The sequence below is a fragment of the Pedococcus sp. P5_B7 genome (assembly GCF_054049895.1).
The window spans coordinates 111221-225647 of record NZ_JBFULM010000005.1; the positions used below are offsets into that span (position 1 = coordinate 111221).

108 protein-coding genes and 4 pseudogenes (2 of these 112 cut by a window edge) are annotated in these 114427 nt (G+C 68.3%); 70 read left to right on the top strand and 42 right to left on the bottom strand.

Translation table 11 applies throughout. The annotated features are described in order from the left end of the window. Positions 1-77, top strand: partial view of a ribonuclease E inhibitor RraB gene (locus ACXJKD_RS12810; RefSeq protein WP_057376376.1) — the end only. Its footprint begins 196 nt before the window's first position; only the last 77 of its 273 coding nucleotides appear in the window; its start codon lies off the left edge, out of view; the stop codon is at positions 75-77. 91 nt (positions 78-168) lie between these two features. Here the strand turns inward: ACXJKD_RS12810 and ACXJKD_RS12815 are convergent, their stop codons facing one another. The 4 genes from ACXJKD_RS12815 to ACXJKD_RS12830 form a co-directional block, all read right to left on the bottom strand. Continuing rightward, on the bottom strand, positions 169-495 hold the full coding sequence (locus ACXJKD_RS12815) for a hypothetical protein (protein WP_457254997.1): 327 nt from the start codon (positions 493-495) through the stop codon (positions 169-171). Positions 496-510: 15 nt separating this feature from the next. Further along, positions 511-798, bottom strand: a complete 288-nt coding sequence (locus ACXJKD_RS12820) for a glycoside hydrolase family 3 N-terminal domain-containing protein (protein ID WP_457255191.1) — start codon at positions 796-798, stop codon at positions 511-513. 268 nt (positions 799-1066) lie between these two features. Beyond that, positions 1067-3169, bottom strand: a complete 2103-nt coding sequence (locus tag ACXJKD_RS12825; protein ID WP_457254998.1) for a right-handed parallel beta-helix repeat-containing protein — start codon at positions 3167-3169, stop codon at positions 1067-1069. Positions 3170-3350: 181 nt separating this feature from the next. Beyond that, the gene (locus ACXJKD_RS12830) at positions 3351-5186 is read right to left on the bottom strand and encodes a right-handed parallel beta-helix repeat-containing protein (protein ID WP_457254999.1); all 1836 of its coding nucleotides are present in this window, start codon (positions 5184-5186) and stop codon (positions 3351-3353) included. 222 nt (positions 5187-5408) lie between these two features. Between ACXJKD_RS12830 and clpB the strand changes: the two genes are divergently transcribed. From clpB to ACXJKD_RS12860, 6 genes are all read left to right on the top strand, one after another. Beyond that, entirely contained in the window at positions 5409-7982 is a 2574-nt protein-coding gene (gene clpB / locus ACXJKD_RS12835) for an ATP-dependent chaperone ClpB (RefSeq protein ID WP_457255000.1), read from the top strand. An 85-nt stretch (positions 7983-8067) separates the two neighbouring features. Next, the gene (locus ACXJKD_RS12840) at positions 8068-8508 is read left to right on the top strand and encodes a hypothetical protein (protein WP_457255001.1); all 441 of its coding nucleotides are present in this window, start codon (positions 8068-8070) and stop codon (positions 8506-8508) included. 83 nt (positions 8509-8591) lie between these two features. Further along, the gene (locus tag ACXJKD_RS12845) at positions 8592-9557 is read left to right on the top strand and encodes a TIGR03885 family FMN-dependent LLM class oxidoreductase (protein WP_457255002.1); all 966 of its coding nucleotides are present in this window, start codon (positions 8592-8594) and stop codon (positions 9555-9557) included. A 2-nt stretch (positions 9558-9559) separates the two neighbouring features. Continuing rightward, positions 9560-11242, top strand: coding sequence for an alpha-amylase family protein (locus tag ACXJKD_RS12850; protein WP_457255003.1), 1683 nt, complete (start codon positions 9560-9562; stop codon positions 11240-11242). A 109-nt stretch (positions 11243-11351) separates the two neighbouring features. Beyond that, positions 11352-12050, top strand: coding sequence for an LppX_LprAFG lipoprotein (locus ACXJKD_RS12855; RefSeq protein ID WP_457255004.1), 699 nt, complete (start codon positions 11352-11354; stop codon positions 12048-12050). Continuing rightward, positions 12031-13713, top strand: a complete 1683-nt coding sequence (locus ACXJKD_RS12860; protein ID WP_457255005.1) for an MFS transporter — start codon at positions 12031-12033, stop codon at positions 13711-13713. The genes ACXJKD_RS12855 and ACXJKD_RS12860 overlap by 20 nt, the downstream gene beginning before the upstream one ends. Before the next feature lie 31 nt (positions 13714-13744). Here ACXJKD_RS12860 and ACXJKD_RS12865 read toward each other — a convergent pair whose 3' ends face one another. Then, on the bottom strand, positions 13745-14602 hold the full coding sequence (locus tag ACXJKD_RS12865; protein ID WP_457255006.1) for an alpha/beta fold hydrolase: 858 nt from the start codon (positions 14600-14602) through the stop codon (positions 13745-13747). 54 nt (positions 14603-14656) lie between these two features. Beyond that, the gene (locus tag ACXJKD_RS12870) at positions 14657-15442 is read right to left on the bottom strand and encodes an exodeoxyribonuclease III (RefSeq protein WP_457255007.1); all 786 of its coding nucleotides are present in this window, start codon (positions 15440-15442) and stop codon (positions 14657-14659) included. 37 nt (positions 15443-15479) lie between these two features. Between ACXJKD_RS12870 and ACXJKD_RS12875 the strand changes: the two genes are divergently transcribed. Next, a complete protein-coding gene (locus ACXJKD_RS12875) occupies positions 15480-16247 on the top strand; it encodes an SDR family NAD(P)-dependent oxidoreductase (protein ID WP_457255008.1) in 768 nt (255 codons plus the stop codon). A 46-nt stretch (positions 16248-16293) separates the two neighbouring features. Here ACXJKD_RS12875 and ACXJKD_RS12880 read toward each other — a convergent pair whose 3' ends face one another. Further along, on the bottom strand, positions 16294-17259 hold the full coding sequence (locus ACXJKD_RS12880) for a DUF3500 domain-containing protein (RefSeq protein ID WP_457255009.1): 966 nt from the start codon (positions 17257-17259) through the stop codon (positions 16294-16296). Positions 17260-17339: 80 nt separating this feature from the next. Between ACXJKD_RS12880 and pyrE the strand changes: the two genes are divergently transcribed. The 8 genes from pyrE to ACXJKD_RS12920 all read left to right on the top strand — a co-directional run bounded on the left by pyrE (position 17340) and on the right by ACXJKD_RS12920 (position 24519). After that, positions 17340-17894 carry an orotate phosphoribosyltransferase gene (gene pyrE / locus ACXJKD_RS12885; RefSeq protein ID WP_457255010.1) on the top strand — a complete coding sequence of 185 codons (555 nt, stop codon included), beginning with the start codon at positions 17340-17342 and terminating at the stop codon, positions 17892-17894. Positions 17895-17965: 71 nt separating this feature from the next. Further along, on the top strand, positions 17966-18646 hold the full coding sequence (locus ACXJKD_RS12890; RefSeq protein ID WP_457255011.1) for a LemA family protein: 681 nt from the start codon (positions 17966-17968) through the stop codon (positions 18644-18646). Between the two features lie 178 nt (positions 18647-18824). After that, positions 18825-19715, top strand: a complete 891-nt coding sequence (locus ACXJKD_RS12895; protein WP_457255012.1) for an ABC transporter ATP-binding protein — start codon at positions 18825-18827, stop codon at positions 19713-19715. Next, complete coding sequence (locus ACXJKD_RS12900) at positions 19712-20521, top strand: ABC transporter permease (RefSeq protein WP_457255013.1); 810 nt, start codon at positions 19712-19714, stop codon at positions 20519-20521. The genes ACXJKD_RS12895 and ACXJKD_RS12900 overlap by 4 nt, the downstream gene beginning before the upstream one ends. Positions 20522-20528: 7 nt before the next feature. Then, positions 20529-21761 (top strand): sensor histidine kinase, encoded by a 1233-nt coding sequence (locus ACXJKD_RS12905; RefSeq protein ID WP_457255014.1) that lies wholly within the window; start codon positions 20529-20531, stop codon positions 21759-21761. Next, a complete protein-coding gene (locus ACXJKD_RS12910; RefSeq protein WP_457255015.1) occupies positions 21758-22384 on the top strand; it encodes a response regulator in 627 nt (208 codons plus the stop codon). The genes ACXJKD_RS12905 and ACXJKD_RS12910 overlap by 4 nt, the downstream gene beginning before the upstream one ends. 163 nt (positions 22385-22547) lie before the next feature. After that, a complete protein-coding gene (locus ACXJKD_RS12915; RefSeq protein ID WP_457255016.1) occupies positions 22548-23030 on the top strand; it encodes a hypothetical protein in 483 nt (160 codons plus the stop codon). Then, the gene (locus tag ACXJKD_RS12920; protein ID WP_457255017.1) at positions 23020-24519 is read left to right on the top strand and encodes a multicopper oxidase family protein; all 1500 of its coding nucleotides are present in this window, start codon (positions 23020-23022) and stop codon (positions 24517-24519) included. The genes ACXJKD_RS12915 and ACXJKD_RS12920 overlap by 11 nt, the downstream gene beginning before the upstream one ends. A gap of 21 nt (positions 24520-24540) precedes the next feature. Here the strand turns inward: ACXJKD_RS12920 and ACXJKD_RS12925 are convergent, their stop codons facing one another. The 3 genes from ACXJKD_RS12925 to ACXJKD_RS12935 all read right to left on the bottom strand — a co-directional run bounded on the left by ACXJKD_RS12925 (position 24541) and on the right by ACXJKD_RS12935 (position 28876). Next, on the bottom strand, positions 24541-25227 hold the full coding sequence (locus ACXJKD_RS12925; protein ID WP_457255018.1) for a DedA family protein: 687 nt from the start codon (positions 25225-25227) through the stop codon (positions 24541-24543). A 128-nt stretch (positions 25228-25355) separates the two neighbouring features. Further along, positions 25356-27278 (bottom strand): GTP-binding protein, encoded by a 1923-nt coding sequence (locus ACXJKD_RS12930; RefSeq protein ID WP_457255019.1) that lies wholly within the window; start codon positions 27276-27278, stop codon positions 25356-25358. A 296-nt stretch (positions 27279-27574) separates the two neighbouring features. Then, entirely contained in the window at positions 27575-28876 is a 1302-nt protein-coding gene (locus tag ACXJKD_RS12935; RefSeq protein WP_457255020.1) for an acyltransferase family protein, read from the bottom strand. Positions 28877-29017: 141 nt separating this feature from the next. Between ACXJKD_RS12935 and ACXJKD_RS12940 the strand changes: the two genes are divergently transcribed. The 13 genes from ACXJKD_RS12940 (at position 29018) to ACXJKD_RS13000 (ending at position 38775) form a co-directional block, all read left to right on the top strand. Next, positions 29018-29428, top strand: coding sequence for a VOC family protein (locus ACXJKD_RS12940; protein ID WP_457255021.1), 411 nt, complete (start codon positions 29018-29020; stop codon positions 29426-29428). Next, positions 29421-30101, top strand: a complete 681-nt coding sequence (locus ACXJKD_RS12945; protein WP_457255022.1) for a TrmH family RNA methyltransferase — start codon at positions 29421-29423, stop codon at positions 30099-30101. The genes ACXJKD_RS12940 and ACXJKD_RS12945 overlap by 8 nt, the downstream gene beginning before the upstream one ends. 54 nt (positions 30102-30155) lie before the next feature. Further along, positions 30156-30518 carry a YciI family protein gene (locus tag ACXJKD_RS12950; protein ID WP_457255023.1) on the top strand — a complete coding sequence of 121 codons (363 nt, stop codon included), beginning with the start codon at positions 30156-30158 and terminating at the stop codon, positions 30516-30518. A gap of 7 nt (positions 30519-30525) precedes the next feature. After that, a complete protein-coding gene (locus ACXJKD_RS12955) occupies positions 30526-30888 on the top strand; it encodes a YciI family protein (RefSeq protein WP_457255024.1) in 363 nt (120 codons plus the stop codon). Further along, positions 30885-31244, top strand: a complete 360-nt coding sequence (locus tag ACXJKD_RS12960; RefSeq protein ID WP_457255025.1) for a YciI family protein — start codon at positions 30885-30887, stop codon at positions 31242-31244. The genes ACXJKD_RS12955 and ACXJKD_RS12960 overlap by 4 nt, the downstream gene beginning before the upstream one ends. Positions 31245-31248: 4 nt before the next feature. Further along, complete coding sequence (locus tag ACXJKD_RS12965) at positions 31249-32541, top strand: RNA polymerase sigma factor (RefSeq protein WP_457255026.1); 1293 nt, start codon at positions 31249-31251, stop codon at positions 32539-32541. Positions 32542-32681: 140 nt separating this feature from the next. Continuing rightward, on the top strand, positions 32682-33710 hold the full coding sequence (gene fbaA / locus ACXJKD_RS12970) for a class II fructose-bisphosphate aldolase (RefSeq protein ID WP_457255027.1): 1029 nt from the start codon (positions 32682-32684) through the stop codon (positions 33708-33710). Then, positions 33707-34111 (top strand): DUF3151 domain-containing protein, encoded by a 405-nt coding sequence (locus ACXJKD_RS12975; RefSeq protein ID WP_457255028.1) that lies wholly within the window; start codon positions 33707-33709, stop codon positions 34109-34111. The genes fbaA and ACXJKD_RS12975 overlap by 4 nt, the downstream gene beginning before the upstream one ends. Before the next feature lie 77 nt (positions 34112-34188). Then, positions 34189-34680 carry an RNA polymerase sigma factor gene (locus tag ACXJKD_RS12980; protein ID WP_457255029.1) on the top strand — a complete coding sequence of 164 codons (492 nt, stop codon included), beginning with the start codon at positions 34189-34191 and terminating at the stop codon, positions 34678-34680. Continuing rightward, positions 34673-35713: a hypothetical protein gene (locus tag ACXJKD_RS12985; protein WP_457255030.1), complete on the top strand. Its 1041-nt coding sequence runs from the start codon at positions 34673-34675 to the stop codon at positions 35711-35713. The genes ACXJKD_RS12980 and ACXJKD_RS12985 overlap by 8 nt, the downstream gene beginning before the upstream one ends. A 237-nt stretch (positions 35714-35950) precedes the next feature. After that, positions 35951-36793 (top strand): hypothetical protein, encoded by an 843-nt coding sequence (locus ACXJKD_RS12990; protein WP_457255031.1) that lies wholly within the window; start codon positions 35951-35953, stop codon positions 36791-36793. 99 nt (positions 36794-36892) lie between these two features. Then, positions 36893-38194: an adenylosuccinate synthase gene (locus tag ACXJKD_RS12995; protein ID WP_457255032.1), complete on the top strand. Its 1302-nt coding sequence runs from the start codon at positions 36893-36895 to the stop codon at positions 38192-38194. 14 nt (positions 38195-38208) lie between these two features. After that, complete coding sequence (locus ACXJKD_RS13000) at positions 38209-38775, top strand: DUF402 domain-containing protein (protein WP_457255033.1); 567 nt, start codon at positions 38209-38211, stop codon at positions 38773-38775. Between the two features lie 169 nt (positions 38776-38944). Here ACXJKD_RS13000 and ACXJKD_RS13005 read toward each other — a convergent pair whose 3' ends face one another. Continuing rightward, entirely contained in the window at positions 38945-41167 is a 2223-nt protein-coding gene (locus tag ACXJKD_RS13005; protein ID WP_457255034.1) for a HelD family protein, read from the bottom strand. A 128-nt stretch (positions 41168-41295) separates the two neighbouring features. Then, on the bottom strand, positions 41296-42408 hold the full coding sequence (locus ACXJKD_RS13010) for a helix-turn-helix transcriptional regulator (RefSeq protein WP_457255035.1): 1113 nt from the start codon (positions 42406-42408) through the stop codon (positions 41296-41298). A 278-nt stretch (positions 42409-42686) separates the two neighbouring features. Between ACXJKD_RS13010 and purD the strand changes: the two genes are divergently transcribed. Next, the gene (gene purD, locus ACXJKD_RS13015; protein WP_457255036.1) at positions 42687-43970 is read left to right on the top strand and encodes a phosphoribosylamine--glycine ligase; all 1284 of its coding nucleotides are present in this window, start codon (positions 42687-42689) and stop codon (positions 43968-43970) included. Between the two features lie 36 nt (positions 43971-44006). On the opposite strand, the gene ACXJKD_RS13020 is transcribed toward purD, so the two are convergent. Further along, positions 44007-45446, bottom strand: coding sequence for an MFS transporter (locus ACXJKD_RS13020; protein ID WP_457255037.1), 1440 nt, complete (start codon positions 45444-45446; stop codon positions 44007-44009). A gap of 148 nt (positions 45447-45594) precedes the next feature. Between ACXJKD_RS13020 and ACXJKD_RS13025 the strand changes: the two genes are divergently transcribed. After that, entirely contained in the window at positions 45595-46512 is a 918-nt protein-coding gene (locus tag ACXJKD_RS13025; protein WP_457255038.1) for a phosphoribosylaminoimidazolesuccinocarboxamide synthase, read from the top strand. On the opposite strand, the gene ACXJKD_RS13030 is transcribed toward ACXJKD_RS13025, so the two are convergent. Further along, positions 46476-46928 carry a nitroreductase/quinone reductase family protein gene (locus ACXJKD_RS13030; RefSeq protein ID WP_457255039.1) on the bottom strand — a complete coding sequence of 151 codons (453 nt, stop codon included), beginning with the start codon at positions 46926-46928 and terminating at the stop codon, positions 46476-46478. The two genes, ACXJKD_RS13025 and ACXJKD_RS13030, sit on opposite strands and share 37 nt — an antisense overlap. 185 nt (positions 46929-47113) lie before the next feature. Here ACXJKD_RS13030 and purS point away from each other — a divergent pair, with 185 nt between their 5' ends. The 5 genes from purS (at position 47114) to ACXJKD_RS13055 (ending at position 51329) form a co-directional block, all read left to right on the top strand. After that, positions 47114-47374 (top strand): phosphoribosylformylglycinamidine synthase subunit PurS, encoded by a 261-nt coding sequence (gene purS, locus ACXJKD_RS13035; RefSeq protein ID WP_457255040.1) that lies wholly within the window; start codon positions 47114-47116, stop codon positions 47372-47374. After that, positions 47371-48042: a phosphoribosylformylglycinamidine synthase subunit PurQ gene (gene purQ, locus ACXJKD_RS13040; RefSeq protein ID WP_457255041.1), complete on the top strand. Its 672-nt coding sequence runs from the start codon at positions 47371-47373 to the stop codon at positions 48040-48042. The genes purS and purQ overlap by 4 nt, the downstream gene beginning before the upstream one ends. Continuing rightward, on the top strand, positions 48039-50354 hold the full coding sequence (purL, locus tag ACXJKD_RS13045; RefSeq protein ID WP_457255042.1) for a phosphoribosylformylglycinamidine synthase subunit PurL: 2316 nt from the start codon (positions 48039-48041) through the stop codon (positions 50352-50354). The genes purQ and purL overlap by 4 nt, the downstream gene beginning before the upstream one ends. A gap of 192 nt (positions 50355-50546) precedes the next feature. Then, on the top strand, positions 50547-50909 hold the full coding sequence (locus tag ACXJKD_RS13050; RefSeq protein WP_457255043.1) for a sterol carrier family protein: 363 nt from the start codon (positions 50547-50549) through the stop codon (positions 50907-50909). Between the two features lie 27 nt (positions 50910-50936). Further along, complete coding sequence (locus tag ACXJKD_RS13055) at positions 50937-51329, top strand: VOC family protein (RefSeq protein ID WP_457255044.1); 393 nt, start codon at positions 50937-50939, stop codon at positions 51327-51329. On the opposite strand, the gene ACXJKD_RS13060 is transcribed toward ACXJKD_RS13055, so the two are convergent. Further along, positions 51326-51481 (bottom strand): hypothetical protein, encoded by a 156-nt coding sequence (locus ACXJKD_RS13060; protein ID WP_457255045.1) that lies wholly within the window; start codon positions 51479-51481, stop codon positions 51326-51328. The genes ACXJKD_RS13055 and ACXJKD_RS13060 overlap by 4 nt on opposite strands. Positions 51482-51541: 60 nt before the next feature. On the opposite strand from ACXJKD_RS13060, the gene ACXJKD_RS13065 reads away from it, so the two are divergent. After that, a complete protein-coding gene (locus tag ACXJKD_RS13065) occupies positions 51542-51766 on the top strand; it encodes a hypothetical protein (protein WP_457255046.1) in 225 nt (74 codons plus the stop codon). A 108-nt stretch (positions 51767-51874) separates the two neighbouring features. On the opposite strand, the gene ACXJKD_RS13070 is transcribed toward ACXJKD_RS13065, so the two are convergent. From ACXJKD_RS13070 to ACXJKD_RS13080, 3 genes are all read right to left on the bottom strand, one after another. Then, complete coding sequence (locus tag ACXJKD_RS13070; RefSeq protein WP_457255047.1) at positions 51875-52909, bottom strand: Gfo/Idh/MocA family protein; 1035 nt, start codon at positions 52907-52909, stop codon at positions 51875-51877. Positions 52910-52994: 85 nt separating this feature from the next. Then, the gene (locus ACXJKD_RS13075) at positions 52995-53798 is read right to left on the bottom strand and encodes a spermidine synthase (protein ID WP_457255048.1); all 804 of its coding nucleotides are present in this window, start codon (positions 53796-53798) and stop codon (positions 52995-52997) included. An 18-nt stretch (positions 53799-53816) separates the two neighbouring features. After that, the gene (locus ACXJKD_RS13080; protein ID WP_457255049.1) at positions 53817-54863 is read right to left on the bottom strand and encodes a zinc-dependent alcohol dehydrogenase family protein; all 1047 of its coding nucleotides are present in this window, start codon (positions 54861-54863) and stop codon (positions 53817-53819) included. A gap of 165 nt (positions 54864-55028) precedes the next feature. Here ACXJKD_RS13080 and ACXJKD_RS13085 point away from each other — a divergent pair, with 165 nt between their 5' ends. After that, positions 55029-56066 (top strand): Vgb family protein, encoded by a 1038-nt coding sequence (locus ACXJKD_RS13085; RefSeq protein WP_457255051.1) that lies wholly within the window; start codon positions 55029-55031, stop codon positions 56064-56066. A 56-nt stretch (positions 56067-56122) separates the two neighbouring features. Next, positions 56123-56986 carry an LLM class flavin-dependent oxidoreductase gene (locus ACXJKD_RS13090; protein WP_457255052.1) on the top strand — a complete coding sequence of 288 codons (864 nt, stop codon included), beginning with the start codon at positions 56123-56125 and terminating at the stop codon, positions 56984-56986. Positions 56987-57112: 126 nt separating this feature from the next. Here ACXJKD_RS13090 and ACXJKD_RS13095 read toward each other — a convergent pair whose 3' ends face one another. The 4 genes from ACXJKD_RS13095 to ACXJKD_RS13110 form a co-directional block, all read right to left on the bottom strand. Next, positions 57113-57895, bottom strand: a complete 783-nt coding sequence (locus ACXJKD_RS13095) for an anti-sigma factor (RefSeq protein WP_457255053.1) — start codon at positions 57893-57895, stop codon at positions 57113-57115. Then, entirely contained in the window at positions 57892-58440 is a 549-nt protein-coding gene (sigK, locus tag ACXJKD_RS13100; RefSeq protein WP_457255054.1) for an ECF RNA polymerase sigma factor SigK, read from the bottom strand. The genes ACXJKD_RS13095 and sigK overlap by 4 nt, the downstream gene beginning before the upstream one ends. A gap of 72 nt (positions 58441-58512) precedes the next feature. Further along, entirely contained in the window at positions 58513-59142 is a 630-nt protein-coding gene (locus ACXJKD_RS13105) for a fasciclin domain-containing protein (RefSeq protein WP_457255055.1), read from the bottom strand. A gap of 259 nt (positions 59143-59401) precedes the next feature. Further along, a complete protein-coding gene (locus ACXJKD_RS13110; RefSeq protein ID WP_457255056.1) occupies positions 59402-61039 on the bottom strand; it encodes a molybdopterin-dependent oxidoreductase in 1638 nt (545 codons plus the stop codon). Between the two features lie 80 nt (positions 61040-61119). On the opposite strand from ACXJKD_RS13110, the gene ACXJKD_RS13115 reads away from it, so the two are divergent. Together ACXJKD_RS13115 and purF are read left to right on the top strand one after the other, a co-directional pair. Further along, entirely contained in the window at positions 61120-61344 is a 225-nt protein-coding gene (locus ACXJKD_RS13115; protein WP_457255057.1) for a hypothetical protein, read from the top strand. Positions 61345-61407: 63 nt separating this feature from the next. Continuing rightward, complete coding sequence (gene purF / locus ACXJKD_RS13120; RefSeq protein WP_457255058.1) at positions 61408-62952, top strand: amidophosphoribosyltransferase; 1545 nt, start codon at positions 61408-61410, stop codon at positions 62950-62952. On the opposite strand, the gene ACXJKD_RS13125 is transcribed toward purF, so the two are convergent. The 3 genes from ACXJKD_RS13125 to ACXJKD_RS13135 all read right to left on the bottom strand — a co-directional run bounded on the left by ACXJKD_RS13125 (position 62949) and on the right by ACXJKD_RS13135 (position 64830). Then, the gene (locus ACXJKD_RS13125) at positions 62949-63557 is read right to left on the bottom strand and encodes a hypothetical protein (protein WP_457255059.1); all 609 of its coding nucleotides are present in this window, start codon (positions 63555-63557) and stop codon (positions 62949-62951) included. The two genes, purF and ACXJKD_RS13125, sit on opposite strands and share 4 nt — an antisense overlap. A gap of 3 nt (positions 63558-63560) precedes the next feature. Further along, positions 63561-63779, bottom strand: a complete 219-nt coding sequence (locus ACXJKD_RS13130; protein ID WP_457255060.1) for a hypothetical protein — start codon at positions 63777-63779, stop codon at positions 63561-63563. A 178-nt stretch (positions 63780-63957) separates the two neighbouring features. Further along, positions 63958-64830 (bottom strand): hypothetical protein, encoded by an 873-nt coding sequence (locus ACXJKD_RS13135; RefSeq protein WP_457255061.1) that lies wholly within the window; start codon positions 64828-64830, stop codon positions 63958-63960. A gap of 96 nt (positions 64831-64926) precedes the next feature. Between ACXJKD_RS13135 and purM the strand changes: the two genes are divergently transcribed. The 4 genes from purM to ACXJKD_RS13155 all read left to right on the top strand — a co-directional run bounded on the left by purM (position 64927) and on the right by ACXJKD_RS13155 (position 67776). Beyond that, entirely contained in the window at positions 64927-66042 is a 1116-nt protein-coding gene (purM, locus tag ACXJKD_RS13140) for a phosphoribosylformylglycinamidine cyclo-ligase (RefSeq protein WP_457255062.1), read from the top strand. A 73-nt stretch (positions 66043-66115) separates the two neighbouring features. Beyond that, on the top strand, positions 66116-66607 hold the full coding sequence (locus ACXJKD_RS13145; protein WP_457255063.1) for a hypothetical protein: 492 nt from the start codon (positions 66116-66118) through the stop codon (positions 66605-66607). A 156-nt stretch (positions 66608-66763) separates the two neighbouring features. After that, positions 66764-67249 (top strand): hypothetical protein, encoded by a 486-nt coding sequence (locus ACXJKD_RS13150; protein ID WP_457255064.1) that lies wholly within the window; start codon positions 66764-66766, stop codon positions 67247-67249. Between the two features lie 8 nt (positions 67250-67257). After that, on the top strand, positions 67258-67776 hold the full coding sequence (locus tag ACXJKD_RS13155; protein ID WP_457255065.1) for a hypothetical protein: 519 nt from the start codon (positions 67258-67260) through the stop codon (positions 67774-67776). Here the strand turns inward: ACXJKD_RS13155 and ACXJKD_RS13160 are convergent. The 4 genes from ACXJKD_RS13160 to ACXJKD_RS13175 all read right to left on the bottom strand — a co-directional run bounded on the left by ACXJKD_RS13160 (position 67773) and on the right by ACXJKD_RS13175 (position 71574). Beyond that, a complete protein-coding gene (locus ACXJKD_RS13160; protein WP_457255066.1) occupies positions 67773-68315 on the bottom strand; it encodes a cysteine hydrolase family protein in 543 nt (180 codons plus the stop codon). The genes ACXJKD_RS13155 and ACXJKD_RS13160 overlap by 4 nt on opposite strands. Next, the gene (locus tag ACXJKD_RS13165; protein WP_457255067.1) at positions 68312-69802 is read right to left on the bottom strand and encodes a purine-cytosine permease family protein; all 1491 of its coding nucleotides are present in this window, start codon (positions 69800-69802) and stop codon (positions 68312-68314) included. The genes ACXJKD_RS13160 and ACXJKD_RS13165 overlap by 4 nt, the downstream gene beginning before the upstream one ends. A gap of 156 nt (positions 69803-69958) precedes the next feature. Beyond that, positions 69959-70156 carry a DUF3073 domain-containing protein gene (locus ACXJKD_RS13170; RefSeq protein WP_140739237.1) on the bottom strand — a complete coding sequence of 66 codons (198 nt, stop codon included), beginning with the start codon at positions 70154-70156 and terminating at the stop codon, positions 69959-69961. A gap of 221 nt (positions 70157-70377) precedes the next feature. Continuing rightward, positions 70378-71574 (bottom strand): Glu/Leu/Phe/Val dehydrogenase dimerization domain-containing protein, encoded by a 1197-nt coding sequence (locus ACXJKD_RS13175; protein WP_457255068.1) that lies wholly within the window; start codon positions 71572-71574, stop codon positions 70378-70380. A 173-nt stretch (positions 71575-71747) separates the two neighbouring features. On the opposite strand from ACXJKD_RS13175, the gene ACXJKD_RS13180 reads away from it, so the two are divergent. The 3 genes from ACXJKD_RS13180 (at position 71748) to ACXJKD_RS13190 (ending at position 73663) form a co-directional block, all read left to right on the top strand. Next, positions 71748-71936, top strand: coding sequence for a BldC family transcriptional regulator (locus ACXJKD_RS13180; RefSeq protein WP_056922026.1), 189 nt, complete (start codon positions 71748-71750; stop codon positions 71934-71936). Positions 71937-72021: 85 nt separating this feature from the next. Further along, positions 72022-73152, top strand: a complete 1131-nt coding sequence (locus ACXJKD_RS13185; protein WP_457255069.1) for a CaiB/BaiF CoA transferase family protein — start codon at positions 72022-72024, stop codon at positions 73150-73152. Positions 73153-73273: 121 nt separating this feature from the next. Further along, a complete protein-coding gene (locus ACXJKD_RS13190; RefSeq protein WP_457255070.1) occupies positions 73274-73663 on the top strand; it encodes a hypothetical protein in 390 nt (129 codons plus the stop codon). Positions 73664-73829: 166 nt separating this feature from the next. Here ACXJKD_RS13190 and ACXJKD_RS13195 read toward each other — a convergent pair whose 3' ends face one another. After that, complete coding sequence (locus tag ACXJKD_RS13195; protein WP_457255071.1) at positions 73830-77102, bottom strand: response regulator; 3273 nt, start codon at positions 77100-77102, stop codon at positions 73830-73832. Between the two features lie 1094 nt (positions 77103-78196). Continuing rightward, a complete protein-coding gene (locus ACXJKD_RS13200; protein WP_457255072.1) occupies positions 78197-78967 on the bottom strand; it encodes an SDR family NAD(P)-dependent oxidoreductase in 771 nt (256 codons plus the stop codon). A gap of 83 nt (positions 78968-79050) precedes the next feature. On the opposite strand from ACXJKD_RS13200, the gene ACXJKD_RS13205 reads away from it, so the two are divergent. The 10 genes and pseudogenes from ACXJKD_RS13205 to ACXJKD_RS13250 all read left to right on the top strand — a co-directional run bounded on the left by ACXJKD_RS13205 (position 79051) and on the right by ACXJKD_RS13250 (position 90865). Next, the gene (locus ACXJKD_RS13205) at positions 79051-79851 is read left to right on the top strand and encodes an SDR family NAD(P)-dependent oxidoreductase (RefSeq protein WP_457255073.1); all 801 of its coding nucleotides are present in this window, start codon (positions 79051-79053) and stop codon (positions 79849-79851) included. 345 nt (positions 79852-80196) lie between these two features. After that, positions 80197-81054: a DUF6282 family protein gene (locus ACXJKD_RS13210; protein WP_457255192.1), complete on the top strand. Its 858-nt coding sequence runs from the start codon at positions 80197-80199 to the stop codon at positions 81052-81054. Between the two features lie 297 nt (positions 81055-81351). Beyond that, entirely contained in the window at positions 81352-82413 is a 1062-nt protein-coding gene (locus ACXJKD_RS13215; protein WP_457255074.1) for an ABC transporter substrate-binding protein, read from the top strand. 21 nt (positions 82414-82434) lie between these two features. Next, entirely contained in the window at positions 82435-83607 is a 1173-nt protein-coding gene (locus tag ACXJKD_RS13220) for an LLM class flavin-dependent oxidoreductase (RefSeq protein ID WP_457255075.1), read from the top strand. Positions 83608-84044: 437 nt separating this feature from the next. Continuing rightward, entirely contained in the window at positions 84045-85979 is a 1935-nt protein-coding gene (locus ACXJKD_RS13225; RefSeq protein WP_457255076.1) for an ABC transporter permease, read from the top strand. Next, positions 85979-86698 carry an ABC transporter ATP-binding protein gene (locus tag ACXJKD_RS13230; protein WP_457255077.1) on the top strand — a complete coding sequence of 240 codons (720 nt, stop codon included), beginning with the start codon at positions 85979-85981 and terminating at the stop codon, positions 86696-86698. The genes ACXJKD_RS13225 and ACXJKD_RS13230 overlap by 1 nt, the downstream gene beginning before the upstream one ends. Further along, the gene (locus ACXJKD_RS13235; protein WP_457255078.1) at positions 86691-87377 is read left to right on the top strand and encodes an ABC transporter ATP-binding protein; all 687 of its coding nucleotides are present in this window, start codon (positions 86691-86693) and stop codon (positions 87375-87377) included. The genes ACXJKD_RS13230 and ACXJKD_RS13235 overlap by 8 nt, the downstream gene beginning before the upstream one ends. Positions 87378-87434: 57 nt before the next feature. After that, positions 87435-88241: a nuclear transport factor 2 family protein gene (locus ACXJKD_RS13240; protein ID WP_457255079.1), complete on the top strand. Its 807-nt coding sequence runs from the start codon at positions 87435-87437 to the stop codon at positions 88239-88241. A gap of 11 nt (positions 88242-88252) precedes the next feature. After that, positions 88253-89662, top strand: a complete 1410-nt coding sequence (locus ACXJKD_RS13245; protein ID WP_457255080.1) for an FAD-dependent oxidoreductase — start codon at positions 88253-88255, stop codon at positions 89660-89662. Between the two features lie 39 nt (positions 89663-89701). Further along, positions 89702-90865: pseudogene (locus ACXJKD_RS13250) on the top strand (IS3 family transposase). Positions 90866-91285: 420 nt separating this feature from the next. Here the strand turns inward: ACXJKD_RS13250 and ACXJKD_RS13255 are convergent. From ACXJKD_RS13255 to ACXJKD_RS13270, 4 genes and pseudogenes are all read right to left on the bottom strand, one after another. Further along, a pseudogene (locus ACXJKD_RS13255) lies at positions 91286-92722 on the bottom strand (carboxyl transferase domain-containing protein). Between the two features lie 57 nt (positions 92723-92779). Further along, positions 92780-93622, bottom strand: coding sequence for an HpcH/HpaI aldolase/citrate lyase family protein (locus tag ACXJKD_RS13260; protein WP_457255081.1), 843 nt, complete (start codon positions 93620-93622; stop codon positions 92780-92782). Beyond that, complete coding sequence (locus tag ACXJKD_RS13265) at positions 93619-94080, bottom strand: MaoC family dehydratase (protein WP_457255193.1); 462 nt, start codon at positions 94078-94080, stop codon at positions 93619-93621. The genes ACXJKD_RS13260 and ACXJKD_RS13265 overlap by 4 nt, the downstream gene beginning before the upstream one ends. A gap of 5 nt (positions 94081-94085) precedes the next feature. After that, a pseudogene (locus tag ACXJKD_RS13270) lies at positions 94086-94403 on the bottom strand (acyl-CoA dehydrogenase family protein); the annotation flags it as partial. Between the two features lie 44 nt (positions 94404-94447). Here ACXJKD_RS13270 and ACXJKD_RS13275 point away from each other — a divergent pair. Continuing rightward, a pseudogene (locus ACXJKD_RS13275) lies at positions 94448-94768 on the top strand (TetR/AcrR family transcriptional regulator); the annotation flags it as partial. Between the two features lie 277 nt (positions 94769-95045). Here the strand turns inward: ACXJKD_RS13275 and ACXJKD_RS13280 are convergent. After that, entirely contained in the window at positions 95046-95621 is a 576-nt protein-coding gene (locus tag ACXJKD_RS13280; protein WP_457255082.1) for a cobalamin-dependent protein, read from the bottom strand. A 1025-nt stretch (positions 95622-96646) separates the two neighbouring features. Continuing rightward, positions 96647-97126, bottom strand: a complete 480-nt coding sequence (gene bioD / locus ACXJKD_RS13285; RefSeq protein WP_457255083.1) for an ATP-dependent dethiobiotin synthetase BioD — start codon at positions 97124-97126, stop codon at positions 96647-96649. A 583-nt stretch (positions 97127-97709) separates the two neighbouring features. Here bioD and ACXJKD_RS13290 point away from each other — a divergent pair. The 6 genes from ACXJKD_RS13290 (at position 97710) to ACXJKD_RS13315 (ending at position 101100) form a co-directional block, all read left to right on the top strand. Further along, on the top strand, positions 97710-98537 hold the full coding sequence (locus tag ACXJKD_RS13290; RefSeq protein WP_457255084.1) for a hypothetical protein: 828 nt from the start codon (positions 97710-97712) through the stop codon (positions 98535-98537). 98 nt (positions 98538-98635) lie between these two features. Next, on the top strand, positions 98636-99496 hold the full coding sequence (locus ACXJKD_RS13295) for an SDR family NAD(P)-dependent oxidoreductase (RefSeq protein ID WP_457255086.1): 861 nt from the start codon (positions 98636-98638) through the stop codon (positions 99494-99496). Next, positions 99493-100074 (top strand): nuclear transport factor 2 family protein, encoded by a 582-nt coding sequence (locus ACXJKD_RS13300; protein ID WP_457255088.1) that lies wholly within the window; start codon positions 99493-99495, stop codon positions 100072-100074. Before ACXJKD_RS13295 ends, ACXJKD_RS13300 begins: the two co-directional genes overlap by 4 nt. 33 nt (positions 100075-100107) lie before the next feature. After that, positions 100108-100251 carry a fumarylacetoacetate hydrolase family protein gene (locus ACXJKD_RS13305; protein WP_457255194.1) on the top strand — a complete coding sequence of 48 codons (144 nt, stop codon included), beginning with the start codon at positions 100108-100110 and terminating at the stop codon, positions 100249-100251. Further along, a complete protein-coding gene (locus ACXJKD_RS13310; protein ID WP_457255089.1) occupies positions 100248-100562 on the top strand; it encodes a hypothetical protein in 315 nt (104 codons plus the stop codon). Before ACXJKD_RS13305 ends, ACXJKD_RS13310 begins: the two co-directional genes overlap by 4 nt. Positions 100563-100722: 160 nt before the next feature. Further along, complete coding sequence (locus ACXJKD_RS13315) at positions 100723-101100, top strand: hypothetical protein (RefSeq protein WP_457255090.1); 378 nt, start codon at positions 100723-100725, stop codon at positions 101098-101100. Between the two features lie 372 nt (positions 101101-101472). Here the strand turns inward: ACXJKD_RS13315 and ACXJKD_RS13320 are convergent, their stop codons facing one another. Both ACXJKD_RS13320 and ccrA read right to left on the bottom strand, forming a co-directional pair. Beyond that, positions 101473-101793, bottom strand: a complete 321-nt coding sequence (locus ACXJKD_RS13320) for an ArsR/SmtB family transcription factor (RefSeq protein WP_457255091.1) — start codon at positions 101791-101793, stop codon at positions 101473-101475. Positions 101794-101942: 149 nt separating this feature from the next. Then, positions 101943-103229: a crotonyl-CoA carboxylase/reductase gene (gene ccrA, locus ACXJKD_RS13325; protein ID WP_457255092.1), complete on the bottom strand. Its 1287-nt coding sequence runs from the start codon at positions 103227-103229 to the stop codon at positions 101943-101945. Positions 103230-103475: 246 nt separating this feature from the next. On the opposite strand from ccrA, the gene ACXJKD_RS13330 reads away from it, so the two are divergent. From ACXJKD_RS13330 to ACXJKD_RS13340, 3 genes are read left to right on the top strand one after another with little or no spacing between them, the layout of a single operon-like run. After that, a complete protein-coding gene (locus ACXJKD_RS13330) occupies positions 103476-105599 on the top strand; it encodes an acetate--CoA ligase family protein (protein ID WP_457255093.1) in 2124 nt (707 codons plus the stop codon). Positions 105600-105640: 41 nt separating this feature from the next. After that, entirely contained in the window at positions 105641-106507 is an 867-nt protein-coding gene (locus ACXJKD_RS13335; RefSeq protein ID WP_457255094.1) for an enoyl-CoA hydratase/isomerase family protein, read from the top strand. Then, entirely contained in the window at positions 106504-108159 is a 1656-nt protein-coding gene (locus ACXJKD_RS13340; protein ID WP_457255095.1) for an FAD-dependent monooxygenase, read from the top strand. Before ACXJKD_RS13335 ends, ACXJKD_RS13340 begins: the two co-directional genes overlap by 4 nt. A 30-nt stretch (positions 108160-108189) precedes the next feature. On the opposite strand, the gene ACXJKD_RS13345 is transcribed toward ACXJKD_RS13340, so the two are convergent. The 3 genes from ACXJKD_RS13345 to ACXJKD_RS13355 form a co-directional block, all read right to left on the bottom strand. Continuing rightward, the gene (locus ACXJKD_RS13345; protein ID WP_457255096.1) at positions 108190-109818 is read right to left on the bottom strand and encodes a flavin-containing monooxygenase; all 1629 of its coding nucleotides are present in this window, start codon (positions 109816-109818) and stop codon (positions 108190-108192) included. Between the two features lie 145 nt (positions 109819-109963). Beyond that, positions 109964-110887, bottom strand: a complete 924-nt coding sequence (locus ACXJKD_RS13350) for a cupin domain-containing protein (protein WP_457255097.1) — start codon at positions 110885-110887, stop codon at positions 109964-109966. A gap of 31 nt (positions 110888-110918) precedes the next feature. Continuing rightward, positions 110919-111800: a fumarylacetoacetate hydrolase family protein gene (locus ACXJKD_RS13355; RefSeq protein ID WP_457255098.1), complete on the bottom strand. Its 882-nt coding sequence runs from the start codon at positions 111798-111800 to the stop codon at positions 110919-110921. A 600-nt stretch (positions 111801-112400) separates the two neighbouring features. Between ACXJKD_RS13355 and ACXJKD_RS13360 the strand changes: the two genes are divergently transcribed. Together ACXJKD_RS13360 and ACXJKD_RS13365 are read left to right on the top strand one after the other, a co-directional pair. After that, positions 112401-114038 carry a flavin-containing monooxygenase gene (locus ACXJKD_RS13360; protein WP_457255100.1) on the top strand — a complete coding sequence of 546 codons (1638 nt, stop codon included), beginning with the start codon at positions 112401-112403 and terminating at the stop codon, positions 114036-114038. Beyond that, positions 114035-114427, top strand: the 5' portion of a protein-coding gene (locus tag ACXJKD_RS13365) for an SDR family NAD(P)-dependent oxidoreductase (protein WP_457255101.1). The gene runs 369 nt beyond the window's last position; only the first 393 of its 762 coding nucleotides appear in the window; the start codon lies at positions 114035-114037; its stop codon lies beyond the right edge, outside the window. Before ACXJKD_RS13360 ends, ACXJKD_RS13365 begins: the two co-directional genes overlap by 4 nt.

Genomic DNA, 114427 nt, shown 5'->3' on the forward strand with positions numbered 1-114427 from the left:
GGCTGCGTGACCGGTTCAGCGCCCTCGCCGAGGAGCATGGCGGCTGGTACGACCCCGACCCGGCCACCCCTGCCTGACCGCACCTGCGGCCCCGCGCGCCCCGCGCGCCCCGCGCGGGACGCTCAGGAGACCCTGCGCCTGCACGCCTGTGGCCAGGAGTCGCGCTGCTCAGGGGGCGAGCAGGTCGACCACGGCCTCGCCACTGGCCCACGACGCGCCGTACGTGACCACGTGGGTCGTGCCCTGAGGCGGTGACCATCCGGGCCACCCGGTGTCGATGACGACTGAGTCGGGTCGGGCGCGCACGATCTGCTGGACGAGGGAGCCCATCCACCGGTGCCGGTGCGGGTCACGCACCACGACCCACACCGGGCGTCCGACGGCCGCGGCCAGTCCGGCGGGAACGCCCGCGGCGTCGGTGATCCGCAGCGGTGAGAGCCCGGGCCACCTGCGCGCGACCGCCGTCGTGAGGCCAGAGGGGGTGTCGTCGCCCACGGCTCGGTGAGCCGCTCAAGGGGGGAGGCGCCCCGACTCGACGGCACCCACGAGTGCCGCGGCCACGGTGTCCACGGTCTCGGCGTCGGCGAGTCCTCCGCCGATGCACAACGCGTCGACGCCGGCCAGGACCGCCTGGACCGCCCCCTCCGCGACCCCGAGCGGCCCCGCGACGGCGCCCATCTCGTGGCCGTCCGAGAGCGCCAGGCCGCTGAAGCCGAGTCCGTCGCGCAGGAGGCCGGTCATGATCGCGGGCACCAGCGTGGCGGGACGGGGATCGATGCCCTGCCGTCGCCGAGGCAGTCGCGAGCATCGCGCCGGTGCACCCCAAGGTCGTGCCGACGGGGGTGGCCGACGCCCCGGTGCTGCGCGGAGGGCACCTGGTGGCGCTCGACGCGGTCCGCCAGTTCGTCGCGGCAGGCTGAGCTCCGTCGGGCCCGCTGCGCGCCGGCGTCCGCACTCACACTCGCCGACCCCACGGTATGCCGTGGGGTCACCGTCCGCGATGCGCAGCGGACCACGGATGGCCGGCAGGATCAGCTGCCGGCCACCCGCATGGAGGAGCTCGGGGCTACCGGCCCCAGGCCCCGAGGTGCTGCGCGCCGGCTGGCTGGCCGATGAGCGTGGCGATGCTGCTGGGCAGAGGCGCTGCCACAGAACCGGCCTGCCCCTGAGCGGTACCGGTCAGTGCGCCGGTGGTGCTGACGACCACAGAGCCGTCGTAGTCGAGGCTGCTGGTGTCCTGCCCGGTCCCGGACTGGAAGGCGTCGAGGGTCCCGAAGACGTACGGGTTGACGGCCTCCGCGCCGCGGCTCCATACGGTGAGCCACCCGGGGGTGGTTGCCGAAGCCCGGTTGAACACGTTGCCGTTGCTCGTCACGCCCATCTGCGCAGCGGTGCGGGTGTGGGTGTAGTCCTCGACGCACAGCACGCAGTTGGCGTTGCCGTTGGGCAGCCCGATCACGTTGTTGCGCACGGTAACCGGTCCCACGAGCCAGGTCATCTCCGGGTCGTTGGGGTAACGGTAGTCATCACCGTAGGACGTGTTCGCCGGGGTCCGGGAGTCCTGCACGATGTTGATCGGCCGGGCGTTCCGGACCACCGTGTTGTTGTAGATGTCCACAGTGCTGATGTTGTTCACCTTGATGCCCTCGGCGCCGTTCCCGATGATCAGGTTGTTGGCCACGGTGCCCCGTGCCGAGATCTCCAGGAAGACGCCGGTGGCGGTGTTGTTGTCGAGGTTGCTGTTCAGGATCTTGGTGTCGTACACCGACACGTCAGACCAGTACCCGTGGCCGAGGTTGTCGGAGATGCTCGAGTCGATCACCGTGACGCCTCGCGAGCGGCCGGCCTTCATGCCGCCGGACACGGGTGCGCTGTTGAACTCCTCCCAGTTGTTGCCGTCGAACCGGCTCGCCACGACGCGAATCCGGTCGGCCGTCGCGGCGTGGACACCGAGCAGACCGGCGCGCAGCACACTGGTGTGGTCGATGACCACGTCGGAGGCGATGACGCCCAGGCCGATCGTCGCGCTGTCCTCGATGCGGACCTGCTCGAGCCGTACCTTGGGCTGCTCGACCGTCACGGCGCCAATCTGCCAGATGCTCGGTGCGTAGCGGCGCACGCCGATGCCGCGGATGGTCGTGCCTGAGGCGCGCACGTTCAGGGCCTTGGCGAGCGTGGCCGCCCGCACGTCGCGGCCGGACGGGTTGGTGCCGATGTAGAGCTGCGACGTCGACTCGTCGAGGAAGAAGGTGCCGGCCACGACGGCCGACCTCGAGGCGACCTGGCGCAGCTGGCTTCCGTCGACGAAGACCTGGTCGGGGTGGGCCGCCATCGGGTGGGCCGGGTTGACGTACTGCCAGCCCGGCGAGGTGCTGTCGGTGTCGCCCTTGCTGAAGCCGACGCTGGCGTCGAAGCGAGTCGTCCAGCCGTCGACCCGCCAGGCCGAACCGTCCTGCACCCAGCCTTCGACGGCGCTGGTGCCGTCGAGCCAGGCGGCCTCGCCCGGATAGTTCTGCAGGGTGACGCCCCGCGAGATCGTGACCGTCTCGTGGTAGCTGCCGCCCCGGAGGACGACCGTTCCACCATCAGGCGCCAGGGCCAGGGCACGGGCGATCGTCCGCACGGGGGCGCCGGTGGTGCCGGCTGCCGCGTCGTCGCCGCTCGGCGAAGCCACGACCGCACCTGCGGGGACGGCATAGGTGGCGGTGCCGACCGCCGCGGCGCCCGCGCTGTCAGCGGCGCGGCCACCCGCCGGCGCGGGGGCCGTGGTGGTCGTGGGGCTGCTGGTCGCGGTGCTCGACGGGGTCGTGGTGCTCGTCGTCGATGACACCACCGGCCCCGTGGAGGTGGCGGTCTGGGTCGCCGTGGGGGTCGCCGTGGCCGTCGAGGTGGCCGTCGAGGTGGCCGTCGAGGTGGCCGTCGAGGTGGCGAGGCTGCGGTGCGGCTTGGGCGGCTTGGTCTTGCTCGTCGGGCTGCTCGGGTCGGTCCAGGTTCCGGCAAGGGCGGGAGTGGTGACCGTGAGGGCCAGGGCCGCGCAGCCGGCGACCAGGAGAGGTCGGCTGAGGGTGATGCGTCGGGGTGCGCGGTGTCGGGGGCTCGAGTGTCGGGGGGCTGAGTGTCGGGGGGCTGAGTGTCGGGGGTGTGGCGTCGGGGCCGGGGGCCGGGTCACGAGGTGGAGTGTCCTTCCAGGTCTTCCCTGCGAGGTCGTCCCTGCAAGCGGCGGACGTTATCAGTTTGTGATGTACGGGGACGAATTCTCGGCGTGTCGTTGGTTCTCTCGGCGTGTCGCAGTGCCGCACGAGGGCTGACACGGCAGTGCCGGCGCTCGTGCGGCCGTTGCGGCGGGAGACTCAGCGCCCCCAGGCGCCCAGCCACTTGGAGCCGGCGGTCTGGCCCGACAAGGTGGCGAGGGAGGACGGGAGGCCGACGGCGACGGTGCCCGCCTTGGCCTGCGCTGCGCCGGACAGGTGCCCGGTGGACGAGACGGCGTAGAACCCGTCGTACGCGAGGCTGGACTTGTCCTGACCCGTGCCCGAACGGTGCGCCGCAAGCGTGCCGTAGACGGCCGGGTTGACGTTGGTCGCGCCCCGGCTCCAGACCGTAAGCCAGTCGGGGTCGGCGGTGTCAGCGCGGTTGAACACGTTGCCGTTGCTCGTGACGCCCATCTGTGCGGCCGTCCGCGTGTGGGTGTAGTCCTCGACGCACAGGACGCAGTTGGCGCGGGTGTTGGGGATGCCGAGGACGTTGTTGCGGACCGTCACGGGTCCGACCAGCCACGTCATCTCGGGATCGTTCGGATAGCGCGTGTCGTCGCCGTAGGAGGTGTTGGCCTTGGTGCGGGAGTCCTGGACGATGTTGATCGGCCGGGCGTTGCGGAGCACCGTGTTGTTGTAGATCAGCACGGTGCTCGTGTTGTTGATCTTGATGCCCTCGGCGCCGTTGCCGTCGATGAGGTTGTTGACCACGGTCCCCCGGGCCGAGATCTCGAGGAAGATGCCCGTGGCCGAGTTCTTGATGAAGTTGCTGTTGACCAGCTTGGTGTCGTAGACCGACACGTCCGACCAGTAGCCGTGGCCGAGGTTGCTCGAGATCGAGCTGTCCTTGACCAGTACGCCGCGCGACCGCCCGGCCTTCATGCCGCCGGAGACGGGCGCGCTGTTGAACCGCTCCCAGTTGTTGCCGTCCAGCCGGCTGCGGAGCACCTGGATGCGGTCGGCTGTCGCGGCGTGCAGGCCGAGGAGGCCGGCGCGCAGGACGCTGGTGCGGTTGATGACCGCGTCCGACGCGATGACGCCGAGGCCGATGGTGGCCGAGTCCTGGATGACCACGTTCTCGATGCGGACACTCGGGCTCTCGACCGTGACCGCCCCGATGTGCCAGATGCTCGGCCCGTAGTTGCGGATGCCGATGCCCCGGACGACGGTGCCGGCGGCACGGATGCTCATCGCCTTGGCGAGGGTGGTGCCGCGGACGCTGCGACCCGTGGGGTCGCTGCCGAGGTAGAGCTTGGACGTGGCGGTGTCGAGGAAGAACTTGCCGGCCGCGACGGCGGCGCGAGAGGCGACCTGGCGCTGCTGCACGCCGCTGATGAAGACCTGGTCGGGGTGGGCAGCCATCGGGTACGCGGGGTTGACGTACTGCCAACCCGGACCGGTGCCGTCCTGGTCACCCTTGCTGAACCCGACGCTCGCGTCGAACCGCGGCGTCCACTTGTCGTGCCGCCAGGTGACGCCGTCCTTGACCCAGCCGGTGACACCGACCGAGCCGTCGAGCCAGGCGGCTTCCTTCGGGTAGTTCTGGATCGTCACCTTCTTGGTGACCGTGACGGTCTCGTGGTAGGTGCCCTTGCGCAGGACCACGGTGCCGCCGGACGGGGCGAGGGCGATCGCGCGGGCGATGGTGCGCACCGGCTTCGTGGCCGTGCCGCTGTAGGAGTCACTCCCGGCGGTCGACACGAAGACGGCGCCTGAGGGGATGGCGTACCCGGCGCTGCCGATGGCCAGGGAGCCTGCGGTGTCGGCGGTGCGGGTGGTGGTGGTCGCCGCGGAGGCGGGGACGATGGTCCCCAGTCCAGCCGTGGCGGCGAGGGGGACACAGAGGGCCAGGGCAGCGAAGCGATGGGCTGCCGAACCGCGTTCAGCGCGGTGGCGGGGGGCATACCGAGGCAGGGCCGATGGCCTGTTCACGAAAGGTCCTTCCGGGGGGTAAGTCCCTGCAAGCGGAGGACGATACATGAGCTCATACACAAGAACTAATCCATCTGCATGAGTACGCGCGGCGTTTTTTGAAGTATCAACCGATCGGCTGATGGGTCCCCAGCACGAGGTTGAGTGGAATACACTCAACTTTGGACCGGTTGTCCTGAGGGAACCCCACCCGAACTCATCCACCGAGGAGTAGACGCACGCATGGAGCTGAAGCCCACCGCCAAGGTGGCCGAGGCGCTCGCGCTGGCTCAGCGAGCCGCCCAGAGCGCCGGCCACCCCGAGATCACCCCCGACCACCTCACGAGCGCCATCGTGCAGCTCGACACGGCGCAGGCCGACACCCTGCTGGCAGCTGCCGGCACCGGCGCCGCTCACGTGCTCGGCCAAGCCGATGCCCGGCTGCGCTCCCTGCCGAAGACCTCCGGCGCGACGCAGCCGCCGACCTTCGGTCGTGAGGCGCTGGCTGTCCTCCAGCAGGCCGACACCCTCATGCGCGCCGAGGGCGACACCTACCTCGCCCTCGACCTGCTGCTGCTCGCCCTCGCCGAGACCGGCCACCTGGCCGCCGTCGAGAAGCGTGGGGCCAAGGACCTGGAGGCCAAGATCGAGGCGACCCGCGGTGGCCGCAGCGTGACCAGCGAGACCCCGGTCGAGGGAGGCGAGGCGCTCGCGACCTACGGCACCGACCTGACCCAGGCCGCGCGGGACGGCCGACTCGACCCGGTGATCGGGCGCGACTCCGAGATCAGGCGGGTCGTGCAGGTGCTGTCCCGTCGCACCAAGAACAACCCCGTCCTCATCGGCGAGCCCGGTGTCGGCAAGACCGCCGTGGTCGAGGGACTGGCGCAGCGGATCGTCGACGGCGACGTGCCGGAGTCGCTGCGCGACAAGCGGCTGATCAGCCTGGACCTCGGCGCGATGGTCGCCGGGGCGAAGTACCGCGGCGAGTTCGAGGAGCGCCTCAAGGCGGTCCTCGAGGAGATCAGGGACAGCAACGGGCAGGTCGTCACGTTCATCGACGAGCTGCACACCGTCGTCGGGGCCGGGGCCACCGGCGAGGGCGCGATGGACGCCGGCAACATGCTCAAGCCGCTGCTGGCGCGCGGCGAGCTGCGGTTGGTCGGGGCGACCACCCTCGACGAGTACCGCCAGCACATCGAGAAGGACGCCGCCCTCGAGCGGCGCTTCCAGCAGGTCTTCGTGGGCGAGCCCTCGGTCGAGGACACCGTCGCTATCCTGCGCGGGCTCAAGGAGCGCTACGAGGCGCACCACAAGGTGGAGATCGAGGACGCCGCCCTGGTGGCCGCGGCGTCCCTCTCGGACCGCTACATCAGTGGCCGCCAGCTCCCCGACAAGGCGATCGACCTCGTCGACGAGGCCGCCTCGCGGCTGCGGATGGAGATCGACTCGAGCCCGGTCGAGATCGATGAGCTCCGACGTGCCGTCGACCGGCTCAAGATGGAGGAGCTCCACCTCGAGCGCGAGACCGACGACGCCTCGGTGGAGCGGCTCGCCCGGCTCCGCGAGGACCTGGCCAACCGGTCGGAGGAGCTGGCCGCCCTCAACGCCCGCTGGGAGTCGGAGAAGAGCGGCCTCAACCGGGTCGGTGACCTCAAGACCCAGATCGACGAGGCCAGGACCAGGCTGGAGAAGGCCCGCCGCGAGTATGACTTCGAGACCGCGAGCCGGATCGAGTTCGGCGAGATCCCCGAGCTGGAGAAGGCGCTGGCGCAAGCCAACGAGGACGAGGTGGCCAGCGGGCTGCGCAACGGCGACCTGATGGTCAAGGAGCGGGTCGGCGCCGACGACATCGCCGAGGTCATCTCGGCGTGGACCGGCATCCCGGCCGGTCGCCTCCTGCAGGGCGAGACCGAGAAGCTGCTCTCGATGGAGTCGATCATCGGCTCGCGGCTGATCGGGCAGTCGACCGCCGTCGCGGCGGTCTCCGACGCCGTCCGTCGGTCCCGTGCGGGGCTGGCCGACCCCAACCGGCCGACCGGGTCGTTCCTGTTCCTCGGACCGACCGGTGTCGGCAAGACCGAGCTCGCCAAGTCGTTGGCCGACTTCCTCTTCGACGACGAGCGCGCCATGGTGCGCCTCGACATGAGCGAGTATGCCGAGCGGCACGCGGTCGCGCGCCTCATCGGAGCTCCTCCGGGCTACGTCGGCTACGAGGAGGGCGGTCAGCTCACCGAAGCCGTCCGCCGTCGTCCCTACTCGGTGGTGCTGCTCGACGAGGTCGAGAAGGCGCACCCGGAGACCTTCGACATCCTGCTGCAGGTGCTCGACGACGGCAGGCTCACGGACGGCCAGGGTCGGACCGTCGACTTCCGGAACGTCATCCTGGTCATGACCAGCAACCTGGGCAGCCAGTTCCTGGTCGACCCGACGATGGAGGACTCGGCCCGGCGCGATGCGGTCATGGGGGTCGTGCGGGCCAGCTTCAAGCCCGAGTTCCTCAACCGGCTCGACGAGATCGTCATCTTCGACGCCCTCACGTCTGCCGAGCTGGCCCACATCGTCGAGCTCCAGGTCCGCGAGCTGGCCACCCGGCTGGTCGACCGCCGGATCACCCTCGAGGTCACCGAGGCCGCGCGGGAGTGGCTGGCGATCACCGGCTACGACCCGGCCTACGGCGCGCGCCCGTTGCGCCGGCTGGTCCAGAAGGAGATCGGCGACCGGTTGGCCAAGGCCGTGCTCGGCGGTCAGGTGCGTGACGGTGACACGGTGACGGTCGACCTCGACGAGACCGCGGACACCCTCGTCCTGCGCTGACCGGGTCGGGTGCCTGGGCCGCGGCGCTGGTGACGTCTCAGGCGCCCGACCTGCGGTTCGCCGGCTCAGTGCGCAGACTGAGGGCATGACGGCAGGTGAAGAGGGACTGGACCGTCGTCCCGACGGCGTCGACGACGCCACGGTCGAGGCGGTCGGCAAGCTGAGCGAGGCGTTCGAGACGATCGAGGAGGTGCGTGGCCGGCTCTACGGCCTGCACCGTCTCACGGGTTCGGCGGACCTCGCCCTCGGCGACGCCGTCGAGCTCCTGCGCAAGGCCGGCCACCTCGAGCTCGCCGACCAGCTGGACCGCGAGCTGGTCGGCCGCAACGTCGTGGTCGGTCGCTGGACCTTCCAGGTCGTCGAGGACTTCGAGGACGGCTACTACGCGACGTGGAAGCGTCTGGAGAAGAAGGTGCGCGACGAGCTGATGCAGGGCCGCCGGCACGTCTACGAGGCCGAGATGAAGGCCGACCGGCGTACCGAGGGCGAGCCCGGGCACGAGGCGACGCCCGAGGACGTGGGCTGACCGGCGGGTATGCCGCTGGGCCCAGTCCGCGGCATACCCGCTGGTCAGGTGCGGTGTGACCGCTTCTCCGCTTAGGTGGGGGGATGACGCGGATCGGGTTCCACGCCTCGCACGAGCAGATCAGCCCACGCCAGCTCCTCGACGACGTGCAGCACGCCGAACGGGCCGGCTTCGCCATGGCGATGTGTTCCGACCACTTCTCGCCGTGGAGCACCCGACAGGGCCACAGCGGCTACACCTGGTCGTGGTTGGGCGCCGCCCTCGCCACGACCGGCCTGTCGCTCGGCTGCGTCACGGCGCCTGGCCAGCGCTACCACCCCGCAGTCCACGCACAGCGGATCGCGACGCTGGGCCAGATGTTCCCCGGCCGGTTCTGGGTGGCACTGGGGAGTGGCGAGGCGAGCAACGAGCACATCACCGGTGACCGCTGGCCGCGCAAGGAGGTCCGTACCCAGCGGCTCGAGGAGTGCGTCGACGTCATCCGGCGGATGCTCGCCGGTGAGGAGGTCAGCCACGACGGCCTGGTGACGGTCGACCGCGCGACGCTCTGGGACCTGCCCGATCCCGTCCCGCTGCTCGTGGGGCCGGCGGTGTCGGTCGACAGCGCGACACGGGTCGCCGCCTGGGCCGATGGCCTCGTCACCGTCAACCAACCGGTCGAGACCCTGCGCGACGTGCTCGCGGCCTACCGGAGCGCTGGTGGGCGCGGTCGCACCGCCTTGCAGGTCCACCTGTCCTGGGCCCCGACCGAGGCCGAGGCCCTCGCCGTCGCGCACGACCAGTGGGCCGGGAACGTCTTCGGACCTCCCATCTCGTGGGACGTCGAGACCGCCGAGGCGTTCGACGTGTTGTGGGGCCAGGTCGAGCCGGACGCCGTGCGCGACGCGGTCCGGGTCTCGGCGGACCTCGCGCAGCACCGCGAGTGGCTCGCCGAGTACGCCGACCTGGGCTTCGACGACCTCTACCTGCACCACGTGGGACAACGGCAGGACGCCTTCATCGAGGCGTTCGGCGAGCACGTCCTTCCCGCCCTGAGCACTGGGAGCTGACCATGCGCGTGACCGACACGAGCGACCAGTGGTGGAAGACCGCGGTCATCTACTGCCTCGACGTCGAGACCTTCTACGACTCCGACGGTGACGGCATCGGCGATCTGGGAGGGCTCGCCGAGCGGGTGGACTACCTGGCCGAGCTGGGGGTGACCTGCCTGTGGCTGATGCCGTTCTACCCCACTCCCGATCGCGACGACGGCTACGACGTCACCGACCTGTACGGCGTCGACCACCGGCTGGGGACCCACGGCCAGCTGGTCGAGGTGATCCGCACCGCGAACGACCGCGGCATCCGGGTCATCGCCGACGTCGTCATCAACCACACCTCCGACCAGCACCCGTGGTTCAAGGCGGCCCGCCGCAGCAAGGACAACCGCTACCGCGACTGGTACGTCTGGCGTCCTGACACCCCGCCCGACAGCTCGGACCAGGTCGTCTTCCCCGACCTGGAGGACAGCATCTGGGAGAAGGACCCCCGGACCGGGGAGTGGTACCTGCACCACTTCTACCGCTACCAGCCCGACCTCAACGTCGCGAACCAGGACGTCAGGGACGAGATCGCCCGGACGATGGGGTTCTGGCTCGAGCTGGGGCTCGACGGCTTCCGGGTCGACGCGGTCCCCTTCTTCATCGACGACGTCGAGACCGCCGCGGCCGACCCGGCACGACCCGACGTGCCGGCCGACCCACACCAGTACCTGCGCGACCTGCGTGCGTTCGTCAACCGCCGCAAGGGAAACGCGATCCTGCTCGGCGAGGTCAACCTGCCGCACAAGGACCAGAAGAAGTACTTCGGCGGCACCGCGGCCGACGAGCTGCACATGATGTTCGACTTCATCTCGATGCAGAACCTCTACCTGTCCCTGGCGCGGGAAGATGCTCGTCCGCTGGCCAAGGCCCTGCGCCAGCGGCCCGCCATCGCGCCGTCCTGCCAGTGGGCGACCTTCGTGCGCAACCACGACGAGCTGACCCTCGACAAGCTCACCGACGCCCAGCGGCAGGAGGTCTTCGACGCCTTCGGCCCAGCGCCGGAGATGCAGATCTACGGGCGCGGTCTCAAGCGGCGGCTGCCCGGGATGCTCGACGGTGATCCCCGCCGGCTGCGCCTCGTCTACGCCCTGTTGTTCTCGCTGCCGGGGACACCCACCATCTTCTACGGCGAGGAGCTCGGCATGGGCGAGGACCTCTCGGCGGAAGGACGGATGGCGGTCCGCACCCCGATGCAGTGGACTGCGGGACGCAACGGCGGGTTCTCGACCGCGCCGCCACGGAAGCTGGTCAGCCGCGTGGTGGAGGGTGGCTACGGACCTGCGCACGTGAACGCCGCCCAGCAGCGGCGTGACCCCGACTCGCTCTGGAGCTTCATGCGCGGGCTCATCGCGGCATACCGGTCGTGTCCCGAGCTCGGGTGGGGCACCTTCGAGGTGTTGCCGCAGCCGGACCCCGCGGTCCTGGCGCACCGGTCGGCCTGGGAGGACGCCGCGGTCATCGCGGTGCACAACCTCTCCTCGGAGCCCGTGGAGGTCGACCTCGCGGTCGCCGACGGCGCGGTCCTGCTCGTCGACCTGCTGCAGGCCGGCGAGCAGCGGACCGACGACGGGGGCCGCGTGACGCTCGCCCTGGACGGCTACGGCTACCGCTGGCTGCGGGTCCACCCCGGCGACGACGCCCGCCTCCCCTAGGGGGCGGGCCCAACTCGGGTATGCCGGCTGGTGCCGGTTCGCTCGAACGCCAGGGCGGGGTCTGGCGTTGCGACCATGGGGAGCGGCCCCCTCCGACTACCCTCGGGTCATGCGCCTCAAGGGAATCGCCATCGCCGGCACCGCACTCACCTTCGTGGCGCTCGCCCTCGTGGGGTGCTCGTCCGGAGACGACGCCCCGGCCAAGGAGGGCACGCCCGCCGAGCAGCTGGCGGCAGCGCGCACCAACCTCGAGAAGAGCCCGGCCGTCGCGTTCACGCTCGAGGCCACCGGCCTGCCCAGCAAGGCGATCGGTGTCTCGGGGGCCAAGGGCACCGGGGCCTTCACGCCCCCGTCCTTCAAGGGCACCCTCAACGCGACGGTCGCCGGGGTGACCGGCACGGTCGACGTGATCGCGGTGGAGCAGGACGTCTACATGAAGTTCTTCACCCCCGGCTACAACAAGATCGACCCGGCGACCTACGGCGCCCCCAACCCGGCCCAGCTCTTCAACAAGGAGACGGGCATCACCAGCCTCATCGGCAAGACCCAGGCGCCCGAGAAGGGCGGCCAGGTGCGTGACGGGTCGGAGGTGCTGACCACGTTCACCGGCACGGTGCCGGGTGACGCCGTCGCCGACCTGTTCGTCATCGGTGTCCGCAAGCGAACGTTTGACGTGACCTACGGCGTCACGGCGGAGAAGCAGCTCCGCACCGTGCTCCTCAAGGGTCCCTTCTACGAGGGGTCCACCTCGACCTACTCCTTGCGGCTCACGAGCCTGGCGCAGCCCGTTGCGATCACCCGCCCCTAGGGCGCTGCTCGCCACGGCCTCCGTGGCGGTGGCGCTGGCCGCGGCCGACACCTATGTCGTGGTGCTGGCACTGACGGACATGATGACCGGGGTCGGCCTCGGCATCGACGCGCTCCAGAAGGCCACTCCGATCATCTCCGGGTTCCTGCTCGGCTACATCGCCGTGCTACCCCTCATCGGTCGACTGGCGGATCTCGTTGCGCGGCAACGGATCCTGGTGGCCTGCCTGATGATCTTCGTCGTGGGATCCGCCATCACGGCGCTGGCCGTCGAGCTGCCCGTGCTCGTGACCGGACGCGTGCTCCAGGGCATCGGCGGCGGGGGTCTCGTCCCCGCGACGCTCGCCATCGTCGCGGACCTCTGGCCGGCTGAGCGCAGGGGCACCCCGCTGGGCGTGGTGGGCGCCGTGCAGGAGGTCGGCAGCGTCCTCGGGCCGGTCCTCGGCGCCGCGGTGCTGGCGGTCTCCGACTGGCGGATGATCTTCTGGCTCAACGTGGTCGCCGGGCTCGTCCTCGCCGCCGCCGTCGTGACGGTGGGAGGGCAGCCGCTGCAGCGACCACGCGGCATACCCCTCGCGCTGGGTGCGCTGGCCCTGGTCGTGGGCGGGCTCGCGCTGGCCGCACCGGCCCGGCTCGCGACGGACGTCACGCTGGGGGTGCCGTTCGTGCCCTTCGGCGACTCGACGTCACGCGTCCTGACGCCGATCGGACTGGTGGCGCTGCTCCTCGTCGTCGCCCTCGTGGCGGTGACCGCGCCCCGGTGGTGGGGTCTGCTGCGCCGGGCCGACCTGCCCGGTGCTTTGCTGCTCGGCCTCGCCCTGGGCAGCGTCGTGCTGACCTTCGCCGCGAGCCACCCCGAGCGCGAGGTGGTCGGCCCGCTCGGGTTCGCCCTGCTCCCGGTCGGTGCGGTCGCCCTCGGCCTCTACCTCTGGCGGCACCGCACCGCCGCCGAGCCCCTGGTCGCCCGCGGCGTCGTCCGGGGTCGGGCGCGCACCTCGCTCGTGGTCAGCCTGATGGTGGGGGCTGCGCTGGTCGCGGTGATCGTCGACGTGCCGGTGCTCGCCCGCCTGACCCTGACCGACTCGCAGACGGTCGCCGCCTTCGTCCTCGTGCGCTTCCTCCTGGCGGTGCCCGTGGGTGCCTTGCTGGGTGGGTGGTCGCTGCGCCGGTGCGGTGACGGGTTGGTCAGCGGCGTCGGGCTGCTGGTGGCCACCGTCGGCCTCGTCATCATGAGTGGTTGGGAGGACGGCTCGCTCGACGGTCCGACGGCCACGGTGGTCCTCGTGCTGGTGGGTCTGGGCATCGGCCTTGCGCTCGCGCCGGTCAACAACGCGGCCCTGGCCGATGCGCCGGCCGACGCGCACGGGGTCGCCTCAGCCCTGGTGGTCGTCGCGCGCATGGTCGGGATGGTCGTCGGGCTCGCGCTGCTCACCGCGATCGGGCTGCACCGCTACTACGAGACCGTGGCGGCCCTGCCCGACCAGACCGACACCAAGGCGCTGCTCGCGGCCGGCATCGTCCAGGTGCAGACGGTGTTCCTCGGTGCGGCCGTGGCCGCGGCACTCGGCGCGGTCGCCTCGCTCGGTCTCGGGCTGCGGCGTCGACCGGCGGACGACCAGGGTGCGCCGTCCGGCTCGCCGCTGAGCACGGCCCGGCAGGGCTGACGCCCACCTTGGTCGTCCGGCGGCGGCCCGGTCAGCGAGCCCGGCCGGTGACGGCCTCGTCCAGCACCGACTGGAACGCGTCGAGGACCTCGTCGGTGGCCTCGTACATCAGCATGTGACCGCGCCCGGGCAGCTCGCGCACCTCGGCATGCGGCACCAGTTCGGCCAGTCGGTGTGAGTGACGGGGTGGAGTGAGCTTGTCGCGGTCGCCCACGAGCACGAGCGTGGGTATGCCGCGAAGCGCCTCCAGTGCCTCGCTCTCGTCGTGCTCGCCCAGGGCCCCGAAGAAGCGGCCCATCGTCGGCAGGGACGTCCCGGCCACCATGTCGCGGGTCAGCTGAACGTGGGCCGGGTCGGGGTCGGCGCCGAAGAGCAGGCGGCGCTGGCCCTTGAGCGTCACGAACCGCCCAGCGGGGATGCGGGGCAGCCTCGCGGCGACGGCCATGGCCCTGGCCTCGACCGCCCGGAGCCGGTTCTGGAGGTCGTCGGCGCTGGTCGACACCAGCACGACGCCGACCACCCGGGAGCGGAAGTCGTCGGGGTGCAGCCCGGCATACGCCATCACGGTCATGCCACCCATGGAGTGGCCGCCCAGGATGACCGGGCGGTGCGGGGCCACGACGTCGAGGACGGCTGCGAGGTCGTCGCCCAGCATCCGCACGGATGCGGCGCCGCGCAGGGGACTCGACGCGCCGTGCCCGCGCTGGTCGTAGGTCACGACGCGGACCCCCGCGGCCACGAGCGGGCCGACGACCGGCAGCCAGGACTCGCGGGTGAGCGTCCAGCCGTGCGCGAGCACGACGGTGGGTCGGTCCTTCGCGCCGGCGTGCTCCTGCACCCGCAGCAGGGTCCCGTCGTCGGTGGCGACGGTGAAGGAGCGGGGGTTCATCCCGCCATTATTACCGACGGTAAGTTTTGTGGCGCCCGCGGGCAGGCTCGCCGCTCATTCGTCGAGCTGGACCACGACCGGCGCGTGGTCGGAGGCGCCCTTGCCCTTGCGCTCCTCGCGGTCGATGGCCGCTCCGCTGACCCGCTCGGCGAAGGCCGGCGTGCCGAGGATGAAGTCGATCCGCATGCCACGGCGCTTCTGGAAGGCCAGTCGCGTGTAGTCCCAGTAGGTGAAGGTGCCCGGCTCCGAGGTGTGCGGCCGGACCACGTCGACGAAGCCGGCGTCGAGGATCGCCTGGAATGCGGCCCGCTCGCCGGGGGAGACGTGGCTCTTGTCGAGGTAGTACTCCATCGACCAGACGTCCTCGTCCTGCGGCGCGATGTTCCAGTCGCCCATGATCGCGGCAGTCTCACCCGCATCCACCGACTGCTGGGCCCGGTCGCGCAGCCGGGCCAGCCAGTCGAGCTTGTAGACCATGTGGGGGTCCTCGATCTGGCGGCCGTTGGGCACGTAGACCGAGGTGACCCTGACGCCGCCGCAGGTCGCCGTCAGCGCCCTGGCCTCGACGACCGGCGGATCGCCCCACGCCGGCGCGTCGGCGAACGAGGGGCTGACGTCCTCGATGCCCACCCGGGACACGATCGCCACGCCGTTCCAGTGGTTGAGGCCGTGGTGCGCGACCTCGTAGCCGAGCGCCGCCAACCGGTCGAACGGGAACTGCGCGTCGGTGGCCTTGGTCTCCTGGATGGCGAGGACGTCGACGTCGCTGCGTTGCAGCCAGGCCTCCACGCGGTCGATGCGGGAGCGGATCGAGTTGACGTTCCAGGTGGCAATACGCACGCAGGCAACCCTATGCGGACCGGCCTACAGTGGCGTCATGAGCACTGCCCTCGTCACCGGCGCCACGGCCGGGATCGGCCTGTCCTTCGCCCACCTCCTCGCGGAGCGCGGGCACGACGTGGTGCTCGTGGCGCGCGACCGGCCGCGGCTGGAGAACGTCTCCGACGAGCTCCGGGCGAAGTACGGGGTCGCCACCGAGATCCTCGTGGCCGACCTCGCCGACCGGGCCGAGACCGGCAAGGTCGCCGAGCGCATCGCCGACCGGGCCCGCCCCGTCGACCTCCTCGTGAACAACGCCGGCTACTCCCTCAAGGGTTCGTTCCTGCGCCACGACGTGACCGAGGAGGAGGCCAACTTCGACGTCCTGTGCCGGGCGGTCCTCGTGTTGTCCCACGCCGCCGGCAACGCCATGCGCGAGCGCGGCCACGGCGCCATCGTGAACGTCTCGTCGGTCGCCTCCTTCATCACCTCGGGCACCTACTCGGCCAACAAGTCCTACGTCACCGTCTTCACCGAGGGCCTGGCCGCCGAGCTGAAGGGCAGCGGGGTCTCGGCTACGGTGCTCTGCCCCGGCTTCACCCACACCGAGTTCCACCAGCGCGCGAACGTCGACATGTCGAGCATCCCCGACTTCCTGTGGCTCGAGGCCGACCGGTTGGTCCGCGACTGCCTCGACGACGTCGCCAGGGGCCGGGTCGTCTCGGTGCCGTCGCCCCAGTACAAGGCGATCGTCGCGGCCCTGCGCGTCGTGCCCCGCTCGCTGGTCCGGCGTCGCGCCGGCAGCGTCCACCGCCCCGGCAAGTGAGGTCCGGTATGCCGCGTGGCCCAGCCACGCGGCATACCCGCCTCGGTCAGTGGCCACCGTCGGCGTAGTGCCGGGCCAGCAGGTCGACGCCCCAGTCGTCGGTGAGGTCGCGCCACACGCTGTGGATGTGGTTGGCGCCGTCCTGCGTGTTGTCGTACTCGAGCAGGAACGTCGGGCCCAGCACCGAGTAGTAGTGCCCCTCACCGGGATTCGGCCCACCGGCCCACGCGAAGCGGATCGCGTCGAGCCCGGCGCCGTCGGCTGCCGCCCACGCTGCGGCCGCCGCGTCCTCGGGGGTGCGGCCGAAGTAGTGGCGCACGAGCCGCTGGAGCCCTTGCTGCTGCTCGGCATCCAGGTCGCCGTGGCCGATGCCGGCGCTGATGCGGGACGGGTCGGCGACCGGGTCCATGCGGGTGAGGATGTCCGGCGGGGCGGTCGTGGAGGTGATGGCCTCATGCCGCTGCCCCTCGTCGAGCGAGGCGAGCAGGTCGCGGGCCAGGTCCTCCTCGGCGGTCAGCACGCGGAGCCCCTCCCTCGGACCGGACAGCACCCGTGCCGGCTCCGACCCGAAGAAGCTCGGCGTCACGGCGAGCTCGGCCGCTGACGCCGTGACGTGGACGGCCAGGTGGTGACCGTTGACCCGCCACGCCCAGGGGCCGTCCGCCGCAGGAGTGCCGAAGACGCGGAACCAGAACCGGTCGTCACCCGGCTCGGGCTCTCCTCCCCCCAGCTGCCTGCGGACCAGGTCGAGCTCGATGACTGCCCGGGCGGTCTGGGCGCCGGCGGCGCTGCACCCGGTGTCGAGCAGGGTCAGGGCAGCCTCCCGCTGGGGTGGCGTCAGGTCGGCGAGCGACAGACCTGCCCGCGGGCCGGGCAGGTAGGACCACTCGCGGAAGCCGGGATCCCGGAGGTCAGCCGCCAGTGCCTGACGCTGCCCGGGGTCGAGCGCCTCGAGGAGGGCGGCGGCGGCGTCCGCCATGCGGCCGGTGAGCTGCGGCGGGGTCCAGGCCATGCCGTCCACCCTAGGCAGGCCGAGCTGCGCCGCAAGGTCTGCGAGCCATTGGCGGACCCGGATCGGTAGGCTCACGAACCGTGACCGACACCGCCGCCGCCCGCGCCCGCCTGCTCGACATCATCAAGGACAAGGCCATCGTGCACGGCCGGGTGACGCTGTCGTCCGGCAAGGAGGCCGACTACTACGTCGACCTGCGCCGCATCACCCTCGACGGCGAGGCGTCGCCCCTGGTCGGGATCGTGATGCGTGACCTCATCGCCGACCTGGACTACGACGCCGTGGGCGGACTGACCCTCGGCGCCGACCCGGTCGCCACGTCGATCCTGCACGCCAGCGCGGCCGCGGATGATCGCAAGGACGCGTTCGTCGTGCGCAAGGCCGGCAAGGCGCACGGCCTGCAGCAGCGCATCGAGGGGCCCTCGGTCGAGGGACGTCGCGTGGTCGTGGTCGAGGACACGACGACCACCGGCAACTCGCCGATCGACGCCGTGGAAGCGGCTCGCGAGGCCGGTGCCGAGGTCGTGGCCATCGCGACCATCGCCGATCGCGCGACCGGTGCGGCCCAGCGGTTCGAGGATGCCGGGATCGAGTACCGCTTCGTCTACAGCCTCGAGGAACTCGGTCTGGCCTAGGCTGCACCACAGATGCCGCGGCGCACGGCTGCACCGCGGTAGGAACGCCGCCCAAGACAAGGGGTTTGCTCATGTGGGTCTGGATCATCATCGCCGTCGTGCTCGTCCTGGTCGTCCTGTGGGCGGTCGGCGTCTACAACGGGCTGATCAAGCTGCGCAACCTCGTGCAGGAGGCCTGGCGCCAGATCGACGTCGAGCTCAAGCGGCGCCATGACCTGATCGGCAACCTCGTCGAGACGGTCAAGGGCTACGCCGCCCACGAGCGGGGCACGCTCGAAGACGTCATGAAGGCGCGTTCCGCCGCGATGGCCGGTGGTCAGAGCCCGGCCCAGCAGGCGCAGTCCGAGGGCATGCTGAGCCAGGCGCTCGGTCGGCTCATCGCCGTCGCCGAGGCCTACCCCGACCTCAAGGCCAACCAGAACTTCCTGGCCCTCCAGCAGGAGCTCACCTCCACCGAGGACCGGATCGCCTCCGCGCGGCGCTACTACAACGCCAACGTGCGCGAGCTGAACACCAAGGTCGAGACCGTCCCGTCCAACATCATCGCCGGCCTGTTCAACATCGGTCGCGCGGAGTACTTCGAGGTGGAGGGCGAGGAGCGCGACCCGGTCAAGGTCGACTTCGGCCAGCGTGACGCGACCATCCCGCCGCCCAGTGGGTATGCCGGGGGCACGCCAGCCGGCGCCCCGGCCCCCGCCCCCGCGGCCGAGCCCACGCCCCCCGCTGAGACGCCTCCCCCCACCCAGCCCTGACATCCCGTCACACCTTTATCGGGTCTAGGAGGAAGGTTGCGCTTCACCCGACTTGCGTTGTCGGGTGAAGCGCAACAAAGTTCCTAGACCCGATAATGATGGGGTCCACCGGATGGTGGACGGCGGGTCAACCGCACGGGGCTGACGCGAGGGGCCCGAGTGCGGGCAGGCTGGAGCCATGTCAGCACCCGATGCACCCATCCTCGTCAGCGGCCTGAGCAAGACCTATGGCGACCGCGCCGCCGTCGACGGCATCGACCTGCAGATCCAGCGCGGGGAGGTGTTCGCCCTCCTCGGCCCGAACGGCGCCGGCAAGACCACGACCGTCGAGATCCTCGAGGGCTTCCGCAAGCGTGATGGCGGCACGGTGTCGGTGCTGGGGGAGGACCCGCAGACGGCAGGGCTGGCCTGGCGCAACCGGCTGGGCATCGTCCTCCAGTCCACGACCGGGCTCGACCTGATCACTCCTCGCGAGGCCCTGGCCAGCACTGCGAAGGTCTACCGCACCCCTCGCGACGTCGACGAGGTGATCGCCGCCGTCGGGCTCACCGACAAGGCCGGTGACCGGATCGGCAAGCTCAGCGGCGGCCAGCGCCGCCGCCTCGACGTGGGACTGGGCATCATCGGCACCCCCGAGCTGCTCTTCCTCGACGAACCCACCACGGGGTTCGACCCCCAGGCCCGCCGCGACTTCTGGGAGCTGATCGGGTCGTTGGCCGATGGGGGCACGACGATCCTGCTGACCACCCACTACCTCGACGAGGCCGAGCAGCTCGCCGACCGCGTGGGCGTCATCGCCGCGGGCCGGATGCTCGCCCTCGACACCCCGGCCAACCTCGGCGGCCGGTCCTCCTCGCTGGCGACGGTGACCTGGGAGGACGCCGCAGGCACGCGGCATACCGAGCAGACGAGCACGCCGACGCAGCTGGTCTCGCGCCTCGGCGCGGAGCTCGGCGAGGTGCCCAAGCTGACCGTGACCCGCCCGTCGCTGGAAGACACCTACCTGTCCCTGATCGCACCGCACCTCGCCGCCACCGGCAGCGAGCCCGAGCTGGAGGTCGTCGCGTGAACGCCGTCGCCATCGGTTGGGACCGCACGGTCCTCGAGCTGAAGATGTACTTCCGCGAAAAGGAGGCGGTGTTCTTCTCCTTCGTCTTCCCGATCCTGATGCTCAGCATGTTCTCGGTGATCTTCGGTGACAGCTTCGGCGACGCCGACGCCGAAGCCGCCGGGGTGAACGCAGCCCGCTTCTTCCTCCCGGGGATGGTCGCGGCCGGCGTGATGCTGACCAGCTTCCAGTCGATGGCCCTCAGCGTCGCGATCGAGCGGGACGACGGCACCCTCAAGCGGCTGCGGTCGACGCCGATGCCGCCGGTCGCCTACTTCCTCGGCAAGGTCGGGCTCGTGGCCGGCACCAGCCTCGCCCAGTTCGCGCTGCTCATCGCCGTCGCCAAGCTCGGCTTCGGGGTGCAGCTGCCCACCGACGCCGGGAGCTGGGCCACCTTCGTGTGGGTGTTCCTGCTGGGGGTCGCGTCGGGCACCGTGCTCGGGATCGCGTTCTCCTCGTTGGCGTCCTCGTCGCGCTCGGTCGGTGCCATCGTGATCGCGCCGACCCTCATCCTGCAGTTCATCTCGGGCGTCTACTTTGCCTTCACCGACCTGCCCGAGTGGTTGAAGCAGGTGGCGTCGATCTTCCCGCTCAAGTGGATCGCCCAGGGCATGCGCTCGGTCTTCTTCCCCGACGACTGGCAGACCCAGGAGATGGCCGGCACGTGGGAGCACAGCCGCACCGCCCTGGTGCTCGCCATCTGGCTGGTGGCCGGCCTGGTCGTCTGCGCCCGGACGTTCCGCTGGACGAAGCGCGGCACGACATGATGGTCCCGTGAGCGCCAACGGCATCATCGGGCCCGCGGACTGCGGCTCTGAACAGGGGTCGTCCTCCGACGACCTCGACGAGATGTGGCGCGGCCAGCTGCGTTGGTGGCACGGGCTGTTCGCCGTCCTGGTCGTGACGACCATCGTGGTGATGCTGGCGGAGGACCAGCCGTACCTCGCCTGGCGGATCGCCTGCGTGGTCGCCATCGGCGCCGCGTATGCCGGGTGGGGCCGCCGCGGCATGGGCGAGCGTGACGTGCGGGCCGGCCTCACCTACATGGCCATCGCGTGGGGACTGATGATCGTCCTGATGGCGTTGGACGGCACCGGCACCGCGTGGATCCTGTCCTTCGGGCTCTTCCCGCAGACCTGGGCGATCCTGCCGCGCAACAAGGCGGCGATGACGGTGGTCCTGGCCGTCGTCGGGATCGGGCTGGCGCGCCTGTGGCAGGGACCAGGCACCGGCGACGACTTCGTCGGGATCGCCATCAGCACGGTGATCATGCTGGTGCTGTCGCTGACGCTGGGCCTGTTCATCGACCGGATCATCAGCGAGGCCGACACCCGCGCGCGGACCATCGACGAGCTCCACCGCACCCAGGACGAGCTGGCCGCGGCCGAGCGGGCCCAGGGGGTGGCGGGTGAGCGCGAGCGGCTCTCCCGCGAGATCCACGACACCCTCGCCCAGGGCTTCACGTCGGTCGTCACCCTCGCCCGGGCCACGGAGCTCGCCCTCGACCGCGGCGACCTGGCTGCGGTGCGTGAACGCCTCCACCTGATCGAGCAGACCGCCGCCGACAACCTGTCGGAGGCACGACTCATCGTCGCCGAGATGACCCCTGGCCACCTGCAGTCGCGCACCCTGTCGGAAGCGCTGCAACGGCTGGTCGACGCGGTCTCGGCCGAGAGCGGGATGACAGGCACGCTCCGGGTGGAGGGTGAGCCGGTCGTGCTCTCCGCGAACTCCGAGGTCGTGCTGCTGCGGACCGCGCAGGAGGGTCTGTCTAACGTGCGACGGCACTCCGGTGCGACGACGTTCGAGGTCTCGTTGACCTACCCGCCCGACGGCCCGGTCGCGCTGGCGGTGTCGGACGACGGGGTCGGGTTCGAACCGGGCGCGGAGGCGCGTGGCTACGGGCTCGACGGCGCGACCGCCCGGGCCGCCGAGGTGGGCGGTCGGTTCGACGTCGACAGCAGTCCCGGCGAGGGGTCCCGGCTGAGGGTGGAGGTGCCCCGATGACGTTGCGGTTGTTGGTGGTCGACGACCACCCGGTGGTCCGGATGGGCCTGGTCGCGATGCTGTCGGAGCACGCGGACTTCGAGGTAGTGGGCGAGGCTGCAGACGGCGCCGAGGCGGTGCTGCTCGCCGCGCGGCTCACCCCGGACGTCGTGCTGATGGACCTGCGGATGCCGGTGATGGACGGGCCCGAGGCGACGGCGAAGATGCTGGCCACCCCTCCGGCCCCTGCGGTGCTGGTGCTCACGACCTACGACACCGACGCAGACATCGTGCGGGCGGTCGAGGCCGGTGCCAACGGCTACCTGCTCAAGGACGCCCCCCGCGAGACGCTGGCCGACGCCATCCGTCGGGCGGCTCGAGGCGAGACCGTGCTCGCCCCGCCGGTGGTGGCGAGGCTCGCGAGCCGCCTGCGCACCCCTGTGGGCCCGACCCTGACCGATCGGGAGGCGCAGGTGCTCCAGTGCGTGGCCAAGGGCATGTCCAACGCCGAGGTGGGACGCGAGCTGCACATCGGCGAGGCGACCGTGAAGACCCACCTGCTGAGAGCCTTCGAGAAGCTCGGGGTGACCGACCGTACGGCGGCCGTCACCGCGGCATACAAGAGCGGTCAGATCGAGCTCTGAGGGAGTCGACGGCCGCCTTCTCGGGTGAGTTGCACCGGTTTGGTCCGTTCGTCCCGCGCACCTGGGCTAGTACCGAAACCCGGTTTCCTCATGGTCGATCCCACGCCACCATGGGTGGTTGACGGGGTCCCGCACGGCCCCCGCAGGGTGAGAGGGGTTCGCAATGCGCAAGGTCTACCGGGTACTCGCCTTCCTCGTGGCCATCGAGGTGGCGGTGCAGGCAATGTTCATCGTGTACGGCGACGCCGGGCTGGGGCTGTGGGTCGACGACGGCGGTGTCGTGGACAAGGCGACGTTCGAGGACGCGATCGAGGGCGGGGCGGCTCCGTTCCCGGAGTTCCAGGCGTTCCTCCTCCACGGCATGAACGGCATGATGGTCATTCCGGCCCTGGCGCTGCTGCTGGTCATCTCGTCCTTCTTCGCCAAGGTCCCGCGCGGGATCGCCTTCGCCTTCGGCGTCCTGGCGCTGGTGGTCCTGCAGGTGACCCTCGGCCTCTTCGGCCACAGCATCGCCGCCCTGGGTGCGCTGCACGGGATCAACGCCCTGGCGCTGTTCTCCACGGCCGCCTGGACCGGCATCCGGTCCCGCTCCGGCGGGGTCCCCAGGGCTGCTGACAGCGAGTCCGCGCAGCGCGTTGCCGTCTGAGGGGACGGCAGGTCGGGGCAGTCGGCGAGCGCGCGTCCGCCTGGTCGTCGCGCTGGCCGCTGCCCTTGCGGTGCTCCTGCCGCTGGCCTGGTTGTGGGCCGCGAGCCTGGTGCCGTCGTCCTACTCGGTGATGACGATGGGCCCTGCCGACACCGGCGGGGTCGCCCTGTCGCACTCCCACCTGCCCGGCTCCCCGGGCGAGCGCGATGTCACGACCTTGGTCGAGCCCGAGCGGGGGCGCGCGGACGTCGACGTGACGCTGACCGCGCGCCGTCAGCAGGTGACCATCCCCGGGGGGCCGAAGCTCACGGCATACACGCTGAACGGGACCACGCCAGGCCCAACCATCCGCGCCCAGGAGGGTGACCTCGTGCAGGTCACCCTCGTCAACGAGTCGGTGCCCGACGGCACCACCCTGCACTGGCACGGCATCGACGTGCCGAACGCCGAGGACGGCGTGGCGGGCGTGACCCAGGACGCGGTCCCGATCGGGGGGCGCCACGTCTACCGGTTCCGGGCCACGCAGGTCGGGACCTACTGGTACCACTCGCACCAGGTCTCGCACGAGCAGGTCGTCAAGGGTCTGCTCGGCGCGGTGGTGGTCACCCCACGCGCGGGGATCGGCGGCGACGTCGACGTGGTGGGGCTGGCGCACCTGTATGCCGGTCGGCGGGCGGTGCAGGGGCGCGCGGGCGACGTGCCGGTGGAGGTCGCGGCCGGGAAGTCGGCGAGGGTCCGGATCATCAACACCGACAGCGGGATCATGCCGGTGTGGGTGACCGGTGCGGCCTTCGAGGTCGCGGCCGTCGACGGCACCGACGTCAACGAGCCCACGCCGGTCGAGGGCCAGAAGGTCGCGCTCGCGGCGGGAGGTCGCGTCGACCTGAGGGTGCAGGTCCCTGCCTCCGGGGCCGCGGTGCGCGTGGAGATGGGCGGCGCTGCCCTGGTGCTCGGGCCGGCCGGGAGCTCGACCCCGGCGACGCGGGCACCGGCGACGGTGGTGGACCTCCTGACCTATGGCTCACCGGCTCCGCTCGGCCTCGACGCGGCGAACCCCGACCGCCGGTTCACCTACAGCATCGGCCGTCGCCCGGGCTTCCTGAACGGAAAGCCGGGGGTGCACTGGACCGTCAACGGCCGGATGTTCCCGACCGCGCCGATGTTCATGGTCGCCGAGGKCGACGTCGTGGTGGTGCACCTCGACAACCATTCCGGCGAGACGCACCCGATGCACCTGCACGGCCACCACGTCGTGGTGCTCGCCCGCGACGGGGTCAAGGCCACCGGCAGTCCGTGGTGGACCGACAGCCTGGAGGTCCTCAGTGGGCAGGACTTCGACGTGGCGTTCGTCGCCGACAACCCGGGCATCTGGCTCGACCACTGCCACAACCTGCCGCACGCCCGGGACGGGTTGACGGCCCACCTGATGTACGAGGGCGTGACAACTCGCTTCAAGCTCGGGCGGGACACCCCCAACACCCCCGAGTAGGGGTTGGGGCGGCGTCAGCGGTCAGACGCGGTCGTCGCGCAGGTCCTCGACGGCCTCGCCGGTCTCCTCGACGACCTTCTCGGTCGTGGTCCGGCCGCGACGGGCGCGGATCACTTCGACGACCATGGGGACCAGGGACACTGCCACGATCGCCAGGATGGCCAGCTCGAGGTGGTCCTTGAGGGCGGGGAACGAGTTGCCGAGGAAGTAGCCGAGCAGCGTCACCACCCAGACCCACAGGACGGCACCCACGCCGCTCCAGAGGAAGAAGTGGCGTCGCTCCATCCGGCTCACTCCGGCGACGACGGTGATGAAGGTGCGCACGATCGGCACGAACCGGCCGATGACCAGCGCCTTCGCCCCATGCTTCTCGAAGAACGCGTGGCTTTCGTCGAAGTACTTCTTCTTGAGGATCCGTCCGTCGCGCTCGTACAACGGCCGGCCCACGGCGCGACCGATCTCGTAGCCGACGACGTTGCCCGCGAAGGCGGCGACGCTGAGCACCAGCAGGGCGACCACGAGGTTCATCGAGAAGTCACCGGTGCTGATGAACAGGCCGATGGCGAAGAGCAGCGAGTCGCCCGGCAGGATCGGGAAGAGCAGCCCGCACTCGATGAAGACGATCGCCACGCTCACCCAGAAGAACTGGGAGCCGAAGTGGTCGAGGAGCCACTGGGGGTCCATCCAGTTGGTGCTGAGTGAGTGCATGACGCAAGGGTATGCCGTGGGCACGCCGCCACCCGAATTCGCACCTGAGAGACCCCTGAGAGCTCTGTTCGAGGTATTCGGCTGCCGGGCTCCGGTGGGGAAATACCTCGAATGGGGAGGCGCACGACTCAGCCGGCGGGCCAGCTGCGCTGGATCCTCGACCAGTCGCCGATCTGGGCGAACGGGTCGGGCTGGGCGCGACTCCGCTCGGCCGGACTGCCGGTGGTCGGGGCGTAGTGGTCCAGCCCCGACGTGAAGACGCCCTCGCCGCGGGTCAGGTGCGGGATCCGCTGCTGCACGCCGTGGACCGCGTCGGCCGGCACCTCCCCGACCAGCACGGCCGAGCGACCTCGCAGGGTCGTCTCGAGCGGCACGGCCAGGTGCCGCGACAGCTCGCCCAACACCGGGCCGAGCGTGTCCTCGGGCACCTCCAGCTCGAACCGGTGGACCGGCGCGCACACGACCGTCCCGGCGTGCACCAGCGCCTCCGCCAGCACGAGCCGGGTCAGGCTGCGGAAGTCCTGGGCGGTGCTCGACATCGCCTTGTCGAACGTCGCGTGCGCGTGGCTCTGGCGCGGGTAGTAGCCCGAGTGCGTCATCACGACCCGGGCATCCGGGACGGCCCAGCCGTGGACTCCCTCCTCGAGCGTCGCCGCGATGCCCTCGCGCACTGCGGTGAAGAACGCGAGCGGCATCGACCCGAGCTCGATCTCGAGGGCGAACTCGTGGCCCGCGCCGATGGGCAGCGGCTCCACGCGCAGCCCCACCGTGGCGAGGAACGGGTTGGGCGCCGTGGCGATCAGCTGGACCGCCTCCCCGGGGGCGACCACCCGCTCGACGCAGATGCTCGTCGTCGGCCGGAAGGTGACCTCGATGCCGTACTCCTCGGCCAGCACCGCGGCGATGACCTCCTTCTGCACCTCGCCGTACAGCGACACGGCGATCTCCCGTCGGCCGTCGTCGCGGCGCAGGTCGATGAGCGGGTCCTGGTCGGCGAGCTCGGTGAGGGCCGAATACATCCTCACGACGTCGGCGAGCCGCACCGCGTCCACGACGGTCTCGAGGGTCGGTCGGGAGAACTGCTCGGTCCTGCCGACCGCGGTTGGCGCTGGACCGAACCGGTCACCGATGCGCGCTGACGACCAGCCGGTCACCGCCGCGATCCGGCCGGCCGGCACCTCGTCGACGCTCACCAGCCGTCCGCGGTCGAAGAGCCGTAGGCCGGTGACCTTCTCCGCCGCCCGTCCGTCGACCTCCACGCGGTCGCGCACCCGCAGCGATCCCGAGCGCACCCGTGCCAGGACGGTCCGCCTGCCCTCGCCGCGGTCGACCTTGAAGACTGTGCCACTGGGTGGGGCAGGCGGGTCGGGGGCCTCGGGTGAGGCTCCGGGGAGCAGCGTCGTGAGGGTGTCGAGCAGCTCGGTCACCCCCGCGCCGGTGATCGCCGACCCGAAGAGCACGGGATGGGCGGTCGCGCCGCGGACCTTGCCGCGCAGCTCGCCGAGCTCGGTGGCCCCCACCTCGAACGGCAGGTATGCCGCGCCGCGGGCGCCAGCGCCGCTCACCTGACCGAGGGCGAAGGCCTCCGGGCTGAGCCGGGTGGTCACCTCGCCGAGCACCCGGTCCGGGTCGGCTCCGGCGCGGTCGACCTTGTTGACGAAGACGACCACGGGCAGGCCGAGGCGCTGGAGGGCCCGCATCAGGACCAGGGTCTGCGCCTGCACGCCCTCGACCGCCGACACGACGAGCACCGCTGCGTCCAGCACGGTCAGCGCGCGCTCGACCTCTGCGATGAAGTCGGAGTGCCCGGGGGTGTCGATGAGGTTGACGGTGGTGGCACGCCAGTCGAAGGAGACGACGGCAGACCGGATCGTGATGCCGCGCTGGCGTTCCAGCGCCATGCTGTCGGTCTGGGTGTCGCCTGCGTCGACGCTGCCGGGGTGGTCGAGCACCCCCGCCTCGAAGAGGACTCGTTCGGTCAGGCTGGTCTTGCCGGCGTCAACATGCGCGACGATCCCCAGGCTGAGGGTCTTCCTGCTTCCAGCTCGCACTGGCCTTCACATCCATTCGGTAGGTGGGTACCTGGCGGGACGTGAAAGCTGCTCGCATTGGTCGCATTCCTCTCGTGCGCACTGCTGGTGGTTGGCGGTCGGACTCCTTCATGGCAACAGACCCGGGCCGCCATGGGCAACCGGTTTTCGCAGGTGGGGACCGGTACGTTCACGTAGCCGCTGAAGGCTCGCGACTTCGCCATCCCCGTCGGTCACTCATGCAAAAGGCGAGTTAGCGCCGGTGTCCGCGTGCGGCGCTTTCGCCATCCCCGTCGGTCACTCATGCAAAAGGCGAGTTAGCGCCAGCCGTCCGCCAGGCGCTTGGGGAGCGGCACGACGCCGAGTCCGACCACTGCGGCGATGGGCAGCATCGGCCACACCCAGTGGACGCCGTCGCGCGAGACGATGCCCGACGCCGCCATCACGCCGAGGCCCCCGCAGACCGCCGCGGTCGCGAGCGCGGGTCGCCAGACTGCGGGAGCTGGGCGTCGGTCACGGATCGGCTTCTCGAAGCGTCCGAAGACCAGCACCAGCCCAGAGGTCACCGTTGCGAGGACCGCGAACCACACCGGGCGGGTGGCCCACCACGACCCGCTGAGGGGGACGGCGCGGAGCCCGAAACCGCCTGCCAGCAACGACATCCCGATGACCAGCACCATCGCAGTGAGGTGCCAGAGGTAGAGCGACATGATGCGCAGGTTCACGACGACGGCGACGGCCCACACCCGGGGCCGCTCCAGCAGCCGGGCCAGGCGTCGCTCGGCGAGCAGCACCACTCCCGCCTGGGCCATGCCGAGGAAGGCCAGGGTGACCCGGGTCGGGTAGGAGTTGTTGAGCACAGCCCCGTCGACCCCGATCATCGAGATCGGGTAGGGGCCGGCCCAGACGAGGGTCACCAGGCCGACGAGCCCGACGCCGGCGAGCGCGACTCGCCGCCCACGACTCGCCAGCGAGCCGTCGAGCCAGGCGAACCCGAGCTGGTGCACCGTCGCCCAGACGACCAGGTAGTTGGCGAACCCGATCCAGGGGTTGTCGCCCGCGATGCTCCACCAGTCGACCAGTCCGCCCAGCACCAGCCCGGCCCCGATGCTCCACCACCCGAACCGCTCCCACACGGAGAGCAGGACCGGCGCCACCGCGACGACGACGATGTACGCCGCGAGGAACCACGTGGGCACCAGGGCCACCTGCGACGCGGTGCGCAGCGTCGCGCCGGGCACGCCCGCGGCATACGCGATCGAGGCGATCGCCAGCCACACGAGGAGGAGGGGGAGGACGGGTGCGGCGAGGCGCTGGAGGCGGGACCGGAGCCACGTGGCGTAGGTGTCGCCACGGCGTCGGGCCGAGCGCCAAGACAGGCCGTTCGCATAGCCGCCGACGATGAAGAAGAGCGGCATCACCTGGAAGACCCAGGTGAGGGGGTGGCTCCACGGTGCGATGTTCAGCACGGCGTTCGGCACGAGGTTGCCGTCCTGCACCATGACTGCGGCCATCAGCCAGTGGCCGAGCACCACGGTCACGATGGCGGCGGCGCGCAGGAAGTCGACGACGCGGTTGCGGTCCGAAGGGGTGGCGGCAGCGAGGGCGCGGGGGTCCATGGGTCGAGCGTGGCGGTGCGGGGCGGGTCGCCGCCTGAGTAGCAGCGCCCACCCGCCATGGTCACTCCGAGCCCCTTCGGAGGACTGGGGCCTCAGAGTCCGTGGGGGTCCAGACCCCCGGGGTCGTGGTTGGCTTGGTCCATGACTTCCCACGAGGGCAGGGTCCGCCAGCTGCGGCTGGTGGTGCACGCGGAGGACTACGAGGAAGCGCTCCGGTTCTACCGCGACGTCATCGGTATGCCGGTGCAGGAGGCCTATGCGGGTGACGGTGGGGCACAGGTGGCGATCCTCGACGCGGGGCGCGCCACGCTCGAGCTCTCCAACACCGCCCAGGTGGAGATGATCGACCAGGTCGAGGTCGGCCGACGGGTCGCGCCACAGTTCAGGGTCGCGCTCGAGGTCGACGATGCCGAGGCTGCCACCACCTCGGCCGTCGCGGCCGGCGCCGAGCTCATCGCGCCGCCCACGCAGACTCCGTGGCGCTCCCTCAACTCGAGAATGGCGGGTCCGGCAGGCGTCCAGCTGACGCTCTTCCAGGAGCTCGATGCCTGACCTGACCAGCACCCCTGACGAGGTCGGCGTGGGGCCATGGCCCGAGGACTGGCCGGAGGGCGACCACTGGGACCCCGAGCTGCTCCGTGACGGAGACCGCCGCAACGTGGTCGACGGCTACCGCTACTGGCGGCACGACGCGATCGTGGCCGACCTCGACACCCGCCGCCACGACTTCCACGTCGCGGTCGAGAACTGGGGCCACGACTTCAACATCGGCTCGGTCATCAGGACGGCGAACGCCTTCAACGCCAAGGCATTCCACATCGTCGGCAAGCGTCGTTGGAACCGCCGCGGGGCGATGGTCACCGACCGCTACCAGCACGAGCACCACCACCCGACCGTCGAGGACCTCGTGGCCTGGGCGGCCACGGCCGGCGCCGGCCCGACCAGCGCCACCGACGCTCAGGGGCAACCGCACGGCATACCGCTGATCGGGATCGACAACCTGCCCGGCTCGCTGCCCCTCGAGACCTACGACCTGCCCCGGGAGTGCGTCCTCGTCTTCGGACAGGAGGGCCCCGGGCTCTCCGCCTCCATGCGCGAGGCCTGTGCGGTCGTACTGCACATCGAGCAGTTCGGGTCGACGCGGTCGATCAATGCCGGCGCCGCGGCAGCGATTGCGATGCATGCCTGGGTGCGACGCAACATCTTCGGGCAGGCTGTCGAATAGCACCCCGCTCGTGCGTCATCAGGGTGGAAGTACCCATCGATGAGAGGAACAGCCATGACCCAGTACATCGTCCTGCTGCCGGCCGACGAAGCTCGCTATGCGTCCGCCTCCGCAGAGGAGCGCACCGACCTCACGGCAGCCCACGGAGAGTTCGTCCAGCTGCTCGCCGAGCGTGGGCACAAGATGACCGGCGGCGCCCAGCTGACCCCGTCGGGGCAGGCGCGCGTGGTCCGCGGGACGGGCATCGACGCCGTCTCCCTGACCGACGGCCCGTACACCGAGAGCGCCGTGCAGGTCGGCGGCTACTACGTCGTGGAGACCTCGGACGCCGACGACCTGGCCAAGGTCTGCGGCCGACTGCTCACGACCCCGTTCCACGACGCCATCGAGATCCGCCAGCTCGTCGAAGGCATGTGACCCGGCCATGACCGAGTACGTCGTGCTGATCGTCGGTGATGCCGACCGCTGGTGGACCACCATGAGCGAGGACAAGCGCCAGGCGGGGTATGCCGAGTACAACCGTTTCGCGGAAGAGCTCGGCAAGCGGGGCCACAAGATCACCGGCGGTGCGGAGCTGCACGCCACCAGTGAGGGGCGGCGCATCCCTCCCGGCGGCGGCGCGGTCACGGACGGACCGTTCGCCGAGGTGACCGAGCAGGTCGGCGGCTTCTACCAGGTGGAGACCGACGACGTCGACGACCTGCTCGACTGCTGCCAGATCATCGCGTCGCTCGGCGACGGCATCCACGTGCGTCGTGTGGTGCAGCCGGAGGACCGCGAGACATGAGGTACGTCGTCCTGATCGCCTACGAACCGGGGCACTGGGACGGCGCCGACGAGGCGGTGCGCCAGGAGTACTTCGACGCGCACCACGCCTTCGAGCAGTACGTCGAGCAGCACGGTCGGCGACTGTCCAGTGGGGCGCTGAGCGATGCCGACCTGGCGACGACGATCAGGCGCGACGGCTCCTCCGACATCGTCACCGACGGACCGTTCGTGGAGCTCACGGAGCAGATCGGCGGGTACTACGACGTCGAGCTGCCCGACCTCGATGCGGCCATCGCGGCGGCGAAGCTGCTGCCCCGCGGCTACACCCTCGAGATCCGCTCCGTGGTCGGCGTGGAGGGCTACGAGAGCCTGTGAGCCGGTGACCACCGGGCCGGGCGGCCCGCCGTCCGCACCCTCGAAACCATCCGAGGTGCTGGCGACGGTCGTGCGCGAGGAGTGGGGACGACTGACGTCGCTGCTCCTCGCGCGGTTCCGGCGGCTCGACCTGGTCGAGGACGCCCTGGCCGATGCCGTCGAGACCGCGGCCCGCCGATGGGTCCGCGACGGCACGCCGGACAACCCCGTCGCCTGGCTGCACACCGCGGCCCGCCGACGGGTCCTGGACCGGCTGAGGGCCGAGTCCATGGCACTGCGCAAGGTGCCCCTGCTCGTCGTGGAGGCCGAAGGGAAGGAGGGGTCGCCCGTGCTCGCCGACCCCGGGAACCTCGTGGAGGACGACCTCCTGCGGTTGGTGCTGATGTGCACCCACCCGGCCCTCGACCCTGCGGCCGCCAGCGCCCTGGCCCTGCGGCTCGTGCTCGGCGTCAGCACCGCCGACATCGCCAGGCTCTTCCTCGTGCCGGAGCCCACCATGGCGGCGCGCGTCACCCGGGCCAAGCGCAAGATCGTCACCGCCGGCATCCCGTTCGCGGTGCCGTCCTCCGACGTGCTGCCCGACCGCCTCGACGCGGTGGCCCAGACCGCCTACCTCGCCTTCACGGCCGGCTACGCCCCCGGGTCGGGCCCCGACGCCCTGCGCACCGGCCTTGCGGGAGAAGCGATTCGGCTCGTGCGCGTCGTCCTCCGACTCCGACCGGAGGAGCCGGTGCTGGTCGCCCTGCTCGCCCTCATGCTGCTACAGCACTCGCGTCGGGATGCCCGTGTCGACGGCGACGGCGCGATCGTCCTGCTCCCCGACCAGGACCGCTCCCTGTGGCACCGCGCCGAGATCGCCGAAGGGGTCGTCCTCGCGTCGTCGCCTGCCCTCACCGGACCGCTCACCATCCAGGCCGCCGGGTATGCCGTGCAGGCCCGGATCGCGGTCGAGCACGCCACGGCGCCCAGCGCCGACGCGACCCGGTGGGACCGCATCGTCGCCCGTTACGACGACCTCGTGGCGCTGGCTCCTACCCCCAGTGCCCGGCTGGCCCGGGCGGTGGCGGTCGCCGAGGCGCAGGGTCCGCGCGAGGGGCTGGCCGCGCTCGCAGGGCTGGATGACGACCTCGCCCACAGCCACCGGCTGCCGTCGGTCCGGGCCGAGCTGCTCGCCCGCGCCGGCGACGTCGAGGCCGCCGACGCGGCATACGCCCTCGCCATCACGCGCTGTGGCAACGACGCCGAGCGCGCGCTGCTCGAGCAGCGGCGAGCGGCGCTGCGCGACACGACGGGCTGAACCCGCGTCGGGCAACCGCCAACGTGCGGACCAGCCTGAGACACGGGTGTCCGGTCGCGTGGGGTCGTGCAAAGATCGGCGGCGACGACTGCGCCCTTGGCCGCAGAGCTCGCACACCCCGCCAGTCGAAGGAGACTCCCATGCCCATCGCCACCCCCGAGGTGTACGCCGACATGCTGGACCGCGCCAAGGCCGGTTCGTTCGCCTACCCGGCGATCAACATCTCGTCGTCGCAGACCCTCAACGCCGCGATCCGTGGCTTCGCCGAGGCGGGCAGCGACGGCATCGTGCAGGTCTCCACCGGAGGCGCCGAGTACCTCTCCGGCCCGACGGTCAAGGACATGGTGACCGGGTCGATCGCGCTCGCCGCGTACGCCCACGAGGTCGCCAAGAAGTACGACGTCAACATCGCGCTGCACACCGACCACTGCCCCAAGGACAAGCTCGACGGCTTCGTCCGGCCGCTGCTCGCGGCCAGCGCCGAGCGGGTCGCTGCTGGCGGCACGCCGTGGTTCCAGTCGCACATGTGGGACGGCTCCGCGGTGCCGCTCGACGAGAACCTCGAGATCGCCCGCGAGCTGCTGGGGCTGGCCAAGGCCGCCCACGTCATCCTCGAGATCGAGGTCGGCGTGGTCGGTGGCGAGGAGGACGGGGTCGCCAACGAGATCAACGAGCAGCTCTACACGACCCCCGAGGACGCGGTGGCCACGATCAAGGCGCTCGGCGCGGGAGAGAACGGTCGCTACCTGACCGCGCTCACCTTCGGCAACGTCCACGGCGTCTACAAGCCCGGCAACGTCAAGCTCCGCCCCGAGATCCTCAAGCACGCCCAGGAGGCGGCCGCGAGCGAGCTGGGGCTCGGTGCCGATGCGCGCCCGTTCGACCTCGTCTTCCATGGCGGCTCGGGCTCGACGGCCGAGGAGATCGCGGCCGCCGTGGACTTCGGCGTCGTCAAGATGAACGTGGACACCGACACCCAGTACGCCTTCACCCGTCCGGTCGCCGGCTACATGCTCGCCAACTACGCGGGGGTGCTGAAGGTCGACGGCGAGGTCGGCAACAAGAAGCAGTACGACCCGCGCGCCTGGGGCAAGGAGGGCGAGGCCGGCATGGCGGCCCGTGTCGTCGAGGCCTGCCAGAACCTGCGCTCGGCCGGCACCCACGCATGAGCGACAACCTGCTGGGCATCCCCGAGACCCTCCTGCCCGTCGACCCCGCCGCCGCGAAGCTCGAGGAGGGCGTGGCCGCCGACCAGGTCGCCGCGGCATACCCGACCTCGTCGCTGGCGTGGGCGACCCTGGCCGAGGACGCGCTCGCCGACGGTCGCACGGTCGAGGGCTACGCCTACGCCCGCACCGGCTACCACCGCGCGCTCGACTCGCTGCGCAAGAACGGCTGGCGCGGCCAGGGCCCGGTGCCCTGGGAGCACGAGCCGAACCGCGGCTTCCTGCGCGCCCTCGCCGCGCTGTCCCGCGCTGCCGGCGCGATCGGCGAGATCGAGGAGGAACTGCGATGCGCGCAGTTCCTGCGCGACTCCTCGATGACCGGAGCCCGCGAGCTCGCTCTCTGACGCCCGCCCTCCGGGGGAACCGACCAGGCCACTCAGGTGTCTTCTGTTCGGATCGGCCGGAGAGGAAGGTGGGGTGCGTGGACGTCTCGGCAGCTGTCGCGGACATCTTCCACGCGGCGTACCCGCGCCTGGTGGTGCACCTCTACGCCTTCTGCGGCAACCAGGCCGACGCGGAGGACGCCGTCCAGGAGGCCTTCACGAAGGCCCTGCGCAACCAGAGGGGCTTCCTCGGCCTCGACCACCCCGAGGCCTGGCTGCGCACGGTCGCGCTGAACCACCTGCGCAACGGGTGGCGGCACCATGAGACGGTGCGGCGCCTCCGCGGCAAGGTGCCCGGGCCGCAGTCGGCCTTCGAGCTGGGTCCCGACCACGTCGCGATCATGACCGCGCTGGCTGGGCTCGACCGCCTGCACCGCGAGGTCGTCGTCCTGCACTACCTCGTCGACCTGCCGGTGGCCGAGATCGCCGCCACGCTCGGCATCGCCGAGGGCACCGTGAAGTCGCGGCTGTCCAGGAGCCGCGACCGGCTCGCCCCCCTGCTCGCCGAGGAGGAGCGCGAAGATGCTTGACCTGAACCGGCTCCACGAGCTCGCCGGGCAGGTCCGTACCCCGGACCTGGCCGACCTGGCCGCCGTCGCCCACGCTCGTCGCCGCCGGTCCGCCGCCGTGGTGACCGGTGCGGCAGCCGCGACCTTGGTGGTGGTCGCGCTGGTCGCCGCCAGCGTGACCGGCCAGCGGGGAGCGGCTCCGCTCCCGGTCGGACCGGGTCCTCGGACGTCCACCACGACCATCACGACGCCCCGCCCGGACCCGAGCGCGAGCTACCCGGCGCTCAGTGCCGAGGCGATCCGGCGGCACCCCACCGCGGCGCTCGATGCCGACTCGATGGTCGCGACGACAGCCACCCGTGACGGGGTCGCTGCCCGGGTCTGGACGGCCTGTCTGGGTGACTGCAGCCGAGACACCGAGTTCGTTCCCGGTGAGGTGCAGCAGGTCCTCGAGGTAACGCACGACGACTTCGTGACGAGCTCCCTCTACGTCCTCGACTGGGTCGGGGCCTCCCACGTCGTGGACGACTGGTTCTTCATCGAGGACTTCCACGGACCGGAGGCGGTGAACTCACGCGGTCAGCGTCGCCCACTGACCTACGGCGCACCGGTGCCGGTGACGGACGTCAGGGGGCCCCTGGTCCACGGCCAACAGGGCGCGGCATTCGTCGACCTGGCCGGCCGGACGGTTCACCAGTTGGAGTTCGAGGGCCCCGACGCGACCTGGGAGTGGGGCGGGGCCGGTGACAGCTGGTTCTGGGGCACCTTGGTGTTGTCGGACAACGGACCAATCACCCGCCACGCGGTGCTGTGGCAGGCGCCCGACGGCACCTTCGGGGTGAAGGTGCTCCCGATCCCGGTGAGCGAGGGTGGCCCCGGCATGATGGCGACGAACCGACGGGGCACCATGGCCGTCGTCGAGCACTTCGCGCGGCCCCGGCTGGCGCACATCAGCACCGACTACGGCGCGACCTGGCAGGTCCGTCGGGTACCGGACGGGGTCGAGTCCGGGGGCAGCCTCCCCGACACCTGGCGGACCTGGCCGCGCGGCTGAGCCGCCACGGGGGAAGGCGCCCCGAAAGACAGTGACGCCGGGGGACCGGACCCTTGTGGATCCAGTCCCCCGGCGTCGCCCCCTGCCGTGGACCGAGGTCCACGTGGCTACCCGTCATGTCGTCGTCCCCTGCCGCCTGACGAGCGGCGTTTCGCCATTCTGCATGACCGCGGCGAGGTTGCGGTGGCACTATGCTGTCAAAGGACAGATGATGCCGCATCGGCCTGGGGGAAGCCTGTGACCAGCGGAAACGACCGCGTCCACGAGGTGGAACGGCTGTTGACCGATCCCTTCGACCGGCTCATGGGCATCCTCGAGCGGGGCGAGGCGCAGATCGACGCGCGGCGGGCCGAGCTCGCCGAGGTGCGCTACGCGCTCTATGAGCTGACCGCCCAGGGCGGGTTGGCCCGACCTCCGCAGGCAGGTCACGTGCTCGAGCCGCTGCGGGCCGAGATGGCAGCGCCCCTGCTGCGCTACCTCCTGGAGCACACCACCGAGCTGAGCCGCGTCTGCACCATGGTGATCGACGCGGGCGCCGGCATCGAGCAGGAGAACTACCGGCTCAACCAGGACCTGCTGGCCGAGGGGCGCTTCCGGCAACGCACCATCTACCCGATGGACATCATGGACACCGAGCCCGGCCGGGCGTGGCTGACGTCGTTCGCGGCGGCGGGGGAGGAGCAGCGGCTGTCGCTGTCACCGCCGAGCGAGTTCACGATCTTCGACGAGCACTCGCTGGTGGCCGTGAGTGAGTGGGGCAACCCGGAGTCCGGCTACGTCATGGTGCGCGACCCCATGCTCATCGCGGCCTTCATCCAGCTGTTCGACCGGGCCTTCGACCGCGCCCTGCCGGTCGCACCGGGCGAGGAGCAGGACGATGACGACAAGCGGCTCCTCAAGCTGCTGGGCCTCGGCCTCAAGGACGAGTCGATCGCCCGCTACCTCGGGTGCAGCCTTCGCACGGTGCGGCGCCGGGTGGCCGGGCTGATGGCCAGGCACGGGGTGCAGACCCGCTTCCAGCTCGGCCTGGCGGCGGCCGCGGGTGGTCTCGACTCCCCGGTGGGGGACCGCGACCGGTAGCCTTTCCCGGTACGGGCCCCGTGCGAACACCGCGGGGCCTGCTGCATGACCAGTTCGACGGACGCGCGGACACCGACACAGACACGGAGAGGTGCGGGTATGCCGGCAATCGTGCTCGTGGGCGCCCAGTGGGGCGACGAGGGCAAGGGCAAGGCCACCGACCTGATGGGCAGCGACGTCGACTACGTCGTGAAGTTCAACGGCGGCAACAACGCCGGCCACACCATCGTCATCGAGAAGGACGGCAAGCGCGAGAAGTACGCGCTGCACCTCCTCCCGTCGGGCATCCTCACGCCGACCTGCACCCCGATCATCGGCAACGGCGTCGTCGTCGACCTGGCCGTGCTCTTCGAGGAGCTCGACGGCCTCGAGGCGCGCGGGGTCGACACGTCGCGCTTGTTGGTCAGCGCGAACGCCCACATCATCGCGCCCTACAACCGGGTGCTCGACAAGGTGACCGAGCGGTTCCTGGGATCCCGCAAGATCGGCACCACCGGTCGGGGCATCGGTCCCACGTACGCCGACAAGATGGCGCGCAACGGCATCCGGGTGCAGGACCTCTTCGACGAGAAGATCCTGCGCCAGAAGGTCGAGGCGGCGCTGGCCTACAAGAACCAGATCCTCGCCAAGATCTACAACCGTCGCGCCGTCGAGGTCGACGAGGTGATGGACGAGCTCCTCGGGTATGCCGAGCGGTTGCGTCCCATGGTCGCCGACACCTCCCTGGTGCTCGAGCAGGCCCTCAACGAGGGCAAGACCGTGCTCCTCGAGGCCGGGCAGGCGACGCTGCTCGACGTCGACCACGGCACCTACCCCTTCGTGACGTCGTCCAACGCGACCGCCGGCGGAGCCTGCACCGGGTCGGGCATCCCGCCGACCCGCGTCTCGACGGTCATCGCGATCCTCAAGGCCTACTCGACCCGCGTCGGGGAGGGCCCGTTCCCCACCGAGCTGAACGACGCCAACGGTGAGTTCCTCCGCAAGACCGGCGCCGAGTTCGGCACCACCACCGGACGTCCGCGACGATGCGGCTGGGTCGACACCGTGGTTGGTCGCTATGCCACGCGCATCAACGGGGTGACCGACTTCGTCGTGACCAAGCTGGACGTGCTCACCGGACTGGACACCATCCCGATCTGCGTCGCCTACGACGTCGATGGTGTGCGGCACGACGAGATGCCGGTCAACCAGACCGACTTCCACCACGCGAAGCCGATCTACGAAGACCTGCCCGGCTGGTGGGAGGACATCTCGACCTGCCGCACGTTCGAGGCGCTCCCCGCCAACGCGCAGGCCTACGTGCTGCGCCTCGAGGAGCTCATCGGCGCGCGCGTGTCGGCGATCGGTGTCGGACCGGGGCGCGACGAGATCATCAGCCGGCACTCGCTGCTCGGCGCCTGACCTTGGTCGGGCCCGTGGGCGGCTCGACGGGTGACCCGGTGGGCGGGTCGCCGGCGCGGTTCGCGCCCGGCCACCCGGTCCGCGGGCGCTACACGAAGTGGGGCGGCACGCGGCACCACGGCGCCGACCTGGTCTACCTCGGTGCCGACGAGCACGGCGACTGGCTGGGCGACCCGGTCGGCAACCACTGGTCCGGCGGCCCGAAGTCGTTCGTCAGCGTCACCGACAACGTCCTGCTCGTGCCGCGCGACCGGGGCATGACGGCGATGTTCTACACCGAGCACCCCGACCAGGCCTTCGAGCTCTACGTCGATATCACCACCCCACCGGTCTGGGACGGTGACCTCGTGACGGCGGTCGACCTCGACCTCGACGTGATCCGCCGGTTCGACGGCAGCTGGTACGTCGACGACGAGGACGAGTTCGCGGAGCACCAGCTCACGTACAGCTACCCGCCCGACCTGGTGGCCGCCGCCGAAGCCGAGTGCGCCCGAGTGAGCGACGAGATCCGCTCGGGTGCAACAGTTTTCGCGAACGCGACAGCCGACCAGTGGATTTCCGTGTTTCGCAGCCTTCCCTAGGACGGATCAGGCCCGGCGGCGGCGGCCGGCGCTAACTCGCCTTTTGCATGAGGTAGCGACGGCGCTAACTCGCCTTGTGCATGAGGTAGCGACGGCGCTAACTCGCCTTGTGCATGAGGTAGCGACGGCGCTAACTCGCCTTTTGCATGAGGTAGCGACGGGGTGGGCGTCAGGTGGGGCGGAGCACGGTCATGCGGTGGGCGGCCCGGGTGAGCGCGACGTAGAGGACCCGCACCCCGCCGGGTGACTCCGCCGCGATCTCGTCGGGGTCGACGATGACCGTGGCGTCGTACTCGAGGCCCTTCGTGGACATCGGGTCGATGAGTCCGACCCGGTCACTGAGCGAGCCCAGCTCGACCAGCTCCGCGGCATACCTCGTCGGGGTGATCACGGCGATCGAACCCTCCACCTCGCGGAGGAGGGACTCGACGGCCGTCGTGGCGGCGGCGGACCAGTCGCCGGAGGCGACAGTGACGTCGAGCGGTTCGACGCCGGTCTCACGCACAGCCTTGGGGATGTCGGCGTCGGGCACGTGGGCCTGCACGACCTTGGCCGCGTAGTCGAAGATCTCCCGCGCGTTGCGGTAGTTGGTGTCCATGTGGAAGAGCCGGCGCTCCTGGGTGCCGAACGCCTCCTCGCGCGCGCGGCCGGCCTCGACGGCATCGGGCCACGACGCCTGCGCCGCGTCGCCGACGACGGTCCACGACGAGTAGCGACCCCGGCGGCCGAGCATCCGCCACTGCATCGGCGAGAGGTCCTGGGCCTCGTCGACGAGGACGTGGGCGTATTCGCCCGGGCCCTCGATGCGGCCCTGCAACAGCAGCTCCCGGGGGTCGGTGGGGGCGGTGCGCGACGACTTCGTGCCGACCGCCCGGGAGTCGACCCCAGCCCGCACCTCGGCGACGCCGAACTGCGAGACGTCCTCGAACTCCTCGATCTCGTAGAACCCGCGCTCCTCGGACGGCCCGTCCTGCACCGGTCCGAGCCGAGCAGCAAGGTCGTCGATGAGCGCGGCGTCGGCGGCCGACCAGCTGCCGAGCTCGAGGGCGTGCTGCATCGACGCGGAGAACACGTCGCACTCCTGCGGCGACAGGACTCCCTGACCGTGCTGGCGAGCCCGCTCGGGGTCAGCGAGCCAGAGCAGCACCTCACGGGGGTCGACCTGTGGCCACCAGGCAGCGAGGAAGGCGTCGACCTCGAGGTGGTCGTCGAAGCGGTCCATGAACTCGGCCCGGTCGCCGTCGCGCACGCTGGCCCAGGCGGCCTCGGCCAGGGCGCTCTGGACCGCCTTCGCCGACAGGTTGCGCTGGTGGTTGCGCAGCACCTGGGCCCGGATGCGGTCGAGCACCGGGGCGTCGACGCGCACGGCCTTGCCGTTGACGAACGCGCGGAAGGACTGGGGGGCGTCCGGGGGCGCGTCGGCGGCGGCGCGGGCGAGCAGGCGGCGGATCCCCAGCGAGCCCTTGATGGCGGCGGCCTCCGGGGTGTCCAGCCGCGTGGCGGTGACCCCGTCGACGACGTCGCCGAGGGAGCGCAGGACGACCGACTCCTCGCCGAGCGAGGGCAGCACGCGCTCGATGTATGCCGTGTAGGCCGAGGACGGGCCGACGACGAGGATGCCGCCGGACTCGAACCGGCGACGGTCGGAGTAGAGCAGGTAGGCCGCGCGGTGGAGGGCGACGACGGTCTTGCCCGTGCCGGGTCCGCCGGTGATCTCCGTGATCCCGCGGGCCGAGGCGCGGATGGCTTCGTCCTGGTGGCGCTGGATCGTCGCGACGATGTCGCGCATCTGTGCGCCACGGCTGCGGGTCAGTGCGGCCAGGAGCGCACCGTCGCCGACCACGACGAGGTCGTCGGGTGCCTCGGGCACCATGAGGTCGTCCTCGACCCCCACGACGTCGGGGCCCTTGCACTGCAGCACCCGGCGGCGCAGGACATCCATGGGCTCGACCGGGGTGGCGCGGTAGAAGGCGGCGGCCGCGGGTGCGCGCCAGTCGACCACCAGGGGTTCGTAGTCGTCGTCGCGCACGCCCAGCCGGCCGATGTAGCGCGTCTCGCGGTCGGGGGCCTTGGCCTCGTCGGACAGCGCGTGGTCGAGGTCGAGCCGGCCGAACACGAGGCCTTCGTACTGGGTGTCGAGGGTCGAGCGCCGGCGGGCGGCGTTGAAGACGAGGGCATCGCGCTCGAAGAGCCCGGTCAGCTCCTCGTCGCGCACGTCGCCGGTGCGGTCGGTGCGACCGCGCGCGAGGCCGTCGGCCTCGATGAGTCCGGCCCGTGCCTGGGCCTTGATGAGCTCGGCGTAGACGAGATCGACATGGGTCTGCTCGATGGCGATCTCACGGGCGACCTCGGCGCTGGACGCCTTCGCGCTCGAGTGGTCCGATCCCGTCACGGTGCATTGCTTTCTGGCTGGTCGTTGATGGCGTCCCCGGTCGGCACCGTCTGGCGGCGCTGCCGTGCCGTCTGGTCCCCACACGGAGAACGCACGAGTCTAGCGAGCAGGGCGAGCCTTGCCGCGCACTAGACCATTCCGCGGCGCGCGGCCTGCACGCCGGCCTGGAAGCGGGTGCCCGCGCCGAGCTGGTCCATCAGGGCCCTGACCCGCCGTTCGACGGTGCGCTGGGACACCCCGGCCTGGCGAGCGATCGTGGCGTCGGGGGCGCCGGCGGCGAGCAGCGACAGGATCAGCTGGTCGCGTCGCTCGGTCGTGACCCCGCCGATCGAGAGCGGGGAGCCGAGGTCCCAGAGGTGGTCGGAGAGGGCGATGAGCGCGAGCACCATCGACCGCGCTCGGATCAGGGCCGAGCCGAAGCCCGAGGGGTCGAAGGCGCTGACGTCGACGATCGCCACCACCTCGTCGACGATCACCGCCGAGAACGGCACCGCCGAGGTGAACCGGAACCGCTCGCCGCCCCGCTCCCGCGCCTCGAGGATCTCGAGGGCGCCGTCGATCTCCAGGACGTCGGTGTCGTAGACCGTCGTGTAGTCGAGCACGTTGCCGCCCACGCCGCGGCTCGGCTCCTCGTGGCTGTGCAGCGGGCTGGAGAACAGCGCCCGGGTGCGCGGCGAGAGTGACCGGAACGTGCGGATCCGCTCGGTGCCGGCTGCCACCGCCTCCGCCGTGACTGCCGCGATCTCGTCCAGGGAGTTGAGGATCCGCACCGTCCCGACGTCGGGTGCCAGGGAGGCCGACCTCGCCTGGAAGTAGACCTGCGCGAGCTCGTGGGCCGCCGATCGGGTCTCGCGAGCCCGTCGCTCGTAGTCCAGGGCCAGGGCGGGCAGGGAGATGTCAGGGGGGATGACCTCGATCCGGCCGCCCTGGTGGAGCCGCACCAGGCCCCGGCTGCCGAGGACCTCGAGGGAGTGGTCGACCAGGGGCGCCTTCATGCCCTGGGCGATGAGCAGGGACCTCGTCGGATCCTGGTGTTGCAGGACCGCGAGGAAGACCCGCGTGACGGTGCCCTCGACCTCGTCGACGTCGACCTCCAGGTCGAGACCTGCACCGATCCCGGTGGCGACCTTGGAGCCGCGGCCGGCGGTGAAGCCGGGGCTCAGCCCGTTGGTGAGGACCGCGTCGGTGACCCCCACGACCGCCGCATGGGTGGCGTCGTCCGTCCGACTGTCGTCCGGCATGCCCACATGCTTGCCCTCTGGCGAGATTCCGTCAATGGCGCAAGTCCGACACGAATGGGCTTTACCTCTGGCCCAGACATGGTCCACTCTTGAACCAGTCGACCTCGTCGACCCACGTGCATGGTTGCAGGTTCCCCCGCCAGGCGACCGCACGTCGGCTGCGCGGCGTCCCCGGGAGATGTCCCCCCTGCCTCCCCGGGACGCCGCGCACTCAGGTCCGGCGCCCTTTGCCCGCGTCCCGGTCGGTCTGCTCGCGCGTGACTCTCTACGCTGGGCCCGTGAAGGTTCTCGTGATCGGTACCGGTGCCCGCGAGCACGCCATCGTCAAGGCCCTCGGTGCCGACCCGGAGGTCGACGCGGTGATCGTGGCCCCGGGAAACCCGGGGATGGACGCGATCGCCCTCTGCGAGGCACTGCCCGGTGGGGTCCTCGACGGTGAGGCGATCGTGGAGCTGGCCCGCCGGCATACCGTCGACCTGGTGGTGATCGGCCCTGAGGCGCCACTCGTCGCGGGGGTCGCCGACGTCGTGCGCGACGCCGGGCTCCTGGCCTTCGGCCCGTCGGCCGAGGCCGCGCAGCTCGAGGGCAGCAAGTCCTTCGCCAAGGAGGTGATGGCGGCGGCCGATGTGCCGACGGCGATGGCGCGCGTCTGCACCACCCTCGACGAGGTCGCTGACGCGCTCGATGCGTTGGGTGCGCCCCACGTGGTGAAGGACGACGGCCTGGCCGCGGGCAAGGGAGTGGTCGTGACCACTGACCGCGCCGAAGCGCTCGCGCACGCCGAGGCGTGCCTGGCCAAGGAGGGGGGAGTGGTCGTCGTCGAGGAGTTCCTCGACGGGCCCGAGGTGTCGCTGTTCTGCCTCTGTGACGGCAGCACGGTCGTCCCCCTCGCCCCGGCCCAGGACTTCAAGCGGGTCGGCGACGACGACCAGGGCCCCAACACCGGGGGCATGGGCGCCTACAGCCCCCTCGACTGGGCCCCGGCGTCGCTGGTCGACGAGCTCGTCAGCCGGGTCGCGCAGCCGACCGTCGACGAGATGGCCCGACGCGGGACGCCGTTCTCCGGGGTGCTCTACATCGGGGTGGCCGTCACGTCGCGCGGCCCGCGGGTCATCGAGTTCAACGCCCGCTTCGGCGACCCGGAGACGCAGGTCGTGCTGGCCCGCCTGCAGACCCCCCTCGGCGGTCTGCTGAAGGCCGCGGCCAAGGGCGAGCTCGATGGCGTGGGTGCGCTCCACTGGTCCGACCAGCACGCCGTGACGGTGGTGGTGGCCTCGCACAACTACCCCGGTACCCCGCGCACCGGTGACCCCGTCACCGGTATCGAGGAGGCCTCCGAGGTGCCGACGACCTACGTGCTCCACGCGGGCACTGCGCGCGCCGACGACGGCACGCTCGTCTCGGCAGGGGGTCGCGTCCTGTCGGTCGTGGCCCTCGGCGAGAGCCTCACCCAGGCGAGGGAACGGGTCTACGAGGCGATCGACCACATCGAGCTCGAGGGTTCGCACCACCGCACCGACATCGCGCTCGCGGCCGAGCGCGAGGAGCTGCACATCGGCTGAGCGACCTGCGCGCCCCTGGTGAGAGGTGCAGGGGCGTCAGCCCGCGCGCCGCGCTGCAGCGAGTCCCACGGCGCCCACGGCAGCGCAGGCGGTCATCGTTGCGGCGAACAGCCACCCCGGCAGGTCCGGGGCCTGCCACGCGATCAGCGCCCCGGCGCCGGCCAGCCCGATCGCCTGGGCGACCGACGCGGTCAGGCTCGAGGCGGCGGTGATCCGACCCTGGTCGCTCACCGGGGCGAACAGCAGCAGCTGGGTCGAGAGGGTGGGTGAGACGATCCCCATCCCGAGCCCGGCCACCCCCCACAGCGCCAAGCCGGCGACGACGGGCAGGGCGTCGAGGCTGGTGAGCGCAGGCCCCAGCACGCCGAGGGTGATGAGGGCGAACCCCACGACCAGGCGGCGCACGGCCGGCACCCGTCGTTGCACGACGTCGAGGCCGTGCAGCTGCGAGCCGGTCGCCCACGACAGGCCGGTCACGGTGAGGCTGGCGCCCGCGGCGGCGGGGCCGAGGCCGTGGATCGTGGTCAGCATGAGGGGGAGCAGGCTGCCGGCGGTGCCGAACGCCGCAGCGACGAGTCCGCGCAGGGCCACCAGCGCCGGTATGCCGCGGGCGAACCGCAGCGTCCCGGCCGGCAGGACCGTGCGCACTGCGGGCACGGTGCAAGCCGTGCCGACGAGGACGAGCGCGACGCCGAGCACCTCGACGGGGCCTGAGCGGCCCAGCAGGGAACCTCCCGCGGTCAGGGCCGCGAGGCCTGCCGCCGCCAGGGCAGCGGCGCGGACGGCGCGGTGCTCGCGCGGCGTCCACGAGGTCTGGGTCTCAGCGATGGAGCGCTCGCTGACACCGCTCAGGGTGACGGCGACCTCCGCGCGCATGGCGGGGCGCAGCAGGAACCATGCGAACGGCAGCAGGGCGACTCCGATGGCGAAGACCGACCGCCACGACAGCACCTCGGCGAGTAGTCCCGCGACCGGTGGGCCGACCAACGAGGGCAGCACCCACGCCGCCGCGAACGCCGCGAACACCTTGGCTCGCAGCTCCTCCGGCAGGCTGCGGGCGAGCAGGACGGTGAGCGAGACATCCATCAGCGCCTCCGCGATCCCCGAGCCGAACCGGCCCACCGCAAAGACGGACATCCCCGGCGCGAACGCCATCGCGACCTGGGATGCCGTGAACACGAGCATCCCGGCCTGGAGCGGCCGCACCGGCCCACGGTGGTCTGCCCAGGCCCCGGCCACCACGGTGGCGACGACGAACGACACCAGGGGCGCCGCGCTGGCGGCTCCGAACAGCCACAAGCCGTCGAGGTCGCGCGCGACGGTGGGCAGCACGGTCATGGTGGCGCGGTTCTCGAAGGCGCCCAGGGTCACCAACGCCACGGCCCCCACGGCGAAGGGCAGGTGAGCCCGGTCCAGCAGGGAGGCGGGCCGTGCGGGAGCGTCCGTGTCGGTTGCGGCGGGGGTGGCGGTCGGCATGGGCACGAGTGTGGAAGGTGAAGTCGACTTCAAGTCAAGCCGTGGAGCGCGCACGTGTTGCGCGGTGATCGTCACGCAAGCCGGAAACGCGGTCCGCGTGACGACCTGGCAGCACCAAGTCGGGGCAGCGGCTGGGAAGATGTCGGCCATGACGTCCTCCCAGCCCGACGCGGCCGCTGCCCCCGTCGACCTGCCCGGCTACGCCCACGTCTACTCGGGCAAGGTCCGCGACCTCTACGCCCCCCTCGACGGCTCCGGTGCCCCCCGCGACGACCAGCTGCTGCTGGTCGCGAGCGACCGGCTCTCGGCCTTCGACTTCATCCTCGAGACGCCGATCCCCGACAAGGGCGCGGTCCTGACCCAGCTGTCCCTCTGGTGGTTCGAGCAGCTCCAGGACCTGGTCCCCAACCACGTCATCTCGACCGACGTGCCTTCCGAGGTGGCCGGGCGTGGGGTGCTGGTGCGACGACTCGAGATGCTGCCCGTCGAGTGCGTGGCCCGCGCCTACCTGACCGGCGGCGGTCTCCGGGAGTACCAGGCTGACGGCCACGTCAGCGGGGTGCGGCTGCCCGACGGCCTCGTCGACGGCTCACGCCTCCCCGAGCCGATCTTCACGCCGTCGACGAAGGCGCCCGTGGGCGAGCACGACCAGCCGATGCCGTATGCCGATGTCGTGGCTGCAGTGGGCGCGCGCACCGCCCAGCGCGCCAGCGACCTGACCACCCGGATCCTCGCCCGGGGCAACGAGATCGCGGCTGAGCGAGGCATCCTCATCGCCGACACCAAGGTGGAGTTCGGGGTCGACGGCGACGAGCTGGTGCTGGCCGACGAGGTCCTCACCCCCGACTCCTCGAGGTTCTGGCCCGCCGACCAGTGGGAGCCCGGCCACACCCAGCCGTCGTTCGACAAGGAGTTCGTGCGCGAGTGGTTGATCTCGCCCGCGAGCGGGTGGGACAAGGCCTCCGGCCAGGCCCCGCCGCCGCTGCCCGACGACGTGCTCGAGCGCACCCGCGCCAAGTACGTCGAGGCCTACGAGCGGCTCACCGGCCGCACCTTCTCGTCCTGACCGACGGGAGTCAGCAGCGCCACGGGGATGGTCCGATGGGCTTTTCGTTCGTACTTCGCCACCGCGGGTAGGGCGCCGAGGATGGCGCCGTTCCACACCTCGTCCCGCTCGCTGCCGTGCAGCTCACGAGCCGACGCGGGCAGGTGTTCGGACCGGACCTGCAGATCAGTCGCGCCAGCTGCCCGGAGGTTGCGGAACCAGTCGGGGTCGCGGGGCGCACCGGAAGCGGTGCCCCAGACCAGGTAGCCGTCGGGGCGACGCAGGGCGCGGACACAGGTCGAGTGCGGCAGACCGGTGCGGCGCCCCGGCGTGGTCAGCATCACCACGGGGGCCTCCTTCGTGCCGCCCATGGCGCGACCCTTCAGGAGGCGGTACGACCACACACCCATCCGCGTCGACCACGTGGTCATCGACATGCCCCCAGTGTCGCGCTCCGACCGGTCGCGCAACAGGGGTCGCGCACCAGGGGTCGCGCAACAGAGGTCGCGCACCAGGGGTCGCGTCCCGGGAGGTGACCGTGCGGCATACCAGCGCGCGGGCGCGGATAGACTGCGCGTGCTTCCTTCCCGCACCACCCCGCTGCAACCCAGGAGACACCCGAATGGGCCACGTCGTCATCGACGTCATGTTGAAGCCAGAGATCCTCGACCCCCAGGGGCAGGCCGTGAACGGGGCACTTCCCCGGCTCGGCTTCGAGCAGTTCACCGACGTGAGGCAGGGCAAGCGCTTCGTCCTCACGGTCGACGGTGAGGTGACCGACGAGCACCTCGCAGCGGCGGCCGAGGCGGCCGAGAAGCTGCTCTCCAACCCCGTCATCGAGGACGTCGTGTCCGTGCGTTCTGCAGAGGACCCGGACCAGTGAAGGTCGGGGTCGTCACGTTCCCGGGCTCGCTCGACGACCGTGATGCGGCCCGCGCCGTGCGCGCCGTCGGTGCCGAGGCCGTCATGCTCTGGCACGGCGACGCCGACCTCAAGGGGGTCGACGCGGTCATCCTGCCCGGCGGCTTCTCCTACGGCGACTACCTCCGCTGCGGCGCCATCGCCCGCTTCGCCCCCGTCATGGACGCGCTCATCCCCGCGGCGCAGGGTGGCCTGCCCGTGATCGGGATCTGCAACGGGTTCCAGGTGCTCTGCGAGTCGCACCTGCTCCCCGGCGCGCTGATCCGCAACGACCACCGCAAGTTCAACTGCGTCGACCAGCGACTGGTCGTCGAGAACGCCTCCACCGCCTGGACCTCCGACTTCGAGGCGGGGCAGGAGATCACCATCGTCCTCAAGAACGGCGAGGGCGGCTTCGTGGCCGACGAGCGCACGCTCGACGAGCTCGAGGGCGAGGGCCGTGTGGTCTTCCGGTATGCCGGTGACAACCCCAACGGCTCGTACCGCGCCATCGCGGGGATCACCAACGACCGCGGCAACATCGTGGGGCTGATGCCCCACCCCGAGCACGCCATCGAGGAGGGCTACGGCCCCTCGACCGACGGGCTCCCGTTCTTCACCTCCGTCCTGAAGGCACTGGCCACCGCATGACCGCGCACCCCACGACCGCCCAGGTCGACAAGCCCGTCCTCGACACGGTCGCCCACGCGGCGCAGACCCCGGACGCCGACCAGCCGTGGGTCGAGCTCGGCCTCAAGGCCGACGAGTACGCCACGATCCGCGAGATCGTCGGTCGTCGCCCGACCAGCGCCGAGCTGGCGATGTACTCGGTGATGTGGTCGGAGCACTGCTCCTACAAGTCGTCCAAGGTGCACTTCTCCCTCTGGGGCGAGAACACCACCGACGAGATGCGCGAGAAGCTCCTCGTCGGCATCGGTGAGAACGCCGGCGTCGTCGACATCGGCGACGGCTGGGCGGTCACCTTCAAGGTCGAGTCGCACAACCACCCGTCCTACGTCGAGCCCTACCAGGGCGCCGCGACCGGGGTCGGCGGCATCATCCGCGACATCATGTCGATGGGCGCGCGCCCGATCGCGATCATGGACCCGCTGCGGTTCGGCAACCTCAACCACCCCGACACCCAGCGGGTGCTCCCCGGGGTGGTCGCGGGTGTCGGTGGCTACGGCAACTGCATCGGCCTGCCGAACATCGGTGGCGAGGTGGTCTTCGACGACTGCTACCAGGGCAACCCGCTCGTCAACGCGCTCTGCGTCGGCGCCATGCGGATCGAGGACATCCACCTCGCCAAGGCCTCCGGGGTCGGCAACAAGGTGATCCTCTTCGGCGCCAGGACCGGCGGCGACGGCATCGGCGGCGTCTCGGTGCTCGCCTCCGAGACGTTCGACGAGGGTGGCCCGACCAAGCGCCCCGCGGTGCAGGTCGGCGACCCGTTCGCGGAGAAGGTGCTCATCGAGTGCTGCCTCGACCTGTATGCCGCGCACGTGGTCGACGGGATCCAGGACCTCGGCGGCGCGGGCCTGTCCTGCGCCACCAGCGAGCTGGCGTCCAACGGCGACGGTGGCATGCAGATCGAGCTCGACCGCGTCCCGCTGCGCGACGCCTCGCTGCGACCTGAGGAGATCCTCATGTCGGAGAGCCAGGAACGCATGATGGCCGTCGTGGCCCCTGAGCACCTCGACGAGTTCATGGCGATCACCGACCGCTGGGACGTCGAGGCCACCGTGCTCGGCGAGGTCACCGACGGCGAGCACCTGGTCATCACCTGGCACGGCGAGGTCATCGTCGACGTGCCGCCGCGGTCGGTCGCCCACGAGGGCCCGACCTACCACCGCCCGCTGGAGCGCCCGGCATACCTCGATGCGTTGCAGGACAACGGCACTGACACGTTGGGACGTCCCGTGGACGGCCTCGGGCTCAAGTCCGACCTGCTGACGCTGCTCGCCTCGCCGAACCTCTGCGACAAGTCGTGGGTCACCGACCAGTACGACCGCTACGTGCTCGGCAACACCGCGCTCGCGATGCCCGACGACGCGGGTGTGGTGCGCGTCGACGAGGAGACCGGTCGTGGCGTCGCGGTGTCGACCGACTGCAACGGGCGGTTCGCCAAGCTCGACCCGTATGCCGGGGCGCAGCTCGCGCTGGCCGAGTCCTACCGCAACGTCGCGACGGCCGGGGCGACCCCGCTGGCCGTGACCGACTGCCTCAACTTCGGCTCGCCGGAGGACCCGGGCGTGATGTGGCAGTTCCGCGAGGCCGTCAAGGGCATCGCCGAGGGCTGCAAGACGCTCGGCATCCCGGTCACCGGCGGCAACGTCAGCTTCTACAACCAGACCGGTGACGTCGCGATCCACCCGACGCCGGTCATCGGCGTGCTGGGGGTCATGGACGACGTCGCCCGGCGCACGCCCTCGGGCTGGAAGACCCCCGGCCAGGTCATCTACCTGCTCGGCACCACTGGCGACGAGCTGGCCGGCGGCGAGTGGGCGCACGTCGTGCACGGGCACCTCGGAGGCCTGCCGCCCAAGGTCGACCTGGCGGCCGAGCAGCTGCTGGGCGAGATCTTGGTCAACGCGAGTCGCGACGGCCTCGTCGACGCTGCCCACGACCTCTCCGACGGTGGTCTGGCGATCACGCTGGCCGAGGCGACCATGCGCTACGGCACCGGGGCCCGGATCTGGCTCGATGCGGTGTGCGAGCGTGACGGCATCGACGCGTTCACCGCGCTCTTCAGCGAGTCCACCGCGCGGGTCGTCGTGTCGGTGCCGCGCTCCGAGGAGGTGCGCTTCACCGACATGTGCACCGCCCGTGGTCAGGTGCACGCCCGGATCGGGGTGGTGGACGACGAGACCGACGGTCTCGACATCCAGGGCCAGTTCACGGTCTCGCTCGACGAGCTGCGGACTGCGCACACCGCGACCATGCGGGACGTCTTCGGCGGCTGAGCCCGGACACGCGAGCGGCCCGGTCGCGCATCCCCCGCGCGTCCGGGCCGTTCGTCCCCTGTGTGTCCCCGCCTTGAACAGTACGTCGGGGCTCTGACAGCCGCCATGGGTAGAAGTACCCATTCTCGTCCGTCGAACGGCTCAAAGTGCCGAGCGTCAACGAGTGTGGGTGGGTCGTGCGACGATGCCGGTATGCCGCCGCGCCGCCGAGTTCCCGTCTCCGACGGGCGTGCCGCGGTGTCGGTCTGGCGCTCGCTGGGGGAGGCCACAGCTCGCGTGGACCTGGCCACCGCCGTGCGCTACACGCTGGAGGAGCTCTCCGTCGTCGCGCCGGGGCGCAGCGTCGAGGTGCGCGTCCCGCCCTTCGGGGCGGTCCAGTGCATCACCGGCACCACCCACACGCGGGGCACGCCCCCCAACGTCGTGGAGACCGACGCCCAGACCTGGCTCGCAGTCGCTACGGGGACGCTGACCTGGGACGGCGCCTGGGAGTCCGGCACCCTCCGGGTGAGCGGCCATCGGGCTGACCTCACGGCATACCTCCCCCTCGCCTGACCACCAACCCCAAGGAGTTCGATCCGCATGCAGATGAAGCTGGAACTGGTCCCGCTGCCCGTCGCCGACGTCGAGCGGTCCATCGCGTTCTACGAGGGCACGCTCGGTTTCACGAAGGACGTCGACGTGCAGCCCGCCGAGGGGATCCGCGTCGTCCAGCTGACGGCCGAGGGCTCGGGCTGCTCGGTCGGCTTCGGGACGGGGCTCGAGGTCTACCAGGGTGAGCCGGGCAGCATCCGCGGGCTGCACCTCGTGGTGGAGGACATCGAGGCGGCGCGGGCCGAGCTCGTCAGCCGTGGGGTCGAGGTGAGCGAGGTCCACGACTTCGGCGGCGGGGTCAAGGGGGCGGAGTTCGCCGACCCCGACGGCAACTCGTTCGAGCTGCAGGAGATGGCCTGGCGCCGGGGCGACACCTTCTAGCTGGTCTGACCACGCGAGCCGCGGACGGCCAGGCCCGCCACCAGGAGGACGGCGCCCAGGCCGAGCACCAGGAAGCCGGGACCTGGCAGGAGGATCAAGAGGATGCCGAGCACGGCGAGCACTGCGCCGGCAGTCATCAGGAGTCGACTCATCCCCGCAGCCTAGGTGTGGCGGAGTCCGTTTCCTGCCGAGGCTCTATGAGAACCTCAGGCATGACGACGGAGAGTTCAGCGAGACAAGGGCAGCAGATCCTCGTCCAGCTGGGAGCGAGCGCGCTGGTCGGACTCATTGGGCTGGTGCTGTTCCTGCACACCGACCGCGACGAAGGACTCTTCTTCTGGTTCATCCTGACCGTCCTGGTGACGAGTGCCGGTGAGGTCGCCTGGTTCCTCAGCAAGTACCTGCGGCACGCCCGCGACCGCGAACGACTCAACTGAGCCGGCTCGCTTGCCCCGACTTGCTGCGGGCAGATCGTCACCGAACCCGGATGTGGTGGCCGGTGCCCACGAGTTGGCAACAGGTCAGACGAGGTCAGGGGCAGGTGGTCACTCCCCGGGGAAGCGGACGCCGATCTGGGCTCGCACGTCGTCGAGCGCATCCATGATGACGAGCGTCTCCGCCAGGGGCATCAACGGCGACTCGCTCGCGCCGGCGGTGACCTGCCGGGCGACCTCACACGCCTCGAAGTGCAGCCCGTGCCGGGTGTCGGCGTTGGTGAACCGGTCGAGCTCGGTGCCGTCGGGGGCGACGAGTCGCACCACTGCGCTCGGGCCGTAGAAGGGCCCGTCGATCTCGAGCCGGGCCTCGGTCCCGGCGACCACCGCAACGGTCGGGGTGGCGGTCAGCATCGTCGTCCCGAGCACGCCCATGGCCCCACGGCTGCTGGTCACCCCGATCGAGGCCTGCGAGTCCACGCCCTGGTCGGTGCGTCGGCCGCTGGCGGTCACGTCGACGAAGTCGCCCAGGACGAAGTGGGCGAACGACACCGGGTAGATCCCCAGGTCGAGCATCGCGCCGCCGGCCAACGAGGGCTCCGACAGCCGGGCCGGTCCGTCGGGGTAGAGGTGCTGGCCGTGGTCGGCGTGCACCGTGTGGACCTCGCCCAGCAGGCCGTCCTCGAGACAGCGGCGCACGACGTCGATGTGTGGCAGGAACCGGGTCCACATCGCCTCCATCGCGAAAACGCCTGCAGCAGAAGCGGACTCGATGATCTCGCGCGCTTGGGTAGCGTTGTGGGCGAACGCCTTCTCCACGAGCACGGGCTTGCCGGCAGCAGTCGCGAGCATCGCCTGGGCACGGTGCTCGGAGTGGGGGGACGCGACGTAGACCACATCCACGTCGGGGTCGGCGACCAGCTCGTCGTACGCCCCGTAGGCCTTGGCGACCCCGAACTCGTCGGCGAAGGCCTTGGCCCGGTCCAGACTGCGGGAGGCCACGGCCTGGAGCTGCTGGCCGGAGGCCGTGCGCAGCGCCGTGGCGAAGGAGTGGGCGATGCCGCCGGGCGCAAGGATCCCCCAGCGAAGGGCCGGAGCCTCGCGCGGGTCCGGAGTGCGGGGCGAGGGCAGCGTCAACGAAGGCATCGGCCCATCATCGGCGCTCGGGGCGGGATGCGCACGCGTCGTCCCATCAGGTGTCAGCCACCCAGCGCTGGGCACCCGATATCGCTCAGCGGACCCGCCACTCGCCCGGCGCGGTCGGTGGCCGGGGACTCGGCACCGCGTCGGCGTCGGTGAACGGGCGACCGGAGCCCAGTGCCCGCACCAGGGCGCCCCCCTCCAGCACCGTGCTGGGGAAGGCACCTCGCGCCACGCTGCGGATGATCGAACCCATCAGGAGCGGCTGGGCCGATCCGACCAGCACGAGGTTGCCGAACCGTCGTCGTTTCCAGATGTCGACCTGCGCGATGGCAGCGGTGTGGGGCAGGTGCTGGGCCAGACCAGCCAGCACCCGAGCCGCGTGCCGGTGGTCGGGCTCGTCGGCCGCGTTCATCGCGAGCACCCCGCCCGGCCGCAGCACGCGTGCCACCTCGGCAAACCACTCGGAGCTGGTGAGGTCGGCCGGCACCTGGCTCTCGGCATACGCGTCGACCACGATGGCGTCAGCGCTCGCGTCCTTGAGGGCCGCGACGCCCGCACGCCCCGGTTGCGGACGCACGCGGATCCGGTGACCGCGAGGGAGCGGCAGCTCCCGCCGCACCTGCTCGGTGAGCGGGGCGTCGGGCTCGAGGACGATCTGCGGCGAGCCCGGGCGGACGGCCTGCACGTAGCGCGGCAGCGTCATCGCGGCACCACCGACGTGGGTCACCGCGATCGGCCCGTCGGGGAGCGAGTCGAGGACGGCGCCGAGGTGCTGGACGTAGCCGAAGACGAGCAGCTCGGGGTCGTCGAGGCTCACGTACGACTGCGGATAGCCGTCGACGAGGACGGTGCTGCCGCCGTGCTCGTCGACGTCGATCCGGAAGTCCTGCACCGTGTCCCTCTTGCGCCGTCAGGGACGGACGAGGGACTTGATCGCCCGGCGCTCGTCCATCGCCGCGTAGCCCTCGGCCACCTCGGGCAGCGGCACCTCGAGGTCGAACACGAGCCCCGGGTTGATCGCCCCGGAGAGCACGTCGTCCCGCAGCTGCGGCAGGTACTGGCGAGCCGGAGCGATGCCGCCGGCGATGCCGACGTTGCGCACGAACATGTCCCGCACCGGGTACTCGATCCCGTGCGGCACACCGACGTAGCCCACCGTCGCGCCCGGACGGGCGGCCGCGATGGCGGTCGCCATGGACTCGTTGGTGCCGACGCACTCGAGCACGGCGTCCGCGCCCACACCCTCGGTGAGCTCCTTCACCGCGCTGACGGCGTCGTCACCGCGGACTTCGACGATGTCGGTGGCCCCGAACTCGCGGGCGATCCGCTGGCGTGACTCGTGCCGCGACATCGCGATGATGCGCTCGGCCCCCATGCGCGCGGCCGCCAGGACGCCGCTGAGCCCGACGGCCCCGTCGCCGACGACCACGACCGTGTCACCGTCCTGGACGCCGGCGGCGACCGCGGCGTGCCAGCCGGTGCCCATCACGTCAGAGAGGCTCAGCAGGCTCGGCACGAGGCTGTCGTCCGGCACCTCCCGGGTCGCGACGAGCGTGCCGTCGGCCAGCGGGACGCGCACGTACTCGCCCTGTCCGCCGTCCACCATCGCGCCGTCCCGGTCGTTGCCGCCCCAGAACCCACCTACCTGGCACCGCGACTGGATCCCCACACGGCAGTGCGGACACGTGTTGTCGGAGTACATGAAGGGCGCCACGACGAAGTCGCCCGGGCGGAGGCCGCGCACCTCGGCGCCGACCTCCTCGACGATCCCCACGAACTCGTGCCCGATCCGCGTCGGCTCGGTCACGTCGTTGATGCCGCGGTAGGGCCACAGGTCGCTGCCGCAGACGCAGGCGGCCGTCACCCGCACCAGGGCGTCGGTCGGTTTGACGATGGTCGGGTCCGGGACGTCCTCGACCCGGATGTCGTGGGGGGCGTGGAGGATGGTGGCCTTCATGCCTCCCAGCCTCCCACGCGGCCAGGAGGGGTATGCCGCGGTCGCCGCGGCGGCCACCGCGGCCGGACCGTGCGACCCAGCGCCCCTACGCGGATTCACGGACGCTTTCCAGGCCGTGGTCCGCCACAGTGGAGTGGTCGGCGTTTGGCGCCGCAGGAGGTCACCATGCGGTTGCGTACGCGTCCGCGAGAGGCAGTGTGGGTGGCAGTGGTGGTGGCAACGTGCCTGACCGGCGCTGGCTGCGCAGCCGAGGGTGTCACGCCGGCGAGCCTGGTCAGGACAGGTTCGACGAGCGCCACGCCACCGGTGACCCCGGGATGGCCGCCGGTCACGGACCTCCTCAGGTCCGGAGGAACGGCTCTCCCCGTCTACGACGCCGACTGGGTGCAGGTGATCGGGGATCACGCGTGGACCGCCTTGGGCTCAGGCGTCGTCCAACAGCTCGACGGTGCGACGGGCAAGGAGCGGACGGGTGTCAAGGTCGCCGGCGGGACCTGCACGGCCATGGACGGCGGTCCGGAGGCGCTGTGGGTGGGCATCTGCACGTCACCGTCGAGGCTGCTCCGGATCAACCCCGCCAGTGGCCAGGTCGTCGCGCGGATCCCGTTGCCCGGCTTCGTGATCGCGGAGGAGGGTTCGGTGGCCAGTGGCGAGGGGGCGGTCTGGGTGGTCGGCAACGCACCCGACCGCCAGCTGTGGCGCATCGACCCCAAGACGAACCGGGTCGTGTCGCGGACCCACGTCCCGGAAACCGTGGTCGCGGCGCGCGCCGGTCTGGGCGGCCTGTGGCTGACCGACCCCGTCCTCGGAGTGCTCCTGCGCCTCGACCCCCGCACCCAGAAGACGGTGGCCACGGTGAAGGTCGGCGCGGGCGCTCGCTTCTTCGCGGCGGGTGAGGGCGCGGTCTGGGTGCAGAACAACGGCGACGGCACGGTCTCCCGCGTCGACCCGGCCACCAACGACGTGACGGCGACCATCACGGTCGACAGCGGCCCCGTTCAGGGCGGCGACCTCGCGGTGGGTGGTGGTTTCGTGTGGGCACGAGTCAGTGACGCCCTGGTGGCCAAGATCGACCCGGCGACCGACACGGTCGTCGCGAGGTACGGACCGGCCGGCGGGAGCGGGAGCGTGGCCGCGGACGACGCGGCGGTGTGGATCTCGGCGCACGACATCGACGTCGTCTACCGCCTTCCGCTGCGCTAGCCGCAGCCAAGAGGCGCGGTATGCCGCGTGGTGACCACGCGGCATACGCTCGCCGCATGCGCTTTGGCATCACCATCCTCCCCGAACACCGCTGGACCGAGGCCGCCCCGCTGTGGCGGCGGGCGGAGGAGTACGGCTTCGACCATGCTTGGACCTACGACCACCTCGTGTGGGCCGGGCTGCCGGACTCGCCGTGGTTCGGGGCACTCCCCACCCTGCCCGCAGCGGCAACGGTCACCACGACGATGAAGCTCGGCACCTTCGTCAGCTCGCCCAACTACCGCCACCCATACGTCTTCCTGCGGGATCTCCTTGCGCTGGACGACATCTCGGGCGGTCGCCTGCTGTGTGGTCTCGGGACAGGCGGTGACCTCGACGCAGGGATCCTGGGCGAGGAGCAGACCGTCAAGGAGCGGGTCGACCGGTTCCACGAGTTCGTCGAGGTGCTCGACCGGCTGTTCCGCGCGGACCACGTCGACCACACCGGGGCGCACTACCGCACGGTCGACGCCCGCACCCTCCCCGGATCGGTGCAGCATCCCCGGGTGCCGTTCGTCATCGCCGCCAACGGGCCGCGGTCGCTGCGGCTGGCGGCCAGGCACGGCCAGGGCTGGGTGACCTACGGCAAGGGGGGCGACACCCTGGACGAGTGGTGGAGCGGGATCGCGGAGCTGTCGGCCAGGCTCGACGCCACGGAGGCGGACGCGGGACGACCGGCCCCGCTGGACCGCTACCTCTCGCTCGACGGGGCGCCGCGGTTCTCGCTCGAGAGCGCGGGGCTGTTCACGGAGCTGGTGGGGCGGGCGGGTGAGCTGGGGTTCAGCGACGTCGTGACGCACTGGCCCCGACCCGAAGGGGTCTACGCCGGCAGCGAGGCCGTGCTGGAGGAGGTCGCTGGGCTCCTGCCGTCCCTCAGGTGACCGAGGTCAGCCGACGTGCTCCTCCCCACCACGACTCCTGGCCACCCATCTCGCACGAGAGTGCCCAGGAGGCCCTTCGGTGCGGCACGGGTGGCCAGAAGTCGGATCGGTCAGGTAAGGCTCCTGCTACGTGAAGCTGAACAGCGCCACCGGTGCGGTCGTCGGTGCGCGAGAGCCACCAGCCGGCTCCACCGTGATCCCCGCGCCGGTCGCCGTCGCAGCGTCTCCGTCGAGCAGGATCGTCACCGTGTCGGCTGTCCCGTGGGGCATCAACCCGGCGCTGACCATGCCCCGGTTGGGCTGGTCGAGCCAGAGCTGGAAATCCTTGCCGTCGGGCGCGGCCGGCATGTGGTCGGCGATGATGACCGCCTTGCCGAGGGATGCGCTGCGCACGATGGTCGCCTTGGCGCCACCGATGACCTTCTCGTAGCGCTGGGCGTCACTGGCCGCGAGCACCTGCTCGGTGACGGTGCCACCGGTGCCGTTGTCCCACGGGCTCCAGGCGATGCCGCCGACGAGCAGGATCGCGGCAGCCGCTGCAGTGGCCAGCCAGGCGGTCACCCGACGTCGGGGGCGGAGCTGGACGACGGTGGTGTCAGTCGGCGTCGGCGCATCAGCCGTGGACGACGGTCCGCCAACGGGCCCAGAGGCGACTGGGCCAGTGGACTGCGCCTCGAGAGGGGGGAGCGGCCGCACCGTCTTGATGCCGGCCAGGACCGCGCTGCGCATCGAGGCAGGAGGTACGGTCTCGGTCATGAGGGAGAGCTGGGTCGCGGCCTGCTGGAGGGAGGCCACCTCCGCCTGGCACTCGGGGCACTCGGCGAGGTGCAGCTCGAAGTCGCTGCGCTCCTGCTCGTCGATGGCGTCGACTGCATAGGCGCCGACCAGTCCGTGGATGTCGGCACTCATGATTGCACCCCCATGCTGTCTCTCAGGCGGATAAGTCCGTCGCGTATTCGGGTCTTGGCAGTGCCGAGTGGCACCCCCAGGAGGGAGGCCACCTCGGTGTGTGTGTAGCCACCGAGGTAGGCGAGTTCGACCGCCTTGCGCTGGGTCTCGGTGAGCGAGTCCAGCGCGTTGCGTACTCGTTGGGCGTCCAGGCGACGTTCGACCGTCTCGGCCGTCTCGTCGTAGGTGCGCTCCTGGTTGCGTGAGCCGTAGGTGTCCTCACGGTCCGTGGACGCCTGCGCGGACCGCACCCGGTCGACCGCCTTGCGGTGCGCGATGGTGAGCATCCAGCTCACCGCGCTGCCCCGCGCGGGGTCGAACCGGGCGCTGGTGCGCCAGATGTCCAGCAAAGCCTCCTGGGCGACCTCCTGCGACTGCGCCGGATCCCGCACGACTCGGAGCACCAACCCGTAGATCCGGGCGGACACCGCGTCGTACAGCTGGGCGAAGGCGTTCTCGTCACCCAGGGCGCTGGCTCGGAGGAGGCCGGCCAGGTCGGTGCCCACGGCAGCGCCTCCCCAAGAGGGTTGAGGACCTGAGGGGGTTGCTGCCATGGGCACCATCATCGCTGATCAGTCTCAGCCGGGGAGGAGAACGCCGTCGATGATGTAGACCGTGGCGTTCGCGGTCTGCACGTTGCCACAGATCACGTTGGCCTCGCCGACCTTGAACGACTCACCCGAGCCGGTCACCTTGATGGTGCCGCCGCCGAGGGTCTTGTGCTCGCCGGCGAGCATCTCCGGGGTGAGCTTGCCGGGGACCACGTGGTTCGTGAGCACCTTGGTGAGCAGACCCTTGGGGTCCTTCATCGCGGCGTCCATGGTGGCCTTCGGCACGGCGGCGAAGGCGTCGTTGCTCGGGGCGAAGACGGTGATGTCCTTGGCCGAGTTGAGCGTCTCGCCGAGACCGGCCTCGGTCACCGCGGTGACCAGGGTCGACAGGACGGGGTTGTTGCTGGCGGCGGTGGCGACCGGGTCGGTGGCCATGCCGGAGAAGGAACCCTTGCCGTCCGCGGGGACCGCGGAGCAGCCGGCGCCGAACGGCTTCGCAGCCATGTCCTCGGTGGTGCTCGACGAGGAGCTGGACGACATCGGGGAAGACGAGGTGGACGAGGCTGCCGTGTCGGAACCGGAGTTCCCACAGGCGGCCAGGCTGAGCGGAAGGGCAAGGCTGAGGGCAGCAATGGTGCTGCGGCGTGCGAGTCGCATGATGGTGGCTCCTTGGTGTGGACTGTCTGACACCCGGTATTCGGACCTACCCCATGGGTGGATTGGGCGTTTCGAAAGTTTTTCTGCCACTTGGGAATTCGTCTGGTTGGCCCGGGTCGCCGACCCGCCCTGAGCCCCGGTCTGGCCGGGCACGACAAAGCCCGGCGCCGCACGACCAGACGGGCGGCACCGGGAGAGTGGGGCCTGCGGGCGGGGCTGCGCGTGCAAGCCCCGCCCGCAGGGGTCGGGAGGTCCAGGGTCAGGAGATGAGGACCACGATCGAGTGCCAGCCGGAGGCGCCACCGGGGAACGGGTCGGCCCGCTTCTCGGTCTGGAACTCACCGGTGCCGTCCTTGGCGCGGACCGTCAGGTCGTGCCGGCCGGGCTTGGCGTCCCACACCCAGAACCACTGGCGCCAGTAGTCGGTGCCGCCGTCGGGTCCGAGGGTTGCCTTCTCCCAGGGACCGCCGTCGACTCGCACCTCGACCTCGGTGATGCCCCGACGCTGGGCCCAGGCCACGCCCCCGACCGCGATCTTGCCGGCGGGCTGGGTCGCGAGACCGGCAGGCGTGTCGATCCGTGCCTGGGTCTTCACGGTGCCGTCGATCAACCAGTCGCGCTTGGTCCAGTAAGCCTGGTCCGCGGCATACGTCGTCGCGGTCAGCTTGGTCAGCCACTTGGTGGCGCCCACGAAGCCGTAGAGACCCGGCGTGACCATGCGCGCTGGGAACCCGTGCCGCGCAGGCAGGGGCTCGCCGTCCATCGCCACGGCGATGATCGCGTCGCGGTCGTCGGTCAGCGCCTCGATCGGGGTCGAGATCGTCATGCCGTCGGTGGACTCGCTGAGGATCTGGTCGACGCCGTCCTGGACGCCCGCGCGCTCCAGCAGGTCGCGCACCCGCACGCCGAGCCAGCGGGTGGACGAGATGTAGGGGCCGCCGACCTCGTTGCTGACGCAGTTGAGGGTGATGTCCTTCTCGATCATGGGCATCTTGAGCAGCTCGTCGAACGTGATCGTGAGCTTGTTGTCGACCTTGCCGTCGATCTCGAGCTTCCAGTTGTCGACGTCGATGCGCGGGATCACCAGGGCCGTGTCGACCCGGTAGAAGTCCTTGGTCGGCGTGCGGAACTGGCTGATGCCCTTGACCTTGCCCTCGAGCCCGGTGGGGAGCGCCGTGAGCGGGTTCTGCGGCGTGGGCAGCGCGATCGATGACGGGTTGGTGGCCGGCACGGCGAGCTTCTGGCCCAGGGCACCCAGCGCTGCGGCTCCGACCGTGACCCCGGCGGCTCCCAGCAGGAAGCTGCGGCGGGCGGGCGTCCCGGCCGACCCCTTCGCGTATGCCGTGTGGTCCAGCGGCGACTCGGGCGTCGTGTCTCCCCTGCTTGCCGCGGGCAAGCCGGACGAGCCGGACGAGCCGGTCAGCGCACCGGGGGTGGGCAGGTTCGGGATGAGGGCCCGCAGGCCGGTGATGGTGATGACGCCGACGATCGCCGTCACGAACGCGGGCACGATGTCAAATGGTGCGGAGGCCGGACGGAACCACGCGGCCAGGCCGGCCAGCGAGGCCAGGCCGACGACGAGGATGGTGGCCAGGCTCGGCTTGGACTTCGACACCAGCCCGATCGCCGCAGCGGCGATGACGACCACGAGGGTGACGCTGCCCAGCAGGATCGGCTTGTCGGCGGTGCCGAAGTTCTGCACCGCCCACTCCTTGACCGGCGTGGGCGTCGCGTCGATGACAGTTGAACCCACGGCAAGCACGGGCGAGGCAGCAGGATTCACGAATGCTGCGACGAGGTGACCCACCGCCATACCGGCCGCAGCCGCGAGCACGCCACTGACGGCATACATGGCTCGCTGGCGTCGGGCGCCCGGTATCGGTGAGTGGTGTTCCATAGTTGCTATTCGTACTCGCACCCCAGCCGGATGGGGTGCCCGACCCGATTACGGGCTGGTGACGCGGGTAGCGTGAGCACGTGCCTCCCACCCGCCGATACCCGAATTTCGTCGCCTTCATCGCGACCGGAGCCATCGTCGGCTTCGTCGCCGGCTCGGCGGTCGCCTACTTCAGCGACGACTCGACGACGTACGGGCACGACTACAGCGTGACCAGCGGCGTGCTCTTCCTCGGCGTGACCGGCGCGGCCCTGTTCGCGCTGCTGGCGGCCGTGGTGGCCGTGCTGCTCGACCGACGCAGCTGATCGCCACGCGGCGCGCCCGGACGGGCGGACGGCGCCGCCGGGGACTGTGGGAGACTGGGGCACGTGGCACGCGGCGACGGACAGCTCTCGCATGATCTGCTTCCCGGCGAGAAGGGCCCGCAGGACGCCTGCGGGGTCTTCGGTGTCTGGGCTCCCGGCGAGGATGTCGCGAAGCTGACCTACTACGGCCTCTACGCCCTGCAGCACCGCGGGCAGGAGTCGGCCGGCATCGCGACTTCCGATGGTCGCTCGATCCTCGTCTACAAGGACATGGGCCTGGTCTCCCAGGTCTTCGACGAGCGGTCGCTGGCCTCGCTGCGCGGTCACCTGGCCGTCGGGCACTGTCGCTACTCGACCACCGGCGGGTCGACCTGGGAGAACGCCCAGCCCACGCTCGGCGGACATGCCGAGTCCACGGTCGCGCTGGCCCACAACGGCAACCTGATCAACTCCGCGGAGCTGCGCGAGATGGTGCAGGACCGTCGAGCGGAGGGCTACGGCGCCGACGGTGGCGAGCTGGGTCGCGGCAACACCACCGACACCGCCCTCGTCACGGCCCTGCTGGCCGACGACCCCGACCGTTCGCTCGAGGCAGCTGCGCTCGACCTGCTGCCCAAGCTCCGCGGCGCCTTCTGCTTCGTCTTCATGGACGAGCACACCCTGTATGCCGCCCGCGACCCCCAGGGGATCCGTCCGCTGGTGCTGGGTCGCCTCGAGCGCGGCTGGGTGGTGGCCTCCGAGACGGCCGCGCTCGACATCGTGGGCGCGTCGTTGATCCGCGAGGTCGAGCCGGGCGAGCTGATCATCATCGACGAGGACGGCCTGCGCTCCCAGCGGTTCGCCGAGACCGACCGCAAGGGCTGCGTCTTCGAGTACGTCTACCTGGCGCGACCGGACACCACGATCAACGGCCGTGGCGTGCACGAGTCGAGGGTCGAGATGGGTCGCACGCTGGCCCGCGAGCACCCCGTCGAGGCCGACCTCGTCATGCCGACCCCCGAGTCGGGCACCCCGGCGGCGATCGGCTACGCCCAGGAGTCCGGCATCCCCTACGGCCAGGGCCTGGTCAAGAACTCCTACGTCGGGCGCACGTTCATCGCCCCGTCGCAGACGATCCGCCAGCTCGGCATCCGGCTCAAGCTCAACCCGCTGCGCGAGGTGATCAAGGGCAAGCGGCTCGTCGTGGTCGACGACTCCATCGTGCGCGGCAACACCCAGCGTGCCCTCGTCAGGATGCTCCGCGAAGCCGGAGCGGCAGAGGTGCACGTGCGGATCTCGTCGCCGCCGGTGCGCTGGCCCTGCTTCTACGGCATCGACTTCGCGACCCGTGCCGAGCTCATCGCCACGGGGATCGGGGTCGAGGAGGTCTGCACGTCGATCGGTGCCGACTCCTTGGGCTACATCTCGGAGGAGGGCATGGTCGCGGCGACCGAGCAGCCCGGCGACTCGTTGTGCACGGCGTGCTTCACGGGCACGTACCCGCTGGAGCTGCCCGACGCGAGCCGGCTGGGCAAGAACCTCTTCGAGACGCTCCCCATCGACGTCGACGTGGACGGGGTGTCCCTCGGCGTCGGCGGCGGCGCCGAGGACGCCCTCACCCGCCCCTAGCGTCCCCCTTCCACCCCCCCTTCCACCGGTTCGAGGTAATCCGCCACCGGATCCCGGTAGGCAATTACCTCGAACCACTGAGTTTCGAGTGGGCGCGGCAGACCTGGTCCATGTGCCGTGCCGGGCCCGACCCGGCGAACGGCTTGCCGGCTGGGCTCTGGCAGTCCGCGGCCACGGCACATCGCGGCGAAGTCGAGCTCACCCAAGGACTGGGCGCCGTCGGCGATGTCACGCGCCAGCAGCTTGATGAGCCGGCGGCGGTTGCGGCCCTGCGTCAACCGGCTCGCCTCCACCAGCTGACGTCCCGTGCAGAGGCCCTGTTGGACCGGCATGACCATCACCAACGCGGCCTGCCGATCGCTCTTGGCCCACCGGGCAGCCCGGACCGCGGCGACGGCGGGCCGAGTGCGCGGGACGCCGCTCGTCAGGATCTCGTCAGGCACCCGTCGGATCACCTTGTGGATCCGCAGGCCCCGCACCGAGTGGATGGCGGCCGTGTGCGTGACCGAGACGTGAAGCAGCGTCTCGGTGAAGCCGACCAGACCACTCGCGTGCAGGGCGGTGACACCGTCGAGCGCAGCGATCCCCGTGCCGACCTCCCACACGGCTCACCACCGGTCCGCTCGATCGGCCAGGTCGCTGGTGTGGACTGCCACGGTCTGTCGCCCGTGACACTTCCACCGTCCGGCTCGGACCTCACGACGCACCATTCGGTCGTCGACCCCGATGGTGGCAAGCAGGTCTCGCGACAACGCGCCGCCGTGTTCCTCGGCAAGGTTCGTCGCGGCATACCGGCGGTCGGACGTCGAGGGGGCGCGCGTGAGCATCGCGCCACGCTCCCCCGTCGCGATGGCCCGCGGGGCACCGCCGCAGGGGACCTGTGGACGAGCTCGGTGCAGCCGTCGAGCTGTGGACGGTTGGGCCCCTCCGCTCCCTTTCCTTCCCCCTCGTTCGAGGTATTCCACGACTCGAATCCGGTAGCGGAATACCTCGAACCGGGAACCCTCAGGCGCCGGCGACGGGGGCGTCCTCGCGCCGGGGCTCGCGCCAGAGCTCGAGGGTCTGGGTCAGCCAGAACGTCCCGAACTGGGCGATCAGCGCGGCCTCGAGCCAGAACACCCAGTGGTCGAGCCAGCCCAGCCACGGTCCGGTGATCGCGATGGCGGCGATCGAGGCGACCATCAGCACGAACCCCCAGAAGTAGCGGTTCCAGAAGTGCGCCCGCACCGGCCGCCCGTCTTCCTTGGCCTGCTTGTGGGCCAGCCCGCGACCGCTGACGAAGACGACGGCAACGATCGCGACGAACAGCAGGATCGCGGCGGTGTTGTGTCCGTGGCACATGAAGGCGCCACGGTTGAAGAGGTAGAACCCCGCCAAGCCCAGGAACGCCACGACCGAAAACGCCAGCGCGGCGCCAGCCCCCTTCGACAGGGCCTTCTCCGACGCCGGCGTGGCGAACACCTGGATCCCCATGACGATGACGAAGGCGACCACCGCGATGGCCATCAGCGCCGTGACGTTGTTGCTGATCGCGTCGCGCACGTCCTGCGGGATCGCGCTGGCCACGCAGTTCTCCTCCGGCCGCGTCGGCACGAACCCCACGATGAAGGCGAAGAACCCCGACCCGTTGAGGAGCACGTCCTCCACGTCGGTGTTGCCCTGGTAGACGATCAGGCAGGTGCCGATCGCGCAGAGGCTCGAGACGAAGACCGCGCGCACCGGCGTGTAATAGGAGGCGCTGATCGACTGGAGCATCTGGCCGCTGGCCGAGTTGATGTACATCGTCACCGAGACGAAGAGCAGCAGCACCAGGAGCACCATGGCCAGACGCAGGTACCGGTAGGTGCGCAGGAGGTCGAACTGGTAGCTCGTGGACATGGCTGATCCCCTCATGAGAACGGTCCCTGCACCACTGAAGAGGAGGGGCCCACGGGTGGGTCTGATACGTCAGTCCCGGCGCACTAGGCTGGGCGGGTGAGCGAGCCGATCACCTATGCCTCCGCCGGTGTCGACGTCGAGGCCGGTGACAAGGCCGTCGAGCTCATGAAGGCGTCCGTCCGTCGGGCCACGCGTCCCGAGGTGCTGGGCGGCCTGGGTGGTTTCGCCGGCATGTTCGACGCGTCGGCGATCGCCCGGATGACCCACCCCGTGCTGGCCACCAGCACCGACGGCGTGGGCACCAAGGTCGCGATCGCCCAGACGCTCGACCGGCACGACACCATCGGCTTCGACCTCGTCGGCATGGTCGTCGACGACATCGTCGTGTGTGGCGCCGAGCCGTTGTTCATGACCGACTACATCGCCACCGGCAAGGTCGTGCCCGAGCGGATCGCGGCGATCGTCACCGGCATCGCCGCGGCGTGCGCCCAGGCGCGGGTGGCCCTGGTGGGTGGCGAGACGGCCGAGCACCCCGGACTGCTCGAGCCCGACGAGTACGACGTGGCAGGTGCCGCGACAGGTGTCGTGGAGTATGCCGAGGTGCTGGGTCCGGATCGCGTGGTGCCCGGCGACGTGGTGCTGGCCCTCGGGTCCAGCGGGCTCCACTCCAACGGCTATTCGTTGGTGCGCAAGGTGATTGGCTCTGCAGGCTGGCAGCTCGACCGCCATGTCGAGGAGTTCGGGCAGAGCCTCGGCGAGGAGCTGTTGACCCCGACGCGGGTCTACTCCGCCGACCTGCTCGACCTCATCCGCACCGACGGCATCGACATCCACGCGTTGTCCCACGTGACCGGCGGCGGGCTGGTCGCCAACCTCGCGCGGGTCCTCCCGCCCACCGTCTTCGCCCGGCTCGACCGCTCCACCTGGACCCCGCCGGCGGTCTTCTCCGTGATCGGCTCGCTGGGTCAGGTCCCGCGCGCCGACCTCGAGCGCACGCTCAACATGGGGGTCGGCTTCGTCGCGATGCTCCCGGCCGACCAGGTCGACGCGGCCACGCGCGAGCTGGAGGCACGCGGCATACCGGCGTGGCCGCTCGGCGAGGTGACCGCGGCGGAGGACGCCATCGTCGACGCCGCCCACGAGGTCGTCCGCGGCGCCAAGGGCGTCGAGGGCGGCGCCGTCCAGCTCGTCGGGGACCACCCGGCCGCCTGACGACGGTTCCGCCTGACGACGGTTCCGCCTGACGACGGTTCCGCTCGGCGTCGCCCGGTACTACCGTCGGTCTGTGTGGGCTCCTGACGACGAGGACCAGACGGTTCGGCAGTACCGCTTCCTCCTGCGCACCGCGCCCCTCGACGCCCTCGAGGCGGGTCACGTCGAGGCCCTGACGCCGATGTGGCGCTCGCGTCGTTCGGTCGTGCTGCGCGCGGTCCAGGAGGGCCTCGTCGCCGGTGCGCGCCTCGACCCCGACGATGTGCGGCGGCTCGCCCACCTCATCGTGCTCGGTGAGCGCCGCCGCCCGGGTGACTTCCTGGCGGCCTGCCCGCGGGCCGTGCTGACCCCGCTGGCCGGGGCGGTCATCCTCAGCGAGGCCATGTTCGGGCGGTTCGGCGGGTATGCATCGTGGGACGGCGCCGAGCCCGACCTCACGGAGGACAGCGAGTGGGCTGACGGCGGGTTCGGCGAACGCTGGCACGACGCGCTGACGAGCCACGTCAGCTACCTCACCGCGACCGGCGGGCCGAGCTCGGCGGACGCGGCGTTCGGAGGAGTCTGACGCATACGTCCCCTCGGGCACGATCTGCACCGATTTGCCCCTGATCGGCCTGTCCACTCTGCACCCATACGCCGCGCACGCCTCATCCGTCTGAGGGAGTCCAAGAGCGCATTCTGGGTGAGCCGATCCGCGCCGGCTCTGCCTACCGTCGGACACGTGGGCATCTTCAAGCGCCGTACCTCCGAGCCGCCGGGCCCGGTCGAGCGCCCGCAGGTCCGTCAGTACCGCTACCTGCTCCGCTCGTCCGACCTCCCCGCGCTCGAACGACTCCATGCCGAGGCGCTGGCCACGCTCGACGTCCTGATCCGCGCCCATATCCTGCGCACGACCCAGGACCGCCTGCTCAGCGGCCGCGAGCTCACCGTGGACGACATCCAGGGACTGGCGCGCCTGCTCGCCAGAGGTGAGGCGCAGACCCCGGGCATCGTCGTGTCGGCCCTGACCGAGGCAGCCCTCGAGCGCCTCGCCTTCCGCGTCACCACGCTGCCCGGCGCCGAGCCCCTGCTCGAGGGCTATGGCGGCTGGGACGGGGTCGACCGCCAGCCGGCTCGACCGCAGGAAGCCAGCGACACGCACCCGGTCATCCGGGTGGCCCCACAGCCTGCCGCTGTCGGCGCCCCACGGAGCCTCGCCAGCCCTTAGCATCAGGCATGGGGACAACATCAGGTCTGGGGACACCGACGCACCAGCCGGAGGACCAGACCGTCAGGCAGTACCGCTTCCTGTTGCGGACGGCCCCACTGGACGCACTCCAAGCCGCCCACCACGAGGCCCTCGACCACCTCGCCGAGGGCCAGCGCGCGCTGGTCCTGGCCGCCGTCCGCGACGGCCTCGTCGCGGGGCAGCGGCTCACTCCGGGCGACACCGCCGCGATCGCGCGACTGGTCAGCATCGGCGAGCGGCGCGACCCGCGGGCCTTCCTCGACGCGTGCGACCCGACCGTGCTGCACGCCCTCGCCGAGGCCGTCAACCAGGCCGAGGCGGCCTTCGGCCTCTTCAGCGGGTATGCCGCGTGGGACGGTTCCGACCCGGCGCCACGGGACTCGGGCGTCGACCACGGTGGCGACGGCGCCCAGGAGGTGAATGGTGTGCAGGTGAACACTGCACGTGAGCTGGCGCGCATCCACGCAGCCCAGACCGGTGTGGGGGCGGGCGGTGCCGGCTTCTAGCCGAGCACCTCGTCGGTGGTCGCCAGCCTGACCAGCGGTCCGTAGAGCGACATCACGTCCAGCGCCTTCTGGTGGTTGTCGTCGGTCGATCCCGCGCAGGCATCGGTCACGACCGTCACCGCGGCGCCCGCGTCGGCGGCGGCCAGGACCGTCGAGATGACGCAGCAGTCGGTCGCCACCCCGGCCACGACCAGCGAGGGTTGCTCGCCGACGACCGCCCGCAGGTCGTCGGTCCACTTGCCGAAGGTCGTGGCGACCACGGTGCGCGTGGCCAGGGGCGCGACCTCGTCGGTCAGCTCGTAGAGCCGGCTGTCACCGGGCTCGAGCGCCCACGGGAACTCCTCGTAGTAGGGCACCCACGCCCCGGTCGGCGTGGTCGGGGCGACGAACCTCGTGAAGACCGCCCGCTCGCCGAAGGCGGGGACGAGCCGCACGACGTTGGCCGCCGCCGCGGCATACCGCGGAGCGCACCACGCGCTCGACGGGTCGCCGAAGACGCGCTGCAGGTCGATCGCCACCAGCCACCGGCGATCGGTCACGTGCCGACTTCCTGGCGTCGGACGGTGCCGCGACGCGCGACGAGGGTCACCAGGAACGAGAGCACCAGCGCCAGCAGGACGCCGAGGTTGGCGTAGGGCCAGGTACCGTCCCAGTAGGGGCCTGCGGGGTCGTCGACGAACGTGCCGAGGCCCAGGGGTTCGATCAGGTAGCCCTGCCAGTTGTTCCAGGACGCGTCGCCGGCGAAGCTGTTGACGACCAGCCCCCAGCCGAGCACGGTGGTCACGACCATGGTGCCGATCGAGGTCCAGTCCCAGGTCCCGTAGCGACCGCGCGCGTCGAACAGCGCGTCGTCGTCGTAGTCGCGGCGGCGCAGGACGAGGTCGGAGATCATGATGCCGGCCCAGGACGCCAGCGGGACGCCGAGCGTGATGAGGAACGACTGGAACGGGTTGATGAAGCTCTCGGCGAAGAACACCACCCAGATCGTGCCGAGCGTGAGGATGACCCCGTCGATGAAGGCGGCCCGCGGTCGCGGGATCCGCACGCCGAGCGACAGCAGGGTCAGGCCCGACGAGTAGATGCCGAGGACCGCCCCGCTCACGAGTGCGAGGATCGCGGCCACGAGGAAGGGCAGCAGGAACCAGGTCGGCAGGATCGTGGCGAGCGTGCCGATCGGGTCGGCCTGGATGCCGGCCCGCAGCTTCTCGTCGGAGCCGGCCAGCAGGAGCCCGTAGATGACCAGGACCGTGGGGGCGAGCGCACCACCGAAGGTGTTCCACGCGACGATCGACGCACCCGAGGCGTCCCGACGCTGGTAGCGCGACCAGTCGGCGGCGATGTTGATCCAGCCCAGGCCGAAGCCCGTCATGACGAGGACGAGGGCGCCGACCACGGCACCCGTGGAGCCGCTCGGGAGCGCGTTGACGGCGGTCATGTTCACGTCGTCGACGGTCAGGGCGATGTAGACGATAGTCGCGATCCCCGTGATCCAGGTGAGGTACGACTGCAGCCTCATGATGATGTGGTAGCCCGCCACGGAGGCCGCAACGATGAGGGCGGCCACGACGACGCACGCCACGATCTTGGTGCCGGTACCGCCGCCCCAGCCGAGCTGCTTGAAGATCGTGGCGGTGGCCAGCGTCGCGAGGATCGCGAGGAAGGTCTCCCACCCGATCGAGGTCAGCCAGGAGATCACGCCGGGGACCTTCTGCCCGGTCACGCCGAAGGCGGACCGCGACAGGATCATGGTCGGTGCCGAGCCGCGCTTGCCGGCGATCGCGATCACCCCGCACAGCAGGAACGACACCACGACCCCGACGACGGTGACCAGCACGGCCTGCCAGAAGGAGATGCCGAACCCCAGCACGAAGCCGGCATAGCTGATCCCGAAGACAGAGACGTTGGCCGCGAACCACGGCCAGAAGAGGTCCTTCGGACGGGCCGTGCGGGCGGCCTCGTCGATGATCTCGATGCCGGTCGTCTCCACACCCAGTCGCTGCGTCTCAGCGCGCGTGTCAGTGCTCATGACGCGAGCGTAGTGCTCAGGACACGCGCACAGACCGAGGCGCCGCGGCACCATGACATGAAGGCGCAGCGACATGGCCGCACGCCGCAGCGCGGCGGAGGTGACACACGAGCCCGAGGGCCCGCGCATGAGGTGGTGGTCAGTCAGGCCGTCAGGTCATTGCTGACCCGAGGCCCACTTTCCGTACTCGTCGTACTCGTCCTCGCCCACGGAGCTGTCGGAAACAGGTTCCGGCTCCGCGTAGGAGGACCCGTGCAGTTCTCGCTCAAGTGCCGTCAGGTCGGTGTTGGGAGAGAAGTACTTCAGCTCCCGTGCAACCTTGGTCTGCTTGGCTTTAGCCCGGCCGCGCCCCATGGCGTGACCCCCTCATGCGTCTGCCGGGACGGCATCGCCTAGTCGAGTCACCTCAGTCGGTGCCTCGGCTCCGCGGAGCGGTCCCGGGAATCGTGTATATGTCGTGGGGTCAACGCTACATGAGCGGCGCAAGTTCTGTGGCGAGACCCTCGTCTCACCTCGCCGAAAACACCCGTTCGGCGAGGGCTGACCGGCCGGAACGGCAGGTCAGCCACCTGGCCTCAGCGCGCCGGCAACCAGATGCCGGCCGCCTGCTTGGCGGCCATCCGCTCCTCGGCGATGTGGTCGGCGGCCGCGGCGGGCGTGATCCCACGCTCGTCGGCCGTCCGGAGCACCTCGAGGGTGTGGTCGAAGATCGCCGTGGCGCCCTTCTTGGCACGCTCGAAGTCGAAGCCGTGCAGCTCGTCGCTGACCTGGATGACGCCCCCGGCGTTGACGAGGAAGTCGGGGGCGTAGGTGATGCCGCGCTCGCGGAGGCGGTCGGCGGTGCCGCCCTCGCCCTCGGTGACGAGCTGGTTGTTGGCTCCGCCGCAGACCACGGTGGCGCGCAGCGCCTCGACGGTCGTGTCGTCGAGGGCGCCGCCGAGCGCGCAGGGCGCGTAGACGTCGATGTCGGAGGTGACCAGCGTGGCCGTGTCGGCGACCACCTCGATCTCGGGGTGGGTGTCCTTGAGCGCGGCGAGGGCCTGCTCGTTGACGTCGGTCACCACGACGGAGGCGCCGTCCTCGAGCAGGTGGCCGGCCAGGATGCGCCCGACCTTGCCCACCCCGGCGATGCCCACGGTGCGTCCCTTGAGGGTGGGCTGGCCCCACAGGTGCTGCGCGGCGGCCCGCTGGCCCTGGAAGACGCCGAAGGCGGTCAGGACCGAGGAGTCGCCGGCCCCGCCATTGGCCTCGGAGCGGCCGGTGGCGAAGCGGGTGGTCTCGCTGACGACATCCATGTCGGCCACGTAGGTGCCCACGTCACAGGCGGTGACGTAGCGGCCGCCGAGGGACTCGACGAAGCGGCCGTAGGCGCGCAGGAGGTCGGGGGTCTTGTCCGTGGCAGGGTCGCCGATGATGACGGCCTTGCCGCCGCCGAGGTCGAGGCCGGCCACGGCGTTCTTGTAGGCCATGCCCTTGGAGAGGCGCAGCACGTCGGCCAGGGCCGCGTCGTCGCTCTCGTAGGGGTAGAACCGCGTGCCGCCCAGAGCCGGCCCGAGGGCCGTGGAGTAGATCCCGATGATGGCCCGTAGCCCGGTCTGCCGGTCGTGGCAGAAGACGACCTGCTCGTGCGCGGACGTGTCCGTGGGGGAGAGGGCGGGCGGGGCAGTGGTCAGGCTGGGGAAGGGCGACGAGGACGCGGTCACGGTGGTGACTCCTTGAGCTCGGTAGGGCGCAGGGACGGGGAGGTCGGCGCGGATCGCGCGCCGGGTCAAGCGTATGCCCCCTCGAGACCGACCCCGCCCCTCCGGTTCCGCCCCCTGCCCGGTCACAGGGTGGTCCTGTGACTAGTCCCAACGGGCCATATCGGATGACCCGGTTGGAATGTTCCCAAAGCGTCCTTCTTGTCCGATTATTGGAGGACGTCCCCTGCACTAGGAGTTATGTCATGGTTACTCGCACCACCGAGGTCGAGAAGTTGCTCACCCCCGCGGAGGTGGCGTCCCTGTTCCGGGTCGATCCCAAGACGGTGACGCGTTGGGCGAAGGCAGGGAAGCTCAACTCCATCCGCACGCTCGGCGGCCACCGCCGCTACCGCGAAGTCGAGGTTCGCGCACTGCTCTCAGACGTCCTCTGACCGAGGGGGCGCGTCGGGAGCAGGGCCCGACGCGCAGTCTCGTCTCAGGAGCTCACGTCGAGTGAGCGACGGTACGGTCGGTCCCATGGATTCGAGGGCTGACTCGACGCGCCGTCCAGGCCCTCTCGCAGGGGTGCGAGTCGTCGAGGTCGGCGGCATCGGTCCGGGGCCGTTCGCGGCGATGATGCTGTCCGACCTGGGCGCCGATGTCGTGCGCGTCGACCGACCCGAGGAGGATCTGCGTCCCACCCATGCCGTGCTGCTCAGGGGCCGGCAGTCGGTGGTGGCCGACCTCAAGTCGCCCGACGGCCGGGCCGTCGTGCTCGCGCTCGTCGACCGCGCGGACATCCTCGTCGAGGGGTTCCGCCCCGGGGTGGCCGAACGACTCGGCTTCGGACCCTCCGTCGCGCTCGAGCGCAACCCCCGGCTCGTCTACGGCCGGATGACCGGGTGGGGCCAGGACGGCCCGTATGCCGCGTTGGCCGGGCACGACCTCACCTACCTCGCGGTCGCCGGGGTGCTCGACGCCTTCGCGGGCGCCGACGGGCGGCCCGTCCCCCCGCTCAACCTGCTCGGCGACTTCGGTGGCGGCGGGATGCTGCTGGCGCTGGGCGTCGTCTCCGCTCTGTGGCACGCCCGCGAGTCGGGCCAGGGCCAGGTCGTCGATGCGGCCATCGTCGACGGACTGGCCGCGATGACCGCGATGCACCAGTCGATGCTGGGGTCGGGGCTGTGGCCGGCGGCGCGCGGCGCCAACCTGTTCGACGGTGGTGCGCCGTTCTACCGCTGCTACCGCACCGCCGACGGCCGCTGGCTCGCCGTGGGGGCGATCGAGCCGGTCTTCTACGAGCGCTTCGTGGGTGGACTCGGGCTGGACCCTGCGGAGGTCGGTGCTTCCCAGCTCGACGCCGAGCAGTGGCCCCGGGTGGCCTCGCTGTTCGCCGACCGGATCGCGGCGAAGCCGCTCGCCGAGTGGGTGACCGTCTTCGCCGACCTCGACGCGTGTGTGGCGCCGGTGCTCACGGTGCAGGAGGCCCGCACCGACCCGCACCTGTCCGCGAGGGGCGCATATGCCGCCGTCCCCGGCTCCCCGAATCTGGTCCAACCAGCCCCTGCGCCCCGGTTTTCGGCCACTCCCACCACTGCAGGCACACCCGCCACAGAACCCGGGGCTCATACCGACGTCGTAGAGCGCGAGCTGGGCTTGACACGTTAGGGGGAGGCGCTGTCCGCCGAACGGACGAGACAATGGTCAAGGGATGGCAAAAAAATGGTTTCGAGAGTCGATTTCGCGCTTCTATCAGGGGTAAGCCCTCACCACCCCCATTGGAGCCATCGTGATCAACAGCCTCGGCACTTTCCTCCAGGAGCAGCTCCGCGTCCTCGGATGGAGCCGCGCGACGCTCGCCACGCGCACCGGCCTGGACGAGTGGACGCTCGAGGGAATCCTCGACTCCCCGGTCCTCCCGGAGTGGCCGCAGCCCGATGACATGCTGGCCCTGTCCCGCGCCCTGTGCGTCTCCGTCCGCGAGATCGCCCTGCGCGCCGCCGAGGGCTCCGGCCTCTCCGTCCTGGGTGGCATCGACCACAACGAGGCCCTGATGCTGGCCACCAATGACGAGCTCATGCGCGAGGTGCGACGCCGTCTGGCGCTCGGTGCCCGCACTGGCCAGTACCTCACGAGCGCCGGCCAGCAGGTGAATGCGGACACCGCCCAGTCGGCTTGAGCGTCGGGTCGCCAACCCCCAAGGTGATCCGTCGATGCAGGACCCAGACCCGCCCATGAGCCAGACGGGAACCTGGCAGCACGAGTAAGTCCCTTTCAACGAAGCCGCCGGTCACTCCCCCTGTGACCGGCGGCTTCGTCCTGTCACGGGTCTCGTGCCGGCTAGGTCAGGACTCGCGGCGCAGGACCACGGCGAAGGACTCGAGCGCCTTCACCGCGGCGTCGAGGGCGCGTTCGACAGCCACGAGGGTCGGCTGCTCGACCACGACACCGTCCTCACCGAGGTCCTCGACCTCCTTGCAGAGGGCCGCGAGCTGGGTCGCGCCGAGGTTCGCCGCGCTGCCCTTGAGGGCGTGCGCGGTCCGGCCGAGGTCGTGGGCGGAGCCCGCCTCGCGGGCCTCGCGCATCCCGGCCAGGGTGGCCCGCGCGTTGGGCCCGAACCGGTCGATGAAGCGCAGCAGCATCGAGGGGTCGCCGGGGTCGAGGTCGAGGAGCTCCTCCAGCCTGGAGGCGTCGAGCACCGTCGTGTCGGCCAGCGATGCGAGCCGACGACTGTCGGGCGCCTCGTCGTCGACCACGGTCTCGCCCGAGGCGGGCACCCAGCGGTCGAGCGCCTCGCGCAGCAGGGTCACGTCCACCGGCTTGGTGAGGAAGTCGTCCATGCCCGACTCGAGACACCGCTCGCGCTCGCCGGCGATCGCCGCGGCCGTCATGGCGATGATGGGGGTGCGGTAGTGGCCGTCCTCGAAGGACCGGATCATCCGGGTCGCGTCGTAGCCGTCCATCTGCGGCATCTGGCAGTCCATCAGCACGGCGTCGAAGCTGCCGTCGCCGGACTGGAACGCGTAGTAGCCGGCCAGGCCGTTCTCGGCGACGGTCACGGCATACCCGAGGCTCTCGAGGATGCCGACGGCGACCAGCTGGTTGACCTCGTTGTCCTCGACGACGAGGACGTGGCCCCGCGAGCCCGCGGGCGGGCGGCCGGCGGAACGCCCGGCAGCGTCCTCGCCCTCGGAGGCCAGGGTCTCGGCGCGGTCGCCGGCCACGTTGGCCAGGGTGTCGAGGAGGCTGGAGGGGAGGACGGGCTTGGTCAGCGACACGGTGATCCCCGCGGACGACAGCACCTCCGGGTCGAGGTCCATCGCCGAGGTGAGCAGGATGATGCGGGTGTCGGCGAAGCGGCCGTCTCCGCGCACCATCCGGGCGAACTGCTCGCCGTTGACGCCGGGCATGACGTAGTCGAGCAGCACGATGTCGAACGGCACGTTGCGACGGTGGGCGTCGTCGAGCAGGCCGAGGCCCTCGACGCCGGAGGAGGCGATGGCGGCCTCGATGGACCACCCCGCCAGCTGCTCCTCGAGGATGAAGCGGTTGGTCTCGTTGTCGTCGACGACCAGGACCCGCAGTCCTGCCACGTCGGGCAGCGGCGGCCGCTCGTCCTCTCGCTCGTGGGCCGGCTCGAAGCGGGCGGTGAACCAGAAGGTGCTGCCGTAGCCGGTCTCGCTGTTGACCCCGATCTCGCCGTCCATCTGCTCGACGATCTGGCGGCTGATGGCCAGTCCCAGGCCGGTGCCGCCGTACTCGCGGGTCGTGGAGTTGTCGCCCTGGGAGAAGGCGGTGAACAGCCGGTCCTTGACCTCGGGGCTCATGCCGCTGCCGGTGTCGCTGACCTCCACCCGGATGACCGTGCTGCCGTCGTCGTGGGTGGACTCCACGCTGGCCCGCACGACGACCTCACCGCTGGAGGTGAACTTCACGGCGTTGGAGGTGAGGTTGGAGATGACCTGGCCGAAGCGCACAGGGTCTCCACAGACAGCGCGTGGCACGTCGGGCAGGCAGGTCACGGCGAGCTCGAGGTCCTTGGCGCGGGCGCGCTCGGCCATCAGCGTGGTGCTCTGCTCGACGATGGCGCGGGGGTCGAAGTCGACCGCCTCGAGCTCGAGTCGCCCAGCCTCGATCTTGGACAGGTCGAGGATGTCGTTGACGAGCGCGAGCAGGGCGCGACCGGCGCCGTCGATCCCGTCGGCGAGCCGGCGCTGGTGGGCGGTCAGCTCGGTGCGCCCCAGGAGCTCGGACAGGCCGATCACGCCGTTGAGGGGCGTGCGGATCTCGTGGCTCATCGTCGCGAGGAACTCGGACTTGGCGAGCGACGCGCTCTCCGCGTTGTCGCGTGCCTGACGGAGCTTCTCGGCCGCGAGCTCGCGCTCCGCGACCCGCGCGAAGATCGAGGTCGCCCGGGCGACGGTGAGGCCGTCGGTCTCGGTCGGGGGAGTGTTGGCCCGGGTGTCCATGACGATGACGCAGGCGGCCCGTCCTTCGGCGACCACGGGTGCCGCGACCAGGCTGGTGCCCTCGGTCGTGAGCGAGGCGTGCGGCGATCGGCTGCTGACCGCCTCGTGGGCGAGCCGTTGGGCCTCCACCAGGTCCTCGTCCGGCACGGGGCGGGTGTCCGCGGGCACCGGGACCAGGTTGTCGTCGGAGTCCACCACCCAGGCGGCCACCGACTGCCACCCGGTGTGGGTCGTCACGAGGTCCATGATCTGGGGGATGACCTCGGCGAGCGTGGTGGCCTCGTTGGCGGCCGTGGCCATCGCGGTCAGCAGGGCCAGGGCCTGCTCGGCGTCCTTGGTGTCCGTGACATCCTGCGACGTGCCGCCCATGCGGACGATCGCGCCGGTGTCGTCGGTGCCGACCTGGCCCCGGCCACGGATCCACGCGATCGAGCCGTCTCCCTTGAAGATCCGGGCGTCGAACTCGAACTCGCGGTTGCCCTCCAAGGCGTGTTGCACGGCCTGGGCGGCGACGTCGCGGTCGTCGGGGTGCATCCGGTCGAGAAAACCTTGGTAGTTGGGGACGAAACCCTCGTCCGGGATGACGCCGTAGATCCGGTAGAGCTCGTCGGACCAGGTCACGACGTCGTTCACGACGTCCCATTCCCAGCTACCGATCTTGGCGATCCGCTGGGCCTCGGCGAGCTGGGTCTCGCGGCGCTGGAGGGTGTCGATGAGGCGCCGCTGGTGGCTGTACTCCGTGACCCGGTGCAGCCACCCGACGTGGTGGCCGTCGTCGTCGTTGATGGGCGTGTGGCTGACGAGGGCCCAGAAGCGCTCGCCGTCCTTGCGCAGCAGGCTGCACTCGAGGTTGCTGCCACTCTCGCGGCTGGTCTCCAGGTCCTTCAGGTGGTGCTCGAACTGTGCCTGGCCCTCCTCGTCGAGGGTCTCGAAGACCGACAGCCCCGGCATCTCCTCGGGGGCGCGACCGAGCATCTGCGCCATGCGCGGGTTGGCCAGCACCGTGTGGCCCTCGTTGTCGAACACCCAGAGGCCGTCCGGCGACGCGTCGACGAGCCAGCGGCTGAGGTCGCCGTGGCTGCTGGCGTCGCGGAGGTCTCGGCGGTCGCCGGTACGGGCGCCGAGGTGGCCGAGCTGTGGATCCTGCACACAGCGAGTTTGGTGCATCGGGCTGTGGAAACCCACTCGAACACTCGGATCGTCGGCACCGGCCCTCATCGCGCGAACGAACCCGACCCGGCGTTGCCGGCGTCACACGCTCCGGGAACGGCGAAGCCGCAGTTCAGCGTGCTGCTGACCTGCGGCTTCTGGAGGGTGGCCAGGGGCGGGGTCGAACCGCCGACCTTCCGATTTTCAGATGTCGGCAGCCGTGCGCGCCGGTCTGTAGGAGCGCTGCATGGTGCCGCCTTTGGGCACCTCAAGTGCAGTTCCAGCTGGTGGTGTCTGTGCGCGTTGCTGTCAGTGCTGCTGTCACACGATCTCAAGCTCTCGCCGCCGAATGCGGGGTCGCTCGCCTTGCGTGGAGTGCGTGGTGGCCCTCCAGGTGGGAGTGTCCCCTCTTCGTCCCGAGCTTCAGGCACCGTGTGCGTGCAGCTAAGGTATGGAGCGGGTGTCATGAGGTGAGAACGCTCGCAGGGGGCGCTGCGCGCACTCAGTGCCCACGTGGGCGTCAGCATTCTAAAACCACTAACATGTAAGCCGTGCTGACATGTGATGTCAACTAATCGGCGCTTTTCTTATCCGGTTCGGCGCTTTAGCGTCGCGCCATGACGAAAACTTGGGGTGACCGGCGAAACGACTCGCTTCCTCTCGCTTCGCGATCGGGCAGTTTGGTCGGTTCGGTCATCGACTCCTCGACGTCTCTTCTGGCCCGCCAGACGCATGACATTGTCAGGTTCGCGATGGGGGCTCCGAGCGACGACCTCATGCCGGTGCAGCGCTGCCACGAGCGAGCCGCGGGACCGGTAGGAACGACGCATCGCAAGCGCAGCAAGCCAAGGCATACTCCGCAACGCCCCCATCGAGTGCCCCTCGACGCCGGGTTCGAAGTGGTCCACAACTTGGACGCTTTCGAATCCGGCAGCCTCGGATGCGAGGGCCTGATCGCGAACTCTTGAGAACACATCGGAGGGCGTGCCTCCCTGGTAGGTGAAGCTCGGGATCTGGTAGCTAAGTTTGCACATCCCAGCACTTCGCCGGCGCGGGCCAGGCGCGTCTCACGGCAGCTATTCGGCGGCGATTGCTCATGTCGCGGTTATCCCTCCGTCGATGACAAGTTCGGTTCCAGTCAAGAACGAGGACCGCGACGAGGCGAGATAGAGGACTCCCTGCGCAATCTCCTGCGGTTCGGCGATACGTCCCAGTGGATACCCAACGCGGATAGTCTGCTCTTCCGCTTCGGAGCCAAGCAGGACGGCCGTCATCGCGGTACGCACGACTCCGGGGTGGAGAGAGTTGGCGCGAATGCCGGCAGAGGCGAGGTTCACGGCGGCCGACTTCGTAAGCGAGCGAACTGCTCCCTTGCTCGTCGCGTACGCGAATACTGCTGTCCCTTTGATGCCGCCAATAGAGGAAACATTAACGATGCAGCCGCTGCCCGAATTTCGGAAGTGGGGGACCACAGTCTTCATGCCAAGAAAAGTGCCCGTGAGATTCACGTCGATGATCGATCGCCACTGTTCGACATCGAGTTGGTCGATTGATGGGTACTGACCATCGGAGCTGCGTGAGCCGCCTACGCCAGCGTTGTTGACCAGGATATCGACGCGGCCGAATTCGCGGATCGTTGTGTCAACACAACGGGCCCATGCCGACTCCGACGTAACGTCAAGCTGGTGAGCGATGGCGTTGAACCCATCGGCACGAAGACAATCGGCGGTCTTCTCGCCAACTACACCATCGACGTCAGCTAACACGATGGATGCGCCGTCGTTCGCCAGCATCCGCGATGCTGCTGCGCCCAGCCCGCCCGCTGCGCCAGTCACGAGGGCGACCAAACCTTCGGATAGTTTCATAGTCGTCACCGTATACATACGCGCTCGGGATCGCTAGAGTGCTCTAGAACGGATTCGCAATCGGGTCTGGAGTTGACGGAAACGTGGGAAACAGCAACAGATTTGAAGGCAAGTCGGTTCTGATTACTCGTGCGGGCAGTTTGCTCGGTGCAGCCGAGGCTATGATCTTTGCCCGAGAAGGGGCCAGTCTGACGCTTGTAGATCCGTCTGACGAGGCTCTTGTACAAGTTCTCGCGAAGATTGACGCGGACCAATGCGGACAAGTGCAAACGGCAGTCGTGGCCGGTGACGAGTCTCATTGGCTTGAGGTGATGAAGATCGCGAGCCGAGCGACGGGCAATGTAGACGTCCTGGTACATCATGCACTAGGACACAGAGGCGTTCCGATCGAGTGCCTCGAGCTCGACGAATGGAACTCGGCGCTCGCAGATGACTTGGAGGCCGCCTTCTTGGTTGCCAGATTGGTCATTCCGATCATGCGGGCCAGCGGCGGCGGTTCTATCGTGTTCGTATCGTCGGTATCGGCGATGTCTCCGCAAGTAGGTGATTCGGAAATCGATTCAGTTGTGGGCGGTGGGCTGCGGATACTTGCGAAGTGCCTTGCAGCCGCCTATGGGCCGGACGGCATCCGGAGCAACTCCGTCCACCTGGGGCGGATATCCGCAGACGTGCGCGATGTAGAAGGCGGAGAGTCAATGACGCTCGGCCGGGTCCCGCTTCGACGTAAGGGTTTGGCGAGGGAAGCGGCTGAAGCTGTGCTGTTCTTATCCAGCGGGGCGAGCGGATTCATATCGGCGACCGAACTCGTAGTGGATGGTGGACTTGCGGGGACCATGCGTGGTGCGAGCCTTGCGCCAACTCGTGACAGTCGGGTGAATCGATAAATCTGGATATTGTCGATTTGCAATGCCGACCATGCGTTAAGACCCGACTAGTGCGGAAATACTCCACATGGTTTACCCAAGCCTGCGCGGACGGCCTCAGCACCACCAAGCCCAACGCCTCCTAGGAGGGCAAAGCTCACCTTCGCTCGTCGTCACGCTAACTAGTTACCTCCAGGTCCGTTCTGGATTGGTGGACCGGGCAGGCAACCGGACGAGCGCTTTGACCACTCTCTGAGGGATAGGATTATCATGCCGCATTGGAGCCATTATCGGTTAGGGCCTGTGGCCCGATCGTCTTGGAGGAAGCATGATCGAGGCGGCACAATCCTCGATGGCGCGATCGATATGTATTGTCATGCCAACCCGGACCTGTTCGTGAGATCGTGCGACGACGTTGGCCTCGCTCGTCAGTATGCCAAAGCTGGTTTCGCGGCTGCTCTTCATCGCCACCACTTCTCCTCGACAGTCGAGCGCGCTGAAATCTCTTCCGCGATCACAAGATTTCGGTTGTACGGCGCGATTGTGCTCAACGAGTCTGTGGGTGGGATAAATCCTCGGGGCGTTGAGGTTGCTTTGAGATATGGCGCCAGAATGGTCGTGTTCCCCACGCTCAGCTCAGCCCATTATTCGTTGACTCGATGGAGACTGGCGAAAACCGCGAACGAAGGCGTCAACTTTGGAAATGCGCGACTGACGTACGCCGACGAAGATGGAAAACTGACGAGCGAGGCCCGGGAGGTCCTCGCTTTGGTCCGCGATCACGGGGCTGCGCTGAATGTCGGCTACGGGTCCCCTCTTGAACGACTGAGTGTCGCGCGAGAAGCTAGCCGCATCGGAGTACGGGCATGCGTGATGACCAACCCGACGTTGTACGAGCGCCAGCCGACTTTCCGACAGCAGTCGTTGGCCAGTATCGAGGCCTTCCTCGACATTCCCAACACCTTCGTTGAGTTCACGGCCTACTCCATGGACGCCTCATACGTAGCCGGAGTTGATCCACTTCTTCACGACGTCACGGTCGGCGTCGTGATTCGCCACCCCGGCCGCGTCATCCTGAGTTCAGATGGGGGTATGTCCGATGCACCTGAGCCCACACTACTGCTCCAGGCGGCCGTGGGTGCTCTCGCTGACACCGGCCTCGACGACCGACTTATTCGCCCCCTACTCCACGATGTTCCGGCACTCGTGCTGAACCTAGGCTGAGTCCAGCCGTACGCCCGAGGGCTAGTTCGACAGACTGACGACTCTTGACCTTGAGAAGGCCGCAACCCTACACTCCGTCTGACGTGGACCACACGACCCCCCTGCGGTGTAGGCAGTTCTGTGATCCAAGTTTCTGCATCGCCGATGCGCACGAACTTCGAGAGAGTCGAGCTTATGAGACCTGTTTTCCGAACTGCAGCCGTCGTTCTTGCGACGGCGCTATTGGCGTCTGCCTGTAGCGACGCCTCAAAGTCAGGCGAGCCCCTTCAAGGGCGCAAGCCGTCGGGTGATCCGATTGTGATCGCTACGATCGGCAACAGGGTGATCGGTGGATCCGACGTCACGACCTCATTCGACGGCGTGGAAGCCTGGGTCGCGGGCGTGAATGATCGCGGAGGGATCTTCGGGCGACCCGTCGAATGGGTATCGTGCGATGGCAAGGAGGATCCTCAGAAGACGATCGCCTGCGCGCAGAAGTACGCTTCTGATCCGAAGGTTGTGGCCCTTGTCGGAGGTATCAGCTCCTTGATGGCCACCTCAGTCAATCCCACGGCGTCCAAGGCTGATCTTCTTCAAATTCTCAATGGCAACAGCTACTCGGACCAGCGGATGAAGGACGTCCTCATTTCGGGCTCCGGTGTCCTTGGTCAGAACGTTGGTCTAACCAAATACGTGGTCGGCACCGGCCTCAAGAAGGTAGCCGTCATTCGTGCGGATATCGGCATCACTGAGGATGCGGCGAAGGGCGTCAAGGGCGCGGTCGAGGCTGCCGGCGGCACATATCTTGGAGACGTTGCCGTCCCGCTCACCGCGACTGACTACTCGTCGGCGGTCCTTCAAGCAGTGGGGGACGGTGCTGAAGTACTTGCGACCACTCTGACGGTGCCTGGACTCATCGGCGTGATCAGCGCGATCAAGAGCAATGGATTGGAGGACAAGGTGACTGTGACAACGTCCCCAATCAGCCTCTCAGACCCAAACGTTCAGAAGCAGCTGGGCAACGTCAAAGTGCTGGCTTTCGCGGATTCACGCATTCGAGAGGCGGGACAGGCGGGCCACGACGAATATGTGGCTGACTTGAAGTTGGCCGGCAAGGTCAGTGTCGCTGGCCAGGCGCGAACTGCCTCTGGTTGGTTGGCTGCACGTCTCTTCGAAGAAGTGATCAAGAACGCAGGGAAAGACTTCACCCGCAAGAGTCTCATCGAGAGCGCGCAAAACGGCGTCTTTAAGGTGCCGGGTTTCTCCGGCGACGTCACGGTAAAGGGCGCACCCGCCCAAGACGCGACCGTCACGCTAAACAAGATCTTCATTACCGACGGTAAGGGGAGTATCGTCGCGGGCCCTGTCGCGGCGTACTGATAACAGCGTACTGATAACAGCGTGGGCCCCCACGCTCCCTCACGCAGGGAGTTGTGGCGGCCCACGCTGCGGAAGGGAGGACGTTTGTCTAAACGCAGCGACTTGCCGCTACACGAAGCGGACCCGCCCCCGGTTGAATTCTGGCGCGGCGGCGGGTGTCCAGCACCGTTAAGATCACTTCCGGCAATCTCCGAGGAGCTGGAGCGATCTGGCTGGGATGGGTTTGTCGTGGCGGACGGTCAGACGATCGCGCCGGACCCATTTGTAGCATTAGCGCTTGCGGCATCCTCGACCTCGCGACTTAAGCTCGGCACGGGAGTGCTGGCGCCGACGCGGCCCCCGCAAATAGCGGCGAACTCAATGCTTAGCGTTGCGGCATGCGCGCCTGGTCGCACGTTGTTCAGCGTGGCGACCGGCGATGGCGCGATGCGGATGTTGGGAAGGCGGCCGTATAGGGTCGCCGAGTTCGAGTCGTGGTTGTCGGCGACGAGCAATTATCTCTGTGGTCACGAGGTGGACTGCGAGAACCGAGTGTCCACGTTGGCCTCGCTCTTTGAATTCGACCCCTCGATAACCGCCCAAGAGAGCCTGCTCGATGTGACGGCGACGGGGCCGCGGACTGTCGCGATGGCGGCTCGGTATGTCGATAGTATTACCTTCTCGGTCGGGGCGAACCCGAGCCGCCTCGCGAGCCTGATGGCAGTGGCTCGTGCCAGTCGGCGCGAATCTGAACGTTCGCCCATCCCGCTCACTTTCGGTTGTTACATTCCGATCGGAGTGTCGAACCGCTCAGCGAGCGACTTGGCGGCAACCCGTGAAACAGTGCGAGGAATCGTAGTCACTCACTCGCGGTTCGGTGCGATGCACGGAAAGCCTCTCGACGGAGTCCACCCGACCGAGGCCGCTGTCGCAGCCCGCACCATGGCCGCGTTGAGCGAAGCGTACAGTTCGTCAGAATTGCGCACGGGACCGTACCGCGATGGCGCCGCCGCGCAGTCGGTTGACGACGCCTTCCTCGATAGGTTCGGAGTGATCGGTACGCCCTCACAGTGCGCCGAGCGCCTTCAGGAAATCATCCAGCTGGACCCTGCCCTCACTCGTATCGTTCTGATGACAAAGAGTCCCGGCCGTGACCTGAACGAGGAGAATGCCGCCAGGTTCGCCTCTGAAGTGTTGCCTCTGCTCGACCGCTGACGTTGGTTCTCTGAAGTAGAAGCAGGTCGATCCATGGAGACCTGCGAAGGCCGCGCCGGGCGTCAGGGTTCTGAAGCGGACCCAATGCGTGATTCGATCGGTTGGGTGCCGGACGCGGCCTACACAGTCGGCCGTCGCGAGGTGACGCCATGCAGGGGTTGCACAGTCGACCCACCAACAACTCGCCCGCACGCGTGAACGTAGAACCTTGTCCCGGTCCGGATCGCGGCGGTACGACGGGGCACGAGTAGTTTCACAGGTTTGGAACTGTAGTCGTTTTGCCATTGACTCGCGCTGTCGCCGGCACCTACCCTTTCTGTGACGTGCCCAGCTGACGCACGCCACTGATGGGCGTCGCTGTGCGTCGAAGGCGCGGCGCAACACTCGACGTTGACCTCACCCTGCACAGCCCATCTCGATCGGACRGCCCAAACACCATGCACCTCAACATACAATTGGCTATCGCCGGTATCGGGACTGGTGCCGTTATTGCCATCCTGGCCCTTGGTATGGTCGCTATTCATAAAGGATCAGGAGTGCTCAACTTCGGGCACAGCGCGATCGCCACTTTGTCGGCCTACTTGTTCTTGTGGCTTCAGGAGGACCACGGAGTCTCCAGATACGTAGCGTTCCTCGCTGGTCTGGCGTTATCCGTCGGAATCGGTGCAGGGTTCTACCTCATCGTCATGTCGAAGCTACGCACTTCGCCACCGTTGGCCGGAGTTGTTGCGACCCTCGGACTGATGGTTGCCGGCAATGCATTGGTCGAGCCGGTGTTCGGCGATCCACCGTCGAATATCCCGTTCCTCCCGCAAGGAGTGGTGCGATTGCCCGTCGGCTCGCCTCACTTCACGATCGGAGTGGACCGTCTCTGGTTGGCGGCGATCGCTTTGGGATGTTCGCTGCTCCTCGCGTCGCTCTTTCGGTACACGCAGTTCGGGCTCCGCACGCGTGCCCTCGCTGATAACGAGCTGGCATTGGCTGTCACGGGTCACTCGGCTGCACGCGTCGCAGTCGTCAACTGGATGCTTGGCTCCGGGCTAGCGGGGCTTGGAGGCATGCTGATCGCAACGTTCACGCCGATCACCCCTACGTTCTTCACCATCCTGCTTGTCACGGCGATCGCAGCGGCTCTGCTTGGCGGCTTCAAGTCGTTTCAGATCACATTCGTTGCGGCAATGCTCATTGGCCTTGCCCAGCCCATCGTCACACTGCACAGCCCCGGGCTCCGGAGTCTTACGGGCCTCCAGGGCTGGACTGACGCTCTGCCACTGATGGTGATCATCGTCATCTACGTGGTCCGTGGGCGTGGGCTTCCTTTGCGCGACCTCATCGTGACGCGCGCTCTCCCCAATGCTCCTAACCCGCGTAATCTAAGGCGTTCCTTGAGCATCACACTGATTATTGCCCTGGCGTGGATCCTATTCATCCCTGTTAGGTACATTCAGGCGACATCGACGTCACTAATCTATACCGTTCTCGCTTTGTCGCTGGTGGCGATAGTTGGCTACGTGGGCCAAGTCTCGCTTGCCCAGTTAACTTTCGCAGGGGCCGGCGCCTTCACCGCCGCGGCGGTGTCAACCTCGTGGGGCGTGCCCTTCCCGATTCCGATTCTTATCGGAGGGCTGGTGGCGGTGCCGTGCGGTATTCTGTTCGGACTCCCAGCGCTACGAGTGAGAGGAATTGACCTCGCCGTTGTTACCCTCGCGTTGGCTGTGGCGGTCGAGCGCTTGCTGTTCAACGATGTGGAATTAACAGGTGGTGACCTTGGCCGCTCGATCGCCGAGCCGTCGATCTTCGGGCTGAGTCTCGATCCCCTCACCGAAGGACGCCGGTTCGCGATCGCCATGCTGGTCATAACCACTCTGTTAGCGCTCGGCCTGGTCCTCGTGCGACGCAGCGGCTTTGGGATGAGGCTTCTCGCAATTCGCGGCAACGAGCGTGGCGCGACTGCATCGGGCGTGTCACTCATGACGACGAAGCTTGCCGGGTTTTCACTTTCGGCGTTTATCGCTGGGTGTGGCGGGGCGATGATGGCATATCAGTACGGACAGATCGGTCCTGCCAGCTTCACCACCTTGGCTTCGGTGACGTTGCTTGCCTTCGCCTACGTGGCCGGAATCGGCACCATCTCCGGAGCCGTGCTGGCAGGCTTGTTGATCCCCTATGGCCTAGTGTCCGAGTTGATCGGAATCCACAATGATGTCATTTCGATTCTCGGCGGTGTCGGCATGATCGTGATGGTCGTCCTTCACCCAAGCGGGCTAGCAGGACTCCCAGGGCAGATCCGTCATCATCAGGCCGAACAGCGCGCGCGAGCCGCTGCGGGCGACAACACGGACGACATTTCCGCTAACGGAGAGAGGGTCTGATGAGCGTTCTCGAGGTAAGCGCCCTCAACGTCAGGTACGGCGGAGTGCACGCAGTCCGAGACCTCTCATTCTCGATCGACTCGGGTCAGATCCTTGCCCTCATTGGGCCGAACGGAGCAGGCAAGACGAGCGCCATTGACGGCATGTCGGGCTATGCGTCCTCGACCGGCTCAGTCTTCCTCGACCGGGCTGACGTGACAGGCGTCTCGGTCCATCGGCGCGCACGCGCCGGGATGGGACGAACGTTCCAACAGGTCGAACTCTTCGCCAATCTGACGGTTCGTGAAAACCTGTGGGTGGCGGCGCAGGCATCGGGGCGAGGCGACGCGAGGTCGGTCGAAGACGCCATTAACACATTCGGGCTCAGTGAGTATCGCGACGTCGCAATCGACGGCCTGCCCCAAGGAGTCCGGCGATTGACCGGGCTCGCGCGAGCGCAGGCATCCCGTCCTATCGCGATGCTTCTCGACGAGCCAGCGTCTGGCCTCGACAATAGCGAGTCGGAAGCCATGCGCGGACATTTAAGGGAGCTGGCCCGTTCGGGCATCGGAATTCTCCTGGTTGAGCACGACATGGAGCTTGTGATGGGCGTCTCCGACATGGTGCTGGTAATCCAGTTCGGCGAGGTGATCGCTCATGGCGACCCTGCCTCGATCCAGAACGATCCACGTGTGGCCGAAGCCTATCTCGGCGTGACCTCGGAGGTTGAGGATGCTTGAGATCAAAGGCTTGGTGACGGGCTACAGCGGCACGGCAGTGGTGCGTGATCTGTCACTTAGCGTCGAGCCTGGCCAGATCGTCACGTTGCTCGGACCCAATGGCGCAGGCAAGACCACTACCCTGCGAACGGTTTACGGGCTCCTTCATCCGATGCGGGGGACTGTTACGTTTGACGGCCGCGATATTTCGAAGCTCAAGTCGAGCCAGATCGCGAAGAGTGGGGTGGGCTACGTCCCCGAGGGTCGTGCCTTGGCGCCCTCCTTGACGGTGGCGGAGAACTTGCGACTCGTTGACAACTGGTCCATAGATCCATATGAGATCTTTCCGGAGCTGCACGCCATCCAAGAACGGCGCGTTGGACTCCTTTCGGGGGGTGAGCAGCAGATGCTAGCTGTGGTGCGTTCTCTGGTGACTGGACCAAGGATCCTCCTTGTTGACGAGTTGTCGTTCGGCCTTGCGCCCGTCCTAGTCGATCGTCTATTGGTCCTATTGCGGGCGATGGTTGACAAGGGCGCTCTTGGAGTGTTGCTAGTCGAGCAGTACGTGAAGCACGCGCTGGCGTTTTCTGACACTGCTCACGTACTGGTACATGGAAACGTAGTGCTCTCTTGCCCCGCTGAGGAGCTGGTGCGAGACCCGCAGTTGCTGAAAGCGAGTTACCTCGGTGCGGCCGTGTAAACATCGACAGTCGGACGCAGCTGCCGTTCATCGACACTAATAGTGAGGATACAAAGGATGCCTTCAGAGCACTTGCGCGACGTGGTGGATGAGCACGCCAAGTTGCTTGAGCAGGGGGACTTCGAGGGAGCGGCAAGGCTCTTCACCGAGGACGCCCTCTACTCGCACCCCGCTTTCGACGGGGAGGATCGTCAAGACGAGGCACGTGGGCGACACGAAATTGAAAGGTTGCTAAGAGAGGTTCGTGGCAAGAGGGACTGGGAGCCCCGCGTCCACACCTTCATTCCCGAGGACGACATCGCGATCGTGGAGGGCGACCTCTTCGTAGAGGGAGAGTGGGCGCGCATGTTCGCGGCTGAGGTGCACATTGACGAGTTCGGCCTCATCTCTCGCCTCGTCGCCTACTGGGCACCCCCGATCGGAGACCTGCTTTCAGCAGGAAACACTCGCACCTCTTTCTCGGTGGACAGGGAGGTAATGACGGACACCATTCGCAGATACGTGGATGCGCTCGAGAGGACGGACTTCGATGCGCTGCGCACCGTCCTGTCGGAGGACGCAGTCTATTCCCATCCTCCATACGACCCAGAGACCACTAATGAGCGCGCTGACGCGATTGGCCGAGAGGCCATCATCGAGATGGTGGCCCGCGATCGCGGTGAACGTTCTTGGCATCATGAGATTCAGCGTGTTGTAACACGCGAGAATCGACTGTTCATCGTCGGCGTCGCGCGCGACGGCGAGGATGGCCCAGTGGAATACACTTATCAAGGTGCCGGGCGGTTTACTCGCGACGGGTTGCTGGATCGCTGGATCGCTTACGGTTCAAAACCCGGCGCCGGCGCAACACTTGGTGAGTTGTGACCGCGGCGGAGATGGGACCGCAGATCGGAAGCGATACTCCCAAAGAAGCGCTCAAGGCTGATCTCGTAGTCCTTGGCGGCGGCATGGCAGGCCTAACCGCGGCAGCATACGCGGCTTCGGCGGGAGCTCGAGTCGTGCTGCTGGAAAAGGCGGCGGAGGTGGGTGGATCGGCAATGCTGTCCGGCGGCGGCCTCGTCTGCCCACGCGATCCGGAGGACTTCGTAAAGCTGAACCCCTCGGGGGAGCCCTCGCTGATCAGACGCCTTTTCGCTAACTACTTACCGTGGGTGGAGTGGATTGAGTCGCTCGGGGTTGAACTAAGCGAAATGACTGACGCTCGTGAGATCGTGGGCTTCCCAACCTTTGCGAGGACTGTCGACGTTCGTGGTTTTGTTGCGCGCGCCAGCAGCGCCATAGTGCGCGCGGGAGGGCACATCCTTACGTCTGTCACAACGGATCGCCTCGTCCTGGATAGTGGGACCGTCGTAGGCGCAGCGTTCGCGGACCGCGACGGCGGGGGAGCGGTATTGGCGCCATGGACTGTGATCGCGACGGGGGGCTTTCAGAATGACCGGGACCTAAGGCGACGGCATTTGGGGGCGGGCGCAGAATCAATTGTTGTGCGCTCCAACACGCAAAGCGCCGGAGATGGGCTGCGTCTCGGTATTGCGGCCGGTGCGGGCATTGCGGGTTGCTTCGATCGATTCTACGGACACACCATGCCGGACCTTGGTCGGGAAATGGGGCCGATCGACTACATCCGACACGCGCAGTTCTACTTGTCGCCGCGGTCGGTCCTGTTGGACTCGCACGGGAGCCGCTTCGTTGACGAGTCACACGGATATTACGTCAGCGCGCGAGCGTTGCTCGCGCAGCCAAATCAACGCGCGCTCCTGGTGGGTGATGACCGAGTCCGGCAGGATGATCATCACATCACCGGCTTTCGGAGGACGGCCGGACTGGAGCAACTTGATCGCATCGACGAGGCCCGGCGCGAAGGCGGCATCGTAGAGTCTGCGCCCACTTTGGCCGAACTGAACCGCCTCATGACCAAGCATGGATATGCAGGAGTGGCGGAAGCTATCGAGCTCTTCAATCACGAAGTTGAGACCGATGCCGACGGGATGTCTCCAGGCCGGCGGTTACACCGCCATCCGATCGTCGCTGCGCCGTTCTGGGCGATGGTGGTTCAGCCAGCAATCACGTTCACCTTTGGCGGGCTCAAGATTGACGACCAGGCACGCGTACTTTCCGCGGCCGGTACGCCAGTACCGGGACTTCTTGCCGCAGGGGCCGACACCGGTGGAGTCTATTGCGAATCGTACTCCGGGGGGCTCAGCCTTGCTGGGACGTTCGGATTTCAGGCTGCGGACACGGCCGGATACGGGTTTGGGTCTGCTCCAGGGATAGGTGACACCTGATCTGCGTCGATATGTGTCGGCGCTGGAAGGATGTGCACCATGCCGAAGGCGTTTCCCAAGGATTTCCGCGAGGACGTGATCCGGGTGTACCGGGAGTCCGATGCCTCCATCGCCCAGGTCGCCAGGGACTTCGGCGTCTCGCCGTCGTGCCTGAAGCGGTGGCTGGTGATGGACGAGCGGAAGTCGTCGAGTCTGACGGGCTCGACCCGGCCCGGCAGCGAGTCCGATGCGATGCGTGAGGCGAACAAGCGGATCAAGCTGCTCGAGCAAGAGAACGGGGTTCTGCGTCGGACTGCTGCCTACCTGTCGCAGGCTCACCTGCCGGGAAAATGATGTACACGCTCGTCCGCGAGCTGGCCGTCGAAGGGATCCCCGTCACGGTGACGTGCCGGGTGCTCAACATCGCCCGCCAGCCTTACTACCGCTGGCTGGCCGATCCGGTGACCGAGGCCGAGCTGACCGCGGCGTACCGCGCCAACGCCCTGTTCGACGCCCACCGCGACGATCCTGAGTTCGGGTACCGGTTCTTGGTCGACGAGGCCCGCGAAGCGGGTGAGCCGATGGCCGAACGCACCGCCTGGAGGATCTGCTCGGACCTGGGGTGGTGGTCGGTGTTTGGGAAGAAGCGTGCACGCATCGATAAGAAGCCCGGCCCGCCGGTCCACGACGACCTGGTCGAACGGGACTTCACCGCCGATGCCCAGAACCAGCTCTGGCTCGCGGACATCACCGAGCATCGGACCGGGGAAGGCAAGCTGTATGTCTGCGCGATCAAGGACGTCTACTCCAACCGGATCGTCGGCTACTCCATCGACTCACGGATGAAGTCCCGGCTCGCGGTGGCCGCGCTGAACCACGCCGTCGCCCGTCGCGGTGATGTGGCCGGCTGTGTCCTGCACACCGACCGCGGTCGCAATTTCGCAGCCGCAAGTTCGTTCACGCAATCAACCGTCACGACATGGTGGCTCGATGGGCCGTGTCGGCGCCGCCGGCGACAACGCCGCCATGGAGAGCTTCTTCTCACTGTTGCAGAAGAACGTCATCGACCGGCGCTCCTGGGCGACGCGGCAGGAGTTACGGATCGCAATCGTCAGGTGGATCGAGAGGACCTACCACCGCCGCCGCAGGCAGGCTGCTCTCGGGAGGTTGACCCCGGTCGAATACGAGTTGATCATGACCCCAACCGCCGCCCAGGCGGCCTAACCGAAACTGTCACCTGTTCGTGCAGCAAACCCTTTCGCCCTTAAGTCAGATCGGACGTTGTGTCGCTGATCTAGTTGGCCAAAGGGCCTTAGGACGCTAGCGGATCGTGCGGGCGTCCTTTGGGCCTGACTACCCCGCGACCATCCCTGCCGAGTTCAGTGTAGAAGCCGTCTCCCTTGGCTGAGTCGCCGAGGGTCTGGGACCTGTACCTGTCGCGCTGGTCTGTCGCCTGCTGTGAGATGACATCGCGATCTCCGGTGACCACGATGCGTGGATCTACCTCTCCTCGGCGTCCCGCCACAAGAGGCGGTAGCCCCGGCTCCGCGCGCCATCGACATCGCACCTGCGGCCGACTTGGCGGGGTTAGGGCCGCCAAATGGTTGCAGGGAGCTCACGACGGTCGATGCGCCCGGTTGAACGTCACGGTCCCGCTCTTGAGGGTTGGGTGGCCATCCCCGTACGGTTTGGCCCGGCGCGGAGAGCAGTTGCGTAGTAGGGCGTACCCTGGCGCTCGTACTGCTCGCGGATGGGGGCCGTGAACGCCTGCTCGTCCTCCGCCGACCACGTCCCCCCGCGAGACTCGACGCTATCGCGCCTGACGGTCGCAAGGACGGAAGCGGCCTGCTCTCCACCCATGACACTAATCCGGGCGTTCGGCCAAATCCACATGAATCGCGGGTCGTACGCCCGGCCGCACATCCCGTAGTTGCCGGCGCCGAAGGAGCCACCGATCACGACGGTGAACTTGGGCACCACGGAACAGGCCACGGCAGTGACGAGCTTGGCGCCGTCACGGGCGATTCCGCCGTTCTCGTACTCCCTGCCCACCATGAAGCCGGTGATGTTCTGGAGGAAGAGCAAGGGAATCCCGCGTTGGTTGCACAGCTCGATGAAGTGGGCACCCTTGCGCGCGGACTCACTGAACAGGATCCCGTTGTTGGCGATGATGCCGCCGGGGTGGCCCCAGATCCGGCTGAAGCCACAGACAAGGGTCTCCCCGTAGAGCGCCTTGAACTCTTGAAACCGGCTGCCGTCGACTAGCCGGCGGATCACCTCACGGACGTCGTACGGGATCCGGGAGTTCGTTGGCACGATGTCGAGCAACTCAGCCGGGTCCTCCGTCGGTTCCTCTGGCTCAGCGACGTTCCAGGCGCAGATGGTCGGGCGCTCGTATGTGCCGACGATGGAGCGGACGAGGTGGAGGGCGTGGGCATCGTCGTCGGCGAGGTGGTCCACCACGCCGGACTTACGCGCGTGCACGTCGCCGCCCCTAGGTCTTCTGCCGAGACGATCTCACCGGTGGCGGCCTTCACCAGCGGTGGGCCGCCAAGGAAGATCGTGCCCTGGTTCTTGACGATGACTGTCTCGTCGCTCATGGCGGGCACATAGGCACCCCCCGCTGTGCAGGAACCCATCACCGCGGCCACTTGCGGGATGCCCTGCGCCGACAGGTTGGCCTGGTTGAAGAAGATCCGGCCGAAGTGCTCGCGATCGGGGAACACCTGGTCCTGAAGTGGCGGGAACGTGCCGCCGCTGTCGACCAGGTAGATGCATGGCAATCTGTTGGCGCGAGCGACCTCCTGCGCACGGAGGCGCTTCTTCACGGTCATCGGGTCCCCCCTTCACGGTCGCGTCGTTCGCGACGACCGTGACGAGGCGTCCGTTGACCGTGCCAATGCCCGCGACGACCCCGGCGCTGGGCACCGCGTAGTCGGAGCCAGAGCCGTACATCCCGAAGGCAGCCAACGGGCTGAGCTCGAGGAACGGGCTGCCCGGATCGAGGAGCCGGTCGACACGGTCACGGGCCAGCAGCTTCCCCCGGTGCCTTGTGCTTATCCCCTGCTGCCTCGCTGCCACCCAATCGGACCGCCGCCGACCGTTCCCTGAGCTCGCTGACCATCTCCTCCATGCCGCTCATCGTGAGCCCTTCGCCATGGAGGCCAGGCGGAGGATGCGCTCCGCCTGCGTGTATACCGGGCCGTCGACCATGCGCCCTTCGAAGGTCGCCACACCTCGATCGTCCCCAATGTGGTCTAGAAGTCGGCGGGCCCACGAGACGAGTTCCACGGTCGGAGTGTAGGCAGCGCGGATAGTCGTCAGCTGCGAGGGATGGATCGCAACGGTCCCGTCGAAGCCCGTCGCGGCTGCGTCCTCGCATTCCACCGAAAGGCCGTCGAGGTCAGGGATGTCCATGTGGACCGCGTCGAGGGCGAGACGGCCATGCGTCTTCGCGGCCAACAGCGCCCGCGAACGGGCGTAGCGAGGCACGTCCCGAAGGCGACCGTCGGGGTAGCGGCTCGACGTGCCGCCCAGCCCAGCGACTAGGTCGTCTGCGCCCCACATGACCCCGATGACGTTGTCCTGCCCCGCCACGTCGAGGGCGTACTCCACACCTCGGGGCGTCTCCAGGAGCGCGATCACCTCGTGTTTGATCGCGCTGACGGATGCAGGGTCCTCGGCCTTGGCCAGCATGACGCGGGGCAGCCCGATCGCCTCGGCGAAGGTCAGGTCGGCTTCGTGATCGGCCTCGGTGCCTCGCCCTGAGCCGTTGACACGGACCACTGTGCGTTCGCGGTCGAAATGCCCGTCAAGCACGAGCCGCCGCAGTTCCTGGCGGGCGCCCCCGCGCCCCTCCGACGCCACAGCGTCCTCAAGGTCGAGGATGACGACCTCGGCCACGGCCAGCGCCTTGAGATATCGATCGGGACGGTCAGCCGGACAGAATAGCCACCCGGGACCGGGGAACCAGGCGGTCACCCTTCACCGTCCTGCTTCGGGTGCATCCGGACCAGACTTCTGCGAACGGCGCGGGCGACGACCTCCCCGGACTGGTTCCGGGCCACGTGCTCGAAACTCACGAGCCCCTCATCCGGCCGGGTCCCTGAGGGCCGCTTGTCGAGGATCAAGGTCTCGGCGTACAGCGTGTCACCGTGCCTGACCGGCGCGGGAAAGGACACCTCCGACAAGCCCAGGTTTGCCACGATGGTGCCCTGCGTCAACTGCGCCACGGACAGCCCCACGAGGGTGGAGAGGGTGAACATCGAGTTCACGAGCCGCCCATGGAACGGGGGGAGTTGGCCGCTTTCGTGTGCGTCGAGGTGCAGGGGCTGGGTGTTCATGGTCAAGGTGGTGAAGAACACGTTGTCTGCTTCGGTTACGGTTCGCCCAGGGCGGTGCTCGTATGTCGTGCCGATCTCGAACTCCTCGAACCACAGTCCTCGGCCTTAGTGCGCGTCGCGCCTGCGTCTGAGCCGGCGTCCGGCTCCGTGAGGCCGAAGCCCGCGAGTCGCTGACCGGAGATCAGCTCAGGCAGCCACTCTTCCCGTTGCTCCGGGGCTCCGAAGGTGAGGATTGGGTTGATCCCGAGGCCGACAGCGGCTTCGAGGGTGATCCCCATCGACTGATCGACCCTGCCCAGTTCCTCGATGGCCACGCACAGTGAGGTGAAGTCGCCGTCGTCGCCTGCGCCCCCGTACTCCTCTGGGGCTGTAAGACCGAACAGGCCCATGCCTCCCATCTTCTTCACGGTTCGCTGAGGGTGAGCGTGGAGCGACAGAGCTCGAGCCTACAGGGCCCGAAGCGGTCCTGGGAGCGATGGTGGCGTGGCATGTGGAGTTCGCGCTCACCCACCCTGCGTTAATCACATTGCAGTTCCGCGACCTGGCCAGTCTCTCGGAGCAGGACCGCCACACCGTGCGCAGGCTGCAGCGAAAGTATGTGGAGCGATGGGTTGTGGCGATCTGCGCGGCGGTAGGGAGCGACGAGGCCAGCGCACGATCCGCAGCGCATGCTGTGTTCGGACTGATCAACTCAACGCCGCACAGCGCGAAACTCCGCCGCGAACAGACCGCCCAGCTTTTGCAACACATGGCGATCGCTGCCCTGCACGCGTCACGAAAGTGAGGCCTTCGGCGGTGAGCCATCCCTGGGCGACGGTCCCTGAGGGCGCGGCCCCGCGTCAGGAGGGGGCCCGCCGTTCCCTCCGTACCGCCGACGAGCCCTTCCCTTGGCGCCACCAGCACGCGATCCTGACGATTCGGTTCGACTGGCTCCTCGCCCTTCCCGGCGGAGAGCCTTGCGTTGAGGAATCGAACCATGTCAAACCCTTGAGAATCCTGGGCGTGCTGCACTCCCAGCCCTGGAGAGGTGCGTCGAACAGCACGACTGAGGACGTCCTGAATCAGGGCGCCCGGAAAACAGAACCGTAGATGGCGTTCAGGTGATCAATCGCGTCCAGGATCTCCTCCGTGGTTGTTCCCCGTACGAAGGCACGGCGGGCCCCGAGTATCTCGAGGGCGAATGCGTCCTCCGCCGGGATGAGCCCCCATGCAACGACCGCGGTATCCGACGCACCCTTCTGGGCGAGCGACTCGATAACCCTTGCGACGAGCTTCATGTGAACGCCTGATGGGATGCACATTCCAAGAATCGACGCGTCTTCGGCGATGACCGCGGCGACGATCTCATCGGGCGGCTGGTCCAGCCCTGCGCAGACGACCTCGTAGCCCACCTCTCGCAGTGCAGTAGCGATCACCTTGGCCCCTCCATTGCGTCCATCCAGGCCGGGGGCAGCTATGACAATGCGGCCTTTGGCATTGTTCCTGCTTGTGCGTGCGGAGACCGTTTGGTGCACCAATACTCCCTGGGCTATTGAGTCGGCTGGTGAGGCGACGACCCGCCACCTACCTGGACACGGATGGCTGGTCTTTGTAGCGAGGTTCCGATTGAGACCGACCGCTCCGACGGTCTTGAACACGTCGGAGCGGTCGGAGCTTGATGAGCAAGCAGTGGCGCGACCAGGGCGCGATCTCCTCAGTCAGAATTCGCCCCGGAGCGGCCGAAGACTGGCTGAGGGTGGTGTCAGGGTGGTGTCGATCAGGCAGGCTAGGCATGCTCTTGTCGTCGTGAGAGTTCGCGCCCTTCCGTGCCTCAATCACCCCGGCATCCGGGTCGATGGTACGAATATCATCATACTGAGACGAAGTCTCACGCTCGGCAATGGTTTGACCGGAGGGTGAGACGAGAGGATGTGCGCATGACACGACCTCCCGCCGGGGACCGTATTGCCCGAGCCACGTTCGAATGCCGCACGTCTCCTACTGGTCAACGACGTGCGGAGGGCGACGGGCAAAGATCCGATACGGGCTCACCTACGTGTTGACCGCGCTGCGTGGTCAGAGATCGCAAGCGTGGCTCCTGTCAGCGGCGCCCTCGCGAGTTCATGTGGGAGTCGATGGTGAGCTCAGACAACGCTCCACTTCTAGCGGATGTCGGCGGCGGTGGTGAAACTAGGTGACGGCGCCCGCATGACAGTCGTTGTCGCCTTTCGATCTGGTCGAGCACTAGATCGATTCCTATCCGAATCAAGCAGGCAGTGTGGCGCCCACTGACGTCCGTCACCGGAACCCTCCCCATGGACAAGGGTAGGGGCTGATCTACGCGATCCACGGAGAACGGAAGCAACGTGCGCGTCAAGGATGCGAAGTCGTCGCGGACGGCGTTGGCGATCCATTCGCCGTCGCCCGCCTCCAACCACGTAGGTCGGCGGCGAACCGGTGGAGTAGGTTCTGAACAGCCAGCAAGGCGCCAGTCGAGCAAACTTGTTCACGGGGAACGCAACCGCGCCGTAGCGCAGGTTCCCGAGCAAGGGGGGAGTTGGCTACCGGCGGGAGGTCGAGCAGGTTCGACTGCTCGGCAAGGTCGGGCTCTGCTGGGTAGGAGCCGACCACGACGCCGAGCAGCGGGAGGGCTCGAGAGGCGAGGGCCTCCGCGGTGAGGGCGCTATGGTTGAGAGGTGCCAGGGCTGGGACTCGCGACGAGGACGTAGCCGGTGCTGATCCCCTTGTGGTGCAGTGCAGTCCCTACGTCGGCTAAGGTCCCTCCGCGACGGTCCAGGTGGACGAGTAGCCCACCGGCTCCTTCCATGAGCACGAAGTCGACGTCGCTCGCGCTCGCGGCAATGCCCCATGCGTGCTCGGTGACAGGTAGCAACGTGATTTCCTGCATTCGTGCTGCCGTGTCCGGTGCGAGCGGCGCCTGCAGCCGAACGAACTCGTGGAAGGTGACCCCTGCATCCCCGCCGACGAGCTGTCGGACGACCTGCAGGTCGCCGTCCTCTTCCTCGGTCACCCCGGTCTGCAACGGCTTCACCACGGCCACGGTGGCGCCGCGCCTGCGCAGCATGACTGTCAGCGCGGCGGTCACCACGGTCTTCCCGAGGCCCGGCGACATTTGGTTCCATGACGAAGTGTCCAAGCTCATGGAACATGGATGCTAAGTCCGATGACGCTGGAAAAGTCTCCAAAGCCTTGGAGTCGAACTTATGCATGGAAATCCAACTATCGGACATGCGGTGCATCACAAGCGTGCTGCCTTCCCCAGTCGCCCCGTCGGCCGGGCGCCGCCATGAGCAGTCACCTCGCGCCCTCTCAGCAGCCACCCCGTCGGGCACGTCGGGCGAGCCTTCGTAAAGAACCAGGGCGCCACCGGTGCCGTGTGCACCGAAGATCGTAAGCGACCCTGCGAGATCCTTGACAACCTCGTCCCAGAAGGCGCCGATGTCGGACGTCGATGAACTTCGTACCGCGTCAGTCGTTGTCCACGGCCTCTTCGCTCATAGTTCGACAGATGTAAGGAAATGTGACTCGAGGTGATTGACTCGACCGCGCGGCACCCCTAACGTCTGTGATGCGAACGAAACACGGTCGAGGCTTGCGAGATTCGGTATCTGCGTGGCTCAGCATCCGCACAGCAGATCGTCGAGCGACCATTCGTGACCGAGAACTAACCATCCGGTCGCTCAGGAGCGAGAGAGACGCGACGAGCTTCACGAACGGAACTCGATATGACCACTGAACAGCAGTTTCGCACGGTTACCGACACCTTCATCGACCTCCTCAGAGCGAACGACTTCGCCGCCGCCGGCCTCTGCTTCGCGCCTGACGGCTGGTACTCCCACCAGGACTATGACGGAACCGAACGACAGGACGAGGCGCGGGGTCCCGCAGCCATCGCGCAACTGTTGTCGTCAGTGCGCGGACCACGGGCGTGGAAGCCGAGGATCCACACGTTCATCGGCCTGGATGACTTGTGCATCCTCGAAGGTGACCGCTACTCCGACGGCGAATGGACGGCGATGTTCGTCGCGGCGCTCACAGTAGACGATGCGGGCCTGATCACGAGCTTGATCGTCTACTGGGTTCCGGCCAACGGCGACCCGCTCCCGCCCTCCGAGGCGGAGGATGAGGTCGATTCCGACCTCATGAAGGCGACACTCGCTCGTTACATTGCGGCGATGGAGTCCTCGAACTTTGAGGACCTCCGTCAGATCCTGACGGACCACGCCGTGTACTCACACCCTGCCTATGACCCAGAGCAAGACCCTACGCGTGCCGACACTGTCGGCCGTGACGCAATCATCGAGATGACCAGGATCGGGCGGGGCAACCGCTCGTGGTTCCATGACACCGAGCGTTTCGTGACCTACCGCAATCGGATCTTCATCCTGGGGGTCGCACGCGACGGCGAGGACGGTCCGACTAACTATTCGTACCTCGGCGCTGGCCGTTTCGAGCCCGACGGGCGGCTCAACCGGTGGATCGGGTATGGCTCGACACCTCCCGCCGGTGCGTCATTGTCGGAGCCGGCGGCCACAGCCTCCGCATCCTCCTAGCACCACGCCGCGACTTGGCGCTATCGGGCTGGCGTGCCGGTCCAGTGCCGACGCCCCGGCGCTTCGAATTGCATGAAGATGAAGGAGGAGAGCTACCCGTGACTGCACTCACCAAAGGGAAGGTCGCCGTCATTACTGGCGGAGCGAGTGGCATCGGACTGGCTATGGCTGAGGGCTTCGCTGCGCGGGGCCTGAAGGTCGTGATCGCCGACTTCGACGCCGAACGTCTCCAGTCCGCTGGCGAAAGCCTCGGGGAGGCGGGCGCCGACGTGCTCGCCGTGACGTGCGACGTCACGAGCGCCAGCTCGGTCGCCGACCTCGCCGTCGCGACGATCACGAAGTTCGGAACGTTCGACATCGTGTGCAACAACGCTGGCACAGCGGGCGACTTCTCGACAGCCTGGGAGATCGAGCTTGCCGAGTACGAGAGGCAGATCGCCGTCAACCTCTGGGGCGTCATCTATGGGATTAAGGCCTTCGTGCCCCACCTGATCGAGAAGAAGTCCGGCCACGTTCTGAACACAGCGTCGATGGCAGGTCTCACGGTGAACCCGCGAGTCGCCGAGTACGCCATGACCAAGAATGCCGTCGTGGGACTCACCGAGGGTCTTCGCGCCGATCTCGACCTCGTCGAGGCTGGTGTCAGGGCGGCTGCCCTTTGCCCCGGTGCGGTCCGGACGCCGCTGGCTGCCGCGCAGGCCTCGAAGTTCCATGCCATGACCGATCGCGGAGGTGTTGCTCCGCCTGCGCGCGACCCGCTGAGCGACGAGGTCACCTTGAGTTCCGAGCAAGTAGCTGCCGCCGCTCTCAGGGGCATCGAGAGCGATGCGCTCTACATCACCCCTGGCATCGGTGCGGTCGAGCGCATCGCGAGTCGGTTCGACAGGCTCCTCGCCGAGGCCGCCGTGTACAGCGTGGCTCCACGTACCAACAACTGCCGAGCGGACCCGACACCATGACCACTAGCGACGACGTAGCCGCCCTGACTGCACGCGTCATCGAGCTCGAGGCTGAGCGAGGAGTTCTCGCAGCGTTGACTCGCTACGCCCACGCCATCGACTACGGCGACGAATCCGCCTGGGTCGACACGTTCACCCCCGACGGTGTGTTCGAGGTGCACAGTCGATTCAGCGATCAGGTCACCACATACGCCGGGCATGAGCAGCTTGCCCTTTACGCGGCGCAGCACTCACGTCCGCCGGCGCTGTGGCACAAGCACCTTGTCGTCGAGCCGATCGTCTCGGTCACGGGGGCCACATCCCGCTGCCTCTCCTACGTCGTGGCCTTCATCGACAGCGATGGCACCGCGGCCGTAAAGCTCTTCGGTCGCTACCGCGATCGCCTGTCCCGAGGCGCCGACGGCGTGTGGCGTTTCAGCCATCGCCTAGGTGAGATCGAAGCGGTGTCTCCCAACATGCCCATGCTGCCGTTCACGCGGCCCTATAAGCCGTGGGTGACGCCTCCAGCTCCAACGGCGTCAGCTTCCCGGGTTGGACTACCAGCCTTCGACTGGGTTGATGCCGGCGACGGCACATGATCTGCTCCCAGCCCGTCCGAGGCGATCGGCACCCTGTGGTCCGGCGATGTGATCTTTACCGGCACGCCCTCCGGCGTCGGCGTCGCTCGTTCGCCGCAGGTATTCTTGGCACCAGGCGACGAAGTCGTCACCCGGATCGAGGGACTCGGCGAGATCCGGCAGAGGTGTGTTTCGTGAGCCTGCATCGTGTCAACTATCTGATCAGGGACGTGGATGACGTCGAGAAGACGTCCGGGTTCTATCGCGAGTTCGGCCTCAAGGAGACCGCCCGAGGAACGTTTGCGAGCCGAGTCGGAGAGATCAGCTGTTTCTGCGCGACACTGAAGGACCGCCGCGTGTGCATGCAATCGGTGTCGGCGCGGACGCACGATCAGATCTCGACGACGTCGCTGAGAGGCTACGTGGCCTCCGCTATCCGAGTAGTCGCGAAGGCGATCTTCTCGTCGCCGTCGAGCCGGTTACCGGCATTCGCATCGAGATCTCAGTGACGCCACGACTTCCACGCGAGGTCCCGGCTGCGCGCGGCGGAGTTCCTGACCGAAGTGATCTGGTTCCCCGCGAAGAGGTCTGGCCCGTCCGACTCGGCCACATCGTTGTCGGGATGCCCGACATCCCCGCTGGTGAGCGCTTCTTCATGAGGGGATCGGCATGCACCTGTCTGATCACGTGATCGGTGGCGCCTTCATGCGATTCGAGACTGACCATTACAACGTCTGCGTCGTGCCGGCGCCCATGACGGTGCTGCACCACAGTGCCTGGAAGGTCGGCAGCGTCGACGAGATCGGCTACGGCGGCGCACAGATGGTGCGCCACCATCCCGAGCGACACGCCTGGGGCCTGGGCCGTCACGCGGCCAGCGCCAACTACTTCTGGTATCTCAAGGATCCCGCCGGAGCCTTCGCCGAGTACTACTACTCCGAGATGGACGAGCTGGCAGACACCCCGCCCTTTTGGGACCCCCGGTGGAGACGAGCTGCCCACGGCAGTGTGGTCCTCCCCGCCGGTCGAGGTGGCTCTCATTCCTGAGGTCATGATCCCCGATCACCTGCTCGAACCAGCGTCCACCAAAGGGCGATTCGGCGAAGCAGAGCGTCGGCGCTAAGGAGGGAAGCCCATGTGACGACCGCCCGACGTCAGTCACATGGACTCACCCGTACGCGTTGAACGAACGGAGGTTCCGGGCCTCGAGGTGCACGACCTCGACGCTTGCGATCACCTGGTCGAACAGGCGGGGGCCCCATCGGTAACACACCGTAGATGACGGGGGCGTGACGATGGACCCCCTAAGCGGCGGCCTATGCCCGTCGGCTGACGGCGAAACGAGCATTGACAAGGGCCGGTCTTTGCGACACTTGAGGTGTTCTGAAGACCGGCCCTTGTCAATGCTCGATTGGCGCGTCAGGCGGGCACCGACTGTTGAGCCAGGCTCAGCGCCGGACCCGGAATGAGATCGCGCATCAGCGTGTCGATGAGCCCACCGACCGTCTCGCGACGCAGACGGTAGAAGTAGAACCGTCCGTCCTTGCGCACGTCGATCAGATTTGCCTGAGACAGGATCTTGATGTGGTAGGAAACCGTTGACTTGGACACCCCGAGGTGTCCTTGCAGCGACGTGCAGGCAAGTTCATCTGTGCCAGCCATCATTTGGATTATGTTCCAGCGCATCGGTTCAGAAAGCGCGCTGAAGACGTCGGTGGGGTCTGGATCGCGTCTTCGCAAAGTAACTCCTGAGAATCGGGACGAGAGTGGTCTTACTGTAACACCAGTACTCTGGCCAACTTCACTCGTCAGGGATCGCTCGCGCCAGGGCCTGCCTGGCGCACGCCGTGTTGTAGGCGCGGTTGGTGAACGCGGGGGGTTCGGTGACGTCAGACGCGACCGGCTCCCGCCGCTGAGGCGCCAATCAGAGCCGCTGTACTGCCGAAGACGTTCTCGCCGGCACCCATCTCTGCGTGGGCACGTCCAATTTCGCCGAACGAGATCGTGCGTCCAAGGCAGGGATCCAATGAACCTTCGACGACCAGCTTGTTGTAGTCGATGGCTTGCTGGTCGTTGGTTCCGTGCGAGCCCTGGAACCGCTTCTGGCGCGTCCAGTGGTAACGCAGGTCGACCATTGCGTCGAACCCGGTGGTGCCTGCACAGATGACGACCATGCCGCCCGGTTGGCACACAAATATGCTGGTCGCAATCGTGGCCGCGCCCGGGTGCTCGAAGACGATCGCGGGATCGGTGCGCGACCCGACGATGTCCCACACGGCCTTGCCAAACTTGCGCGCCTCGCCCGTCCAGACTCGCTGCCCATCCTTGTCATCCACCAAGGGCGGGATTCCCCAGTGTGTGAAATCATTGCGATTGATCGTGCCGGCCGCGCCGAACTTCATGGCGTACTCAGCGCGGTCAGGACGCGACACGACCGCAACTGGAATCGCGCCGGCCAAGCGTGCGATCTGGATGGCCTGGGTGCCGAGGCCGCCCGAGCCCCCCCAGATGAGGACGACGTCGTCCTTCTGGACGGTGTTGCCAGACCAGCCGTGGAGCATCCGGTAGGCAGTTGTGCCGACGAGCGTCGGCGCAGCAGCCTCTTCCCAAGTGAGGTGCGGTGCCTTCGGGAGGACTTGGTGCTCTTGTACGCGGGTGAACTGTCCGAACGAGCCGTAGTTGGTGTCGTATCCATAGATCTTGGCCGACGGCGCGATCATCGCGTCTTTGCCGCCCGTGATCCACGGGTCATTCTCGTCCCACCAACCTGGGTGGACGATGACGTGTTGCCCGACCTCGACCGTGGTGACGTCCTCACCAACGGCGTAGACGATGCCCGATGCGTCGGAGCCGCCCACGTGGAAGTCTTCGGTCTCTCCCTGACGCTGCCGCGTCGCGATCTGGTCTACGGGGTATCCGCGCGCTGCCCACACGTTGTTGTAGTTGATGCCAGCGGCCATGACCGCGATCAGGACCTCTTTGGGGCCGATCGCAGGAGTTTCGACCACCTCGGAGACAAACGCCGTCAGGGGGTCGCCGAACCGGTCCTGGCGTACCGTCTGAGCGTGCATGTACTGCGGAACTTCACCCACCGGCGGGAGGCTTCCGATCGGGAATGCGTCGGTGCCCCGGGTGGCAACAACACGACGTTCGATGGTTGCCTCGCTGCTGACCATGGGTGGCTCCTTGGTGTATAGTTAGATGTTCATCGAACAGTGATTCGCTGGAATCATCGCTGAGGGGTGCCCGTGTTGTCAATGAGCCTCCTGCACTCCCGGTAGGGAAATATGCGTGCTGGGTGGGCGGAAGACCAATAGTTGCGGACACCCGACTTGTAGTAAAGTTGCCTAACAATCCGACTGGCCCCATACCAAGGAGGCCCAGAGGCAGGAGTGAGTGTTGCACGTGGCTGGCGGCGCAGAATGAGTTCGGACCAGGACACCTCCTACACGCTGGGTCAGCTCGACCGATTCTTCCGTCCCCGGACCATCGCGATCGTCGGTGCGAGCGAACGCCAGCCCCGGTCGAACAATGCCGTCGAATCCATGAAGGGCAGCGATCTCGAGCTCTACTTCGTCAACCCGACGCGTGACACCCTCTACGGCGACATCGCATATCCGAACTTGGCCGCCATCGACCAGAAGATCGACGCGGTCCTGTCTCTCGTACCTGCGTCCGCGGCGACGCAGGTGGCAGCGGAGGCCCACGAGGCGGATGCGGGTGGCATCGTGGTCGTTGCAAGCGGATTTGGAGAAGTGCCTGGTGAGGGTCCTCGTTTGCAGCGTCAGCTCGCCTCGGCAGCCGCCAGCATGCCCCTGCTTGGACCCAACTGCAATGGATTCGTGCGTCCCGTGTCGCGGGCGCGTCTGACCGGTGCACCGCTGCTGCCGTGCCCCGCCGGAAACATCGGGGTTGTTACCCACAGTGGCGCCCTGCTGCCTTCATTCGGTGTTGCTGCGCAGGCTCGCGGACTCGGGTTCAGCTCCATCATCTCGACGGGCAACGAGATGTCGCTTGACGTGGCCGATTGCCTACAGTTCTACACCACCGACGACGAGACACAGTGCGTCCTGCTGGCACTCGAAGCGATTCGCCGTCCTAAGGCCTTCTTCGCGGCCCTCGATGCCATCATCAGCGCCGGCAAGCCGGTCATCGCCCTCAAACTCGGTCGCAGCGTTCGCGGAAGCCAGCTGGCGAGTTCGCACACCGGCGCGCTGGCGGGCGAAGCGGCCGTCTATGCGGCGGCGCTTCAGCAGCACGGTGTTGTGCTAGCCGAGGACATTCCCGATCTGCTCGACCGCGTAAGCATCCTGTCGCAGGTCCCGTCCTCGCGGTGGAGCGCCGTCACGGGCATCGCGGGAGTCTCGCTCTCGGGTGGCTGGGCGACATTGGCCAGCGATCTGGCGTCAGACGAGTCCCTCGAGATCCCGATGATCGAAGACGTCCGCCCCGAGCTCGAGGCAGTACTAGGCCCGCGCTCGGTTCTGAACCCCATGGACCTCACGGGCTTCGCGCAGGGCAACGGCGACGTCATAGGCGCTGTCGTCGGCACCATGGCCAGTGCAGCTGCCGTCGATGCATTAGTCATCCACGCCTTCTTGACCGACCCCGGCGAGACCATCAGCAGGCCATTTGCGGAGGCGGCCATCGCCACGGCGGCGGCCCGCGACATCCCCGTGATCTTGTCGTCGGTCGAGGACGCGGACCCGGGCTCTTGGGTCTTGGGCCTGCTGGGCACAGACGTCGCTCTCGGTCGCGGACTCCGCCAGACACTGCGAGGTCTGTCCTCGATGCGTGACTTCGCGAACGCGCGTTCGCACCTGCTCAATCAGGGCTCACATGCCTCCGACGTGACGATCGCTGCGCCTGACGAGGCCGATGTCATAGTCAGCCAGGCCACCAGGATGCTGACCTTTGACGCCACCATGAGGCTGCTCGCCGAGGCAGGCGTGCCGGTGGCTCCTTACGTCGTCCTGCTCCCCGCCGCAGCCGTGCCCCCGACGCTCCCTTTCCCTGGACCCTACGTCGTCAAACTGGCCGATGTGCCGCACCGAACTGACATCGGCGCCGTACGGATCGGTGTGCAAACCTCAGACCTTGCGGCGGTGGTCAACGAGCTTCGAACCCTCGGGTCTGGCCTCGACCTTCCCACCTCCGTGGCCGTCCAGCCTCTGGTGAAGATCGGCGGCGAGGCCTTCGTAGGCGTCGAGGGCAGGACTGACCTTGGCCCTTTCGTGGCCGTTGGTATCGGTGGCATCTTCGTCGAAGCGCTCTCTAAGTTCGCAGGTCGCCTCGCTCCCCTGCGTCAGCACGACGCGGAGCAGATTCTCGAGCAGCTCGCCGACATCGGGGTGTTCGAGGGCTTGCGAGGTCAGCAGGCCTGGGACCGCGAGAAGCTGGAAACCCTGTTGGTCTCGGTCGGCCGACTGGCCAGCGGGAGTGTCGACTGGTTGGAGTCGCTAGACATCAACCCGTTGGTCGTGACCGAGAACGGCTATATAGCCGTCGATGGCCTCTGCATCGTGGCTCCCGACGGGCAGTCATGACTAAGGGTCCTGGACGACAGGCGGCGACCTACGAGCACATCGTGTACTCAGTCGTTGACGGTGTGGGTCGCGTCATCCTGAATCGGCCAGACAAGCTCAATACGCTCGGAGTCGGTCCAACGTCGAACCGTGCGGAGATTCTCGACGCCCTGCACCGTGCCGAGCAGGACGATGCCGTCGGTTGCACCCTCATAACGGCCAACGGCAGCGCCTTCTGCGCGGGAGGCGATCTCCTGGCTGCGCCGGGTCCGGAGCGCGTCGACGGCCCGACCGATATCGATACAGAGGTCGTCGACTTCTTTGTCGCCCTCGGCGACCTGCAGAAGGTTGTCGTCGCAGGGGTTCATGGCCTATGTCTCGGTGCCGGCGTGGGGCTGCTCGCGCAGTGCGACATTGTCATCTCCTCCTGCGACGCCCGCTTCGGCTTAGTCGAAGGCAGACTGGGCTACCCGGGCGCCACCGAGCTCGTCTCGGTCATCGGTCCAGCGTGGTCGAAGTTCCTTCTCCTGACGGGGGAGATGATCGGTGCGTCAGTCGCGGAGCGCATCGGGCTCGTCCTGACGACGGTCGAGCCGTCCGACCTTGAGGAAGCGGCGCTCGATCTCGCAAGGCGCATCGCCTCCACCCCACGAGCCAACGCCAGGCTCAACAAGCGGACCATCTCCGCCGTGGCGGACGCGATGGGCCGACGCGACGGGCGCCGCGTCGGAAGAGCCCTGGACGTCGAGACGCGCGCAGCCGCGAGGCGTGCAGAGGCCCCGGACGGGCGCCGATTCACCGACATCCTCAGCTCTGAGGGAATCGAAGGCATGAAGCGTGCGCGCGACCTGCAGTTCACGGGGTCGTGGCTTAAGCGCTACGTCACTGACACGGCACACAGGACCAGCCGGAACGAGGACCAAACATGAACTCTGACACAGCACTGACATCTAGCACTCCCGTGCTCATCGTGGGCGGCGGCCCAGTCGGGTTCGCCGTCGCGCTCGACCTGGGTCAGCGGGGCATCCAAACCACCATCGTCGAGCAGGACGCCGGCACAGGCTTGGTCGTGCTGACCAAGGCCGGCGTCCTCAACGAGCGGTCGATGGAGCTCTGCCGCAGGTGGGGCATAGCCGAGGCCGCGAAGAACGTGGGGTTCCCCGACGACCATCCACGTGACGTCTTCTACTGCACTTCGCTCAACAACGGCTTCCTGCTCGGGCGCGACGCGCTCGAGTCGACCGATGACCGTCGAGTGCCTGAGCAGACAGCCGAGATGTTGCGCAAGTGCCCGCAGTTCAAGTTCGACCCCATCATTGCCGAGGCGGCGATCGCCACGGGCATGGTCGACGTAATGTACTCAACCAAGTTCCGCGGTATGCACCAAGATGACGACGGCGTGACTGTCCAACTCGAGGATCTTGCAACCGGCGCAAGGAAGGAGGTGCGCACCCGTTACCTCATCGGATGCGACGGTGCAGGCAGTCTTGTCAGGCAGTCGGTCAACATCGACTTCTCGGGCGACCAGCTCGACTACTCGGTCACGGCGATGATCCGTATCGAGAACCTCGAGTACTACCACCCGCACGGGCGCGGCGAGCGATACCTAATGATCGACGAGAAGGGGGTGTGGGGCAACTTCGTCGCGTGCGACGGGCAGGCGCTCTACAAGCTCACAGTGGTTGGATCCGAGGAGAAACTTCAACTCGACGTCGCCGACATCGAGGCACTGATGCTTCGCGTGCTGGGTCGCGATGACGTGCCCTTCGAGGTGCTGCGAGTGCTGCCGTGGCGTCGCAGCCACTTCGTGGCGGACCGCTACCGCGAGGGCCGAGTGCTGATCGCCGGCGATGCCTGCCACACGATGTCACCGACAGGTGGGCACGGCCTCAACACCGGCCTTGGCGACGTGAGCGACCTGACCTGGATGCTCCAGGCCCTCCTTGAGGGGTGGGGCGGTCCGGAGCTGCTCGACGCTTACACGATCGAGCGCCGACCCGTGGCGATCCGGAACGGCGGAAGCTCGACCAAGAACTACGTCTCCTGGACGAATCGGTCCGGGCGTGACCTGATTCTGCAGGACACCCCCGAAGGCGAGGCTCAGCGGCATGCTGTCTACCAGGAGATGAGCGCTCAGCTCGTCCAGGAGTGGTACTCGCTCGGCATCGGCATGGGCTACCGCTACGAGGGCTCGCCACTAATCGTCGACGATGGCAGTCCGTCGACGAAGGATGACCCAATCGAGTACGTACAGACCGCCAAGCCGGGCCATCGCGCCCCCCACGTCTGGCTCGACGACAACGTGTCGATTATCGACCTGTTCGGCGATGGCTTTGTGCTTCTCGATTTCTGCGACGACAACGGCATGGCTGATCCAATCGTCTCGGCAGCCGCCGATGCCGGTCTGCCGCTGACGGTGCATCAAATCGACTCGAAGCGGGCCGCCGAGCTGTACAAGACCAAGCTCGCCCTCGTTCGCCCCGATGGCATCGTGGCGTGGCGCGGTGACACGGCCCCGCTGGACCCTCGCGAGATGGTTGACGTGGTGCGAGGATTCGCGCCCGCACACGTCACTTCCTGAGGCCCCACCGTACAGCCTTGTTCTCGGCTCTCAGCGTGAGGCCGCAGGCATCAGGCTTCTACAGCTGAATCCTCGGTAACCCTCAGCGGCCACTTCGTCGCACAACACCCGGTACGGGCCTATTCCACCTGCGTAAGGCAGGAAGACGCGCGGCTTGCCCGGGATGTTGCCTCCGTTGTACCACGAGGCGGCATGGACGTAGATAGTCCTGTCGGCCACCTCGTTCACGTGCTCGACCCACTCTGCCTGCGACGAGGGTTCGGCCTCGATGGTGGCGTAGTCGTTCTTCACGAGGTCGTCAATGCATCGCACGATCCAATCGACGTGCTGCTCGATCGAGACCGCCATATTTGTCAGCACCGAGGGACTTCCGGGGCCGGTGACGATGAACATATTGGGGAATCCGCTGACCATCAGACCGAGGTAGTTCATAGGCCCGTCCCGCCAGGCGTCGACGAGCTTCGCGCCGTTGCGTCCCTGGATGTTGATCTGCGTCAATGCTCCCGTCAACGCGTCATAGCCGGTGGCAAAGATGAGGGCATCGAGCGGATGAAGGCCCGACACCGTGCGGATGCCCTCGGCCTCGATTTGCTCGATGGGATCATCGCGCAAATCGACCAGCGTCACATTGGGCCGGTTGTACGTCTCGTAATAGTTGGTGCCAATGACGAGGCGTTTGGCCCCGAGCGGGTAGGTCGGCAGCAGGCGTTCTGCGACCTGTGGATCGTCCACGGCCTCGCGCACCTTGCCTCGCACGTATTCGGCAGCGGTGGCGTTGGAGTCCATGTTGACCAGCAGGTCGTTGAAGGCGTGCAAGAAGTTGACGCCCCCGCGTGCCCACCGCCGGTCATACTCGGCGATGCGCTCATCCTCGGAGACGTCGACGGCGCCGAGATCGGAGAACTCGAACGAGATGGTGCCGATCAGCTTGGCCTCGGCGCGGTGCTCTGCATAACGGGCCTTGAACTCCCTCTGCACGTCGTCATCGAGCGGACCGTTTCGCGCCGGAATGACGTAGGCAGGCGTGCGCTGGAACACTGAGAGGTGGGCTGCCTGTTCTGCGATGAGGGGGATCGACTGCACACCGGACGACCCGGTTCCGATGACGCCCACCCGCAGGCCGGAGAAGTCGGCGCCATCGTGGGGCCACGTGCCGGTGTGGAAGATTGGCTTCTCGAAGGACTCGACTCCCGGGATGTCGGGGGTCCTCGGCGCCGAGAGCGAGCCGCTGGCCATCACCAGCCACTGGCACGTCAGGACCCGGCCGTTGGCGGTCGCGATCGTCCAGCGCCCTGTCGTCTCGTCGTAGACAGCGTCAGTGACGCTCGTCGTGAACTGGATGTGCTTCCGCAGGTCGAACCGCTCTGCGACGTGGCGGAGGTAGGCGAGGATCTCGTGCTGAGGCGCGAACTTCTCGCTCCACACCCAATCCTGCTGGAGGCCGTCGTCGAAGCTGTAGGAATATTGCAGGCTCTCGACGTCGCACCTAGCCCCGGGGTATCGGTTGTGGTACCACACACCGCCGACGTCGCTGCCGGCCTCGAAGCCTTGGACCTCGAGCCCCTTCTCGCGCAGTAAGTAGAGCGCGTACAGGCCCGCGAACCCGGCGCCGACGACGATCGCGTCGACGTGCCGGGGTGTTGAGTTTGAGATCTGCACGGCTGTGCTCTCCTTATTTGGCGAAGGCCTGAGGAAGGGGTCCCACCTGGCGTCGGCGCCAACGGTTGTGCGGGGCAGATCGTGCCCGGCACGTGGCCCCTTCACGGGTCATGGGATGTCTTCAGGCCGGGGGTGGATCGAGTGGTCAGCTTGCGCGGTAGTAGCCAAGTGCGCGAAGGGCGGCTTCGTCGGACGCGCAGAACAACTGCGCGGCTTCGTCGGTCTGGTGCTCGACGGTCGCCCAGATCGGAGCGACGACCGTGTCGCCGCGCGACCATTCGAACGCGGCGCCGTCAACAGTCGTGCGCCCCGAACCCTCCATGGCAACGAAGATGCGGTTGGCACCCCGCTGAGCCTCAGTCGTGGTGCCGGCCGGGAGGGACGTGACGGTCAGGGTCATCGTGGGGATTCCCGCGGTGGGCAGGCCGATCGTTTTTGTGCCGTCTGCTGCAGCAGTGGCTTCGGCGAGATCGGCGGCGATGTCAGCAGCCGTCAGCCGGTAGGGGGACGTCTCTACAGAGTTGGTGGGAGCCTGGACGCCGTCGGGGTGCTCTTCGTAGAACATCGCCTCTGTCAGGTGGACAAAGGCCAGGTCGAGGATGTCGAGCCAGTAGCCTGCCTCGGTACCCTCGTGGCCGTGGCCGTGCCACATGCCCCCTGGCGTCAGGACTATGTCGCCCGTCTCCATCGGGATCTTGACGCCGTCGACGACCGAGTACGAGCCGATCGAATCGACGATGACGCGCAGAGCGTGTGCCGAGTGGCGGTGCGACGGCGCGACCTCGCCCGGAAGGATCATCTGGTATGCGCACGCGAACGTGCGAAGCGTGGCGAAGTCGTTGCCGTCGGTGGGGTTGCGCATGACGAGGTTGCGGCGTTCAGCCAGCTCGACGTCGATCAGGCCGCCGGCGACGTCGAGGGCGGCGTGGGCGTCGGCATAACTCCAGTGATGGCTGCCGAACGCCGAGTTTGGACGCGGCCAGAAAAGCGGAGTCTCTCGGCCAATCCAGCCGGGCGTGAGCTCGAGTGAGTCAGCCTGCTCGTAGAGGTCTTCCAGTGTCGCCACCATATCGTGCCTTCTTTTGTAGTGAGTACTGCGATTAACGGTCGGCCGTGACATTGACGATCAACTCGCCCAAGCCAGCGCACCCAGCGACGACCACGTCTCCTGGGTGTAGCTCGCTGACACCGGCTGGGGTGCCGGTCATGATGATGTCGCCGGGAAACAACGTGTACATCGAAGATGCCAGCTCGATGAGCTCCTGAGTGTTTACGAGCATCCCGTCTGTGCCAGATCTCTGGCGTTCGTCGCCGTTTACCGTCAGCCAGAGCTCGAGCGCACTAGGATCGGGTATCTCGTCGACAGTCGTGAGCCACGGTCCGATCGTCGCGAAAGTGTCGGCCGACTTGCGGTAACTGCGCTCCTCCTTGCCGCGGACCGTGATGTCGAGGCTGATGCAGTATCCGGCCACATATTCGAGCGCCGACGCGGCGTCTACCTTGCGTGCCTGACGTCCGATCACAACTCCGAGCTCGACCTCGTGATCGATGCGTCGCCCATCAGCGGGCAGATGGACTCCGGTGAGTTCGTCGCCGAGTGACGAAGTAGCTTTCAGGAACAGACCAAGCTCAAGCGGAGGATGGGACATGCCCTCAACCTGCTGGTGGTGCACGCCGTGGTTGACCTCGGGCTTGGATGCGTCAAGGTCGATGTGTGCGCGGTAGTTCGCCGGGGCAGCCAGGATCTTGCTGGGGCAGGTCACGAAGTGCTCGAAGCGGATGTCGCGTCGGTTGTGCACAGGCAGGTCGACAGGAACATCCGTAAGGATTTCGCGGATGCGCGGGAGAGCCTCGATGAGTGGGTCGCCGAAACCCCTGAACCAGCGGGGTTGCTCGAGCGACTCCAGAACGAAGGTGACGTCGAGGACATTGTCCTCGACGACCAGTCCGAGCCGATCGCGGTCGAAGCGTCCCAGTTTCATGAGCTGGCTCCACCCGATCTGCGCTCGCCCGACAAGGTCTGAGAGTCGCTTGGCGTATCGAGCAGGCCCACGCTGGCAAGTCCTTCTTCTCAAGTCGACGGAATTCGAACAATACGCCTCGCGTCAAGCCCGTGCAAGAGCCGTCCCATCCGGAACACTGCAGACCCATCGGCCCCGGAAGCATCACCTCCCAGACACGGAAGGGCACCCGTCGTTGACGGGGAGATCTGTGCTCTAGTTCAATGGTTGTGGCGTCACTCTGGGGTGCGGCAGCCACCTGAACGAGGCTTGTGACAACAAGTCCGACCACGTCGCGATCGGACCGCGGCGGTCAAACGAATTCGAATGATAAGTTTGCAACGGTCGAATATTGACGCAGCCAATACTTCGCCGTAGCCTCCCCAAGTGTGGCCTGCACCATGTGTGTGCGGTCACGCGTTGAATGTGCCAACACGAGTGGCCCTGCGCCGCCTCGGGTCATCCGCACATCGATGTCGACAGACCGAGTGACGGGCTAGCGCATTGAGGGCTTAGGCCACCCGGGAAACGTCACCCCGACAAGGTGGCGCACTTCTCAAAGAAGAGAACGAACTGAGGATCATGACACCGACCGACGAATATGACGTCATCATCATTGGTGCCGGTGTGGCTGGCCTGCACCAGCTCCACTCGGCCCTTCAGGACGGACTTCGCGTCCGCGTGATCGAGGCAGCAGAAGGGGTCGGAGGCACGTGGTGGTGGAACCGCTACCCCGGATGCCGATTCGACACTGAGAGCTACACGTACGGTTACCTGTTCTCAGAAGAGCTGTACCGGGACTGGCGTTGGTCCGAGCATTTCGCAGGTCAGCCCGAGACCGAGGCTTACCTGAACTTCGTTGCCGATCGTCTGGACCTTCGTCGCCACATGGACCTGGGTTGTCGTGTCGTGCACATGTCGTTCGACGAAACTTCGAACACGTGGTCGGTCAGAACTGATGACGGTCGCACCTTGGTGACCCAGTTTGTCATCACGGCCGTCGGACGGCTGTCGATCCCACAATACCCGTCGATCCCGGGCAGTGAAGACTACCGCGGCGAGATCTATCACACCGGCGAGTGGCCGCACGATCCTGTGAAGCTCGAGGGTCGGAAGGTGGCCGTGATCGGCGTTGGTTCGAGCGGGATCCAGGTCGCTACTGCCATCGCGCCAGAGGTCGGCGTGTTGACGGTCTTCCAGAGCACGCCCAACTGGTGCGTTCCCCTACACAACACCCCAATCGACGACGATGAATGGAACGAACTCCTAGGTCGACGCGAAGAGATCCTGGCGATCTGCAATGACTCGCCGTCGGGCACGGTCCATCGCGCCACGAGCCTTGCCGCGCATGATCTGACTCCCAACCAGCGCCTCCAGTTCTACGAGCGTCTCCTCGAACAGCCGGGCTTTGCCAAACTGTTCGGAAACTTCACGGAACTCACGCGCGACGAAGAGATCAATGCGGAGTTCTGCAGTCTGCTGGCCGCCAATATCCGCTCGCGCGTAAAAGATCCGGAGACCGCCGAGAAGCTCATCCCGACGCACGGATACGGAGTGCGGCGTCCGCCGCACGACGACGGCTACTACGAGATCTTCAACCAGCCCAACGTCCGGCTGGTCCATCTTCCGACTGAACCGATCATGACGATGAATTCCACTGGCATCGTGACAGAGAAGGACCAGTACGACGTCGACGTCATCATCTATGCCACTGGGTTCGACGCCATCACCGGGGCCCTCGAGCGTCTCGACATCACCGCTGGTGGGCTCAGTCTCAAGGACGAGTGGGCAGACGGACCCGATACGTGGCTCGGCCTGCAGAGCCCAGGCTTTCCGAACCTGTTCTTCCTCAACGGCCCCCAGAGTGGTGGCGCGAACATGCCGCGCTCCATAGGCCCACAGGTCGAGTTCTTGTCGAGGTTGATCCGACACGTCCGCAACATCGGCCAGCAGCGTGTGGACGTGACGCGCGAATCGGCCGAGGCTTGGACCGACCACGTGCTCGAGAGCATCTCCGGAACCCTGGCCGCCAAGGCCATGGAAGGCTGGGCCTACGGAACAAACACCCCGGGCAAGCGAGTCGTGTTCCGTTCGTATGGCGGCGGTCTGGCCATGTACCTCAAGAAGCTCGAAGCCAGTGAAAACGGGTACTGGGACGGATTCGTCTTCTCCGGGTCCGACATCGCCGACCGGGCAGCCAAGGTCGAGGTCGGCTCATGAAACTTACGCTCGAGGACAAGGTCGTCGTCGTCACGGGAGCCGGTCAAGGTCAGGGATTCCAAGAGGTCCAGGAGCTGATCAAGCACGGCGCGAACGTCTACGCCTGCGACGTCCAGTGGCCCAACACACTGCCTGAGAGCGACCAACTGCGGCAGATAACGATGGACGTCTCGTCCGAGGCGGCCTGGACGGGACTTGCAGACCAGATTCGCACGACAATCGGTAGGGTGGACGGGCTGGTCAACAATGCAGCCATGAACTCGCGTACACCCATTGGGCAGGTAACGTCAGCCGAGATGGACCGTGTCCTGGCCGTAAACCTGAAGGGCCCGCTGTTCGCGATTCAGTCGCTCGCTCCTCTCATGGGGCAGGGTGCATCGATCGTCAAC

Bases quoted from the DNA above. Each gene is read 5' to 3' on its own strand.
- ACXJKD_RS13170 (WP_140739237.1), bottom strand. From the start codon at position 70,156: ATGGGGCGCGGCCGGGCTAAAGCCAAGCAGACCAAGGTTGCACGGGAG.
- ACXJKD_RS13080 (WP_457255049.1), bottom strand. From the start codon at position 54,863: ATGAAGGCCACCATCCTCCACGCCCCCCACGACATCCGGGTCGAGGAC.
- ACXJKD_RS13090 (WP_457255052.1), top strand. From the start codon at position 56,123: ATGCGCTTTGGCATCACCATCCTCCCCGAACACCGCTGGACCGAGGCC.
- ACXJKD_RS12915 (WP_457255016.1), top strand. From the start codon at position 22,548: ATGCGCAAGGTCTACCGGGTACTCGCCTTCCTCGTGGCCATCGAGGTG.
- ACXJKD_RS13180 (WP_056922026.1), top strand. From the start codon at position 71,748: ATGGTTACTCGCACCACCGAGGTCGAGAAGTTGCTCACCCCCGCGGAG.
- ACXJKD_RS13315 (WP_457255090.1), top strand. From the start codon at position 100,723: ATGCACCTGTCTGATCACGTGATCGGTGGCGCCTTCATGCGATTCGAG.
- ACXJKD_RS12985 (WP_457255030.1), top strand. From the start codon at position 34,673: ATGCTTGACCTGAACCGGCTCCACGAGCTCGCCGGGCAGGTCCGTACC.
- ACXJKD_RS13360 (WP_457255100.1), top strand. From the start codon at position 112,401: ATGACACCGACCGACGAATATGACGTCATCATCATTGGTGCCGGTGTG.
- ACXJKD_RS12975 (WP_457255028.1), top strand. From the start codon at position 33,707: ATGAGCGACAACCTGCTGGGCATCCCCGAGACCCTCCTGCCCGTCGAC.
- clpB (WP_457255000.1), top strand. From the start codon at position 5,409: ATGGAGCTGAAGCCCACCGCCAAGGTGGCCGAGGCGCTCGCGCTGGCT.
- ACXJKD_RS13130 (WP_457255060.1), bottom strand. From the start codon at position 63,779: ATGCTCACGCGCGCCCCCTCGACGTCCGACCGCCGGTATGCCGCGACG.
- ACXJKD_RS13240 (WP_457255079.1), top strand. From the start codon at position 87,435: ATGCCTTCAGAGCACTTGCGCGACGTGGTGGATGAGCACGCCAAGTTG.
- fbaA (WP_457255027.1), top strand. From the start codon at position 32,682: ATGCCCATCGCCACCCCCGAGGTGTACGCCGACATGCTGGACCGCGCC.
- ACXJKD_RS13165 (WP_457255067.1), bottom strand. From the start codon at position 69,802: ATGAGCACTGACACGCGCGCTGAGACGCAGCGACTGGGTGTGGAGACG.
- ACXJKD_RS12955 (WP_457255024.1), top strand. From the start codon at position 30,526: ATGACCGAGTACGTCGTGCTGATCGTCGGTGATGCCGACCGCTGGTGG.
- ACXJKD_RS12935 (WP_457255020.1), bottom strand. From the start codon at position 28,876: ATGGACCCCCGCGCCCTCGCTGCCGCCACCCCTTCGGACCGCAACCGC.
- ACXJKD_RS13230 (WP_457255077.1), top strand. From the start codon at position 85,979: ATGAGCGTTCTCGAGGTAAGCGCCCTCAACGTCAGGTACGGCGGAGTG.
- ACXJKD_RS13200 (WP_457255072.1), bottom strand. From the start codon at position 78,967: ATGAAACTATCCGAAGGTTTGGTCGCCCTCGTGACTGGCGCAGCGGGC.
- ACXJKD_RS12865 (WP_457255006.1), bottom strand. From the start codon at position 14,602: ATGAACCCCCGCTCCTTCACCGTCGCCACCGACGACGGGACCCTGCTG.
- ACXJKD_RS13055 (WP_457255044.1), top strand. From the start codon at position 50,937: ATGCAGATGAAGCTGGAACTGGTCCCGCTGCCCGTCGCCGACGTCGAG.
- ACXJKD_RS12890 (WP_457255011.1), top strand. From the start codon at position 17,966: ATGTGGGTCTGGATCATCATCGCCGTCGTGCTCGTCCTGGTCGTCCTG.
- ACXJKD_RS13060 (WP_457255045.1), bottom strand. From the start codon at position 51,481: ATGAGTCGACTCCTGATGACTGCCGGCGCAGTGCTCGCCGTGCTCGGC.
- ACXJKD_RS12845 (WP_457255002.1), top strand. From the start codon at position 8,592: ATGACGCGGATCGGGTTCCACGCCTCGCACGAGCAGATCAGCCCACGC.
- ACXJKD_RS12925 (WP_457255018.1), bottom strand. From the start codon at position 25,227: ATGCACTCACTCAGCACCAACTGGATGGACCCCCAGTGGCTCCTCGAC.
- ACXJKD_RS12895 (WP_457255012.1), top strand. From the start codon at position 18,825: ATGTCAGCACCCGATGCACCCATCCTCGTCAGCGGCCTGAGCAAGACC.
- ACXJKD_RS13020 (WP_457255037.1), bottom strand. From the start codon at position 45,446: ATGCCGACCGCCACCCCCGCCGCAACCGACACGGACGCTCCCGCACGG.
- ACXJKD_RS12875 (WP_457255008.1), top strand. From the start codon at position 15,480: ATGAGCACTGCCCTCGTCACCGGCGCCACGGCCGGGATCGGCCTGTCC.
- ACXJKD_RS12950 (WP_457255023.1), top strand. From the start codon at position 30,156: ATGACCCAGTACATCGTCCTGCTGCCGGCCGACGAAGCTCGCTATGCG.
- bioD (WP_457255083.1), bottom strand. From the start codon at position 97,126: ATGAGCTTGGACACTTCGTCATGGAACCAAATGTCGCCGGGCCTCGGG.
- ACXJKD_RS13110 (WP_457255056.1), bottom strand. From the start codon at position 61,039: ATGGAACACCACTCACCGATACCGGGCGCCCGACGCCAGCGAGCCATG.
- ACXJKD_RS12840 (WP_457255001.1), top strand. From the start codon at position 8,068: ATGACGGCAGGTGAAGAGGGACTGGACCGTCGTCCCGACGGCGTCGAC.
- ACXJKD_RS13155 (WP_457255065.1), top strand. From the start codon at position 67,258: ATGGGGACAACATCAGGTCTGGGGACACCGACGCACCAGCCGGAGGAC.
- ACXJKD_RS13350 (WP_457255097.1), bottom strand. From the start codon at position 110,887: ATGGTGGCGACACTGGAAGACCTCTACGAGCAGGCTGACTCACTCGAG.
- ACXJKD_RS13330 (WP_457255093.1), top strand. From the start codon at position 103,476: ATGAGTTCGGACCAGGACACCTCCTACACGCTGGGTCAGCTCGACCGA.
- ACXJKD_RS13235 (WP_457255078.1), top strand. From the start codon at position 86,691: ATGCTTGAGATCAAAGGCTTGGTGACGGGCTACAGCGGCACGGCAGTG.
- ACXJKD_RS13025 (WP_457255038.1), top strand. From the start codon at position 45,595: ATGACGTCCTCCCAGCCCGACGCGGCCGCTGCCCCCGTCGACCTGCCC.
- ACXJKD_RS12945 (WP_457255022.1), top strand. From the start codon at position 29,421: ATGCCTGACCTGACCAGCACCCCTGACGAGGTCGGCGTGGGGCCATGG.
- ACXJKD_RS13185 (WP_457255069.1), top strand. From the start codon at position 72,022: ATGGATTCGAGGGCTGACTCGACGCGCCGTCCAGGCCCTCTCGCAGGG.
- ACXJKD_RS12940 (WP_457255021.1), top strand. From the start codon at position 29,018: ATGACTTCCCACGAGGGCAGGGTCCGCCAGCTGCGGCTGGTGGTGCAC.
- ACXJKD_RS13245 (WP_457255080.1), top strand. From the start codon at position 88,253: ATGGGACCGCAGATCGGAAGCGATACTCCCAAAGAAGCGCTCAAGGCT.
- ACXJKD_RS13070 (WP_457255047.1), bottom strand. From the start codon at position 52,909: ATGCCTTCGTTGACGCTGCCCTCGCCCCGCACTCCGGACCCGCGCGAG.
- ACXJKD_RS12855 (WP_457255004.1), top strand. From the start codon at position 11,352: ATGCGCCTCAAGGGAATCGCCATCGCCGGCACCGCACTCACCTTCGTG.
- ACXJKD_RS12880 (WP_457255009.1), bottom strand. From the start codon at position 17,259: ATGGCCTGGACCCCGCCGCAGCTCACCGGCCGCATGGCGGACGCCGCC.
- ACXJKD_RS13010 (WP_457255035.1), bottom strand. From the start codon at position 42,408: ATGCCGGACGACAGTCGGACGGACGACGCCACCCATGCGGCGGTCGTG.
- ACXJKD_RS12910 (WP_457255015.1), top strand. From the start codon at position 21,758: ATGACGTTGCGGTTGTTGGTGGTCGACGACCACCCGGTGGTCCGGATG.
- ACXJKD_RS13050 (WP_457255043.1), top strand. From the start codon at position 50,547: ATGCCGCCGCGCCGCCGAGTTCCCGTCTCCGACGGGCGTGCCGCGGTG.
- ACXJKD_RS12960 (WP_457255025.1), top strand. From the start codon at position 30,885: ATGAGGTACGTCGTCCTGATCGCCTACGAACCGGGGCACTGGGACGGC.
- ACXJKD_RS12850 (WP_457255003.1), top strand. From the start codon at position 9,560: ATGCGCGTGACCGACACGAGCGACCAGTGGTGGAAGACCGCGGTCATC.
- ACXJKD_RS13095 (WP_457255053.1), bottom strand. From the start codon at position 57,895: ATGAGTGCCGACATCCACGGACTGGTCGGCGCCTATGCAGTCGACGCC.
- ACXJKD_RS13300 (WP_457255088.1), top strand. From the start codon at position 99,493: ATGACCACTAGCGACGACGTAGCCGCCCTGACTGCACGCGTCATCGAG.
- ACXJKD_RS12995 (WP_457255032.1), top strand. From the start codon at position 36,893: ATGCCGGCAATCGTGCTCGTGGGCGCCCAGTGGGGCGACGAGGGCAAG.
- purS (WP_457255040.1), top strand. From the start codon at position 47,114: ATGGGCCACGTCGTCATCGACGTCATGTTGAAGCCAGAGATCCTCGAC.
- ACXJKD_RS13030 (WP_457255039.1), bottom strand. From the start codon at position 46,928: ATGTCGATGACCACGTGGTCGACGCGGATGGGTGTGTGGTCGTACCGC.
- ccrA (WP_457255092.1), bottom strand. From the start codon at position 103,229: ATGGTCAGCAGCGAGGCAACCATCGAACGTCGTGTTGTTGCCACCCGG.
- ACXJKD_RS13290 (WP_457255084.1), top strand. From the start codon at position 97,710: ATGACCACTGAACAGCAGTTTCGCACGGTTACCGACACCTTCATCGAC.
- ACXJKD_RS13210 (WP_457255192.1), top strand. From the start codon at position 80,197: ATGTATTGTCATGCCAACCCGGACCTGTTCGTGAGATCGTGCGACGAC.
- ACXJKD_RS13135 (WP_457255061.1), bottom strand. From the start codon at position 64,830: ATGTCCACGAGCTACCAGTTCGACCTCCTGCGCACCTACCGGTACCTG.
- ACXJKD_RS13340 (WP_457255095.1), top strand. From the start codon at position 106,504: ATGAACTCTGACACAGCACTGACATCTAGCACTCCCGTGCTCATCGTG.
- ACXJKD_RS13225 (WP_457255076.1), top strand. From the start codon at position 84,045: ATGCACCTCAACATACAATTGGCTATCGCCGGTATCGGGACTGGTGCC.
- purL (WP_457255042.1), top strand. From the start codon at position 48,039: ATGACCGCGCACCCCACGACCGCCCAGGTCGACAAGCCCGTCCTCGAC.
- ACXJKD_RS13105 (WP_457255055.1), bottom strand. From the start codon at position 59,142: ATGCGACTCGCACGCCGCAGCACCATTGCTGCCCTCAGCCTTGCCCTT.
- ACXJKD_RS13355 (WP_457255098.1), bottom strand. From the start codon at position 111,800: ATGAAACTGGGACGCTTCGACCGCGATCGGCTCGGACTGGTCGTCGAG.
- ACXJKD_RS13065 (WP_457255046.1), top strand. From the start codon at position 51,542: ATGACGACGGAGAGTTCAGCGAGACAAGGGCAGCAGATCCTCGTCCAG.
- ACXJKD_RS13085 (WP_457255051.1), top strand. From the start codon at position 55,029: ATGCGGTTGCGTACGCGTCCGCGAGAGGCAGTGTGGGTGGCAGTGGTG.